This is a genomic window from Caulobacter sp. (genome assembly GCF_039596335.1).
Taxonomy (GTDB): Bacteria; Pseudomonadota; Alphaproteobacteria; order Caulobacterales; family Caulobacteraceae; genus Caulobacter.
On record NZ_JBCNJZ010000001.1, the window covers coordinates 666,707 to 778,071 of the forward strand.

106 protein-coding genes, 1 other RNA gene and 2 pseudogenes (2 of these 109 running past the window's edge) are annotated in these 111,365 nt (G+C 68.1%); 51 read left to right on the forward strand and 58 right to left on the reverse strand.

The window, feature by feature from the left end; all coding sequences use genetic code 11:
* On the reverse strand, window positions 1–588 hold the 5' portion of the coding sequence (locus tag ABDW31_RS03260) for a tyrosine-protein phosphatase (protein ID WP_184716067.1). 78 nt of this gene lie to the left of the window's left edge; the window shows 588 of its 666 coding nt (coding positions 1–588); the start codon lies at window positions 586–588; its stop codon lies off the left edge, out of view.
* A gap of 101 nt (window positions 589–689) precedes the next feature.
* Between ABDW31_RS03260 and ABDW31_RS03265 the strand changes: the two genes are divergently transcribed.
* Genes ABDW31_RS03265 through lpxK form a run of 5 tightly spaced genes read left to right on the forward strand, consistent with a single transcriptional unit; the run spans window position 690 to window position 6,473 of the window.
* The gene (locus ABDW31_RS03265; RefSeq protein WP_184716065.1) at window positions 690–2,498 is read left to right on the forward strand and encodes an ABC transporter ATP-binding protein; all 1,809 of its coding nucleotides are present in this window, start codon (window positions 690–692) and stop codon (window positions 2,496–2,498) included.
* Window positions 2,495–3,193: a lysophospholipid acyltransferase family protein gene (locus ABDW31_RS03270; protein ID WP_184716063.1), complete on the forward strand. Its 699-nt coding sequence runs from the start codon at window positions 2,495–2,497 to the stop codon at window positions 3,191–3,193. Before ABDW31_RS03265 ends, ABDW31_RS03270 begins: the two co-directional genes overlap by 4 nt.
* A 30-nt stretch (window positions 3,194–3,223) precedes the next feature.
* Entirely contained in the window at window positions 3,224–4,228 is a 1,005-nt protein-coding gene (locus tag ABDW31_RS03275; RefSeq protein WP_184716060.1) for a cation diffusion facilitator family transporter, read from the forward strand.
* Window positions 4,225–5,469 (forward strand): 3-deoxy-D-manno-octulosonic acid transferase, encoded by a 1,245-nt coding sequence (locus tag ABDW31_RS03280; RefSeq protein ID WP_184716058.1) that lies wholly within the window; start codon window positions 4,225–4,227, stop codon window positions 5,467–5,469. The genes ABDW31_RS03275 and ABDW31_RS03280 overlap by 4 nt, the downstream gene beginning before the upstream one ends.
* The gene (lpxK, locus tag ABDW31_RS03285) at window positions 5,466–6,473 is read left to right on the forward strand and encodes a tetraacyldisaccharide 4'-kinase (protein ID WP_184716055.1); all 1,008 of its coding nucleotides are present in this window, start codon (window positions 5,466–5,468) and stop codon (window positions 6,471–6,473) included. Before ABDW31_RS03280 ends, lpxK begins: the two co-directional genes overlap by 4 nt.
* Here lpxK and ABDW31_RS03290 read toward each other — a convergent pair whose 3' ends face one another.
* The 3 genes from ABDW31_RS03290 to purD all read right to left on the reverse strand — a co-directional run bounded on the left by ABDW31_RS03290 (window position 6,474) and on the right by purD (window position 10,224).
* Window positions 6,474–7,775: an amidohydrolase family protein gene (locus ABDW31_RS03290; RefSeq protein WP_184716053.1), complete on the reverse strand. Its 1,302-nt coding sequence runs from the start codon at window positions 7,773–7,775 to the stop codon at window positions 6,474–6,476.
* 7 nt (window positions 7,776–7,782) lie between these two features.
* A complete protein-coding gene (locus tag ABDW31_RS03295) occupies window positions 7,783–8,865 on the reverse strand; it encodes a phosphotransferase family protein (RefSeq protein WP_184716051.1) in 1,083 nt (360 codons plus the stop codon).
* 78 nt (window positions 8,866–8,943) lie between these two features.
* Window positions 8,944–10,224 (reverse strand): phosphoribosylamine--glycine ligase, encoded by a 1,281-nt coding sequence (gene purD / locus ABDW31_RS03300; protein ID WP_184716049.1) that lies wholly within the window; start codon window positions 10,222–10,224, stop codon window positions 8,944–8,946.
* Between the two features lie 69 nt (window positions 10,225–10,293).
* Between purD and ABDW31_RS03305 the strand changes: the two genes are divergently transcribed.
* Together ABDW31_RS03305 and ABDW31_RS03310 are read left to right on the forward strand one after the other, a co-directional pair.
* Window positions 10,294–11,025: a hypothetical protein gene (locus tag ABDW31_RS03305; RefSeq protein ID WP_343698286.1), complete on the forward strand. Its 732-nt coding sequence runs from the start codon at window positions 10,294–10,296 to the stop codon at window positions 11,023–11,025.
* Window positions 10,980–11,861: a LytTR family DNA-binding domain-containing protein gene (locus ABDW31_RS03310; RefSeq protein WP_343698287.1), complete on the forward strand. Its 882-nt coding sequence runs from the start codon at window positions 10,980–10,982 to the stop codon at window positions 11,859–11,861. The genes ABDW31_RS03305 and ABDW31_RS03310 overlap by 46 nt, the downstream gene beginning before the upstream one ends.
* On the opposite strand, the gene phoB is transcribed toward ABDW31_RS03310, so the two are convergent.
* The 5 genes from phoB to pstC are packed head-to-tail and all read right to left on the reverse strand — an operon-like array spanning window position 11,858 to window position 16,899.
* Window positions 11,858–12,550: a phosphate regulon transcriptional regulator PhoB gene (gene phoB / locus ABDW31_RS03315; RefSeq protein WP_184716048.1), complete on the reverse strand. Its 693-nt coding sequence runs from the start codon at window positions 12,548–12,550 to the stop codon at window positions 11,858–11,860. The genes ABDW31_RS03310 and phoB overlap by 4 nt on opposite strands.
* An 18-nt stretch (window positions 12,551–12,568) precedes the next feature.
* Window positions 12,569–13,258 (reverse strand): phosphate signaling complex protein PhoU, encoded by a 690-nt coding sequence (phoU, locus tag ABDW31_RS03320; RefSeq protein WP_184716045.1) that lies wholly within the window; start codon window positions 13,256–13,258, stop codon window positions 12,569–12,571.
* Between the two features lie 16 nt (window positions 13,259–13,274).
* The gene (gene pstB, locus ABDW31_RS03325) at window positions 13,275–14,117 is read right to left on the reverse strand and encodes a phosphate ABC transporter ATP-binding protein PstB (protein WP_184716044.1); all 843 of its coding nucleotides are present in this window, start codon (window positions 14,115–14,117) and stop codon (window positions 13,275–13,277) included.
* A gap of 54 nt (window positions 14,118–14,171) precedes the next feature.
* On the reverse strand, window positions 14,172–15,464 hold the full coding sequence (gene pstA, locus ABDW31_RS03330; RefSeq protein WP_184716042.1) for a phosphate ABC transporter permease PstA: 1,293 nt from the start codon (window positions 15,462–15,464) through the stop codon (window positions 14,172–14,174).
* Complete coding sequence (gene pstC, locus ABDW31_RS03335) at window positions 15,457–16,899, reverse strand: phosphate ABC transporter permease subunit PstC (protein ID WP_184716040.1); 1,443 nt, start codon at window positions 16,897–16,899, stop codon at window positions 15,457–15,459. The genes pstA and pstC overlap by 8 nt, the downstream gene beginning before the upstream one ends.
* 389 nt (window positions 16,900–17,288) lie before the next feature.
* On the opposite strand from pstC, the gene ABDW31_RS03340 reads away from it, so the two are divergent.
* Window positions 17,289–19,085 (forward strand): methyl-accepting chemotaxis protein, encoded by a 1,797-nt coding sequence (locus ABDW31_RS03340; RefSeq protein ID WP_184716038.1) that lies wholly within the window; start codon window positions 17,289–17,291, stop codon window positions 19,083–19,085.
* Between the two features lie 10 nt (window positions 19,086–19,095).
* Here ABDW31_RS03340 and ABDW31_RS03345 read toward each other — a convergent pair whose 3' ends face one another.
* Entirely contained in the window at window positions 19,096–20,448 is a 1,353-nt protein-coding gene (locus ABDW31_RS03345; RefSeq protein ID WP_343698305.1) for an ATP-binding protein, read from the reverse strand.
* A 228-nt stretch (window positions 20,449–20,676) separates the two neighbouring features.
* Here ABDW31_RS03345 and ABDW31_RS03350 point away from each other — a divergent pair, with 228 nt between their 5' ends.
* From ABDW31_RS03350 to dapD, 9 genes and pseudogenes are all read left to right on the forward strand, one after another.
* Window positions 20,677–23,943 (forward strand): autotransporter outer membrane beta-barrel domain-containing protein, encoded by a 3,267-nt coding sequence (locus ABDW31_RS03350; protein WP_184716033.1) that lies wholly within the window; start codon window positions 20,677–20,679, stop codon window positions 23,941–23,943.
* Between the two features lie 153 nt (window positions 23,944–24,096).
* The gene (locus ABDW31_RS03355) at window positions 24,097–25,134 is read left to right on the forward strand and encodes a sulfate ABC transporter substrate-binding protein (RefSeq protein ID WP_184723586.1); all 1,038 of its coding nucleotides are present in this window, start codon (window positions 24,097–24,099) and stop codon (window positions 25,132–25,134) included.
* Between the two features lie 32 nt (window positions 25,135–25,166).
* Entirely contained in the window at window positions 25,167–26,201 is a 1,035-nt protein-coding gene (locus ABDW31_RS03360; protein ID WP_184716031.1) for a sulfate ABC transporter substrate-binding protein, read from the forward strand.
* Window positions 26,202–26,393: 192 nt separating this feature from the next.
* Window positions 26,394–27,068, forward strand: a pseudogene (locus ABDW31_RS03365) (sensor histidine kinase); the annotation flags it as partial.
* A 20-nt stretch (window positions 27,069–27,088) separates the two neighbouring features.
* Window positions 27,089–27,556 (forward strand): response regulator, encoded by a 468-nt coding sequence (locus ABDW31_RS03370; RefSeq protein ID WP_184716029.1) that lies wholly within the window; start codon window positions 27,089–27,091, stop codon window positions 27,554–27,556.
* Window positions 27,556–27,828, forward strand: a complete 273-nt coding sequence (locus tag ABDW31_RS03375; RefSeq protein WP_184716026.1) for a SemiSWEET transporter — start codon at window positions 27,556–27,558, stop codon at window positions 27,826–27,828. The genes ABDW31_RS03370 and ABDW31_RS03375 overlap by 1 nt, the downstream gene beginning before the upstream one ends.
* 75 nt (window positions 27,829–27,903) lie before the next feature.
* A complete protein-coding gene (argB, locus tag ABDW31_RS03380) occupies window positions 27,904–28,818 on the forward strand; it encodes an acetylglutamate kinase (RefSeq protein ID WP_184716024.1) in 915 nt (304 codons plus the stop codon).
* Entirely contained in the window at window positions 28,818–29,483 is a 666-nt protein-coding gene (locus ABDW31_RS03385; protein ID WP_184716022.1) for a pyrimidine 5'-nucleotidase, read from the forward strand. Before argB ends, ABDW31_RS03385 begins: the two co-directional genes overlap by 1 nt.
* A complete protein-coding gene (gene dapD / locus ABDW31_RS03390; protein ID WP_184716021.1) occupies window positions 29,480–30,325 on the forward strand; it encodes a 2,3,4,5-tetrahydropyridine-2,6-dicarboxylate N-succinyltransferase in 846 nt (281 codons plus the stop codon). The genes ABDW31_RS03385 and dapD overlap by 4 nt, the downstream gene beginning before the upstream one ends.
* 49 nt (window positions 30,326–30,374) lie before the next feature.
* Here the strand turns inward: dapD and ABDW31_RS03395 are convergent, their stop codons facing one another.
* Entirely contained in the window at window positions 30,375–30,731 is a 357-nt protein-coding gene (locus ABDW31_RS03395; RefSeq protein WP_184716019.1) for a cell surface protein, read from the reverse strand.
* Window positions 30,732–30,828: 97 nt separating this feature from the next.
* Between ABDW31_RS03395 and fmt the strand changes: the two genes are divergently transcribed.
* Window positions 30,829–31,755, forward strand: coding sequence for a methionyl-tRNA formyltransferase (fmt, locus tag ABDW31_RS03400; RefSeq protein ID WP_184716017.1), 927 nt, complete (start codon window positions 30,829–30,831; stop codon window positions 31,753–31,755).
* Complete coding sequence (truA, locus tag ABDW31_RS03405) at window positions 31,755–32,498, forward strand: tRNA pseudouridine(38-40) synthase TruA (RefSeq protein WP_184716015.1); 744 nt, start codon at window positions 31,755–31,757, stop codon at window positions 32,496–32,498. The genes fmt and truA overlap by 1 nt, the downstream gene beginning before the upstream one ends.
* An 11-nt stretch (window positions 32,499–32,509) precedes the next feature.
* Here the strand turns inward: truA and ABDW31_RS03410 are convergent, their stop codons facing one another.
* Window positions 32,510–33,430: a glutaminase gene (locus ABDW31_RS03410; protein ID WP_184716013.1), complete on the reverse strand. Its 921-nt coding sequence runs from the start codon at window positions 33,428–33,430 to the stop codon at window positions 32,510–32,512.
* Between the two features lie 16 nt (window positions 33,431–33,446).
* Complete coding sequence (gene dapE / locus ABDW31_RS03415; protein ID WP_184716011.1) at window positions 33,447–34,589, reverse strand: succinyl-diaminopimelate desuccinylase; 1,143 nt, start codon at window positions 34,587–34,589, stop codon at window positions 33,447–33,449.
* Between the two features lie 52 nt (window positions 34,590–34,641).
* Here dapE and ABDW31_RS03420 point away from each other — a divergent pair, with 52 nt between their 5' ends.
* Together ABDW31_RS03420 and ABDW31_RS03425 are read left to right on the forward strand one after the other, a co-directional pair.
* Window positions 34,642–35,121, forward strand: coding sequence for a cupin domain-containing protein (locus ABDW31_RS03420; RefSeq protein WP_184716009.1), 480 nt, complete (start codon window positions 34,642–34,644; stop codon window positions 35,119–35,121).
* Between the two features lie 26 nt (window positions 35,122–35,147).
* Entirely contained in the window at window positions 35,148–35,747 is a 600-nt protein-coding gene (locus tag ABDW31_RS03425; protein WP_184716007.1) for a hypothetical protein, read from the forward strand.
* Here ABDW31_RS03425 and ABDW31_RS03430 read toward each other — a convergent pair.
* The 8 genes from ABDW31_RS03430 to ffs all read right to left on the reverse strand — a co-directional run bounded on the left by ABDW31_RS03430 (window position 35,744) and on the right by ffs (window position 42,179).
* Window positions 35,744–36,910, reverse strand: coding sequence for a sialidase family protein (locus ABDW31_RS03430; protein ID WP_184716005.1), 1,167 nt, complete (start codon window positions 36,908–36,910; stop codon window positions 35,744–35,746). The genes ABDW31_RS03425 and ABDW31_RS03430 overlap by 4 nt on opposite strands.
* 100 nt (window positions 36,911–37,010) lie before the next feature.
* Window positions 37,011–37,532: a peptide deformylase gene (def, locus tag ABDW31_RS03435; RefSeq protein ID WP_184716003.1), complete on the reverse strand. Its 522-nt coding sequence runs from the start codon at window positions 37,530–37,532 to the stop codon at window positions 37,011–37,013.
* Between the two features lie 8 nt (window positions 37,533–37,540).
* Window positions 37,541–38,839: a DNA recombination protein RmuC gene (locus ABDW31_RS03440; protein ID WP_184716001.1), complete on the reverse strand. Its 1,299-nt coding sequence runs from the start codon at window positions 38,837–38,839 to the stop codon at window positions 37,541–37,543.
* 72 nt (window positions 38,840–38,911) lie between these two features.
* Entirely contained in the window at window positions 38,912–39,064 is a 153-nt protein-coding gene (locus ABDW31_RS03445; RefSeq protein ID WP_184715999.1) for a hypothetical protein, read from the reverse strand.
* A gap of 110 nt (window positions 39,065–39,174) precedes the next feature.
* A complete protein-coding gene (gene recR / locus ABDW31_RS03450) occupies window positions 39,175–39,777 on the reverse strand; it encodes a recombination mediator RecR (RefSeq protein ID WP_184715997.1) in 603 nt (200 codons plus the stop codon).
* 4 nt (window positions 39,778–39,781) lie between these two features.
* On the reverse strand, window positions 39,782–40,111 hold the full coding sequence (locus ABDW31_RS03455; protein ID WP_184715995.1) for a YbaB/EbfC family nucleoid-associated protein: 330 nt from the start codon (window positions 40,109–40,111) through the stop codon (window positions 39,782–39,784).
* Window positions 40,112–40,145: 34 nt separating this feature from the next.
* Complete coding sequence (locus ABDW31_RS03460; protein WP_184715993.1) at window positions 40,146–41,990, reverse strand: DNA polymerase III subunit gamma/tau; 1,845 nt, start codon at window positions 41,988–41,990, stop codon at window positions 40,146–40,148.
* 91 nt (window positions 41,991–42,081) lie between these two features.
* Window positions 42,082–42,179, reverse strand: an RNA gene (gene ffs / locus ABDW31_RS03465) — signal recognition particle sRNA small type.
* Between the two features lie 94 nt (window positions 42,180–42,273).
* Here ffs and nudC point away from each other — a divergent pair.
* Window positions 42,274–43,215, forward strand: a complete 942-nt coding sequence (gene nudC, locus ABDW31_RS03470; protein WP_184715991.1) for an NAD(+) diphosphatase — start codon at window positions 42,274–42,276, stop codon at window positions 43,213–43,215.
* A gap of 18 nt (window positions 43,216–43,233) precedes the next feature.
* Here nudC and ABDW31_RS03475 read toward each other — a convergent pair whose 3' ends face one another.
* The 3 genes from ABDW31_RS03475 to obgE are packed head-to-tail and all read right to left on the reverse strand — an operon-like array spanning window position 43,234 to window position 46,976.
* A complete protein-coding gene (locus tag ABDW31_RS03475) occupies window positions 43,234–44,766 on the reverse strand; it encodes a UbiD family decarboxylase (RefSeq protein WP_184715989.1) in 1,533 nt (510 codons plus the stop codon).
* Between the two features lie 12 nt (window positions 44,767–44,778).
* Window positions 44,779–45,912: a glutamate 5-kinase gene (gene proB, locus ABDW31_RS03480; RefSeq protein WP_184715987.1), complete on the reverse strand. Its 1,134-nt coding sequence runs from the start codon at window positions 45,910–45,912 to the stop codon at window positions 44,779–44,781.
* Window positions 45,909–46,976: a GTPase ObgE gene (gene obgE / locus ABDW31_RS03485; protein WP_184715985.1), complete on the reverse strand. Its 1,068-nt coding sequence runs from the start codon at window positions 46,974–46,976 to the stop codon at window positions 45,909–45,911. The genes proB and obgE overlap by 4 nt, the downstream gene beginning before the upstream one ends.
* Window positions 46,977–47,190: 214 nt before the next feature.
* Between obgE and ABDW31_RS03490 the strand changes: the two genes are divergently transcribed.
* Window positions 47,191–48,150 (forward strand): hypothetical protein, encoded by a 960-nt coding sequence (locus ABDW31_RS03490; RefSeq protein ID WP_184715983.1) that lies wholly within the window; start codon window positions 47,191–47,193, stop codon window positions 48,148–48,150.
* Window positions 48,151–48,262: 112 nt separating this feature from the next.
* Here ABDW31_RS03490 and ABDW31_RS03495 read toward each other — a convergent pair whose 3' ends face one another.
* The 3 genes from ABDW31_RS03495 to rplU all read right to left on the reverse strand — a co-directional run bounded on the left by ABDW31_RS03495 (window position 48,263) and on the right by rplU (window position 49,863).
* The gene (locus ABDW31_RS03495; RefSeq protein ID WP_184715981.1) at window positions 48,263–48,796 is read right to left on the reverse strand and encodes a GNAT family N-acetyltransferase; all 534 of its coding nucleotides are present in this window, start codon (window positions 48,794–48,796) and stop codon (window positions 48,263–48,265) included.
* Window positions 48,797–48,996: 200 nt separating this feature from the next.
* Window positions 48,997–49,266, reverse strand: a complete 270-nt coding sequence (gene rpmA, locus ABDW31_RS03500) for a 50S ribosomal protein L27 (protein ID WP_184715979.1) — start codon at window positions 49,264–49,266, stop codon at window positions 48,997–48,999.
* Between the two features lie 30 nt (window positions 49,267–49,296).
* Window positions 49,297–49,863, reverse strand: a complete 567-nt coding sequence (rplU, locus tag ABDW31_RS03505; RefSeq protein WP_184715977.1) for a 50S ribosomal protein L21 — start codon at window positions 49,861–49,863, stop codon at window positions 49,297–49,299.
* A gap of 221 nt (window positions 49,864–50,084) precedes the next feature.
* Between rplU and ABDW31_RS03510 the strand changes: the two genes are divergently transcribed.
* Together ABDW31_RS03510 and ABDW31_RS03515 are read left to right on the forward strand one after the other, a co-directional pair.
* Window positions 50,085–50,711, forward strand: a complete 627-nt coding sequence (locus ABDW31_RS03510) for a hypothetical protein (protein WP_184715975.1) — start codon at window positions 50,085–50,087, stop codon at window positions 50,709–50,711.
* A 40-nt stretch (window positions 50,712–50,751) separates the two neighbouring features.
* Window positions 50,752–51,870, forward strand: a complete 1,119-nt coding sequence (locus ABDW31_RS03515; RefSeq protein WP_184715973.1) for a GTP-binding protein — start codon at window positions 50,752–50,754, stop codon at window positions 51,868–51,870.
* Window positions 51,871–51,935: 65 nt separating this feature from the next.
* Here the strand turns inward: ABDW31_RS03515 and ABDW31_RS03520 are convergent, their stop codons facing one another.
* Both ABDW31_RS03520 and ABDW31_RS03525 read right to left on the reverse strand, forming a co-directional pair.
* A complete protein-coding gene (locus ABDW31_RS03520; RefSeq protein WP_184715971.1) occupies window positions 51,936–52,310 on the reverse strand; it encodes a hypothetical protein in 375 nt (124 codons plus the stop codon).
* A 161-nt stretch (window positions 52,311–52,471) separates the two neighbouring features.
* On the reverse strand, window positions 52,472–52,918 hold the full coding sequence (locus ABDW31_RS03525) for a biopolymer transporter ExbD (protein WP_184715969.1): 447 nt from the start codon (window positions 52,916–52,918) through the stop codon (window positions 52,472–52,474).
* A 263-nt stretch (window positions 52,919–53,181) separates the two neighbouring features.
* Between ABDW31_RS03525 and ABDW31_RS03530 the strand changes: the two genes are divergently transcribed.
* Window positions 53,182–54,213 (forward strand): WD40 repeat domain-containing protein, encoded by a 1,032-nt coding sequence (locus ABDW31_RS03530; protein ID WP_184715967.1) that lies wholly within the window; start codon window positions 53,182–53,184, stop codon window positions 54,211–54,213.
* 6 nt (window positions 54,214–54,219) lie between these two features.
* Here ABDW31_RS03530 and ABDW31_RS03535 read toward each other — a convergent pair whose 3' ends face one another.
* A complete protein-coding gene (locus tag ABDW31_RS03535) occupies window positions 54,220–54,882 on the reverse strand; it encodes a nitroreductase (protein ID WP_184715965.1) in 663 nt (220 codons plus the stop codon).
* Window positions 54,883–54,976: 94 nt separating this feature from the next.
* On the opposite strand from ABDW31_RS03535, the gene mtgA reads away from it, so the two are divergent.
* From mtgA to ABDW31_RS03560, 5 genes are all read left to right on the forward strand, one after another.
* On the forward strand, window positions 54,977–55,654 hold the full coding sequence (gene mtgA, locus ABDW31_RS03540) for a monofunctional biosynthetic peptidoglycan transglycosylase (protein ID WP_184715964.1): 678 nt from the start codon (window positions 54,977–54,979) through the stop codon (window positions 55,652–55,654).
* Window positions 55,655–55,683: 29 nt separating this feature from the next.
* A complete protein-coding gene (locus ABDW31_RS03545) occupies window positions 55,684–56,241 on the forward strand; it encodes a GNAT family N-acetyltransferase (protein WP_184715961.1) in 558 nt (185 codons plus the stop codon).
* Between the two features lie 112 nt (window positions 56,242–56,353).
* Window positions 56,354–57,040: a hemolysin III family protein gene (locus ABDW31_RS03550; RefSeq protein WP_184715959.1), complete on the forward strand. Its 687-nt coding sequence runs from the start codon at window positions 56,354–56,356 to the stop codon at window positions 57,038–57,040.
* A gap of 17 nt (window positions 57,041–57,057) precedes the next feature.
* On the forward strand, window positions 57,058–58,329 hold the full coding sequence (locus tag ABDW31_RS03555) for a patatin-like phospholipase family protein (protein ID WP_184715957.1): 1,272 nt from the start codon (window positions 57,058–57,060) through the stop codon (window positions 58,327–58,329).
* 4 nt (window positions 58,330–58,333) lie between these two features.
* The gene (locus ABDW31_RS03560) at window positions 58,334–59,629 is read left to right on the forward strand and encodes an ankyrin repeat domain-containing protein (RefSeq protein WP_184715955.1); all 1,296 of its coding nucleotides are present in this window, start codon (window positions 58,334–58,336) and stop codon (window positions 59,627–59,629) included.
* On the opposite strand, the gene ABDW31_RS03565 is transcribed toward ABDW31_RS03560, so the two are convergent.
* The 5 genes from ABDW31_RS03565 to ABDW31_RS03585 all read right to left on the reverse strand — a co-directional run bounded on the left by ABDW31_RS03565 (window position 59,626) and on the right by ABDW31_RS03585 (window position 65,996).
* Window positions 59,626–59,970: a hypothetical protein gene (locus ABDW31_RS03565; protein WP_184715953.1), complete on the reverse strand. Its 345-nt coding sequence runs from the start codon at window positions 59,968–59,970 to the stop codon at window positions 59,626–59,628. The genes ABDW31_RS03560 and ABDW31_RS03565 overlap by 4 nt on opposite strands.
* A gap of 82 nt (window positions 59,971–60,052) precedes the next feature.
* Window positions 60,053–61,003 (reverse strand): lipid A-modifier LpxR family protein, encoded by a 951-nt coding sequence (locus tag ABDW31_RS03570; protein ID WP_184715951.1) that lies wholly within the window; start codon window positions 61,001–61,003, stop codon window positions 60,053–60,055.
* 213 nt (window positions 61,004–61,216) lie between these two features.
* On the reverse strand, window positions 61,217–63,100 hold the full coding sequence (locus ABDW31_RS03575) for a ribonucleoside-diphosphate reductase subunit alpha (protein ID WP_184723583.1): 1,884 nt from the start codon (window positions 63,098–63,100) through the stop codon (window positions 61,217–61,219).
* A 492-nt stretch (window positions 63,101–63,592) separates the two neighbouring features.
* A complete protein-coding gene (locus tag ABDW31_RS03580) occupies window positions 63,593–64,801 on the reverse strand; it encodes an OmpA family protein (protein ID WP_184715949.1) in 1,209 nt (402 codons plus the stop codon).
* 382 nt (window positions 64,802–65,183) lie between these two features.
* Window positions 65,184–65,996: a class I SAM-dependent methyltransferase gene (locus ABDW31_RS03585; protein ID WP_343698288.1), complete on the reverse strand. Its 813-nt coding sequence runs from the start codon at window positions 65,994–65,996 to the stop codon at window positions 65,184–65,186.
* A gap of 126 nt (window positions 65,997–66,122) precedes the next feature.
* Between ABDW31_RS03585 and ABDW31_RS03590 the strand changes: the two genes are divergently transcribed.
* The 3 genes from ABDW31_RS03590 to ABDW31_RS03600 are packed head-to-tail and all read left to right on the forward strand — an operon-like array spanning window position 66,123 to window position 68,174.
* Window positions 66,123–67,109 carry an alpha/beta hydrolase gene (locus ABDW31_RS03590; protein ID WP_184715945.1) on the forward strand — a complete coding sequence of 329 codons (987 nt, stop codon included), beginning with the start codon at window positions 66,123–66,125 and terminating at the stop codon, window positions 67,107–67,109.
* Between the two features lie 34 nt (window positions 67,110–67,143).
* Window positions 67,144–67,566, forward strand: a complete 423-nt coding sequence (locus tag ABDW31_RS03595) for a DUF5991 domain-containing protein (RefSeq protein ID WP_184715943.1) — start codon at window positions 67,144–67,146, stop codon at window positions 67,564–67,566.
* Window positions 67,566–68,174, forward strand: a complete 609-nt coding sequence (locus ABDW31_RS03600; RefSeq protein ID WP_343698289.1) for a thermonuclease family protein — start codon at window positions 67,566–67,568, stop codon at window positions 68,172–68,174. The genes ABDW31_RS03595 and ABDW31_RS03600 overlap by 1 nt, the downstream gene beginning before the upstream one ends.
* Window positions 68,175–68,286: 112 nt before the next feature.
* On the opposite strand, the gene ABDW31_RS03605 is transcribed toward ABDW31_RS03600, so the two are convergent.
* Both ABDW31_RS03605 and ABDW31_RS03610 read right to left on the reverse strand, forming a co-directional pair.
* Window positions 68,287–70,092 carry a cation:proton antiporter gene (locus ABDW31_RS03605; RefSeq protein WP_184715939.1) on the reverse strand — a complete coding sequence of 602 codons (1,806 nt, stop codon included), beginning with the start codon at window positions 70,090–70,092 and terminating at the stop codon, window positions 68,287–68,289.
* 31 nt (window positions 70,093–70,123) lie between these two features.
* On the reverse strand, window positions 70,124–70,372 hold the full coding sequence (locus ABDW31_RS03610) for a helix-turn-helix domain-containing protein (protein WP_172267618.1): 249 nt from the start codon (window positions 70,370–70,372) through the stop codon (window positions 70,124–70,126).
* 71 nt (window positions 70,373–70,443) lie between these two features.
* Here ABDW31_RS03610 and ybaL point away from each other — a divergent pair, with 71 nt between their 5' ends.
* From ybaL to ABDW31_RS03630, 4 genes are all read left to right on the forward strand, one after another.
* Entirely contained in the window at window positions 70,444–72,114 is a 1,671-nt protein-coding gene (gene ybaL / locus ABDW31_RS03615) for a YbaL family putative K(+) efflux transporter (protein WP_184715937.1), read from the forward strand.
* A gap of 20 nt (window positions 72,115–72,134) precedes the next feature.
* Window positions 72,135–72,608 (forward strand): copper chaperone PCu(A)C, encoded by a 474-nt coding sequence (locus ABDW31_RS03620; protein ID WP_221444606.1) that lies wholly within the window; start codon window positions 72,135–72,137, stop codon window positions 72,606–72,608.
* 98 nt (window positions 72,609–72,706) lie between these two features.
* Window positions 72,707–74,848, forward strand: a complete 2,142-nt coding sequence (locus ABDW31_RS03625) for a M13-type metalloendopeptidase (protein ID WP_184715936.1) — start codon at window positions 72,707–72,709, stop codon at window positions 74,846–74,848.
* A 130-nt stretch (window positions 74,849–74,978) separates the two neighbouring features.
* Window positions 74,979–75,209, forward strand: coding sequence for a hypothetical protein (locus ABDW31_RS03630; protein WP_184715934.1), 231 nt, complete (start codon window positions 74,979–74,981; stop codon window positions 75,207–75,209).
* Between the two features lie 72 nt (window positions 75,210–75,281).
* Here the strand turns inward: ABDW31_RS03630 and ABDW31_RS03635 are convergent, their stop codons facing one another.
* From ABDW31_RS03635 to ABDW31_RS03650, 4 genes are read right to left on the reverse strand one after another with little or no spacing between them, the layout of a single operon-like run.
* On the reverse strand, window positions 75,282–76,100 hold the full coding sequence (locus tag ABDW31_RS03635) for an SDR family oxidoreductase (RefSeq protein WP_184715932.1): 819 nt from the start codon (window positions 76,098–76,100) through the stop codon (window positions 75,282–75,284).
* Between the two features lie 57 nt (window positions 76,101–76,157).
* Complete coding sequence (locus ABDW31_RS03640; protein ID WP_184715930.1) at window positions 76,158–76,559, reverse strand: heme-binding protein; 402 nt, start codon at window positions 76,557–76,559, stop codon at window positions 76,158–76,160.
* Window positions 76,560–76,588: 29 nt separating this feature from the next.
* The gene (locus ABDW31_RS03645; RefSeq protein ID WP_184715928.1) at window positions 76,589–77,239 is read right to left on the reverse strand and encodes an SDR family oxidoreductase; all 651 of its coding nucleotides are present in this window, start codon (window positions 77,237–77,239) and stop codon (window positions 76,589–76,591) included.
* Window positions 77,236–77,697: a VOC family protein gene (locus ABDW31_RS03650; protein ID WP_184715926.1), complete on the reverse strand. Its 462-nt coding sequence runs from the start codon at window positions 77,695–77,697 to the stop codon at window positions 77,236–77,238. Before ABDW31_RS03650 ends, ABDW31_RS03645 begins: the two co-directional genes overlap by 4 nt.
* A 123-nt stretch (window positions 77,698–77,820) precedes the next feature.
* On the opposite strand from ABDW31_RS03650, the gene ABDW31_RS03655 reads away from it, so the two are divergent.
* The 3 genes from ABDW31_RS03655 (at window position 77,821) to ABDW31_RS03665 (ending at window position 81,720) form a co-directional block, all read left to right on the forward strand.
* Window positions 77,821–78,705: a LysR family transcriptional regulator gene (locus ABDW31_RS03655; protein WP_184715924.1), complete on the forward strand. Its 885-nt coding sequence runs from the start codon at window positions 77,821–77,823 to the stop codon at window positions 78,703–78,705.
* A 202-nt stretch (window positions 78,706–78,907) separates the two neighbouring features.
* Window positions 78,908–80,953 (forward strand): TonB-dependent receptor, encoded by a 2,046-nt coding sequence (locus ABDW31_RS03660; protein ID WP_184715922.1) that lies wholly within the window; start codon window positions 78,908–78,910, stop codon window positions 80,951–80,953.
* Window positions 80,954–80,955: 2 nt separating this feature from the next.
* A complete protein-coding gene (locus tag ABDW31_RS03665; RefSeq protein ID WP_184715920.1) occupies window positions 80,956–81,720 on the forward strand; it encodes an energy transducer TonB in 765 nt (254 codons plus the stop codon).
* A gap of 81 nt (window positions 81,721–81,801) precedes the next feature.
* Here the strand turns inward: ABDW31_RS03665 and ABDW31_RS03670 are convergent, their stop codons facing one another.
* The 3 genes from ABDW31_RS03670 to ABDW31_RS03680 all read right to left on the reverse strand — a co-directional run bounded on the left by ABDW31_RS03670 (window position 81,802) and on the right by ABDW31_RS03680 (window position 83,240).
* Complete coding sequence (locus ABDW31_RS03670) at window positions 81,802–82,083, reverse strand: hypothetical protein (RefSeq protein WP_343698290.1); 282 nt, start codon at window positions 82,081–82,083, stop codon at window positions 81,802–81,804.
* Between the two features lie 221 nt (window positions 82,084–82,304).
* Window positions 82,305–82,499 (reverse strand): KGG domain-containing protein, encoded by a 195-nt coding sequence (locus ABDW31_RS03675; protein ID WP_184723574.1) that lies wholly within the window; start codon window positions 82,497–82,499, stop codon window positions 82,305–82,307.
* Between the two features lie 99 nt (window positions 82,500–82,598).
* Complete coding sequence (locus tag ABDW31_RS03680; RefSeq protein WP_343698291.1) at window positions 82,599–83,240, reverse strand: LysE/ArgO family amino acid transporter; 642 nt, start codon at window positions 83,238–83,240, stop codon at window positions 82,599–82,601.
* A 68-nt stretch (window positions 83,241–83,308) separates the two neighbouring features.
* Between ABDW31_RS03680 and ABDW31_RS03685 the strand changes: the two genes are divergently transcribed.
* Together ABDW31_RS03685 and ABDW31_RS03690 are read left to right on the forward strand one after the other, a co-directional pair.
* Window positions 83,309–84,208, forward strand: a complete 900-nt coding sequence (locus ABDW31_RS03685; protein ID WP_184715915.1) for a LysR family transcriptional regulator ArgP — start codon at window positions 83,309–83,311, stop codon at window positions 84,206–84,208.
* 83 nt (window positions 84,209–84,291) lie between these two features.
* A complete protein-coding gene (locus tag ABDW31_RS03690; protein WP_184715913.1) occupies window positions 84,292–85,806 on the forward strand; it encodes an amino acid permease in 1,515 nt (504 codons plus the stop codon).
* 578 nt (window positions 85,807–86,384) lie between these two features.
* Here the strand turns inward: ABDW31_RS03690 and hisG are convergent.
* The 3 genes from hisG to hisS are packed head-to-tail and all read right to left on the reverse strand — an operon-like array spanning window position 86,385 to window position 89,954.
* A complete protein-coding gene (gene hisG / locus ABDW31_RS03695; protein ID WP_184715911.1) occupies window positions 86,385–87,344 on the reverse strand; it encodes an ATP phosphoribosyltransferase in 960 nt (319 codons plus the stop codon).
* Window positions 87,341–88,510, reverse strand: a complete 1,170-nt coding sequence (locus tag ABDW31_RS03700) for an ATP phosphoribosyltransferase regulatory subunit (RefSeq protein ID WP_184715909.1) — start codon at window positions 88,508–88,510, stop codon at window positions 87,341–87,343. The genes hisG and ABDW31_RS03700 overlap by 4 nt, the downstream gene beginning before the upstream one ends.
* On the reverse strand, window positions 88,467–89,954 hold the full coding sequence (gene hisS / locus ABDW31_RS03705) for a histidine--tRNA ligase (protein ID WP_184715907.1): 1,488 nt from the start codon (window positions 89,952–89,954) through the stop codon (window positions 88,467–88,469). The genes ABDW31_RS03700 and hisS overlap by 44 nt, the downstream gene beginning before the upstream one ends.
* A gap of 770 nt (window positions 89,955–90,724) precedes the next feature.
* Between hisS and ABDW31_RS03710 the strand changes: the two genes are divergently transcribed.
* Complete coding sequence (locus ABDW31_RS03710) at window positions 90,725–91,423, forward strand: FRG domain-containing protein (protein ID WP_343698306.1); 699 nt, start codon at window positions 90,725–90,727, stop codon at window positions 91,421–91,423.
* Window positions 91,424–91,433: 10 nt separating this feature from the next.
* On the opposite strand, the pseudogene ABDW31_RS03715 reads toward ABDW31_RS03710, so the two are convergent.
* Together ABDW31_RS03715 and ABDW31_RS03720 are read right to left on the reverse strand one after the other, a co-directional pair.
* Window positions 91,434–91,554 (reverse strand): annotated as a pseudogene (locus ABDW31_RS03715) (hypothetical protein).
* Window positions 91,520–91,903: a DUF559 domain-containing protein gene (locus ABDW31_RS03720; RefSeq protein WP_184715905.1), complete on the reverse strand. Its 384-nt coding sequence runs from the start codon at window positions 91,901–91,903 to the stop codon at window positions 91,520–91,522. The pseudogene ABDW31_RS03715 and the gene ABDW31_RS03720 overlap by 35 nt, the downstream one beginning before the upstream one ends.
* Window positions 91,904–92,611: 708 nt before the next feature.
* On the opposite strand from ABDW31_RS03720, the gene ABDW31_RS03725 reads away from it, so the two are divergent.
* Together ABDW31_RS03725 and ABDW31_RS03730 are read left to right on the forward strand one after the other, a co-directional pair.
* A complete protein-coding gene (locus tag ABDW31_RS03725) occupies window positions 92,612–92,812 on the forward strand; it encodes a hypothetical protein (RefSeq protein WP_184715903.1) in 201 nt (66 codons plus the stop codon).
* A 182-nt stretch (window positions 92,813–92,994) separates the two neighbouring features.
* Window positions 92,995–95,094 (forward strand): TonB-dependent receptor, encoded by a 2,100-nt coding sequence (locus ABDW31_RS03730; RefSeq protein ID WP_184723568.1) that lies wholly within the window; start codon window positions 92,995–92,997, stop codon window positions 95,092–95,094.
* Here the strand turns inward: ABDW31_RS03730 and pgi are convergent.
* Window positions 95,091–96,710, reverse strand: coding sequence for a glucose-6-phosphate isomerase (gene pgi, locus ABDW31_RS03735; RefSeq protein WP_184715901.1), 1,620 nt, complete (start codon window positions 96,708–96,710; stop codon window positions 95,091–95,093). The genes ABDW31_RS03730 and pgi overlap by 4 nt on opposite strands.
* A gap of 107 nt (window positions 96,711–96,817) precedes the next feature.
* On the opposite strand from pgi, the gene ABDW31_RS03740 reads away from it, so the two are divergent.
* Window positions 96,818–97,312, forward strand: a complete 495-nt coding sequence (locus tag ABDW31_RS03740) for a hypothetical protein (protein WP_184715899.1) — start codon at window positions 96,818–96,820, stop codon at window positions 97,310–97,312.
* A 12-nt stretch (window positions 97,313–97,324) separates the two neighbouring features.
* On the opposite strand, the gene ABDW31_RS03745 is transcribed toward ABDW31_RS03740, so the two are convergent.
* Window positions 97,325–97,930 carry a thioredoxin family protein gene (locus ABDW31_RS03745; protein WP_184715896.1) on the reverse strand — a complete coding sequence of 202 codons (606 nt, stop codon included), beginning with the start codon at window positions 97,928–97,930 and terminating at the stop codon, window positions 97,325–97,327.
* 179 nt (window positions 97,931–98,109) lie between these two features.
* On the opposite strand from ABDW31_RS03745, the gene ABDW31_RS03750 reads away from it, so the two are divergent.
* A complete protein-coding gene (locus ABDW31_RS03750) occupies window positions 98,110–98,841 on the forward strand; it encodes a DUF1353 domain-containing protein (protein WP_184715895.1) in 732 nt (243 codons plus the stop codon).
* A gap of 4 nt (window positions 98,842–98,845) precedes the next feature.
* On the opposite strand, the gene ABDW31_RS03755 is transcribed toward ABDW31_RS03750, so the two are convergent.
* Entirely contained in the window at window positions 98,846–101,005 is a 2,160-nt protein-coding gene (locus tag ABDW31_RS03755) for a thioredoxin family protein (RefSeq protein ID WP_184715893.1), read from the reverse strand.
* 114 nt (window positions 101,006–101,119) lie between these two features.
* Between ABDW31_RS03755 and ABDW31_RS03760 the strand changes: the two genes are divergently transcribed.
* On the forward strand, window positions 101,120–101,512 hold the full coding sequence (locus ABDW31_RS03760; protein WP_343698292.1) for an acyl dehydratase: 393 nt from the start codon (window positions 101,120–101,122) through the stop codon (window positions 101,510–101,512).
* 64 nt (window positions 101,513–101,576) lie between these two features.
* Here the strand turns inward: ABDW31_RS03760 and ABDW31_RS03765 are convergent, their stop codons facing one another.
* Window positions 101,577–102,365, reverse strand: a complete 789-nt coding sequence (locus ABDW31_RS03765; RefSeq protein WP_184715888.1) for a SapC family protein — start codon at window positions 102,363–102,365, stop codon at window positions 101,577–101,579.
* Window positions 102,366–102,598: 233 nt separating this feature from the next.
* Entirely contained in the window at window positions 102,599–104,677 is a 2,079-nt protein-coding gene (locus tag ABDW31_RS03770; RefSeq protein ID WP_184715886.1) for a TonB-dependent receptor, read from the reverse strand.
* Window positions 104,678–104,836: 159 nt separating this feature from the next.
* On the opposite strand from ABDW31_RS03770, the gene ABDW31_RS03775 reads away from it, so the two are divergent.
* Window positions 104,837–105,625, forward strand: coding sequence for a phosphatase PAP2 family protein (locus tag ABDW31_RS03775; protein WP_184715884.1), 789 nt, complete (start codon window positions 104,837–104,839; stop codon window positions 105,623–105,625).
* On the opposite strand, the gene ABDW31_RS03780 is transcribed toward ABDW31_RS03775, so the two are convergent.
* The 4 genes from ABDW31_RS03780 to ABDW31_RS03795 form a co-directional block, all read right to left on the reverse strand.
* Window positions 105,622–106,149 carry a GNAT family N-acetyltransferase gene (locus ABDW31_RS03780; RefSeq protein WP_184715882.1) on the reverse strand — a complete coding sequence of 176 codons (528 nt, stop codon included), beginning with the start codon at window positions 106,147–106,149 and terminating at the stop codon, window positions 105,622–105,624. The two genes, ABDW31_RS03775 and ABDW31_RS03780, sit on opposite strands and share 4 nt — an antisense overlap.
* A complete protein-coding gene (gene aguB, locus ABDW31_RS03785; protein ID WP_184715880.1) occupies window positions 106,146–107,024 on the reverse strand; it encodes an N-carbamoylputrescine amidase in 879 nt (292 codons plus the stop codon). The genes ABDW31_RS03780 and aguB overlap by 4 nt, the downstream gene beginning before the upstream one ends.
* The gene (locus tag ABDW31_RS03790) at window positions 107,024–108,025 is read right to left on the reverse strand and encodes an agmatine deiminase family protein (protein WP_184715878.1); all 1,002 of its coding nucleotides are present in this window, start codon (window positions 108,023–108,025) and stop codon (window positions 107,024–107,026) included. Before ABDW31_RS03790 ends, aguB begins: the two co-directional genes overlap by 1 nt.
* Before the next feature lie 159 nt (window positions 108,026–108,184).
* Window positions 108,185–110,599: a TonB-dependent receptor gene (locus ABDW31_RS03795; protein ID WP_184715876.1), complete on the reverse strand. Its 2,415-nt coding sequence runs from the start codon at window positions 110,597–110,599 to the stop codon at window positions 108,185–108,187.
* 189 nt (window positions 110,600–110,788) lie between these two features.
* Here ABDW31_RS03795 and ABDW31_RS03800 point away from each other — a divergent pair, with 189 nt between their 5' ends.
* On the forward strand, window positions 110,789–111,365 hold the 5' end (the start) of the coding sequence (locus tag ABDW31_RS03800; protein ID WP_184715874.1) for a glycosyltransferase family 39 protein. Its footprint extends 1,013 nt past the window's final position; 577 of the gene's 1,590 nt are visible here — the first part of the coding sequence; the start codon lies at window positions 110,789–110,791; the stop codon falls past the right edge of the window.

Consider the following 111,365-nt stretch of genomic DNA (forward strand, 5'->3'; position numbering starts at 1 on the left):
GTCGTAGTCGTCGCTCTCGACCCACTCGCTGAAGGTCAGCCCCTTGGGCTCGCCCACTTCCAGATACTGCTCGAAGGTGTAGTCCAGCACCCCGGTGTTGCCGTGCTTGATGTGCAGGTAGCGCGGCGACAGTTGCTCCATCGCTTCCCGGATCGGCAGGCCCAAGCGATAGTGGGCGTAGAACACGCTCATGATCCCGGCCCGGTCCGCGCCCGACTTGCAGTGCATCAGGGCCGGATATTCGATCTTGTCGAACAGCTCCTTCGCGCCCCGCACCCGCTCACGGATCGGCACCTCGCGCGACGTAATCGTGAAGTCGACGAAGTTCAGGCCCAGGCGCTGGCAGGCGTCCTTCTCCAGCGCGTAGAAGCTGCCGTCGAAGCCGCCGCGCAGATTGACGATGGTCTTGATGCCGCGCTTCTTCCACCAGGCCAGCTGGAACGGCCAGGGCTGGTTGGCGCGGACCATCTCGGGGCTGATCCAGTGTGCGTTGGAAAAGCCCAGCCGCAGATAGGCGTGGTCGTTCCACAGGAAGTCGAGATAGGCCTTGAACCGGCCCCAGGCGGTGGTCAGGTCGAACTTGGCCAAGCGGGCGCGATCCTTCGGAAATACAGCGCCTAAGTAGGCGGATCAGGCCGGAAAGGCAAAATCGCGTTGACAGCCACGTCTCGAAATCCGACCCCTCGGCCATGACGACCTCGGAACCCAAGCCGCTCTCCAACCGCGTCCTGATGGGCCGGATGTGGCGCGAGTTCCTGCAAGCCCGCTGGAAGGGCCTGGCGGTCTCGATGGTCAGCGCCGCGATCGTGGCCTTCCTGTCTGTGCAGTTGGCCCGGATCATCGAGCCGGCCATCGACCAGCTGATCACCCATCCCAAACCCAACGCCATCTGGCTGATCCCGCTGGGCATCGCCGCCCTGGCCCTGGCGCGCGGCGTGTTCCAGGTGATCCAGGCCAATGTCATCAACCGCATCGGCAACGGCGTGGTGGGCGACATGCAGGTGCGCCTGTTCGGCCGGCTGGTGCGCTCGGACCTGGCCCAGCTGCGCGGCGCGCACTCCGGCTCCTACGTCGCCTCGGTGCTGTATGACGCCGGCCTGATCCGCGAGGCGGCGACCACCGGCGTCGTCAACTATGTCCGCGAGTTCCTGACCGTGATCGGCGCGCTGATCGCCATGTTTGCGCTGGATCCGATCCTGGCCGCCGGCGTGCTGGTCGTGGCCCCTGTGGCCAGCCTGATCATGCGCGGCTTCTCCAAGAAGACCACCAAGGCCGCCAAGGGGGCCATGGGCGAGACCTCCAATCTCTCGACCGCGATCATGGAGAGCCTGGACGGCATCAAGATCGTCAAGATGGAGAACCGCGAGGCCCACGAGGAGGCTCGCGTCGGAGCCGTGGTCGAGCGTCGCCAGCGCCACCTGATCAAGGGCAGCAACGCCCGCGCCATGGCCGCCCCCGCCACCGAGACCTTCACCACCATCCTGGTGGCGCTGGTCTTCGTCTACGCCGGCTGGCGGGCGACCAGCGGCGTGCTGACCGTCGGCCCGTTCACCCTGGCCCCGATCACCGCGGGCGTGTTCTTCGCCTTCCTGACCAGCCTCTTGATGGCCGCCCAGTCGCTGCGCCAGGTGGCCAACCTGCAGACGGTGTTCAGCGAGGGCTTCACCGCCGCCCGCCGCCTGTTCGCCGCCCTGGACATCGCCCCGACCATCGTCGATCCGGCCGACACCCGCGCCCTGCCGGCCGGCGAAAGCGCCATCGCCCTGAAGGCCGTCCGCTTCGCCTATGGCCCGGACGCCCCCGCCCTGTCTGACGTCTCGCTGGAGGCCCGGCGCGGCGAGACCGTGGCCCTGGTCGGCCCCTCGGGCGGCGGCAAGAGCTCGATCCTGAACCTGATCCCGCGCTTCTACGACGTCACCGGCGGCTCGGTGGCGATCGACGGCCATGACGTGCGTTCGGTGACCCTAGCCAGCTTGCGCGACCGTATCGCCCTGGTCACCCAGGAGCCGTTCCTGTTCGACGACAGCATCCGCGCCAACATCGCCTATGCCCGCCCCGGGGCCAGTCAGCTTGAGATCGAGGCCGCCGCGCGCCAGGCCGCCGCCCACGACTTCATCCTGGCCTTGCCCGAGGGCTACGACACGTCCGTCGGCGAGGCTGGCGCACGCCTGTCCGGCGGCCAGCGCCAGCGCATCGCCATCGCCCGCGCCTTCCTGAAGGACGCTCCGATCCTGCTACTGGACGAGGCCACCAGCGCGCTGGACACCGAGAGCGAGGCCCAGGTCCAGGCGGCGCTGGAGCGGCTGATGACCGGCCGCACCACGATCTTGATCGCCCACCGCTTGTCGACCGTGAAGAACGCCAGCCGCATCTATGTCATCGACAAGGGCGCGGTCGTCGAGACCGGAACCCACGCCCAGCTGGTCCAGGCCGGCGGCCTCTATGCCCGCCTGGCCAAGGCGCAGGATCTCGACCATATGCCGGAGACTGACGCTTGAGGCCCCTGCGTTCGCCGTTCGTGATCTGGCTGCTGTCCTCGATCTTCGCTGGCTATTCCAAATTCGTCTTCAAGACATTGCGCATGACCGAAGAAGGCCGCGAGCAGGCCGAGGCCGTGTGGGCGCAAGGCCGTGAAACCGGAGCCGGCGCGATCCTGTGCTTTTGGCATTCGCGCATCCCGATGTCGCCGCTCAGCTGGCCGCAGGACCCCGGCCGCCAGGACATGCGCGCCCTGATCTCGCGCTCCAACGACGGCGAGTTCATCGCCCGCACGGTCGAGAAGCTGGGCTTCCCCTCGATCCGCGGCTCCTCGGCCAAGAAGACCGACCTGGCCAAGAACAAGCACGGCGAACAGGCCTTCCGCGACATGGTCAAGTGGGTGAAGGACGGCGGCGGCATCGCCATCACGCCGGACGGCCCCCGCGGCCCGGCCGAGCACATGGAGAAGGGCACGCCTTCTCTGGCCCGCGTCACCGGCGCGCCCGTGATCTTCGTCGGCCTGGCCGCCAAGCCCTGCATCCGCCTGGGCTCGTGGGACGCCACCATGATCCCCCTGCCCTTCGCCAAGGCCGCCATGGTCTGGGACGGCCCCACCGGCGCCGGCCGCGGCGACGATCCCGACCAGCTGGTCGCGGCGTGGGCGCAGCGCCTCTCGGCCGTCACTCGCCGCGCCGAGCAGCTGGTCGAAGATTGATCCCGCCGGTCCTTGGTGGGATGTAGGGCCATGCCGCACGATCATTCCGGACACGACCACAAACACGATCATGACCATCACGGTCATGACCACGCGCACGGTCACGGCCATCACCACCATGGGCACGGGCACGGCCACCACGGGCACAGCCACGCGCCCAAGGACTTCGGCCGCGCCTTCGCGATCGGTACGGCGCTGAACCTGGGCTTCGTGCTGGTCGAGGCGGGCGCGGGCCTCATCACCGGCTCGCTGGCCCTGCTGGCCGACGCCGGTCACAATCTGTCGGACGTGCTGGGCCTGCTGCTGGCCTGGGGCGCGGCCGTTCTGGCCAAGCGCGCCCCGAGCGCCCGCCGCACTTACGGCCTGCGCAAGGGCACCATCCTGGCCTCGCTGGGCAACGCGGCCCTGCTGCTGTTGGCCGTGGGCGCCATCGCCTGGGAAGCCGTGCGCCGCTTCGCCGATCCGCATCCGATCGAGACCGGTCCGGTGATGATCGTCGCCGCCATCGGCATCGCCATCAACACCGCCACGGCCCTGATGTTCATGAAGGGCGCCAAGGACGATCTGAACATCCGCGGGGCCTTCCTGCACATGGCCGCCGACGCCGGCGTCTCGGCGGGCGTGGTGATCGCGGCCCTGGCCATGGGCGTCACCGGCTGGTTGTGGCTGGACCCGGTAGTCAGCCTGGCCATCGTCCTGGTCATCGTGTTGGGCACCTGGGGCCTGCTGCGCGACTCCCTGGACATGGCCCTGGACGCCACGCCGCGCGGCATCGACGCGACGAAGGTGCGCGAGTGGCTGGCCACGCGGCCCGGCGTCAGCGAGGTCCACGACCTGCACATCTGGGCGATGAGCACGACAGAGACGGCGATGACCGCCCACGTGGTGCGGCCGCTGGACGGCGACCACGACCAGTTCCTGCACGACGCCTGCGCCGAACTGGCCAGCCGGTTCAAGATCGGCCACGTGACCATCCAGGTCGAGAGCAGCCACAGCGGCCACGCCTGCGCCCTGGCTCCTGAAGGCGTGGTGTGATCCGGCCCTCCGCCCTCAAGCTCTACCAGCTCGCCACGGGCCTGCTCGAACCCCTCGCCCCCAGCCTGCTGGCCGGCCGCGCCCGCCAGGGCAAGGAGGATCCCGCGCGCCTGAATGAGCGCCTCGGCCGCGCCGAGATCGCGCGCCCGGAAGGCCCGCTGGTCTGGCTGCACGGGGCCAGCGTCGGCGAAAGCCTGTCGATCCTGCCCTTGGTCGAGCGCCTGCGGGTCGAGCGGCCGGAGGTCACGGTTCTGGTCACCTCGGGCACCACCACCTCGGCCGCCCTGCTGGCCAGGCGACTGCCGGCCGGGGCGATTCACCAGTACGTGCCGGTCGACGCCCCCGGCGCGGCGCGGCGGTTTATCGCCCGCTGGAAGCCATCCCTGGCGGTGTTCGTGGAGAGCGAGCTGTGGCCGAACCTTCTGCTGGAGGCCAAGGCCGCCGGCACGCGCCTGGCCCTGGTCTCGGCCAAGTTGTCGGACAAGAGCTATGCCGGCTGGCAGAAGCGTCCCAACGCGGCCCGCCAGCTGCTGGGCAGCTTCGACCTGATCCTGGCCCAAGACGCCCGCGCTGCTGAGCGTCTCCAGGCCCTGGGCGGCGTGGTCGCCGGCGAGGCCGACCTGAAGTTCGGCGCCGCGCCGTTGCCGGCCATGGCCCCGGACATCAGCTTCGAGCGCCCCCCCTTGCTGATCGCCAGCACCCATCCGGGCGAGGACGAGATCGTGCTCGACGCCATCACCGCCCTGCCGGACCGTCCACCGGTCGTGCTGGCGCCGCGCCACGTCGAACGCGGCCCGGCGATCGTCGAGTTGGCCAGAGCCCGAGGCCTCTCGGCCAGCCTGCGCAGCCAGTCGCGGGAGCCTGCCGATATCCTGGTCGCCGACACCCTGGGCGAGATGGGGCTGTGGTTCCGCGTGGCCGGAACCTCGGTCATCGCCGGCAGCCTCGTGCCCGGCATCGGCGGCCACAACCCGCTGGAGGCCGCGCGCCTGGACAGCCCGGTGATCAGCGGCCCGTTCGTCGAGAATTGGACCTCGGCCTTCGCCGGCCTGGAGGCGGCTGACGGGGTGGTCATGACCTCGCCGGAAGACCTGCGCGATGCGATCGCCGCCGACCTTGCCGACCCTGCCTCCGCGAAGGCCCGCGCCGCCAAGGCCCGGGCCTATGTCGACGCCCGCGACCACGAGGCCCGCGCCGGCCTCTCCCGCATTCTCGAGCTCGTTCCCAAGATAGCCTCATGAAACTCGGCACGCCCCGCTGGTGGTACGTCAAGACGGGCGGTCCCGCCCCGCTGACCCGCGCCCTGCTGACTCCGCTGTCGTGGATCTGGTCCGACGCCACGCGCCGCCGCATTGCCCGCACCCGTCCAGCCCTGGTCGGCGCGCCGGTGATCTGCGTCGGCAACGTCACCATGGGCGGGGCCGGCAAGACCCCGATCGTCCGCGAGCTGTTGCTGATCCTGACCCGCCGGGGCGTCGCCGCCCACGGCCTGTCGCGCGGCTATGGCGGCAAGCTGAAGGGGCCGACCCGGGTCGACACCCACCGCCACACCGCCAAGGACGTCGGCGACGAGCCGCTGATGCTGGCCCAGGACTTTCCGATGTGGGTCGCGGTCGACCGCGTGGCCGGGGCCAAGGCGGCGACCGGCGCTGGCGCCCAGGCCATCGTCATGGACGACGGCCACCAGAACCCCAGCGTCAAGAAGGCTCTCTCGCTGGTTGTCGTCGACGGCGAGACCCGCGGCGGCGAGTGGCCGTTCGGCGACGGCCGCGTCTTTCCCGCCGGCCCGATGCGCGAGCCGCTGAAGGTGGGGCTGTCGCGCGCCGACGCGGTGATCGTGCTGCTGCCGGTCGATGTCGCGGAGCCGGACTTCGACCTGCTGGTGACCTTCGGCGACATGCCGGTGCTGGTCGCCCGCCTGGAGGCCGCCGCGCCTGTCCCTAAGGGCCCGCAAGTCGGCTTCGCCGGCATCGGCAAGCCCTGGAAGGTCGAGAAGGCCTTGACCGCCGCCGGCTGCCAGCTGGTCGACTTCGCCCCCTTCCCCGATCACGGCGAATATGACGAAGCCACCCTGAAGCTGCTGGCCGACCGCGCCCGGGTCTATGACGCGGGCCTGGTCACCACCGAAAAGGACTGGGTCCGCCTGCCCGCCAAGTGGCGCGAGCGCGTCACGCCCTGGCCGGTCCGCGCCCGCTTCGACGACGAGGCGGCGGTGGAGAAGCTGCTGGCCGACATCGGCCTTTAGCTACTTGTAGACCACCCCGCCCTTCACGACCGACGTCACGCGCTGGAGTTCGGTGACGTCCTTCAGCGGGTCGCCCTTCACGGCGATCAGGTCGGCGGCCTTGCCCGGCGCCAGGGTCCCGATCTCGCTGCTCAGCGAGAAGTGGGCGGCAGCGTTGACGGTGGCCGTCTGGATGGCCTCCAGCGGGGTCAGGCCCGCCTTGACCAGCAGGGCGAACTCGCCGGCGTTGTCGCCGTGGGCCGAGACGCCGGTGTCGGTGCCGAAAGCGATCTTCACCCCGCCGGCATGGGCGCGGCGGGCCATCTCCAGCATCTTCGGCCCAGCATCCAGGGCCTTGGCCGTCTGGGCCGGGGTCATGAAATTGTTCGGGCCCGAGGCGATCCGATAGACGAAGTCGCCGGCCATCAGGGTTGGGACCAGATAGGCGCCGTTCTTCTTGAAGGCGGCGATGCTCTCGGGGTCCAGATAGGTGCCGTGCTCGATCGAGTCGCCGCCGGCCTTCAGGAAGCTGTTGATGCCGTCGACGCCGTGGGCGTGGGCGGTGACCTTGCGGCCCATGCGGTGGGCGGTCTCGACGATGGCCGCCAGTTCGGCGTCCGAGAACTGCTGGTTCAGGCCTGCGGCGGTGTTGGAGAGTACGCCGCCAGTGGCGGTGATCTTGATGATGTCGGCGCCCAGCCAGACCTGCTCGCGCACGGCGCGGCGGCAGTCGTCGGGCCCCGAGCACACCGAGGTCGGCCGCAGCACGTGCATGACCTCCTCGCTGTAGCCGTTGACGTCGCCGTGGCCGCCATGGACCGACACGGCCGAGCCGGCGGCGATCACGCGCGGACCGGGCACGTCGCCGCGCTTGATGCCCTCGCGCAGGGCGAAGATCGCCTTGTTGTCAGCCCCGAGGTCCGCGACCGTCGTGAAGCCGGCCATCAGGGTCTTGCGGGCGAAGCCGGCCCCGACCAGGGCGTCGTCGGCGGCCGAGCGGGTCACTGCCTGCAGCCGGCCGTTGGGGTTCTGCTCGCCGGTCAGGTGGACGTGGCTGTCGATCAGGCCGGGCAAGACAAAGCTGTCCTTCAGGTCGACCACCGTCCCGCCGGGCTCGGCGACATAGCCGTCGACGATGCGCGCGACCTTGCCGTTCTCCAGCACCAGGGTCTTGGCCGTCTCGACCTTGCCGCTCGCCGGGTCGGCCAGCAGGCGGCCGGCCTGCACGAAGACCGTCCCATTCGTCGAGCTTTGCGCGCACGCGGCGCTGCTCAGCGCCCCAGCTAGAACCAGAGCGCCGACACCCGCCAGATACGTCTTCATGAAACCCCTAAGCCCCCGCTTTTTGCGCGAACTCCCAGGCGCCCTTGGCCAGGACCGGCACGCGCGCTTCCATCAGCTGCGCATGGGCGCTGGCGGCCGTGCCGTCACGGACGCGGCCGACGATCCCCTGGCAGATGCCGGCCAGTCTGAAGAGGTTGTAGCTGAAATACCAGTCCAGCTCGGGCAGGCCGTCGCGGCCGGTGGCCTTGCAGTAGCGCTCGACCGCCTGCGGGATGGTCGGGACGCCATAGGCCTGCAGGTCGGCGATCTCGGCCAGGCCGCCACGCTGGTCGGACGGCATCACCCAGTTCATCAGGAAGTAGCTGAAGTCGGCCAACGGATTGCCCAGGGTCGACAACTCCCAGTCCAGCACGGCCACCACGCGCGGTTCGGTGGCGTGCAGAATCATGTTGTCCAGGCGGTAGTCGCCGTGGACGATCGAGGTCTTGTCGTCGACCGGGCAGCTCTTGGGCAGCCAATCGATCAGCTGCTCCATCTCGTCGATCGTCCGGGTCTCCGAGGCCTTGTACTGCTTGGTCCAGCGGTCGATCTGGCGGGCGAAATAGTTGCCGGGCTTGCCGTAGTCGGCCAAGCCCACGGCCGCGTAGTCGACATTGTGCAGAGCCGCCAGGGTGTCGATCTCGGCCTCATAGATCGCCCGGCGCTCGGCGGGCTGGTAGTCCGGCAGGGTCCCGTCCCACAGGATCCGGCCTTCGACATTGTCCATGACGTAGAATATCGTGCCAATCACGTCCTCGTCCATGCACAGGGCGTAAGCCTTGGCGACGGGGAAGTCGGCCTTGTTCAGGCCGGAGATCACCTTGAACTCGCGGTCGACGGCGTGGGCGGACGGCAGCAGCTTGCCCGGCGGCTTGCGGCGCAGGACGTATTTCTTGGCCGGCGTGACCAGCTGATAGGTCGGGTTGGACTGCCCGCCCTTGAACTGGCGCACCTCCAGCGGGCCCGCATAGCCCTCGACATTGGCTTCAAGCCAGGCGGCCAGCTTGGCCTCGTCGATCGCGTGGCGCGGGTCGACAGGCTTGGTGCCCGAGTTCAGATCCTGGGCGGACTGTTCAGCGGCTTCAGCCATGCGCTTTCTCCCCAACGCTTGTTTGAAAGGGAGTTTAGAGCGTGGGGCGCGGGTGGCAAGCCTCTCCCGGCGGCAGCCTCAGCCCTTCAGCGCCCGCCACCCGATGTCGCTGCGGTAGAAGCCGCCTTCCAGGCTGATGGTCCCGAGAGCGGCATAGGCCACGTCGCGGGCCTCGTGCAGGGTCGCGCCCAGGGCGCAGACGTTCAGCACCCGGCCGCCAGACGCCCGAAGAGCGCCTTGCGCGTCGCGGGTCGTGCCGGCGTGGAAGACCACCGCCTCGTCGCCGAAGTCGGCCTCAGCGTCCTGGATCAGGCCGCCAGTCTTGGGGGCGTCGGGATAGCCCTCGGCCGCCAGCACCACGCAGATCGCCGCCTCCTCGCGCCACGTCGGCGGCTCGGCCGAGGCCAGCTCACCCTTGGCGCAGGCCAGCAGGATCGGAACGATGTCGCTCTCCAGGCGAAGCATCAGGGTCTGGCACTCGGGATCACCGAAGCGGGCGTTGTATTCCACGAGCTTCGGACCCATCGGGGTCAGCATCAGGCCGGCATAGAGCACGCCGACATAAGGATTGCCCTCTGCGGCCATGCCCTCGACGGTCGGCACGATCAGTTCGCGCCAGGCCTGGTCGATCAGGTCCGGGGTCAGGACGGGCGGCGGCGAATAGGTGCCCATGCCGCCGGTGTTGGGACCCTCGTCGCCGTCATAGGCGCGCTTGTGGTCCTGGGCCGCGCCGAACAGCACCGCGGTCTTGCCGTCGGAGAGGGCGAACAGCGAGGCCTCCTCGCCGTGCATGAACTCCTCGATCACCACCCGTGCGCCGGCCGAGCCGAAGCGGCCGCCCAGCATGTCGAGCACGGCCGCATCGGCGGCGGCGCGGTCGCGAGCGATGACCACGCCCTTGCCGGCGGCCAGGCCGTCGGCCTTGATCACGAACGGGGCCTCCAGCGCATCCAGGAAGGCGCCGGCCGAGGCCGCGTCCTCGAACACGCCATAGGCCGCCGTCGGCAGACCGTGACGATGGCAGAAGTCCTTGGTGAAGGCCTTGGAGGTCTCCAGCTGCGCCGCGCGCTGGCTGCCGCCGAAGCAGGGAATGCCGACCTCGGCCAGCTTGTCGGCCAGACCGACTTCCAGCGCCGATTCCGGACCGACCACCACCAGATCCGCGCCGATCTCCTGGGCCAGGGCCACCAGCGCATCGGCGTCGGTCGCCTTGACATTACGCAGCTCGGCGACGGCCGCGATGCCCGGATTGCCCGGGGCGGCGACGAGGCGGCCGCACAGCGGCGACTGGGCGATCTTCCAGGCCAGGGCGTGCTCACGCCCGCCGGACCCGACGAGGAGGATGGTCAGCTTTTCCATGAGGCCGGGGTGTGGCTTGGGCGCGGCCTCGGGTCAAGCCGTTCGCCCCTCGCGGCTGTCGTTCGCCCCATGACCGTGGCGATACCGGCGCTGATCGCCAGGGTGCGGTTCATGGACAAGCTGATCTTCTCGCCCGCCCTCGCCGTACACGTCGCGTGCGGCTTTGCCCTCGTCGCCGTCGGTCTGATGCCGATCCTGACCCGCAAGGGCTCGCGGCTGCACCGCCTGTCGGGCCGGGTCTTCGTGGCGCTGATGAGCGTCCTGCTGGCCGCCGCCTGGGTGATGACGGCGCTGCACTTCAGCGCCTACTTCGCCGCCCTCTCGGCCACCGCGACCCTGACCCTGTTCTCCGGCGTGCGGGTGCTGCGGCGAAAGCGACCGGACCTGGATCCTCGCCAACGCGCCACCGTCCTCGACTGGGGCGTCACCCTGGCCGTGCTGGCCATCGGTGCCTGGGTGCTGACCCTGGTGATCCAGGGTCGGACCGGCAAACAGGCGGCGGTCAGCGCCGCGCTGGTCTATGCCTGCTTCACCTATGGCGGCTGGGACCTGTGGCGGTTTCTTCGCCCGACCGACTGGCCTTTCTCGCCGAACCTCTGGACCTATGAGCACCTGGTGAAGATGCTGAGCGCCTATGGCGCGGTGATCAGCGCCTTCTCGGGCAACTACCTGAACTTCCTGCCGACGCCCTGGAGTCAACTCTGGCCAACCCTCCTGTTCCAACCGATGGCCGTGATCTGGATCCTGGCCCTGCTGTGGCGACGGCGTCGCCGGCCTGGGAGCCTGTCGGCGGCCGCCTGAGCCGGATCTCGACCGCCGCCTGGGTATGGGCGTTCACCGCCTATGCCTGGGCGATGACCACGGTCTGCGCGGCCTGGTTCGCCCGGCGGATGGCCGAGGATCGCAGCCGGTCGCTGTCGGTGCTGGAGTCGCTGACCTGGCAGGGCGGCGTCTATGCCGCCTGGCTGCCGGCGGCCGTAGCCGTCTGGTGGCTGCTGCGTCGGTTCGGTTCGGGCGCGATCGGCATGCTGGCGCTGTACCAGGCCGGCGCGCTGATCGTGCCGCTGGAGGCCCTGGTCTCGGCGACGATCGACGCCCAATACATCGCTGGTCCCGAGATCGCCGCGCGGACGTTCGGCCGCCTGCCGGTCAGCCTGCTGCTCTACACCGCCATGATCGCCATCGGCCTGGCCGCCGCCAACCATCAGCGCGCCGCCGACGAGAAGAAGCGCGCCCGGGTGCTGGAGACCGCCCTGACCGAAGCCCGCGAGGCCCTCTCCCAGGCCGCCGCCCCAGCCCAGCTACCGTCGCCCGAGCGCCTCATCGTGATGAGCGCCGCGCGACGCGTGCCCGTCGACATCGCCGAGGTCGAATGGTTCGGCGCGGCCGACAACTATGTCGTTGTCCACTGGTCCGACCGCGAAGGCCTGCTGCGCAGCACGCTGCAGGCCCTGGAGGCCCGCCTGGACAGCAAGATCTTCGCCCGCTGCCACCGTTCGACCCTGGTCAACCTGGCGCGCGTGCGCGCCGCCGCCCCGCTGTCGGACGGCTCCTGGCGGCTGACCATGGAGAGCGGCGCGGAGGTCGTGACCAGCCGCACCTATCGCGACGAGCTGCTGAAGCGGCTCGGGCTCTAGGCCGCGTCCAGATCCAGCGAGTAGCCGGCCGAGCGGACAGTGCGGATCGGGTCGCCGTCGGCGTCGCCATTCAGCGCCTTGCGCAGGCGGCCGATGTGGACGTCCACGGTGCGGGCCTCGACATAGACGTCCGAGCCCCAGACGGCGTCCAGCAGCTGTTCGCGGCTGAACACCCGGCCCGGGTGCTGCATCAGATAGTCGAGCAGGCGGAACTCGGTCGGGCCCAGGTGGATCTCCTTGCCACCGCGCTTCACGCGGTGAGCCACCCGGTCGATGATGATGTCGCCGACCGTGATGCGGTCGTCGGCCAGGCCCGGGCGGATGCGACGCAGCACGGCGCGGACGCGGGCGGTCAGCTCGACCATCGAGAACGGCTTGACCACGTAGTCGTCGGCGCCGGTGTCGAGGCCGCGGATGCGATCGCTTTCCTCGCCGCGCGCGGTCAGCATGATGATCGGCACGTTGCGGGTCTCGGCCCGGCCGCGCAGGCGGCGGCAGACCTCGATGCCCGAGACCTTCGGCAGCATCCAGTCGAGGATGACCAGGTCCGGGGCCCGCTCGTTGGCCATGATCAGGGCTTCCTCGCCGTCGCCGGCCACGCCAACGCGATAGCCTTCCTTGTCGAGGTTGTAGTGGAGCAGCGTGGCCAGAGCGTCTTCGTCTTCGACCACCAGAACGTACGGAGTCACTTCAGCCGCCTCTTTCGATTATTGCGACACGACGTCCAGCTTCGGACGCTGGGACACCAGCTCCTCGCCGGTCAGTTCGAAATGGATGATCTCGGCGATGTTCGTGGCGTGATCGCCGATGCGCTCGAGATTCTTGGCGACGAACAGCAGGTGCGCGCACGCGTTGATCGTGCGCGGGTCGCCCATCATGTAGGTCAGCAGTTCGCGGAAGATCGAGTTGTAGTGCTCGTCGACCTCCTCGTCGCGGCTCCACACGCCGATGGCGCGCTGGAGGTCCGAGGTCGTGTAGGCGTCCAGCACGTCCTTCAGGCGGCCCTGCACCAGGCGGCCCATGCGCTCGATAGAGCGGGTCAGGGCCGTCATCGGGTCGGCTTCGGTCAGGATCAGGGCGCGCTTGCCGATGTTCTTGGCCATGTCGCCGCAGCGTTCCAGGCTCATCGAGATCTTCAGAGCGGCGACGGCGTGACGCAGGTCCACGGCCATCGGCTGGCGCAGGGCGATCAGGCGGAACGCCTTGCGCTCGATCTCGCCCTGCAGCGAGTCCAGCCGCTCGTCGCCGGCGACCACGGCCTGGGCCAGCGGGGCGTCGCGGCGGGCGATGGCGCCGATGCTGTCGGCGACCTGGGCCTCGGCCAGCCCGCCCATGCGGGTGACTTCAGCCGTGAGGTGGGCCAGCTCTTCGCCGTAGGATTTGACGGTATGTTCCATGTCGGCTCCCTCCCGCTTAGCCGAAGCGGCCGGTGATGTAGTCCTGGGTGCGGCTGTCGCGAGGATTGGTGAACATCTCCTCGGTCGGACCGCTTTCGACCAGCTTGCCCAGATGGAAGAAGGCCGTGCGCTGCGAGACGCGGGCGGCCTGGGCCATCGAGTGGGTGACGATGACGATGCAGAACTGCGTGCGCAGCTCGTCGATCAGTTCCTCGATGCGGGCGGTGGCGATCGGGTCCAGAGCCGAGCAAGGTTCGTCCATCAGGATGACTTCGGGCGACACGGCGATGGCGCGGGCGATCACCAGACGCTGCTGCTGGCCGCCCGACAGGCCGGTGCCCGGCTGGTGCAGACGGTCGGCGACTTCGGTCCAGAGGCCGGCCTTCTTCAGGCTGCTCTCGACGACGGCTTCCAGCTCGTCCTTGCGCGTGGCCAGGCCGTGGATGCGCGGGCCGTAGGCGACGTTCTCGAAGATGGTCTTCGGGAAGGGGTTGGGCTTCTGGAACACCATGCCGACGCGCGAGCGCAGCACCACCGGGTCAACGCTCTTGGCGTTGACGTCGGCGCCGTCGATCTCGATCGCGCCCTCTACGCGGGCCGAGGGGATGGTGTCGTTCATGCGGTTGATGCAGCGCAGGAAGGTCGACTTGCCGCAGCCCGACGGGCCGATGAAGGCGGTGACCGACTTGCCCGGGATGTCCAGGCTGACGTCGAACAGCGCCTGCTTCTCGCCGTAGAACACCTTGACGTCGCGTGCGCGGATCTTCGCCTCGCCGATCGCGGCGCCGGCGTGGGCGTGCGGGACCGAGGTGTGGATGGCCGGCGAACGGGCGGTGTCGTCGGGGCTCTGGGTGGTCATGGCGTGTCCCTGGACGAGGGGCGAAGCGAGGGGGTTCAGGATCCGGGTCATGCTCTACCAGCGGCGCTCGAAGCGGCGGCGCAGGATGACGGCCGCGGCGTTCATGAGGATCATGAAGACGAGAAGGACGATAATGGCGGCGGCGGTGCGCTCATGGAAGGCCGCCTCCGAGGCGTTCTCCCAGATGAACACCTGGACCGGCAGGACGGTGGCCGCGCCGGTCAGACCGTCGGGCACGCCGGGCACGAACGAGACCATACCGATCATCAGCAGCGGGGCGGTCTCGCCCAGGGCGTGGGCCAGCGAAAGGATGGCGCCGGTCATCACGCCGGGCATGGCCAGCGGCAGCACGTGGTGGAAGACCGTCTGGGTCTTGGACGCGCCGACGCCCAGGGCGGCTTCGCGGATCGACGGCGGCACGGCCTTCAGGGCCGAGCGGGTGGCGATGATCACGGTCGGCAGGGCCATCAGGGCCAGCACCAGGCCGCCGACCAGCGGCGAGCCGCGCGGCACGTTCAGCCAGTTGATGAACAGCGCCAGGCCCAGCAGGCCGTAGACGATCGACGGCACGGCCGCGAGGTTGTTGATGTTGACCTCGATGATGTCGGTCCAGCGGTTCTTCGGGGCGAACTCTTCCAGATAGACGGCGGCCAGCACGCCGACCGGCACCGCGATCAGGGCGGTGATCAGCAGCATCATGGCCGAACCGATCACCGCGCCCAGCACGCCGGCCTGCTCGGGCTCGGTCGAGTCGGAGTTGGTGAAGAAGGCGGTGTTGAAGCCCGAGGTGACCATGCCCGCGCCTTGCAGCTTGTCCAGCCAGTCCAGCTGGATGTTGGTCAGCTTGCGATCGCCTTCGGGCGTCTCGCGCTTCATCTCGCCCTTGAAATAGAGGTCGGCGTCGGCCTTCAGCGGCCCCTTGATCTCGACGGTCTTGCCGATCACGCTCTGGTCGGCCTTGACCATGTCCAGCAGCTGGAAGCCCAGGTCGGTCGAGACCAGCTCCATGACTTCGCTGGAGACGGTGCCGTAGTCGTCGTCCTGCACGCCCAGCTTCTTCATCACCGCCTCGGCGACGATGTAGTCGTAGTTGACGCCGGTCAGGTCGGTGCGGTCGATCCGCTCGGGATTGACGTAGACCGGCAGGCTGATCGTGTGGGTCTGGAAGGTCGTATAGCCCTGGCCGACGACGCGGCCGACCAGCACGACCAGGAAGATCATGGCGATGACGATCGCCGCGATGCCTTGGGCCTTGAACAGGCGCTCGGCGCGGTGACGCTTCTTCAGACGGGCTTCGGCGGCCGACTGGCCGGGGCGCGCGACCGCGCCGAGGGTCGCGTCAGTCATATTGTTCCCGGTACTTCTGGACGATGCGCAGGGCGATGATGTTCAGGGCCAGGGTGACCACGAACAGGGTCAGGCCCAGGCCGAAGGCCGACAGGGTCTTGGGGCTGTCGAACTCCTGGTCGCCGGTGAGCAGGGTCACGATCTGGACGGTCACGGTGGTGACGGTGTCGAGCGGGTTGGCGGTCAGCTTGGCCTGCAGGCCCGCAGCCATGGTCACGATCATGGTCTCGCCGACGGCGCGGGACACGGCCAGCAGCATGGCGGCCATGATGCCCGGCAGGGCGGCCGGCAGGACCACCTTCTTGACCGTCTCGGACTTGGTGGCGCCCATGGCGTAGCTGCCGTCGCGCAGGGACTGCGGCACCGCGTTGATGATGTCGTCCGACAGCGAGGAGACGAACGGGATCAGCATGATCCCCATCACCACGCCCGCCACCAGGGCCATCTGGTTCTGGACTTCCATCAGATACTGGCCGACGCCATCCAGCGGACCGCCGATCAGCATCGCGCCAATGGCGTTGAAGCCGGCGCGGAACAGCGGGCCCACGGTCAGGGCGGCGAAGAAGCCGTAGACGACGGTCGGCACGCCGGCCAGGACCTCAAGCAGCGGCTTGACCAGGCCGCGCACCGGGCGGCTGGCGTATTCCGACAGATAGATCGCCGAATAGAGGCCGACGGGCGCGGCCACCAGCATGGCGATGAACATGATCAGGAAGGTGCCGGCGAACAGCGGCACGGCCCCGAAGGCGCCCTCGGACGCGACCTGGTCGGCGCGCATGGCGATCTGCGGGCTCCACTCGGTCCCGAACAGGAACGAGATCGGATTGACGCTCTGGAAGAAGCGCCAGCTTTCCCAGACCAGCGACAGCACGATGCCCAGGGTGGTCAGGACGGCGGCGACCGAGCAGGCGATCAGCAGCGCGCCGATCCAGCCTTCCACCCGGTTGCGGGCGCGGAATTCCGCCGAGATGCGCGGCACCGCCAGCAGGAAGCCGGCCAGGGCCAGCACGCCGGCGGCGGCGATCATGCCGATGTTCAGCAGGGTCTCGATGCGCTTGGCCTGGGCGACCTTGGCGTCCAGAGCGGTCTTCAGCTCGCCCTCGTAGAGCACTTCGCTGGGCGTCTGGCCGGCGGCGATGGCGTGGGCGTCGCTGTAGAAGACGTCCTGGCGGCTGGGCTCCAGGGCCTGGACGGCGGCGGGACGCTCCGATTGCAGGACCGCGTCCTCGATGCGGCCGCCGAACGCCGCGCCCAGCAGCAGCAACAGCGCCGCCGGGGCGCCGGCCCACAGGGCGGCATAGGTCCCGTAGTAGTTGGGCAGCGAATGCAGAGCGCTGGCGCGTCTGCCCGCGGTCGCCACGGCGCGACGACGACCGGCCAGGAAGGCCGCCGTTGAAAACAGCGCCAGGACGAGAAGCGAAAGCCAGGTCAGCATGCGTGAGGCTAATCTTGCGCGAAGGTTTCGAAGGTCCCGCAGGAGCGCGCGCCTTCCGGGATCGATCTATGCCGCCCCGCAGCTGTGCTTATGCGACGCTTTCATGACAGTTTGACGACAGACCCCAGTGTCTGGCGAGCCCTGCCTAAGACTCTGAACTATGGGGACCGTCATTATGTCGCACCCAGATCGGGGGCCTGCGACATCATGGACATTCTACTGGCTTTCCCTTTGCGTATCAGCGGTTTGCGATTGAGCCATCGGGAAGCATCGCTCAAAATTCAATCGCACACGTTCAATTAGCTCGCTCATCTTCAGCACTTGTTGACTGAGCCGTGGCTTCTGTCCTGCCCTACAACAACCGCCCTCTCCCCAGGAGCGCCGAAGCGATGATGTTCCAGCGTTCGCATGCCCAAGCCGTAGAGACCCTGGCCGCCCTGGATCGCTCCCTGGCGACGATCGAGTTCGACCCGACCGGCAAGATCCTCTCGGCCAACCCCAATTTCTGCGGCGCGATGGGCTACAAGCTCGAAGAAATCATCGGCAAGCACCACAGCATGTTCGTTGAGGCCGCCTACGCGACCAGCAGCGAATATCGCGCCTTCTGGGACAAGCTGGGCCGCGGCGAGTTCGACGCCCGTGAGTATCTGCGGGTCGGCAAGGGCGGGGCCGAGGTCTGGATCCAGGCCTCCTACAACCCGATCCGCAACAACCGCGGCGTGGTCACCCGCATTGTCAAGATCGCCACGGTGATCACCGACCAGAAGCAGAAGAACGCCGAGCACCAGGGCAAGATGGAAGCCATCAGCCGCGCTCAGGCCGTCATCGAGTTCACGCCCGAGGGGCAGATCCTCTGCGCCAACAGCAACTTCCTTGAGGCGATGGGCTACACCCTGGACGAGATCAAGGGCCGCCATCACCGGATCTTCGTCGAGACCGCCTACGCCAACTCGGCCGACTACGGCGAGTTCTGGCGCCGCTTGAACAGCGGGGAATTCGTCGCCGCCGAGTTCAAGCGCGTGGGCAAGGACGGCCGCGAGGTCTGGATCCAGGCCTCGTACAATCCGATTTTCGACCACAAGCGCCGCATCGCCAAGGTCGTGAAGTTCGCCACGGTCGTCACCGGCCGCGTCCACGCCGTCAACGAGATCGCCACCGGCCTGGAGCACCTGGCCAGCAACGACCTGACCTATCGCATCCAGAGCCAGGTCGATCCGCAGTTCGACAAGGTCCGCAACGACTTCAACACCGCCATGTCGTCGCTGGACGACGCCATGGGCGTGGTCGCTCACGCCACCCGCGGCGTCGGGGCCGGGGCCCACGAGATCTCGATCGCCTCCGACGACCTGTCGCGCCGCACCGAACAGCAGGCCGCTAGCCTGGAAGAGACCGCCGCAGCGCTGGACGAGATCACCGCCACGGTCAATCGCAGCGCCGAAGGGGCCAAGCAGGCCTCGGCCACGGCGACCGGCGCCCGCGCCGACGCCGCCCGCTCCGGCGAGATCGTCGCCGACGCGGTAGCCGCCATGAGCGAGATCGAAGGCAGCTCGACCAAGATCACCAGCATCATCGGCGTGATCGACGAGATCGCCTTCCAGACCAACCTGCTGGCGCTGAACGCCGGCGTCGAGGCGGCGCGTGCTGGCGAGGCCGGCCGTGGTTTCGCCGTCGTCGCCCAGGAAGTGCGGGCCCTGGCCCAGCGCTCGGCCGAGGCCGCCAAGGAGATCAAGACCCTGATCGCCAACTCGACCGCCCAGGTCGATCGCGGCGTCAAGCTGGTCGGCGAGACCGGCACGGCCCTGTCGGCCATCGTCGCCAAGGTCAGCACCATCGACGGCCTGATCTCCGAGATCGCCCAGTCCTCGCGCGAGCAGGCCACGGGCCTCTCCGAGGTCAACACCGCCGTCAATCGCATGGACCAGGTCACCCAGCAGAACGCCGCCATGGTCGAGGAAGCCAACGCCGCCTCCACCAGCCTGCGCAGCGAAGCCGAGGAGCTGGCCCACCTGGTCGCCCGCTTCACCGTCAGCGCTGGCGAGGAAAAGCCTGCGCAGATCCAGCGTCCGGCCCGCGCGCCCGCACCGGTGATGCAACGCACTGCTCCACGTCCTGCCGCCGTTCGTTCGGCCGGTCGACCGGGCAGCGCTCAGTTGGCCGTCAAGGACGACGAGTGGACCGAGTTCTAGGTCACGCCTCTTAAGCCTCGGCGGCCACCGGCGGCGGAATCGGCGCGGGGTCGCCCGCCCCCTTGGCCATCGGCAGATAGACGCCGAAGGTCGCGCCCTCGCCCTGCACGCTCTCGACCGTCATGCCGCCGCGGTGGCGGTTCATGATGTGCTTGACGATCGCCAGGCCCAGGCCGGTGCCCGAACGCTCGCCGCTCTTCTGGCCCTCGACTCTATAGAAGCGCTCGGTCAGGCGCGGCAGGTGCTCGCGCGCCAGGCCCGGCCCACGGTCGGTCACCCGCAGCACAGCATAGCGCTCGCCGGCGTCGTGGTCGGGGGTCAGCAGCGACAGGCGCGAGGCGATCGGATCACGCGCCGCCGCGGCGGCCTCGGCGCCCAGGCCGGGGAAGATCTCGATCCGCACCACCCCGCCCTCGGGCGTGTACTTGATGGCGTTGTCGATCAGGTTCTGGATCACCTGGATGATCTGGTCGCGGTCGCCGTCGACCACCGCCCCGCCACGCGGCGGCAGCACCGGGTCGAAGGTCACCACCTTCTCGCGGGCCTGCGGGGCCAGGGCGTCGATGACGTCGACGGCGGCCATGGCCAGATCCACCCGGCCCAGCGGCGCGATGTGCTCGTTCAGCTCGATTCGCGACAGACTCATCAGGTCGTCGATCAGACGCGACATCCGCTCGGCCTGGGCCAGCATGATGGCCAGGAACTTGTCGCGCGCGCCCGGATCGTCCTTGGCGTGGCCGCGCAGGGTCTCGATGAAGCCCGACAGCGACGCCAGCGGCGTGCGCAGCTCGTGGCTGGCGTTGGCGAGAAAGTCGGCGCGGGTGCGCTCGCTGCGGCGGGCGTCGGTCTCGTCGCGCAGCGCCAGCAGCGCCAGGCGCGAACGGCCGGAGGTCTCGCGCAGCGGCCGGGCATGGGCCAGCCAGGCGCGGCCCTGGGCGCCGCCGGTCTCGAACTCGACCACCCCCTCGACGCCGCCGAACAGCGCCTCGTCCACCGCCTCCAGCACGCGCGGATTGCGCACGGCCGTGACCAGCAGCGCGCCCTGGTGCTGAATCTTGAAGAGGTCGCGGGCCACGGCGTTGGCGAACAGGAAGCGGCGGCCCGTCAGGTCGTCGGCCTCCTCGGCGCTGATCACCATCAGGGGATCGGGCAGGCGGTCGAGAATCGAGGCGAAGGGCGGAATCTCTTCGGCCGCGGCCGCCGGGGTCAGCGCCGCGCCGGGGCTGGGCCCCACGTCGGTCGCCTGGCTGCGCTGTGATAGCCAGTAGACGCTGCCGCCGACCGCGATCGCCGACAGGATCGCCGGCACGGGCTGGGCCTGTCCCGTCACGGCCAGCCCCAGCAGGACGCCAGGGCCGATCATCTGGGGCCAGAACGCGCGTGGGCGGCGGCCTTGCGGTCCGTCGGAGAGCGGGTTCGCCAGCGGCATGGGGAGGCTCACGGTTTCAAGCCAGAAGCGATTCGACGAACCAGATATGGCGCCCCGCCAAGCCATGCGATAGACGGTTGGCGCCTTAGTACGTGTCGCGGGCGGGACTCACCGCATTTTCGCCGCATCGTGACCCGAATTAGGTGCGCGGATTTTATCGAGGTGTCGTTCGTAATGCAGCGCAAGGTCCTGGTCGCGACGGTCGCGGCCGCTCCTCTTCTGGCCATGGGGCTGGCCGCCTCGGCGGAGACTTCGGTCACCACCGCGCGCACGACGCCGATCGCGACCAGCACGGCCACGGGCTCGGCGCCGGACGACATCCGCATCACGGCGGACGGCTCGATCAAGACGACGACCGCCGGCGCGATCGTCACGCTGGACAGCAACAACAAGGTCACCAACCTGGGCAACCTGTCGACGACGGGCGTCAATGACAGCGTCGGCGTCCTGGTGATCGGCGGCAAGACCGGCTCGGTGACCAACTCGGCCACGATCTCACTGGTCGAGGACTACACTGCGACCGACAGCGACTCGGACGGCGACCTGGATGGCGCCTTCGCCCAGGGCAACAATCGCTTCGGCATCCGCCTGACCAACGCCGGAACCTTCACCGGCGACATCAGCAACGCCTCGGGCGGCGTCATCAGCATCGAGGGCAACAATTCGGCCGGCATGCTGCTGGAGGGGCCGGTCGTCGGCTCGATCAGCAATCATGGCTCGATCACCGTTCTGGGCGACAACGCCCATGGCGTGCGCGTCACCGGCCCGGTGACCGGCGCGGTGACGCTGGGCGGCGCCGTCAACGTTCAGGGCCTGAACGCGGTCGCCCAGGCGATCGACGCCAATGTCAGCGGCCCGCTGGTGCTGCAAGGCACGGCCAGCGCGACCGGCTATCGCTACACCAGCCGTCCGTCGACGCTGGACGCGCTGAACAAGCTGGACGCCGACGACCTGCTGCAGGGCGGCCCGGCCGTCCGCGTGGCCGGCGATGTCGGCGGCGGCGTGCTGCTGCAGGGCGCCAACTACTCGACCAAGGTCAATACCGACGGCACGACCACGGTCACGACGATCACCTCCAGCACGACCGGCTCGTCGAGCATCAGCAGCTTCGGCGGCGCGCCCGCCCTGCTGATCGGCTCGGACAGCAAGAACATCACCCTGGGCGCGGTCGGCGCCGGCGACAACGCCTATGGCGTGGTGGCCAAGGGCACGATCGCCGCGGCGGGCGTCTACGACAAGATCAAGGCCACCGGCCTGCAGATCGGCGCAGGAACCGGCGGGACCACTACGACGGTGGTCGGCGGCCTGCGCAACGACGGCCAGATCGGCGCGACCGCCTATGAGGCCGACGCGACCGGTGTGCAGCTGAACGCCGGGGCCAATGTCCCGACGATCCTGAACCGCGGGGCCATCACCTCGACCTCTTCGTCGTTCGCCAGCTCGGGCGTGACGGCCAATGCGTACGGCGTGACGCTGGGCGCGGGCTCGACGACCACGGCGCTGAACAACACCGGCGCGATCAGCGCCACGCGCACCGGCGAAACGGGCGACGCGGTCGCCGTCCTCGACCAGGCCGGCACGCTGAAGACCATCACCAACACCGGCACGATCCGCGCGGCCGTGTCGGCGCCGGCCTACAAGAACGACGGCACCCTGCCCACGACCACGCCCACGGCGGCCGGCAAGGCCATCGCCCTGGACCTGCGGGCCAACAATTCGGGCGTCACCTACACCCAGTCGGGTCCGGCCTCGTTCACCTCGACCACGACCTATCCCAGCACCGACACGGTCACCAGCGCCGACGCGTCGGCCGCCACGGTGGCGCCGACCACGATCGGCGACGTCATGTTCGGCGGCGGCAACGATACGCTGAACGTGTGGAGCGGCACCCTGGTGGGCGCCATGTCGTTCGGCGCCGGCCAGGACCGCCTGTCGATCGACGGCGGCGGCACGGCCCTGGGCACGCTGAACAGCGGCGACGGCCGCCTGGACATCGCCATCGCCAACGGCAGCCTGGGCATCCTGAACAGCGAGACGATCAACGTCAGCAGCCTGAACCTGGGCGCCAGCAGCAAGATCCTGTTCTCGGCTGATCCCACGGCCGGCACGAACACCAAGCTGGTGGTCTCGGGCGCGACCAACATCGCCAGCGGCGCCGAGCTGGGCATCCGCCTGGCCAATCTGGTCACCCAGCCGACCAGCTTCACGGTGATCCAGGGCTCGAACATCAACGTCGGCACGTTCGGCAACAGCCTGCTGGCCCAGTCGCCCTACATGTACGTGGCCACCAGCCGCGCCGACCAGAACAACGTCTATATCGACGTGCGTCGCCGCACCGCCGCCGAGATCGGCTTCAACCAGGCCGAAGCCTCGGCCTATGACGCGGTCTATGGCGCGCTGGGCAAGAACACGACGCTGGCGTCGACCTTCCTGAACCAGAACACCCGCGACGGCTTCCGCGACCTGTACGACCAGATGCTGCCCGACCAGGGCCAGGGCCTGTTCGCCGCCCTGCAGTCGGTCAACCAACAGATCTCGGCCGCCACCATGTTCCGCCCTGATCCGGGCGACCGCTATGGCCCGGACAGCATCTGGGTGCTGGAAGTCAACTCGCTGACCCGTCGCGAGACCGACCAGACCCTAGGTTCGGACACCGAGGCGTTCGGCTTCGTGGCCGGTTACGAGGCCATAGGCGACGCCGGCGGCGCCCTGGGCGTGACCCTGGCCTATATGAGCCTGGACGAGCACGACAACGTCGCCAAGGTCGGTGAGCAAACCACCGCCTCGTTCGTCCAGACGGGCGCCTACTGGCGGCGTTCGGTCGGCGGCTGGCGCTTCAACCTGGGCGGCGGCGTCGGCTACGGCTTCTTCAAGGGCGACCGCGCCTTCATCGCGCCGGACAGCGACGGCAGCGGCGTGGCCGATCTGGTGCTGCGCAACAACGCCGACTGGAACGGCCTGACCGCCAACGCCTATGCCGGCGCGGCCTACGAGCAGAAGTTCGGGCGCTTCTTCGCCCGTCCGGAAGGTCGTCTGGACTATGTTACGCTGCGCGAAGGCAAGCGCACCGAAACCGGCGGCGGCGACGGCTTCGACCTGACGGTCGCCAAGCGCAACTCCAGCAACCTGAGCGGCGAACTGGGCGTGGTTCTGGGCGCCGACTTCGGCGAAGCCGTGTGGTGGCGTCCGGAAGTTCGCGTCGGCTACCGCAAGACCCTGGCGGGTTCGGTCGGCGACACCGTGGCCAACTTCCGCGGCGGCAATCCCTTCACCCTGGCCGCGCTGAACGACAAGGACGGCGCAGTGACCGCCGGCTTCGCCCTGCGGGCCGGTACGCCGATGTCGTACCTGGCGCTGGAAGGCGGCGTCGAAGCCACCAAGAAGCAGAAGCGCTACAACCTGCGCTTCGCCGGCCGGGCGATGTTCTAAGCCCGATCAGCTTCCATGATCGCGATGCGGCGGCTGTCCCCAGGGCAGCCGCCGTTTTGCTGTCCGGGCCTCTGCAGAAAAACTGACGGCCGGTCGTCTCAAATCTCGATTTCGCCGCTGGGAATAATTGTCTTCCCTAGCGCCGCCATGGGGATGTCGATGACCAGCCAGAAGACCAGGACCTTGTCGCGCCGCGGCCTCGTCGCGTCCGGCATGGCGGCGGTTGCCGCGGGCGCCAACGCCGCGCCACGCCCGCTGGCCCTGCTGAACGTCAGCTACGACCCGACGCGCGAGCTCTACAAGGACATCAACGCCGCCTACGCGAGGTACTGGAAGGGCCGCGTCAGCCAGGACCTGACGATCAATCAAAGCCACGGCGGCTCGGGCAAGCAGGCCCGCTCGGTAATCGACGGCCTGCAGGCCGATGTCGTGACCCTGGCCCTGGCCGACGACATCGACCAGATCGCCAAGCGCGGCCTGATCGCCAAGGACTGGCAAAAGCGCCTGCCGCACAACAGTGCGCCCTATACCTCGACGATCGTGTTCCTGGTCCGCAAGGGCAATCCCAAGCGGATCCAGGACTGGGGCGACCTGATCAAGCCGGGCGTGGCCATCGTCACGCCCAATCCCAAGACCGGCGGCGCGCCGCGCTGGGCCTATCTGGCGGCCTGGGCCTATGCCCTGAAGCGTCCTGGCGGCTCGGAAGTCGCGGCCCGCGAGTTCGTCCGGCGGCTCTACGCCCAGGTTCCGGTGCTGGACAGCGGCGCGCGCGGCTCGATGACCACCTTTGCGCAAAGAGGCGTCGGCGACGTGCTGCTGACCTGGGAAAACGAAGCCCACCTGGCCCGCGAGGAGTTCGGCGCCGACACGTTCCAGATCGTCTATCCGTCGATCTCCATCCTGGCCGAGCCGTCGGTGGCGGTCGTCGACAAGGTGGTCGCGCGGCGCGGAACGCGCACCGTCGCCGAGGGTTACCTGAACTTCCTGTACAGCCCCCTGGCGCAAGATCTGATCGGCAGGCGCCACTACCGTCCCCGCGATCCGGCAGCGGCCCGGAAGTATGCGGCCAAGTTTCCCCAGATCACCCTGGTGACGATCGACGACCCGTTCGGCGGCTGGGCCAAGGCCCAGGCCAAGCACTTCGCGGACGGCGGCGTCTTCGACCAGATCTACAAACCGGCTAGAACCTAGACATCCTCTGGCGGCCGAAAGCAGAGCTTCCCATGACGCAAGATGCAAAACAGCCCTCTCGCCGCGGCCTGCTGGCCGGCGCCGGCGCGCTCGCCACGGCCGGCCTGGCGGGCGCCGCCAATGCGCAGCCCAAAACGGTGACCCTGCTGAACGTCAGCTACGACCCGACGCGCGAGCTCTACAAGGACGTCAACGCCGCCTATGCCAAGTACTGGAAGGAGCGGGTCGGCCAGACCCTGGTGATCAACCAGAGCCACGGCGGGTCGGGCAAGCAGGCCCGCTCGGTGATCGACGGCCTGCAGGCCGATGTCGTCACCCTGGCGCTGGCCTATGACATCGACGAGATCGCTCTGCGCTCGCGCCTGCTGCCGGCCAACTGGCAGTCGCGCCTGCCGCAGAACTCGACGCCCTACACCTCGACGATCGTGTTCCTGGTCCGCAAGGGCAACCCGAAGAAGATCAAGGACTGGCCGGACCTGGTGCGCCCCGGCGTGCAGGTGATCACCCCCAATCCCAAGACCTCGGGCGGGGCGCGCTGGAACTACCTGGCCGCCTGGGCCTGGGCGCTGAAGCAGCCGGGCGGTAATCCGGCCAAGGCCGAGGCCTATGTGAAGAGCGTCTTCGAGCACGTCCCCGTGCTGGACACCGGCGCACGGGGGGCCACTACCAGCTTCACCCAGCGCGGCCTGGGCGACGTGCTGCTGGCCTGGGAGAACGAGGCGTTCCTGGCCCAGGAGGAGCTGCCCGGGAAATTCGACATCGTCTATCCGTCGCTGTCGATCCTGGCCGAGCCGCCGGTGGCCCTGGTCGACCGCAATGTCGACCGCCACAAGACCCGCACCGTGGCCGAGGGCTATCTGAACTTCCTCTACAGCCCCCTGGCCCAGGGCCTGATCGCCAAGCACCATTTTCGCCCGCGCAACGCCCAGGTGGCGGCCAAGTTCGCCGCCAAGTTCAAGGCGCTGCCGCTGGTGACGATCGACGACACGTTCGGCGGCTGGAAGAAGGCCCAGGCCGACCATTTCGCCGATGGGGCCGTGTTCGACCGCATCTATCGTCCGCGATAACGCACCCTCCCGACGGGTTCGTGCGTTCCGGGAAGTCCGCACGCCCCTGACGGCGCGCCGGCGGGAGCCCGACCGGGTTCTCGCCGTGCGTCCGTCGTGAAACTCTGCTGTGTTGGGAACCCGACATGATCGGGTACGTTGAGCGCATACGGGGTGGTGGGAGCTGGCATGGACGACTATTCGGAATCGAAGCGCTCCCGCGACCGGCAGGACGAACTGGAACAGCTGGTCGAGGACCGCACCCGCGAGCTGACCCAGGCCCTCGAGCAAAAAACCGCCCTGCTCCACGAGGTGGACCATCGGGTGAAGAACAACCTGCAGCTCATCTCCAGCCTGTTGCTGCTGCAGAACCGCCGGGTGGCTGACCCGAACCTGAAGGCCTCGCTGAAGGGCATGCTGGGCCGGGTCAACGCCATCGCCACGGTCCACCGCCGCCTGTTCCAGAGCGAGGACGTCCAGCGCTTCGACGTCTCGGCCTTTATCCGCGACATGGTCGCCGACCTGGTCGGCTCGTCGGCACGCGACGACATCGAGATCCAGCTGGACCTGGAGCGGGTCGACATCCCCGCCGCCAAGGCTGCGCCGTTCGCGCTGGTGGTGAACGAGTTGCTGACCAACGCCTTGCGCCACGGGTTTCCGGAGGGCCGCGGCGGCCGGATCTTCATCGGGGTCAATCGCCTGAACGGAGATTTCCGTATCGAGATCACGGATAACGGCGTTGGATTGGACAAGGAAACCAAGGCGTCGGGCTTTGGCCTCACCATCGTCCAGCTGCTGTGCCAGCAACTGAAGGCGAAGGTGGAGACCACCGACGCGGAACCCGGAACCCGTGTCGTCGTTCTCTTGCCCGTGGATATGACGCACTAGGGAACAAAGAGGCTTTGGTAATGAGCGCGCGTACGCTCGAAGTTCTGATCGTCGAAGATGAAATGCTGCTAGCGATCGAACTCGAACATCTGGTCGAGGAGGTGGGCTGCCACTCGCTCGGCTGCGCGATGAGCTCGGACGAAGCCGTCGATCTGGCTGAAAAGCTGCACCCCGATCTGGCCCTGGTCGACGTCCACCTCAGCGACGGCCCGACCGGCGTCGAGGTGGCCCGCAAGATCTCGCAGGATTGCGGCGGCGTGGCGCTGTTCATGACCGCCAACGTCAAGCGCCTGCCCGAGGACTTCGCCGGCGCCTGCGGCGTGATCGGCAAGCCCTATTCCGAGCATGGCGTGAAGACCGCCCTCAGCTATCTGGCCTACTGCCTGCAGGAAGGCCATGCTCCTGGCCCGGTGCCGGTGGGCCTGAGCCTGGCGCCGGCCTATGCCGAGCTCTGGGGCCTGAACGACATCCTCCCGCAAAGCGCCTGATGGCTGTCCATCCGGCCGCCGCGTTTGTCGGAACCGCCGCGGCCCTGATGTCGATTACCAGCTTCGCGCCGCAGATCGTCAAGATCTGGAAGGAGAAGGACGCCTCGTCGGTCTCGCTGCGCACCTATGTCGTCACCGTCACCGGCTTTTCCTGCTGGATCGCCTACGGCCTGATGATCAAGGCCTGGCCGGTGATCGCCTCCAACACCGCTTGCCTGCTGATGTCCGGCGCGGTGCTGGCGATGAAGTGGCGGTTCGATCACCCACGCTAGGGTCCCTTTCGGGTGACACGGAAGACGGGGTCCGCTATCGAGGCGCCGTCATTCTCCCCTTCGAGGACTACCCCCTTGAACGCAGCCGCCGAGGAAGCCGGCTGGGCCACCGCCAAGACCCTGGCTGAGGCCCTGCCCTATATCCAGATCTACGACCGTGAGACGGTCGTGATCAAATACGGCGGCCACGCCATGGGCCAGGAAGAGGTGGCCAAGGTCTTCGCCGCCGACGCCGTGCTGCTGAAGCTGCTGGGCGTCCATCCCGTCGTGGTGCACGGCGGCGGCCCGCAGATTAGCCGCATGCTGGACAAGGCCGGCGTCAAGTCGACCTTCATCGACGGCCTGCGCGTCACCGACGAAGCGACCATGGAAGTCGCCGAGATGGTCCTGTCCGGCGCGATCAACAAGGAGATCGCCAACTGGATCACCTTGGCCGGCGCTGAAGCCGACGTGCGCGGCGTGGGCCTGTCGGGCAAGGACGCCCGCCTGATCACCGCCGAGAAGGTGACCCGGACCCGCAAGGATCCCGACAGCATGATCGAGGAGGTCGTCGACCTGGGCTTCGTGGGCGAGCCGACCAAGGTCGATCCGCACCTGATCCAGGCCCTGTTGACCTCGGAAACCGACTACATCCCGGTGATCGCGCCGATCGGCGTCTCGACCGAGGGCGAGACCTTCAACATCAACGCCGACACCGTCGCCGGCGCGCTGGCGGGCGCGCTGAAGGCCAAGCGGATGCTGATGCTGACCGACATCAAGGGCGTGCTCGACGGCAACGGCGAGCTGATCCGCGAAATGACCGTCGACCAGGCCCGCGAGCTGATCACCACGGGCGTCGCCACCGGCGGCATGATCCCCAAGCTGGAAAACGCCATCCACGCCATCGAGGCCGGCGTCGAGGCTGTGGTCATCCTGGACGGCCGTCGCCCGCACGCCATGCTGGTCGAGCTGTTCAGCGAGCACGGCGCGGGCACGCTGATCTCGCGCTGATGGCGGCCGATCTCTCGCATGTCGACACCTGGCTGTTCGACCTCGACAACACGGTCTACCCGATCGAGACCCAGTTCATGGGCCGCATCGAGGTCAAGATGACCGACTTCGTCGCGCGCATGACCGGGCTTCCCCGCGAGGAAGCCCGGGCCCTGCAGCACCAGTACTTTACCGAGCACGGCACCACCCTGTCGGGACTGATGATCAATCACGGCCTGGAGCCCAAGGTGTTCCTGGACGAGGTGCACGACGTCTCGCTGGACTGTCTGACGCCGGACCCGGCCCTGCGCGCAGCGATCGCCGCCCTGCCCGGCCGCCGCCTGATCTTCACCAACGGCTCGGTCGCCCATGCCGAGCGGGTGCTGACTCATCTGGAGCTGCGCGACCTGTTCTCCGAGATCTTCGCGATCGAGACGGCCGACTACATCCCCAAGCCGTCCTTGAGCACCTTCGACAAGATCACCAAGCTGCACGCCATCGATCCGCCGAAGAGCGCCTTCTTCGAGGACAGCGAGAAAAACCTCGTGCCCGCCGCGCGGCTGGGCATGACCACCATCCTGGTCGGGCCGCACGCCAAGGACTCGACCTCCGAACACGTCCATTTCCGCACCAACGACCTCGCCGAGTTCCTGAGCTCGGCCCGCCTGCAAGGAAGCCCAGCATGACCACCGTGAGCCTCTCCGACCTCCAGACCGAGATCGAAGCCGCCTGGGAAGCCCGCGCCGACGTCTCGGCCGCCACCACCGGCCCGGTCCGCACCGCCGTCGACGAAGCCCTGCTGCTGCTCGACAGCGGCAAGGCCCGCGTCTCGGAAAAGGTCGACGGCGAGTGGGTCACCCACCAGTGGCTGAAGAAGGCCGTGCTGCTGTCGTTCCGCCTGAACCCCAACACCGTCATGCGCGCCGGCACGCTTGGCGGCGGCGTCGGTCCGTGGTGGGACAAGGTGGCCAACAAGTTCGACGGCTGGGACGCCCCGCAGTTCGAGGCCGGCGGCTTCCGCGCGGTGCCGGGCGCGATCGTCCGTCGCGGCGCTCACATCGGCAAGAACGTCATCCTGATGCCGTCGTTCGTGAACATCGGCGGCTTCGTCGACGAGGGCACGATGGTCGACACCTGGGTCACGGTCGGCTCGTGCGCCCAGATCGGCAAGAACGTCCACCTGTCGGGCGGCGTCGGCATCGGCGGCGTGCTGGAGCCCCTGCAGGCCAACCCGACCATCATCGAGGACAACTGCTTCATCGGCGCCCGCTCGGAAGTCGTCGAGGGCGTGGTCGTCGGCGAGGGCTCGGTCCTGTCGATGGGCGTGTTCATCAGCGCCTCGACGCAGATCATCGACCGCGCGACCGGCCAGGTCCACATCGGCAAGGTGCCGCCCTACAGCGTCGTGGTCCCGGGCGCCCGCCCTGACGCCAAGAGTGGCCTGGGCCTCGCCTGCGCCGTGATCGTCAAGACGGTGGACGCCCAGACGCGCTCGAAGACGAGCATCAACGACCTGCTGCGGGACTAAGCTCAGACAAAGAAAATCCTCCCCCTAGCGGGGGAGGATTTGAAGCAGCCTACCGCGTCGCCTCGTGGACCTGACGCTTCGTATCCTGTGCGCCTTCCTTGACGTCCTGGCGCAGTTCGCGCGTGGCTTCCTTGGTTTCCTGGCCAGCCTTGGCGCCCAGCTCCTGGGCCTTGTCGGTAGCCTCGCCGGCGGCTTCCTTCAGCTCGGCGGCGGTTTCGCGCGAGGCTTCCTTGATCGCCGTGCCGGCTTCCTTGACGTCCGGGTCGTTGGCGATGTTGTGCGCCGCGTCCTTGACGTCGGCGGCGGCCGCCTTGGCCCCGTCCTTGATCTCGGTGGCATGCTCCTGCGAACAGGCGCCGAGGGTGAGCGCAACCGCGCAGCCGGCGACAAACAGAATGGTACGCATGGTCGTGCTCCCTGATGAGTCGGGTGGATAACGAAAGCCCATGGCTCAGGTTCCGACTCGCTTTGCGTCTGGGCGCGCGGGGGTCTAAACCCCCGCCATGCGCATCGCCTTCCTCGGCACTCCCGATTTCGCCGTCACCTGCCTCGCCGAACTCGTCGCCTCGGGCCACGAGATCGTCGCCGTCTATTCCCAGCCGCCGGCCCCGCGCGGGCGCGGCCAGGACCTGAAGCCCTCGCCGGTGCACGCCTTTGCAGAAGGCCTGCGCCTGCCGGTCCGCACCCCGGTCTCGATGAAGACCCCGGAAGAGATCGAAGCCTTCCAGGCGCTGGACCTAGACGCCGCCGTCGTGGTCGCCTTCGGCCAGATCCTGGTCAAGGACGTCCTCGACGCCCCGCAGTACGGCTGCTTCAACCTGCACGCCTCGCTGCTGCCCCGCTGGCGCGGCGCGGCGCCGATCCAGCGGGCGATCATGGCTGGCGACGCCGTCACCGGCGTCCAAGTCATGCGGATGAGCGAGGGCCTGGACGAGGGCGCGATCCTGATGTCCGAGCAGGTGGTCATCACCGACGACGACACCGTCGCCACCCTGCACGACAAGCTGGCCGCCACAGGCGCCCGCATCCTGCCCGTCGCCCTGGCCGCCATTGAACGCGGCGGCGCGGTCGAGACGCCCCAGGCCGAAGAGGGCGTCACCTACGCCAAGAAGATCAAGTCGGCCGAGGCTCGTATCGACTGGACCCGTCCGGCCGCCGAGGTCGATCGCCATATCCGCGGCCTGTCACCCTTCCCCGGCGCCTGGTTCGAGGCCCCGTCGGAGAAAGGCCCCGTGCGCGTGAAGGCCCTGCTGTCGCACGTGGAGACGGCTTCCGGCGCCCCCGGCACGGCTCTGGACGACGCCCTGCTGATCGCCTGCGGCGACAGCGCCGTGCGCCTGCTGAAGGCCCAGCGCGAGGGCAAGGGCGTCCAGGACGCCGAGACCTTCACGCGCGGCTTCCCGATCGCGCCTGGGACCATCCTGGCCTGATGCCCCGCTACCGCCTCCTCGTCGAGTATGACGGCCGGCCCTATAACGGCTTCCAGGCCCAGGCCGTGCTACCGTCGGTGCAGGGCGCGATCGAGACGGCGGTGAAGGCCTTCAGCGGCCAGGACGTGCGCATCGCCGCCGCCGGCCGCACCGACACCGGCGTCCACGCCACCGGCCAGGTCGTGCATGTCGACCTCGAACGCGACTGGCCCGCCCAGACGGTGCTCAACGCCCTCAACGCCCACCTGATGCGCGAGGCAGTGTCGATCCTGTCGGCCGACGTGGCCGAGGGCGACTGGCATGCCCGCTTCTCGGCCAATGAGCGGCGCTACCTCTACCGGATCCTCAACCGCCGCGCCCCGCCGGCCCTGGACAAGGGCAAGGTCTGGCACGTGAAAAAGGACCTTGATGCGGACGCCATGCACGCGGCCGCCCAGCATCTGATCGGACTGCACGATTTCACGACCTTCCGCGACATGCACTGCCAGGCCAAGAGCCCGGTGAAGACCCTGGACGTCGCTCGCGTGCGGCGGGTGGGCGAGGAGATCCACCTGGACTTCGAGGCCCGCTCCTTCCTGCACCGCCAAGTCCGCTCGATGACCGGCACCCTGGCCGAGGTCGGCGCAGGCCGCTGGGCGCCGGACGACGTGAAGGCGGCGCTGGAGGCCAAGGATCGGCGCGAGTGCGGGCCGGTCGCGCCGGCCGACGGGCTTTATCTAGTGGGCGTGGGGTACGGGGACTAAGGCGTAACGCCCTACAACACCGAGCAGTTGGTGATCTGGCTGAACGCTTCCAGCGCCGCCGTGCCGACTACGCTGGTGCCGAACCGGTCCAGCTCGGGCGACCACACCGCCACCGTCGCCTTGCCAGGGATCACTGCCACCACGCCGCCGCCGACGCCGCTCTTGGACGGCAGGCCGACGCGGTAGGCGAAGTTGCCGACGCTGTCATAGATCCCGCAGGTCAGCAGCAGGGCGTTCAGCCGCCGGGTCAGGCGCTCGTGGAAAATGGTCTCCTGGGCCACCGGCGAGAAACCGCCGGCCGCCAGGGGCAGGAAGGCCCGCGCCAGTTGCCGGCAGCTCATGGTCAGGGCGCATTGGCGGCAATAGGCGGCGACCACGGCCTCGGGCTCGTGGGTGATGGTGCCCTGGCCGCGCATCAGGCTGGCGATGGCCCGGTTCTGCCAGGCGTTGGCCAGCTCCGAGGCCGCCACCGTCGCGTCGATCTCGACCCGCTCGTCGGCCAGGAAGCCGGCGAAGTCGCGCACCAAGCCCGCCGGGTCGGGGCTGACGTCCAGCAGCACGTCGGTGATCGCCAGGGCCCCGGCGTTGATGAAGGGATTGCGCGGCACGCCCTTCTCGGCTTCCAGCAGCGACAGGTGGTTGAACGGCGTGCCCGAGGGCTCCTTGCCCACCCGCGTCCAGACCTCATCGCCGATGCGGTTCAGCGCCAGGCCCAGCGCGAAGACCTTGGTGATGCTCTGGACCGAGAAGCCTTCGTCGGCGTCGCCGATCACGTGCTCCTCGCCCGCCACCGTGCGCACGGCCATGCCGAACTTGCTGCCCGGCACGCTGGCCAACGACGGGATGTAGTCGGCGGTGCGGCCCTTGCCGAAGTGGGGCTTCACCAGCACCGCGACCTCGGCCAGCACCTCGGCGATCGAGAGTTCCTTCATCGCCGGGCGGTCCCTTTTAGGCGAAGGCCGCGAAGTAGCGGTTGATCAGCGCCTCGTAGGCGTTGGCCAGCTGACGCACCTCCTCGACCGGAACGCGCTCGTCGACCTGGTGCATGGTCGAGCCAACCAGGCCGAACTCGACGACGGGGCACAGGGCGCGGATGAAGCGGGCATCGCTGGTGCCACCGGTGGTCGACAGCTCCGGCACGCGACCGGTGGCGTCGCCGACCGCGGCCACGATCACGTCGGTGAAATCGCCCGGCAGGGTCAGGAAGGCCTCGCCGCTGATCTTGCTCAGCACCTCGACCTTGCCGTCGAAGCCTTCCGCCGCTGCGCGAGACACGTCTTCGAACCAGGCGGCCAGCTCGGCGCCCTTGTGGCCCGGATTGAAGCGGATGTTGACCCGGGCCTTGGCCGCGGCGGGAATGACGTTGGTCGCGGTGTTGCCGACGTCGATCGTCGTCACCTCCAGGTTCGACGGCTGGAAACCGGTATAGCCGTCATCCAACACCCGAGCCTGGAGGCGCGAGAGGATGTCGACCAGCACCGGGATCGGATTGGCCGCCCGGTGCGGATAAGCCACGTGGCCCTGGCGGCCCTCGACCGTGATCCAGGCGTTGATGCTGCCGCGCCGACCGATCTTGACCATGTCGCCCAGGAGGTTGGCCGAGGTCGGCTCGCCGACGATGCAGTGGTCGATGATCTCGCCCTCGGCCGCCAGGGCCTCGACGACCTTGACGGTGCCGTCCTCGGCCACGCCCTCCTCGTCACCGGTGATCAGGAAGCTGATCGAACCGGGATGCTCGGGAATCTTGGCGACGGCGGCGACGAAGGCGGCGATGGCCGACTTCATGTCGACCGCGCCGCGGCCGTAGAGGACGCCGTCCTTGATCTCGGCCTCGAACGGACCCGCCGTCCAGGCCGCGTCGTCGCCGACCGGCACCACGTCGGTATGGCCCGCGAAACAGAGGTTTGGCCGCGCCGTGCCGCGCCGGGCGTAGAGGTTCTCGATCTCGCCGAACTTCATCCGGCGGCAGGCGAAGCCGAGGCTTTCCAGCTGCCGCTGCAGCGTGTCCATCGCGCCTTCGTCGGCCGGCGTCACCGACGGACGGCGGATAAGCGCTTGAGCAAGTTCAACGGCGTCGATGGTGCTGGTCATGGCGATGCCTTTAGGCTTCCCTCCGGCCTGACGCAAACCTGCACGGCCGACCATGCCCAAGATCGATATCTCTAACGCCCCCACCCGCGTGGGCACGGCCTATCCCGCGCCGTTCAACCAGCCCTGCCTGGGCCGCCATCGCACCAAGCTGGGCGACGCGGTCGGGCTCAACCAGTTCGGGGTCAATCTGCTGCGCCTGCCGCCCGGACAGTGGTCCAGCCAGCGTCACTGGCACACGGCGGAGGACGAGTTCACCTGGGTAGTCGAGGGCGAGGTCGTGCTGGTCGATGACGACGGCGAGACGATCCTGCGGGCCGGCGAGTGCGCGGGCTTCAAGGCCGGCGTCGCCAACGGCCACCACTTCCAGAACCGCTCGGACCGCGACGTCCTGCTTCTGGAGATCGGCGCGCGCCGCCCTGCCGAGGACGGCTGCGACTATCCCGACATCGACCTCGTGTTGCGCGATGGCGAAAGCCTCTACCGTCACCGCGACGGGACGCCGTATGACACGCCGGAAGGCCGCAAGCGCTGACACCATCGATCCAGAAAGGTCGCGCCGTGAATAGTCTCGTTCCGCTGATGATCGTCGCGGCCGCATCACTGGCCGCCGGCCCGGCGTCGCCCCCCTTGCCCGCCGCCATCGAGAACGCCGAGGCCGTGCCGGTGCGGACGGTCTACCGGGTCAAGCAGCAGGGCGGCGGCCTGGGGATCTTCATCGACGAAGCCGCCGTATTCTATGAGATCGGCAAGGCGCCCAACACGGTCTGGGTGCTGGAACGGCGGCGGCGGGACCAGAAGATGGGCCTGGTCAGCGTCCGCCACGAATGGGTCGACGGCCGCACCTGCCCCGCCTTGGCAGAGACGATCGGCAAGATCGCCCGCTTGCCGCCGGTCAGCATGGCTGGGCTCGATACCACGCCGAAGACGGCCTACAGCGACTCCTCCGACGTGACCTTGATGGGTCCCGCGGCGGGCGGCGCGTCCAGCGACTTCGCCCTCCGCCGTGACACCATGGGTCCGACCGCGCGCTGGTGGTGGGACGCGCAGAAGGCGCTCGAACCTTGCTGGGCGCCTCGCCAGCCATACCTCAACGGCGCCTACAGCCTGCGGTCACGACTATCGTCCGCCCAGGACGAAGTCGAGGTCATGCGCCCCTAGTCGCTCAGCGCCTTCACCGGAACCCGCGTCACCTGGACGTCCTCCTTGTTGGCCGCGTAGCCGACATAGAGGTAGCCGTTCCAGACCACGCTCTTGGGATAGTGATAGCCGGGGCGCTTGTACTGGCCCTCGAAGCGCAGCGGCTGCAGGTCGGCCTTGCCGCGCAGACGCCAGCTGCGGTCGAAGACGCGGCCGTCCGCGCTGGTGGTCACGGCCAGCGGGATGCGCGGGCGGTCGGTGTTGGGAGCGTTGACCAGATAGGCGCCGCCGCCGGGCAGGTTGCCGGCGCTCTGCTTGGCGCGGGCGTCGGGCATGCCGGTCAGGGCCGGGGTCGTCCAGCTCACACCGCGATCGCAGCTTTGCGAAGCCAGCTGGCGGAAGCTCAGCTCCTCGTCGCGGAACACCATGACGATGCAGCCGTCGGCGCGGCGGAACAGGCTGGGCTCGATCTCGCGGCTGAGCTTCTTTTCGTGGGCGGCGGCGGCGCTGGAGGTATCGCGCGGCAGATTCTCCATCTGCCCTTGCGTCCAGCCGCCGACGGCCAGGGGATCATCGGTGAAGAACGGCTTGGCGATCATGCCGGGGCGCAGGTGGAAGGCGGTCAGCACCCGGCCGTCGATGACGTGCGGGTCCTGTTCGATCACGCCCTCGACGGGTTTGCCGTCCGCGCCCATGACACGTTTCGGCGCGCTCCAGGTTACGCCGTCCTGGCTGGTGCGGTACTCGGCATAGCCGCCGGCTCCCGACTGGAAGCCCTCGGGCCAGACATTGGCGTAGGCGACCAGGACCTTCCCGTCGGTGTGCCAGCCGCCGCTGGAGCGCATCAGGCCGTTTTCGCCGGCCGGGGCCAGCTTGCGCGGCGCGCTCCAGGTCTTGCCGTCGTCGCTAACGCTGTAGGCCACCCAGGTGTCGGCCGAATCCTCGTCGCGGGCCGAGCTCTGCCACTGGGCGTACAGCTTGCCCTTGAAGCCGACCAGCACCACGCCGTTGCTGAAGCGGTCGGTGGCCTCCGTGGGCGCGAAGACGGTGAAGGTCTCGGTTCCCGGCGCGGCGGTAAGGCCCAGGTCCGGCTGGCTTGGCTGGAACAGGTTCGGCGCGACCGTGTAGGGGGCGTCAGGCGCGCCGACCATCAGGGCCAGGGCCGCTAGCATGCTCTTGATCATCGCCGTCCTTCCGCTGCGGGAGGCGATAGGCGCGCATCAGGTCGCGTCGCGCAAGCCGCGAGGCCGGCGCGCGCGTGACAAAGCATGATCCCGAAGGGGTTTAGGCCGCGCGACGGGCCTTCTTCACCTTGGCCATGGCGCGGTCCCGGCGCAGGCGCGAGAGGTGGTCGATGAACAACACGCCTTCCAGATGGTCCATCTCGTGCTGGATGCAGACAGCGAACAGGCCTTCGGCTTCCTCGACGACGGTCTCGCCCTGATAGTTCATGTAGCGCAGGGTGACCTTCGACGGGCGCTCGACCTCATCGAAATATTCCGGCACCGACAGGCAGCCTTCCTCGTAGCCGAGGGTGTCTTCCGAGCTCGACAGGATCTCGGGATTGACGAAGTAGCGCGGGGCCGGCTCCTCACCCTCACGGGCTAGGTCCATGGTGATCACGCGCACGGGCTCGCCGATCTGCACGGCGGCCAGGCCGATACCCGGGGCGTCGTACATCGTCTCCAGCATGTCATCCATCAGCGCGCGCAGCTCGTCGGTGACGGCCTCCACGGGCGTGGAGATCTTCTTCAGCGTCGCCAGATCGGCGGCGTTATCGACGGTGAGGATGCGACGGATAGCCATGATCCCACTCAGGTAGTGGGGTCATTTCCGAGCGTCAAGGTGGGAGATTGTCCCGCCGCTAGCCCGGCGTTCAACTTGGTGAGAGGTCGAACCCCCTGGTCGATGGCCGCCGGTTCGTCGATCTTCTTGCCCTCGTGGTCGACCGACAGCTCCTCGAAGCGGCGCGCCTGGGTCAGGACCTGGCTCTCCAGCGAGCCGACAAACTGGTTGTACTTGCCCACCGCGCTCTCCAGCGCCTTGCCCATGGCCCCGGCGTGGGCGCCCATGACCGAGACGCGCTTGTAGAGCTCGCGACCGACCTCGACGATGCGGGCCGCGTTCTTGGCCTGGTCCTCGGCTCTCCAGCCATAGGCGACCGCCTTGCACAGCGCGAACAGGGTCGTTGGCGTCACCAGCACGACCTTACGCTCCATGGCCTCGGCCATCAGGTCGGGCAGGCGGTCCAGCGCGGCGGCCAGGAAGCCGTCGCCGGGCACGAACATCGCCACGAAATCGGGCGAGCCGACGCTGGAGAACTGGTCCCAATAGGCCTTGGACGACAGGCCCTGCATGTGAGCGCGTACGCTGGCGGCATGGCGGGCCATGGCGGCTTCGCGCAAGGCGTCGTCGGTGGCCTCTTGCGCCTCAAGGAAGGCGTTCAGCGAGCATTTGGCGTCGATCACAAACACCCCGCCGCCCGGCAGAGTGACCTTGACGTCGGGACGGCGGCGGCCCTCCTCGGTGTCGACGCTGAACTGCTCCTGGAAGTCGAAGCGGCTGTTAAGGCCCGCGGCCTCGAGCACGTTACGCAGGGTCTGCTCGCCCCAGCGCCCCTGCACGCCAGCCCCGCGGCGTAGGGCGGCCGACAGCTTGCGGGCCTCGGCCTGGGTGGCGGTCGAGGCCTCCATCAGGGCGGCGATCTGGGCCTTGAGGCCGCCGGTCTCTTCCGCGCGAGCCTTCTCGACGGCGGTGACCTGGGCCTCGAACTTGGCCAGGGTTTCGGCCACCGGCTTCAGCTGGGCCTCCAGGCGCGCCTGGGCCAGGTTGTCCCGGCTCTTGGCGTTCTCGTCGGCGCGCTTGATCAGCTGCTCGGCGATGGCGTTGGCGCTCTGGGCGGCCTGGGCCTTGATCAGCTCGATCTGGGTGGCGCTCTGGTCCTCCAGCAGGCGATGACGCTCCTCGGCCTGGGCGACCTTCTCGTTCAGTAACCAGGCCTGGGCCTCGGCGCGGGCGGCGCGGCGCTGGGCGGCGGCGGCCCAAAGGGCGCAGGCGATGGCGGCCAGGGCGAAGACGATGGCCAGGATCAGGAACGGGTCGGAGAAGTTCATGCTCCGTTCTTAGCCGGAGTCGTCTGGGCGCGAAAGGCGGCCGAGCGCACTGGCCCGGCCGCTACGTCCGGATCAGTCGTCGCCGTCCGCGAGGTCGGCAATCATGCCGTTGATCGGCTCGCCGGCGAAGCCGGTGACGTTATGACCCTTGTCGACCACGCCGACCTTGGCGACATGCGGGGCTTCGACCTCGGCGTCCGGGGCCTTGTCTTCGGGAGTGCTCATGGGACCTGTCCCTCAACGCGCAGGCGACGATCGCCAAGCGCGACTGTGAGACGCTGCCACGGCCCGGCGCGGCTGTCAGCGGGGAGACCGCAGTTCGCTGAAAGATTTCCTCAGGCCGGGCGCCGGGCGCGCAAGGCCTGGGCGATGGTGCCGTCATCCAGCCAGTCGAGGTCGCCGCCGACCGGGACGCCGCGCGCCAGCATGGTCACCGGCACATTGGTGCGGGCCAGGCGGTCGGCGATGTAGTGGGCGGTCGTCTGGCCGTCGACGGTCGCGGGCAAGGCCAGGATCACCTCGGAGACCTCGCCATCGGCCACCCGGGCGACCAGTTCACCGATACGAAGGTTCTCCGGCCCCACGCCGTCCAGCGCCGACAGCAGTCCGCCCAGCACGTGGTAGCAGCCCTTGAACGAGCCGCCGCGCTCCATGGCCCAGACCGAGCCGACCTCCTCGACCACGCACAGCAGGCGCACGTCGCGGGTTCCGTCGGCGCAGACGGCGCAGGGGTCGGTGACGTCCAGCGAGCCGCAGGTCGAGCAGGTCCGGACCTTGGCCTGCGCCTCGGCCATCGCCGACGCCAGGGGCGCCAGCAATGTGTCTCGCTTCTTCAGCAGAGCCAGAGCCGCCCGCCGGCCCGAACGCGGTCCCAGCCCCGGCAGCTTGGACAGCAGGGCGATCAGGCGCTCGATCTCGGGTCCGGCGGAAGCTCCCAAAGGGTTAGAACTTCATCCCGGGCATGCCGCCCATCAGGCCCGCCATCGGACCGGCGGCGTCCTGCATCATCTGGGCCTGCTTGGCGTCCAGCTTCTTCTTGGCGTCGGCGTGGGCGGCGACGATCAGGTCGGCGATGACCTCGCCTTCGCCCGGCTCGATCAGGCTCTCGTCCAGCACCACCTTGGCCAGCTCGCCGGTGCCCATCAGGGTGACGGTGACCATGCCGCCGCCCGAGGTGCCCTCGACGGAGCTTTCCGCCAGGCGCGCCTGAGCGTCCTGCAGCTTCTGTTGCATGGCCTGCGCCTGCTTCATCAGGCCGCCGAGGTCTTTCATCTTGAGTACTCCAACGTCAAAACAGCAGGGCTGATCAGCCCTCTTCCTCGTCCGGCTCCAGAGGCGGAGTCTCAGGCGTGAGGAGCTTGCGGATCTCGATGATCTCGGCGCCGGGGAAGGCCGACAGCACGGAGGACACGAAGGGATCCTTCTTGATCTCCTCCAGCGCCTCGCGCTCCTCGCGTTTCTGGCGCTCCATCAGGCTTTCGGCCCCGCCGCCGCCCTCGGCCGCGACCAGCCAGGGCTGGCCGGTGGCCTCCTTCAGGAAACGGACCAGACGGCCGGCCAGGTTGCCGGGGGCGCCGGGCGCGGCCTCGAAGGTGATGGCCCCGGGGCGGAAGCTGATCGGGCGGATATATTGCTCGGCGTCCAGGCGCAGACCGATGTCGCGCTTGGCGGCGATCAGGGCCATGACGTCGTCGAACGAAGCGACCACCGGCATGGCCTGGGCGCCCGGGGCGGCCATCATCACCGGGGCCTGGGCCGAGACGGCGCCGCCGCCTCCACCGCCGCCCACGGCGACGCCGCCGCCAGGACCGCCGCCGCCGATCGGGGCGCCGTCGCGCAGGGCCTTCAGCGCCTCTTCCGGACCCGGCAGGTCGGCGGCGTAGCACAGGCGGATCAGGGCCATCTCGGCCGCGGCCATGGCGTCGGGCGCGCGGCGCACCTCCTCATGGGCCTTCAGCAGCATCTGCCACAGGCGCGACAGGGTGCCGGCCGAGGTGTGGGCGCCGATGGCGGCCAAGCGGGCGGCCTGTTCCTTGGGCAACGACAGGGCGTCTGGGCCCAGCGCCTTGGACACCGCCGAGGCGTGGCAGTGGTCCAGCACGTCCAGCATGACCACGCCGGGGTCGGCGCCAAAGCCCCACAGGGCCCGGAAGCCTTCCAGCGCGTCCTTGGTCTTGCCGGCCATGACGTTTTCGAAGAGGGCGATGGTCTGGCCGCGATCGGCCAGGCCCAGCATGTCGCGGACCACGGCGGCGGTGACGGTCGCGCCGCGATCGGTCTGGACGATGGCCTGGTCCAGCAGCGACAGGCCGTCGCGCACCGAGCCCTCGGCCGCGCGGGCGATCAAGGCCAGGGCGTCGGTCTCGATCCGCGCGCCTTCCTTGGCCGAGATCCGGTCGAAGTGCTTGACCAGCACGTCCGGCTCGACCCGGCGCAGGTCGAAGCGCTGGGTACGCGACAGGATCGTCACCGGAACCTTGCGGATCTCGGTGGTGGCGAAGATGAACTTGGCGTGCGGCGGGGGCTCTTCCAGCGTCTTCAGCAGGGCGTTGAACGCCGCCGTCGACAGCATGTGCACTTCGTCGATGATGTAGACTTTGTAGCGCGCCTCGACCGGGGCGTAGCGCACCCCGTCTAGGAGTTCGCGCATCTCGTCGACCTTGGTGCGCGAGGCGGCGTCGAGTTCCAGCACGTCCATGTGCCGGCCCTCGATGATGGCGCGGCAGTGGTAGCCTTCGGTGGTCAGGTCGACCGACGGGCCCTTGACGGTGTCAGTCTCATAGTTGAGCGCGCGGGCCAACAGGCGCGCGGTCGTGGTCTTGCCGACCCCGCGGACGCCGGTCAGCATGAAGGCGTGGGCGATGCGGCCGGTCGAGAACGCGTTGGCCAGGGTGCGGACCATGGCCTCCTGGCCGATCAGGTCCTCGAAGGTGCGCGGGCGGTACTTCCGCGCCAGCACGGTATAGGCGTCGCCAGAACCATTGGGGGTCTCGGGCGGCGGATCCTGGACGACCGGGCGCGACTCTTCAGCGACGGGCGCAGGCGCAGGCGCGGGCGCCTCGCCGAAGATGTCGGCGGTGTTCTCGTCGCGCTCGGCGGGAGCCTCGTCCCACGGCGGCGCGGAATCAGAAAGGTCGTCGTGGTCGGCCATGCGGCGGAGTGTAGTGGGGCGAAGGGCGCGGCAAAAGACCCGGTCCGAGTGGACCGTGCATCTGCTGACAGATTTCGCTGATTTTAGGGGAAGGTGGAGACCGGACAGCGACCCAGAGGTGATCTCGTTGTGGCTGCTGCCTCTCGGCCCTGACCAGGTTGGCGAGGCTTCCGTCCGCGCCGATCTCCGAGGCCTATATCGCGACTCCGGACGAAGGATGCAAGATGCATGACGTTGATGCGACGTCGTGACGAGCGATCAGAGCCGCGCTAGAGGTTCCATCATGCCCTTGTCGATCATCACCAACACCTTCGCCGGCAACCCGCTGAACCGCGCCAGCGAGCGGCGAGGCGACGAATCCTGGCTGGCCGAGAAGCTGGCCGACGCCGAATCCCTGGCCGTGGCGCTGTGGAACGGCAAGCCGCTGGTCGAGGACATGCCCGGCGAGGACGGCCAGCCGAATGGCGTCCAGATCGCCTATCTGCGCGCCGACATGGCCCAGGACCTGGCCGGCGGCGCCGAGCGCCTGCTGTTCCTCGGCCTCTGGAAGGACATCGCGGTCTTCGCCGTCGACATCGACACCACCGGCGATCCGGCCGAGGGCCCGCTGCAGGGCCTGGGCCGCTTCGAGGAGCTGCGCGGCGCGGCCGCAACCATGCCGCCGGCCGACGCCGGCATCCTGGCCACCGCCAAGTCAATGTTCGAATGGCGCCGTCGTCACCGCTGGTGCAGCGCCTGCGGCCAGCAGACCAATGTCGCCGACGGCGGCTGGAAGCGCGTCTGCCCCTCGTGCGAGGCCGAGCACTTCCCGCGCACCGATCCGGTGGTGATCATGCTGGGGGTCCACGAGGGCAAGTGCCTGCTGGGCCGCCAGGCGGCCTGGCCTGAGGGCATGTACTCGGCGCTGGCCGGCTTCCTGGAGCCGGGCGAGACCATCGAGGAAGCCTGCGCCCGCGAGTTGAAGGAAGAGGCCGGCCTGACCGCCACCGCCGTCCGCTACCACTCCAGCCAGCCGTGGCCATGGCCCTCGTCGCTGATGATGGGCCTGATCGCCGACGTCGACAGCGCCGACGCCGCGCCCGACCAGACCGAGCTGGAAGCTGTGCGCTGGTTCAGCAAGGAAGAGGCTGTCCAGCTGCTGAAAGGCGAACTGGAAGGCCTGTTCGCCCCCCCGCCCCTGGCCATCGCCCATCAGCTGATCAAGGCCTGGGCTGAGGAGGCCTGACGGCCTCCTCTCCTCGGGTTATTTCTTCCAGATCGGCGTCCCGTCGCCGGGCAGGCCCAGGCGCGACCACTTTTCGCTGACCGCGTCGATCACGCCCTGGTCCATGCGGATCTCCTCGCCCCATTCGCGCTTGGTCTCGGGCGGCCACTTGTCGGTGGCGTCCAGACCGATCTTGGAGCCGAGGCCGCTCTCAGGGGACGCGAAGTCCAGATAGTCGATGGGCGTGTGCTCGATCACCGTGATGTCCCGCGCCGGGTCCATCTTGGTGCTGATCGCCCACATCACGTCATTCCAGTCGCGGGCGTTGATGTCGTGGTCCACGACGATCACCCACTTGGTGTACATGAACTGGCGCAGATAGCTCCAGACGCCCAGCATCACGCGCTTGGCGTGGCCGGGATAGGCCTTCTTCATCGACACGACGGCGATGCGGTAGCTGCAGCCCTCGGGCGGCAGCCAGAAGTCGACGATCTCGGGGAACTGCTGGCGGATCAGCGGGATGAACACCTCGTTCAGCGCCTCGCCCAGCACCGAGGGCTCGTCCGGCGGACGGCCGGTGAAGGTGGTCAGATAGATCGGGTCCTTGCGCATGGTGATCGCCGTCACCTGGAAGACCGGGAACTTCTCGACGCTGTTGTAATAGCCGGTGTGGTCGCCGTAGGGGCCCTCGTCCTCGAACTCATCGAGCAGGACGTGGCCCTCGATGACGATCTCGGCATGGGCCGGGACCATCAGCGGCACAGTCTTGGCCGGGACCAGATCGACCTTGGCCCCGCGCAACAGGCCGGCGAACTGATATTCCGACAGGGTGTCGGGCACCGGCGTCACGGCCGCCAGGATGGTGCCGGGATCCGCGCCCAGCACGGCGCAGGCCGGCAGCGGCTCCTTGTTGCCGGCCTTCTTGTGGCGGGCGTAGTGCTGGGCCCCGCCGCGATGGGCCAGCCAGCGCATGATGCACTTGTCCTTGGACAGCACCTGCATCCGGTAGATGCCGAGGTTGAAGTCGTCCTCGCGGTCCTTGCCGGGGCCCTTGGTGACGACCAGAGGCCAGGTGATCAGCGGCGCGGGCTCGCCCGGCCAGCAGGTCTGGACCGGCAGCTTGGAGAGGTCGATCTGGTCGCCGGTCAGGACGACCTCCTGCACGGGGGCCTTCTTCACCGTCCCGGGACGCATGCTCATGACCGTCTTGGCCAGGGGCAGCATGTCGATGGCGTCTTTCAGGCCCTTGGGCGGCTGGGGCTGACGCAGGAAGGCCAGCAACTCGCCGACCTCGCGCAGCTCGCCCGCTGTCTCGCGCGGTTCGCCGCCCAGGGTGACGCCCATGGCCACGCGCTTGACCGTGCCGAACAGGTTGGCCAGGGCCGGCATTTCCGAGCGCGTGCCGTCGGGCAGCAGGACATGTTCGAACAGCACGGCCGGACCGCCAGTGGCCAGGAGGCGCGTCTGGATCTCGGTCATTTCCAGCACGCTGGAGACCGGTTCGGTGACCCGGACGAGCTCGCCCTTAGCCTCCAGAACGTCGATGAACTCGCGGAGGGAACGGTAGGCCATGGTACTCGTGCCTTAGTTCGCGACGGCCAGGTCGTCGGCGTGGATCATCGGGCCTTCGGTGAAGCCCAGCTCGGCCTCGATGGCGTCGGAGCGCAGGCCGGCGATGCGCTGGGCGTCGGCGCTGTCGTAGCGGACGATGCCGCGGGCGACTTCCTGCCCGGTCTCGTCGCGCACGCGGACGGCGTCGCCCTTCTCGAACGGCCCCTCAATGGCGCGGACGCCCGCCGACAGCAGGCTTTTGCCGGACGCGAGGGCCTTGGCGGCGCCGGCGTCGACCGTCACCCAGCCCTGCGGGGCCAGCGAGCCGGCGATCCAGGCCTTGTAGGCGGCGGCGGGCGAGGCGGCGGCCTCGATCAGGGTGGCCTTGGCGCCTTCAGAAAGGGCGGCCAGCGGACGCGGGCGCGAGCCCAGGGTGATCAGGGTGGCGCAGCCGGCGGCGCGGGCGATGCGGGCGGCGGCGATCTTGGTGGCCATGCCGCCGGTGCCGACGCCGGCCGCGGCATTGGCGCCCTCGGCCATGCCGGCGATCTCGGGGGTGATCTCGGTCACCAGCGGGATGTGGGCGGCGGCGGGGTTCTTGCGCGGGTCAGCGGTGTAGAGGCCGTCGATGTCCGACAGCAGCACCAGGAGATCGGCGCCGGCCATCTGCGCCACGCGCGCGGCCAGGCGGTCATTGTCGCCGTAGCGGATCTCTTCGGTGACGACCGTGTCGTTCTCGTTGACCACCGGCACCACGCCCAGGCCCATCAGGGTCTCGGTGGTGGCGCGGGCGTTCAGCCAGCGGCGGCGCATCTCGGTGTCGTCGCGGGTCAGCAGGATCTGGGCGACGCCGACGCCATGCGGCTCGAACGCCTCTTCCCAGGCGCGCATCAGCAGGCTCTGGCCCGCGGCGGCGGCGGCCTGCTTCTCGGGCAAGGTGGTCTTGCGGCCGACCAGGCCCAGGCGGCGGCGGCCCAGGGCGACGGCGCCCGACGAGACCACCAGCACCTGCTTGCCGGCCGCACGCAGGGCCGCAGCGTCGGCGCAGAAGGCCTCAAGCCAGGCGCGGTTGGCTGCCCCGGTCTGCGCGTCGACCAGCAGGGCCGAACCGACCTTGAAGACGATCCGCCGAGCCTTGTCGAAAACCTGCGCCCCCCCGTGGCTCACGGCGTCCAGCCCCCGGGGGTCTCCTCGACATAGTCCTCGTCTTCGTCGTCGATATCGTCCTCGAGGTCGCCCTTGCGGATGCGCACCTGGCGATAGGCGGCGCGCAGCAGCTCGGTGACGCCCTGGCCCGACACGCCCGACACCAGGAACGGCTTGGTCCCGGCGATCGCCTCCAGCTCGGCGACCTTCTCGGCGAGGGTCTCCTCGTCGAGGGCGTCGATCTTGTTCAGGGCCAGGATCTCGGCCTTGTCGGCCAGGTCCTCGCCATAGGCTTCCAGCTCGCCGCGGATGGTCTCATAGGCGCCGGCAATGTCGTCCTGGGTGCCGTCGATCAGGTGGATCAGCGTGGCCGACCGCTCGACGTGGCCCAGGAAGCGGGTGCCCAGACCCGCGCCTTCCGACGCGCCCTCGATCAGGCCGGGAATGTCGGCGATCACGAAGCGCTCGCTGCTCGACAGGTCCACGACGCCCAGGTTCGGGGTCAGGGTGGTGAAGGGATAGTCGGCGATCTTCGGCTTGGCGGCGCTGGCGGCCGCCAGGAAGGTCGACTTGCCGGCGTTGGGCAGGCCGACCAGGCCGACGTCGGCGATCAGCTTCAGCCGCATCCAGATCCAGCGTTCCTCGCCCTCCTGGCCGGGGTTCGCATATTTCGGCGCCTGGTTCACCGGACCCTTGAAGTGCAGGTTGCCCCAGCCGCCGTTGCCGCCCTTGGCCAGCAGCAGGCGCGCGCCCACGTGGTCTAGGTCGGCGATCAGGGTTTCCTTGTCTTCCTCAAGGATCTCGGTGCCCACCGGCACCTTCAGCAGCACGTCCTCGCCGGCGGCGCCGTGGCGCGCGCGACCCATGCCGTGCACGCCCGTGCCGGCCTTGAAGTGCTGCTGGTAGCGGTAGTCGATCAGGGTGTTGAGGCCTTCGACGGCCTCGATCCACACGTCGCCGCCGCGACCGCCGTCGCCGCCGTCCGGGCCGCCGTACTCGATGTACTTCTCGCGGCGGAACGACACCGACCCGCCGCCACCGTTACCGGAGCGGATATAGATCTTGCATTGGTCCAGGAATTTCATGGGCTCCTTTTGTCCCAAGGCGTCCCGCGCGTCGAGCCAAAACGCCCCGGAGGCCCCTCCGGCGCGCCTGTACTGTGACGCTTGGCCACGTGGTTACGTACTCGGAAAGGATGACCGACGTTCTTCAGCGTGACGAAATGTTAAAACTACCGGTGCGACAAAGAGTCCTGGCGGGACCCGCCGGTTCCTTGCTCCAACGACGGGAGGCTGAACTTTGACGAGCGAAGTAGTGGTCGACCAGAGTCTGGCCAAGGATCTCCGCGACCTGTCGACGGCCGAGCTGCACCGCAAGTACAGCGCCGAAGCCTCTGTTCACCGCAATATCCTGATCGCGCGCGGCACGGGCCTGGCCCCGCAATGGCGCGAGTTCAAGACGTTCCTGGGTGAGCTGGGCGGGCGGCCCTCGACGGACCACAGCCTGGTCCTGCTGAACCGTTTCGAGCACACCTACGGCCCGGGCCGGGCCAGATGGATGACCGACGACGAGCGGGCCGCCCACGAGATCGAATTCGACCGCCTGCGCGCCGAGCAACAGCGCGAAGAACAGCTGGTCATGCACAAGACCGCGGCCGTCAAACGCGCCAGCGCGCCCAACGCCCCGTCGTTCGGCCAGTGGACGCCGATGGCCGGCAAGCAGGTGGCCTATACCGACGTCGCCAAGCGCCTGGCCATTCCGGTGGGCGCCCTGTCACGGACCATGCCCAGCGGCACGACCGCCGACGACCTGGTCAAGCGCTCCAGCGTGGTCGCCGACCTCATCAACGAAAGCGCCTCGTGGCTGCCGCCGGATCCGGCCCGCAAGGCCGGCTTCTTCGAGGCCTACCGCATCTGGCACCTGCAGGTGCAGCCGCAGTTCGGCCGCGCCGCCACGCCGACGTTCCTGTTCCTGTACATCGCCCTGCCGGTGATGAAGCAGTGCCGGGACGAGCTGATGGACCTGAACCTGTGGAATCCGCTGGGTCAGCGCGCGCTGAACGCTCGCGACAGCCACACGGCCTGGAAGAAGTACACCGAGTTCATGCCCCGCGCGCAGGTGGCGATGATGGAGATCCCCATCTACGCCACCTACTCGCTGCTGAGCGACCTGGACGCCCTGTGCGAGCGGATCATCACCGCCGAGAAGCGCTTCCGCGAAGGTCCGCAGAAGGTGATCCACACCCACCGGGCGGCTTAGAGAAGGTTGTCATCCCGGCCGCAGCGAAGCGGAGAGCCGGGACCGCAACAAACTCAGAGCTTCCGGCGGTCCCGGCTCGGCGCGCTGCGCGCTTGGCCGGGATGACAGCTTTTTACGCCAGCCACACCATCATCCGGGTCGCCGCGCTCTCGCCACGCGCGATCGACGGCTTGTGCTCGACAACGCCCGTATAGAGGAAGCCGGCCTTGACCAGGACGCGGCCCGAGGCCTCGTTGTCGGCGAAGTGGCCGGCCACGACATAGCGCTTGCGCCAGGTCGCCCGGGCCCAGTCCAGCGCCGCCTTGGTCGCCTCGCTGGCATAGCCGCGCCCCCAGTAGGGCCGGCCGATCCAGTAGCCCAGCTCGACCTGATCCTCGGCCGTGGTGAACATGCCCAAGACCCCGATCAGGCCTTCCTCGGCCAGCTCGATGGCGAAGGTGTTGTCGCGGGCGCGATCCTGCGTACCGCAGCGGACCACGAAGTCCTCGGCATGGGCGCGTGTGTAGGGCGAGGGCATGCGCGTGGTCATGCGCGCGACGTCATGGTCGACGCAGAAGGCCGCCACGCGTTCGACGTCGGCCTTGGCCGGAACACGCAGCGTCAACCGCTGGGTTTCGATGACGGGTCTTTCTTCGATGACGCACATCGGCGCCTCCCAGAGTTCTTCCGGCCCCTCTTTGATCGGGAGCCGTGACGCCGCCATGGCCAATTTGTTTCAGACTCAGGTCCGATAGGCGGCGAGACAAACAAAAGCGGGGAGCCCGGCGTTCCGGACTCCCCGCTAGAGATCGCCTGTCCGGATCGTCTTCAGAGATGAAGCACGATCCGAAAAACTCTGGTTCGTGCTTACTCGGCCGGTTGCGCGGCCGGAGTGACCGTCACGTACGTGCGGTCATGCTTCTTGGTCACGAAGCCCACGGCGCCCTGAACGAGGGCGAACAGGGTGTGGTCCTTACCGATGCCGACGCCGGCGCCCGGATAGAACTTCGTGCCGCGTTGACGCACGAGGATGTTGCCAGCGAGAACCTTCTCGCCGCCGAACTTCTTCACGCCAAGGCGCTTCGATTCTGAGTCGCGACCGTTGCTCGACGAGCCGCCAGATTTCTTGTGAGCCATTGTGCTCTCCTACCTTAGAAGGCGTCGCCCTTAGGCTTCGCCTTCCTCCGTCTTGGCGGCAGCCTTCTTAGGGGCGGCCTTCTTCTTCGGGGCGGCTTCAGCGGCCGGCTCGGCGGCGGCGTCAGCAGCCTTCGGAGCCTTGGCCTTCTTCGGAGCCGGAGCGGCTTCGGTCGAAGCAGCCGGGATCGAGAACGGCACGGCGGCGTCGCCGAGGCCACGAGCGCGGGCGTCCAGGATGACCTTCGGGGTCAGGTCGATCGAACCTTCCCACTTGGCTTCCAGGCCAGCGCCGACGACCGACGTGACGCGCACGACGGATTCGAGCTGACGATGGCCGCGGGTGCGGCGATAGCCCTGGCGACGGATCTTCTTGAAGATCTTCACCTTCTCACCCTTGCGGGTTTCGATGAGGGTGCCGGAGACGACAGCGCCGTCCACGGTGGGGGCGCCGACCGTCACGGCCTCGCCTTCGCCAAGCATCAGGACTTCACCAAAGGCCACGGCAGCGCCGGGTTCACCTTCGAGCTTTTCGACAACCAGCAGGTCGCCGGCTTGAACCCGGTACTGCTTGCCGCCGGTTTTGATCACCGCGTACATAGGTTTAGCGCCTTAAAAACGTGCGTTCGCAAAATAGGGAACGCCCGCTCGGAAACCCGGCGGGCGAAGAGGGGCGGACTTATACAGCCCAAGACCCGAGAGTCAACGCCAGGACGGAGGATTCCGTTGATCCATGCGCTTCACCGTCTGGAACGTTTTGAAGCAAACCGATCGCAGGAGTCTCCTGGCTCGTTATCTTGTAACACGCTATAGGGACGAGCGTGAACTCCTTCTTCGCCTCCATCGCCGCCACGGGTTTCGCCGTGGCCTTCCTGCACGCGGCCCTGCCCACGCATTGGCTGCCTTTCGTGCTGGTCGGACGGGCGCAGAAGTGGTCGACGGGTCGGACCCTGGGCGTGACCCTGCTGGCGGGCCTGGGCCACGTGGCCCTAACCATCGCCTTGGGCCTGGCCCTGGTGGTGGCGGGCCTGGCCCTGCAGCCGGCCCTGGGCGGCCTGTTCCACTGGATCGTTGGCGGGCTGATGGTCGCCGTCGGCCTCTATTACATCGTACGCGGCCGGCATAACCACGCCGTGCCCGACGCCGGACGGCGGACCTACACGTCTGATAGGGCGGCGATCGTCGCCCTGGTCACCCTGCTGACCCTGTCGCCATGCGAAGCCTTCCTGCCTTACTATCTGGCGGGCATGGAGCACGGCTGGCAGGCCTTCGTCCTGCTCAGCGGCGTGCTGATGGCCGCCACCGCCGCGGGCATGCTGATCTTCACCAGCCTGTCCCTGGCCGGCTTTAAGCGCCTGGGCCTGCACTGGGTCGAGCGCTACGAGGAGACCATCCTGGGCGGCGCCCTGATCCTGGTCGGCCTGGCTGTTGCTTTTCTGAAGACGTAAGGCGCTTCCGCTGGGGCGCTTAGGCTCCTAAATAGCGGCCATGACCCAAGCTGCTCCCGCTCCCGGCAAGATCCCCGTCACCGTGCTGACCGGCTATCTCGGCGCCGGCAAGACCACGCTCTTGAACCGCATCCTCACCGAGGAGCACGGCAAGCGCTACGCCGTGATCGTCAACGAGTTCGGCGAAGTCGGCATCGACAACGACCTGGTGGTCGGCGCCGACGAGGAAGTGTTCGAGATGAACAACGGCTGTGTCTGCTGCACGGTGCGCGGCGACCTGATCCGCGTCCTCCAGGGCCTGATGAAGCGCAAGGGCGGCTTCGACGCCATCGTCGTCGAGACGACCGGCCTGGCCGATCCGGGCCCGGTGGCCCAGACCTTCTTCGTCGACGACGACGTCAAGGCCCGCACGACGCTGGACTCGGTCACCGCCGTGGTCGACGCCAAGCACATCATGCTGCGCCTGGGCGACAGCAAGGAAGCGGTCGAGCAGATCGCCTTCGCCGACCAGATCGTGCTGAACAAGACCGACCTGGTCTCGGAAGACGACCTGCGTCACGTCGAGGCCCGCATCCGCCGCATCAACCCGCTGGCCCCGATCCACCGCGCCCAGCGCTCGAACGTTCCGCTGGACGCCATCATCGGCAAGCACAGCTTCGACCTGGACCGCATCACCGAGCTGGAGCCGGAGTTCCTGAACCCGGCCCACGGCGAGCCGGGCCACGTCCACGACGAACACTGCGGCCACGATCATGGTCACCACCATCATGACCACGACCACGTGCACGACGAGCACTGCGGTCACGACCACCATCACCACGGGCACGACCATGGGCACGGCCACAAGAGCGACGTGCACGACGACGGCGTGAAGGGCATCTCCCTGACGCTGGACAAGCCCGTCGACGGCCAGAAGATCACCGTCTGGCTCAACGAGCTGCTGGCCAAGCGCGGCCCCGACATCCTGCGCGCCAAGGGCATCATCGACGTGAAGGGCGAGAACAAGCGTCTCGTCTTCCAGGCGGTGCACATGATCCTGGAAGGCGACTTCCAGCGCGAGTGGACCGACAAGGACAAGCGCTACAGCCGCATGGTGTTCATCGGCCGCGATCTGGACGAGGCCGAGCTGCGCGCGGGCTTCGAGGCGACGGCGGCTTAAAGCCCCCTCGCCCTCTCATCAAAGACCTGGAGCATTTCACCGATCCGTTGGGATCGGAAAATGCTTTAGGCGGCGGCCGCGTCCAGGCCGCCCAGAATCTGGGCCATCAGACGGGTCGACAGCGTCTGGGTCATGTCCATCAGCGTGGGTTCGGCGGACGTCTTGGGACGTGCGCCGCCCAGGTCGCGCGCCTGCGACGCCGCCGTCTCGCCTTGCGTCCGCACCGTCTCCCACGGGCCCTGGGCCGGAGACGGCGTGGCGGCGGTTTCTGCCCGGCCGATCTTGCCGTCCTGCTCGCCGTTCAGCGCCTCGAAGATCTTGGCGAAGTCGCTGGCCGAGCGCGCGCCGGCGTCGGCCGTACGGGCCGGCGCAGCGCCTACCGCGCCAAAGGGCTTCTGCTGCGTCTGTTGGATAAGCGCGCTGCTGTTGATCGTCGTCATTCGCCAGGCCTCCGCCGTGAAGGGACGGTCAGGACCAAGCAAGAAACGCGCCACGGCGAAGCTGCCCTTTGGAGCCGCGACAAACAAAAAGCCCCGGAGCTTTCGCTCCGGGGCTTCGTGTTCTTGGCTGTCGCCGAGGACGATCCTTAGTGCCGAAGCCCTTAGTGGATGTCTTCGTTGATCAGACCAACCTTGAACCAGCCAGTGGTCTGCAGTTGGTTCAGCACGCCCATGAAGTCGGCGTACGGCACGTCGGCGTCGGCGCGGATCATGACGCGCTGGTCGTCCTTCGGGCCGGCTTGACCGGTCGACTCGAACTTGGCGTTCAGGTCGGCTTCCAGGCCGTCGAGGCTGGTTTGCTTTTCAGCGATGAAGATCGCGCCCGACTTTTGGATCGAGATGAAGACCGGTTCCTTCGGCTTCGTCGTTTGCGGCACGGCCGAGGCCGGCGGCAGGTCGATCTTGATCGAGGTCACGGCCATCGGCACGGCGACCATGAAGATGATCAGCAGAACCAGCAGAATGTCCACGAAGGGCGTGACGTTGATTTCGGAATTCTGGCCCAGCGAATAACGGCCACCGCCGCCGCCAGCAAGTTTAGCCGCCATAGCCTGACTGTCTCCCAGAAGGTCGCACCGCTTGGGGCGCGCCTGAAATGTCGTTACCTACGCCACGTCTGGCGTAGACGGGCGCGGAAGTAAAGCCCGACGACGCGTTGCAATAGCAACCCCTTTTCGAGTCTTTTTTGCCGAACGCCGTTCGAAGCGGCAGCAAGCGCCCTCTTCGTTCGCCCACGACGCGAAACTGGCCGATCAATGGGCCTTTCGGAAAGAGTCTGGCCGTAAAGGGCTCGGCGCCTTATCTCGCGCGCATGATCTTTTCTTTCGACGCCTTCGTCACCGACGCCCTGTTCGACCGCTCCGGCCGCGCGGCCTTCGCGCTGGGCGACGGCACCGTCCGCTTCCAGACCGAGGACGGATTCGTCACGGTCGAGGCCCACGGCGGGCCCATGGGTGGCGCGGTTCTGAGCGCTGCGGTCCATCCCAGCGGCGCGGGCGTCGTCACGGGCGGCGACGACGGCAAGGTCGTCTGGTCGCGAATCGAGGGCGGTGAGGTCGTCGCCACCGTGATCGCCGAGCTGAAGAACAAGTGGATCGAGCACATCGCCACCAGCGCCGCCTCGGGCCTGATCGCCTTCACGGCCGGCAAGGACGTCCATGTCCGTGACGTCGCCGACGCGAAGTTCGAGCGCATCTTCACGCACGAGCGCACGGTGTCGGGCCTGGCGTTCGAGCCCAAGGGCCGCCGCCTGGCCACGGCCGCCTATGGCGGCGCCTATCTCTGGTACGCGCGGATCGCCGACCAGAAGCCGACCGCGCTGAAGTGGGCCGGCAGCCACACCGGCGTGGCGTTCAGCCCCGACGGCAAGTTCCTGATCTCGTCGATGCAGGACAACCAGCTGCACGGCTGGCGCCTGTCGGACAGCAAGGACATGCGGATGGGCGGCTACCCGTCCAAGATCAAGAGCATGGCCTTCTTCGACAAGGGCAATCTCTTGACCACGGCCGGCGCCAGCGGCGCGGTGATCTGGCCGTTCGCCGGCGCCAACGGCCCGATGGGCAAGGAAGCCGCCGAGATCGGCTTCAATCGTGATTCGATGATCGTGCGCGTGGCCGGCATCGATCAGCACCCGGTGTGCGTCTCGGCCCAGGACAACGGCCGCATCTGGATCGCCCACCTGCGCAACGGCCGCATCGAGACCCTGAAGACCGAACGCGGCGCGCCGATCAGCGCCCTGGCCACCAGCGCCGACGGCAAGTGGATGGCCTGGGGCGACGAGAGCGGCGAGGCTGGGGTCATCGCGATCCCCGACATCAGCGGCCCTCGCGAGTTCGCCGGTTAAGACCGCCTAGAACCCCTTCAGCTCCGCCCACTCCTCGAACGGGGCGCGGCGGCTGCGGAAGTTGTTCACCGGGGCGTCGGCGTCGCGATAGCCCAGGGCCATGCCCGAGAACAACATATGCCCCTCGGGCAGGCCGACATGGCTGTCGACCAGCTTGTGGTAGTGCGACCAGAACTCCTGCGGGCAGGTGTCGAGACCGCGCTCGACCGCCAGCAGCATGAAGGTCTGCATCAGCATGCCGACGTCGCTCCACTGCGGCGGGCCGCAGCGGCGGTCGATCGAGAAGAACAGCTGCACCGGCGCGCCGAAGCCCTGGCCGTTGTTTGCGAACCACTGCAGGCGCTGCAGCTTGTCCTCGCGCGGGATGCCCAGCGCCCCGTACATGTCCTCGCCCACCTGGAAGCGACGGCTGCGCAGCGGCTCCCAGAGATTGGCCGGATAGACGTCATAGGCCGGCTCGTCGGGCGAGGCCGCGCGCTTGAGCATGTCGGCCTTCAGCGCGTCCAGCGGCGCGCCGGCCACGACCTGCACCCGCCAGGGCTGGAGATTGCCGCCGGATGGGGCGCGCGCGGCGGCTTCCAGCAGCTCGCGCACCAGCGCCCCGTCGACCGGATCAGGCTTGAAGGCGCGCACCGACAGGCGGCGGTTGACGGCGTCGATCACGTCCATCCAGAAGCTCCTCAAACCTATCCCAAGACAGGGACGATGCGCTTGGGTAGCATCCGTCCGCTGCGTCAAGACAAGAGGACTTCGGGGGCGTTAAGTGCGGCGGCTTTTGCGTAATATCTTCCTGGGCCTGTTCATCGTGCTGGTGGCCGGACCGATCGTGGCGGTGCTGATCTTCCGCTTCGTACCGCCGCCGGTGACGCCGCTGATGGTGATCCGGGCGGTCGAGGGCAAAGGGCTGGACCATCGCTGGCGAGGCATCGACGACGTCGCCCCGGCCCTGCCGCGCGCCCTGATCGCCGCCGAGGACGCCCGGTTCTGCGAGCACCACGGCTTCGACTTCAACGCCCTGCAGAAGGCCTATGCCAACAACGAGGCCGGCAAGAAGATCCGCGGCGGCTCGACCATCAGCCAGCAGACGGCCAAGAACGTCTTCCTGTGGCCGGGACGCAGCTACGTCCGCAAGGGGCTGGAGGCCTGGTTCACGGTGCTGATCGAGATCGGATGGGGCAAGAAGCGGATCATGGAGGTCTATCTGAACTCCATCGAGTTCGGCCCGGGCATCTACGGGGCCGAGACGGCGGCTCAGCGCTATTTCGGCGTCGGGGCCGACAAGCTGACCCAGGCCCAGGCCTCGCGCCTGGCGGCCATCCTGCCCAGTCCGCTGAAGTGGAAGGTGATCAAGCCGGGCAAGTACGTGGCCGGGCGCTCCAAGAAGATCGGCCGCGCCTCGGGCACGGTGCGCCGCGAAGGCATGGCGGGGTGCGTGGCCTAGGACAACGACAACGACGGGAGGGGACCATCATGGCGATCGCACCGGGGCCGACGCTGGAGACGGCGCGCTTGGTTCTGCGTCCGACAGCGCAGGCGGATCTGGACCGCTGGGCCGAGCTGATGGCCGATCCGGTCGCGGCCCGCTTCATCGGCGGCGCTCAGCCCCGCGCCGTCGCCTGGCGTGGGATGGCCAGCATGGCCGGATCGTGGGCGCTCAAGAGGTTTGGCATGTTCTCGGTGATCGACAAGGCCAGCGGCCTCTGGCTAGGCCGCGTCGGGCCGTGGGAGCCGGAAGGCTGGCCGGGGACCGAGATCGGCTGGGGCCTGCACCCGTCCGCCCAGGGGAAGGGCTATGCGGTCGAGGCGTCCGAGGCGACCATCGACTGGGCGTTCGAGCACCTGGGCTGGACCGAGGTCATTCACTGCATCGATCCGGAAAACACGCCGTCGGAGCGGGTCGCACAGCGCCTGGGCGCGACCAATCGCGGACCGGGCCAGCTGCCCGCGCCCCACGAAGCTTCAAAGATCAACATCTGGGGCCAGACGGCGGCCGAATGGAAGAACCGTCCGCGACCGGATCAGCCCTGATTCTTTTCCCGCGATCGTGGCCGAACCGCCCTTTCGCCGACACGATGATCAACGCTTATATGAGCGGAACGAACTGATCGTTCGGACGTAATTGCACCGATTGGGCGGGGCCATGACGACGACCACCACCACCGAGATCGCTGTTGCGGAAGTCGCGACGCACTACCCCACCGCAGGGGCCAAGTGCGCCGACCTGATCGTGCATCTGGCAGGCCTGGCCTGCGCCCTGCTGGGCGGCGGCATCCTGCTGGGCCTGGCGTTCGGCATGGGCGACCTGCAGCAGGTCGCCGCGGTCAGCGTCTACACCGTGGGCCTGATCCTGATGCTGTCGCTGTCGACCGCCTACAACTTCGCCAAGGCCCGCTGGCGGCCCCTGCTGCGCCGCTTCGACCACGCCGGCATCTTCGTGATGATCGCCGCCTCCTACACCCCCTTCACCACCCAGAACCTGACCGGCTGGTGGGCCATCGGCATGACCTCGGCGGTCTGGACCGTGGCCACCATCGGCGTGCTGGCCAAGCTGTTCCTGCCCGGCCTGGACAAGCGCTTCTGGGTCGGCCTGTACCTCGCCCTGGGCTGGCTGGTCCTGGTGGCCATCAAGCCGATGATCGACGGCCTGTCATGGGTGGCCCTGCTGTTGCTGGCCATCGGCGGGGTGGTCTATTCGACCGGAACCATCTTCTACCTGATGCGTCGCCTGAAGTTCCGCCGCGCCATCTGGCACGGCCATGTGATCGGCGGCGCCGGTCTGCACTACGCGGCCGTCCTGGTGGGCGTGGTGCTGGCCAGCTCTCACTGACGTTCGGAGAACCGCGCTTGGACAAGGACCCTTCTGGCAAGGCAAATTTCCAAGGCCTGTTCCGCGACTGGATCACTGCTGACCCGCTGAAGGGCAAGCGCCTGACCGCGCCGGCCTCGGACCGCCACGTGGAAGCCGTCGGCTTCCCGGGCGTGCGACTGTCGGTCGATCAGGCCGACGACGCCCTCAAGCAGGCCGCCGACCGCCTGGCGCCGCTGCGCTCCCTGATCGGCCGTGACGAGTTCAACATCTTGGCGCTGTCGGGCGGCGCGGCGGGCGGCTGCTATGGCGCCGGCGTGCTGGCCGGCCTGAGCAAGGCGGGCCGTCGCCCCGACTTCGCCATCGTCACCGGGGTGTCCACCGGCGCGTTAATCGCGCCCCTCGCCTTCCTTGGTTCGGCCTGGGATGACCGTTTGACCGACGCCTATGTCGGCGGTCACGCGGCCGAGCTGCTCAGCCTGCGTCGCCTGGGACCGGCTCTGGGTCCCAGCATTTTCAAGGGCGAGTCGCTCGATGCCCTGGTCGACACCTTCGTCGACATGGAGATGGTCGAGGCCGTCGCCGTCGAGCACCACAAGGGCCGCCGCCTGCTGATCGCCACCACCAATCTCGACAGCCAGCGGGCCGTGGTCTGGGACATGGGCGAGATCGCCACACGCGGTGGCGAGGAGGCGCTGAAGCTGTTCCGCACCTTGCTGGTCGCCTCGTCCTCGGTGCCCGGCATCTTCCCGCCCAAGCTGATCGACGTCGAGGTCGACGGCGAGCCGCACCAGGAAATGCACGTCGACGGCGGCGTGGCCGCGCCATTGTTCCTGATGCCTGACGCCCTGCTGCACTGGAGGAACCTGGGCCCCCGCTTCCGCCGCGGCCGGGTGCACGTGATCATGAACACCGTGCTGGATCCCTCGACCCAGTCTACTCCGCCCGGCGTGGCCTCGATCATGGCCCGCAGCTTCGACGCTATGCTGCGGTTCTCGTATCGCCAGGCCCTGAGCCTGGCCGCGGGCTTCTGCTCGCGTCACAACCTGCCGCTCAGCGTGGCCTCGATCCCCAACAGCTTCGAGGGCATGAACCTGTTGAAGTTCGAGACCGACCTGATGCGCCGCATCTATGACGCCGGCTTCCAGCAGGCCCTGGACGGCGCGGTGTGGACCAGCGCCGTCGAAGAGCAGAGCCTGTGGCGTGGCCTGTTCAAGAAGCCGCTGGCGCTGTCGCCGACCGTGGGCACCGGCGTGATCATCCGCGACGAGCCCCCGCCGATCAGCGCCGAGGCGCCGGCGGAGCCTTGAGGCGTTGAGCGACCACCCACACAACGTGGCCGTCTTCGAGGATCGGCTGATCCTGGAGGCGCGGCCGCCGATCACCGACGCCGAGATCGCCGCCGTGGAGGCCCGCTGCGAGGGCCCCATCCCGCCGGGCCTGCTGGCGCTGTGGAAGCTCTCGTTCGGCGGTCGGCTGGACTACAGCCTCAGCGTCACCTTCGGCGACTTCGTGCATTCCTGCTCGTTTACCGAACTCTTCTATCCCGGCAGCGACGGCTACAACGACCTGTGGGGCTGGATCGAGCGCGAGGCGGAGATGGCCGAGGAGGCCGCCGACGAGCGCGGCGAGACTTGGTCGGGCAAGCTGCCTTACCTGCCGTTCGGCGGCTTCGAATATCTGGAGCGGCTCTATGTCTGCACCCGGCCGGGGCCCGACTACGGCAGCGTGATCGTCTACGCCCAGGGCCTGCCACCGGCCTGGACGCTGCGGCTGCACGAATCGTCGGTCGCCCGCATCGCCGACGACGTCCCCGCCCTCTTCCGGATGCTGGACCTGGAGAAGGATCCCGCCACCCTGGGCCCTAAGGACTACGACGCCGGCCAGGAGATGTGGCGGGCGGTCGAGGACATCGCCCAGACCGATCCCGTCGAGGGCGAGCGGCTGAAGGCCCTGGCGCGGTCGGCGACGGTCGACTGGCGCGCGGCGCTGGACATGGGCCGGCTGGCGGTCGTCCCGCGCGCGCGCCGCCTGGCGTTGCAGGCCGCCTCGGCGGCCGGGGACATCCCACTCTTCCAGCGCCTGGTCGCCGCGGGCTGCGATCTGAACGAGGCGTTCGGCGGCGGCGGCAACAGCCTGGACCACGCCTTGGTCCACGGCCAGATCGAGGCGGCCCGCTGGCTGGCCGCCCAAGGCGTCGACGTGACCAACGCCGCGACCAACGGCGTCAGCCAGACGCCGCCTGACCTGCTGGCGGACTTCCTGGCGCGCGGGGCCACGCCCAGCGGCATCGCCGCGGCCACGGCGGCCCGCGCCAATCGCCTGGACAATGCCGTGCTGATCACCGACGCCCTGGCCGAGGATGATCCCGAGGCCGTGCGCGAGCTGATCGCCACCCTAGCGCGCTGGGCCGACGACAGCGAGAACTCGGCCAGCCGCATCGAGGCCGGCACGCTGGGCTCGAACAGGGACGCGAGCGACTATCGTGCGGAGGCTCAGCGCCTGCGGACCTTGCGCGAGCACTGCATCGCCCGGGTCGGCGCACCGCCGCCCGAGGGGTCCTCAGGCGGAAAGCCGTCGCTGTGGCGGCGGCTGACGGGGCGAGCCTAGGCCTTCTTCAGCCACCGCGCGCGCAGCTTGGCTAGGTTCGGCGGGTCGCTGCGGAAATCGGACGCCAGGCCGAGGCGGGCGTTGCACGAAGGGCAGCGCACCGATTCCTCGTCGGGCAGATCGGTCGGAGGATCGAAGCGCGTGCCGCACGGCTTGCACTTCCAGTCGCCGACGACCGGGGCCGGCGGCGGGGGCGGCGGAGCCGCTGCAGCCGACGGCGCGATGAAAACGGTGCGGCCGGCCGGCTTGACCATGCGCTCGAGCGGCGGCGGCCCACCGGGGGCGGCAACCGGGCTCTTGAGGCTCAAGGTCTTGCGGCGCGGGGGCTCGCTCTCGCTCATGACATCGCTGGGTTCAGGAAAGGGACCGTGGCTTGCTGCATGAAAGCGGCCCGAAACACAAGCCTAATAGCCCGAAACCCCTTTACCAGTGCGGTTTCAGGCTGAATGACAGGGCCACCACGTCGTCCTTTTGCGTGGCCAGGCCCATGATGCCTTCCTTGGCGCGGATTTCGCGGTGGATATAGCCCAGCGAGGCCTGCATCGGCCCCTTGCGCCAGGCCACGCCCGCCTGGCTGTCGCCGATCAGCTGGCTGGTCACGTCCTGCGATAGGCCCGCCCGGTTCCAGTCGCCGTTCTGGCCGCGCAGCATGTTGAAGCCGACAGCCCGGCCGCTGGCGGCGGCGAAGATGTACCAGCGCCCGCGATCGCCGAAAGCTTCGTCGCCCTCGCGCACGCCCAGGGCGTCGGTCACCCGGTCGCCCATGTTCTTTTTCTTGCCCAGGCGCAGGGTAGCGCCGGCCTCGGCCGAGCCGCCGGCCCCGCCAAAGCCCACACCAGCGTGCGGGGTGACGTCCAGGGCGTACTTGCGGCCAGCCAACGACACGGCCGAGGGCCAGCCGCGCAGGACGGTGACATCGACCTCGCGCACCTCATAGGCGTCTGGGCGCTGCAGGGTCAGGGGCGCGAAAGCAGCGGTCGGCGCCGACCCGGCCACCGAGACGCGCACGGCGTCGATCGGTCCGCCCGCCTGGGCCTGGCGCACGATGGCGTTGGAGCGCCAGGTCACCGGGCCAGCGCCGGCATAGTAGCGGTCGGAATCGAGCAGACGGACATCGCCGGCGACGGCGGCCGGCGACAGGTCAAAGCCGGCCAGGTCGCCTTCGAACGCGTCGAGGTCGCGGGCGGCGAAGCCAGTGGTGTTGGGTGAGAGGTCGAGAGGACGCGCGGCCTCCGGCTTCACGCGGAAAGACATCTGGGGTTTTTCTGAAGCAGCCTTGGCCTGCTTGCCGGCCGCACAGACCGACGACGCGAAGCTCACGGCCAGGGCCATGGCCGCCAGACACAGAACGCTACGCTTCCCAGCCGCCCGCATCGCGGACTCCCCATCCCAACCGAGATCCAGCCTACGCGCTTCGTCATAACCCCACATCGTGACGAAACAGCACAGGGTGAACCGTGCTCTGTGACGAAGGTTCCCCGATCAGGGTTTGCGGACAATGAAAAACGGCGGCGCGATCGCTCGCGCCGCCGTCACATTCTCGTTAGCCCATCTTGCGGGCAGGATGGCCCCGCCCGCTGTCAGCCCTTACTGACAGGCAAGGCACTCGTCGTAGTCGGTCTTTTCCGGGGCGTCGAAGCCGCCGGTCATGGTCTCGGCCTTGCCGTCGGCGCCGGCATAGGCCGCGCGCTGCACCGACTTGGAGCGCAGATAGTACAGCGACTTCACGCCGCGCTCCCAGGCCATCCAGTGCAGCATGTGCATGTCCCACTTGTCGACGTCGCCCGGCAGGAAGACGTTGACCGACTGGCTCTGGCAGATTTCCGGCGTGCGATCGGCGGCCAGCTCGACCACCCAGCGCTGGTCCAGCTCGAAGGCGGTCTTGTAGACGTCCTTGTCGTCCTGGCTCAGGAACTCCAGGTGCTGGACCGAGCCTTCGTTCTCCAGGATCGAACCCCACACCGCGTCGGTGTTGTGGCCCTTCTCCTCGAGCAGCTTCTCCAGATAGGGGTTCTTCACCGCGAAAGAGCCCGACAGGGTCTTGTGGGTGTAGATGTTGGCCGGGATCGGCTCGATGCCGGCCGACGTGCCACCGCAGATGATCGAGATCGAGGCGGTCGGGGCGATGGCCAGCTTGTGCGAGAAGCGCTCGACCGAGCCACGGTCGGCGGCGTCCGGGCACGGGCCCTTCTCTTCGCCCAGCGCGATCGAGGCCTTGTCAGCCTCGCGGCGCAGGTGCTTGAACATCCGCATGTTCCAGCTCTTGGCCAGGGCGCTCTCGAACGGCACGTTCTGGCTCTGCAGGAAGCTGTGGAAGCCCATCAGGCCCAGACCCACCGAACGCTCGCGCATGGCGGCGTAGGCGGCCGTGGCGGCCGCGTCGGGCGCACGATCGATGAAGTCCTGCAGCACGTTGTCGAGGAAGCGCATGACGTCCTCGATGAACGTCGGGTGGTCGCGCCACTCCAGGAAGGTCTCGGCGTTGACCGACGACAGGCAGCAGACCGCGGTGCGTTCCTGGCCCAGGTGGTCGGTGCCGGTGTGCAGCATGATCTCGCTGCACAGGTTCGACTGGCGCACCTTCAGGCCCAGCTCGCGCTGGAACGACGGCATGGCGCGGTTCACGGTGTCGGAGAAGACGAGGTAGGGCTCGCCGGTCTGCATGCGCAGCTCCAGCACCTTCTGCCACAGGGCGCGGGCGTCGACTTCGCGCAGCACTTCGTCGTTCTTGGGCGAGCGCAGGCCGAACTTCTTGCCGTCACGCACCGCGTGCATGAACTCGTCGGTGATGTTGATGCCGTGGTGCAGGTTCAGGGACTTGCGGTTGAAGTCGCCCGACGCCTTGCGGATCTCGAGGAACTCCTCGATTTCCGGGTGGTGGATGTCGAGATAGACGGCGGCCGAGCCGCGACGCAGCGAGCCTTGCGAGATCGCCAGGGTCAGCGAGTCCATCACGCGGATGAAGGGGATGATGCCCGAGGTCTGGCCCTGGCCCTTCACCTTCTCGCCGATCGAGCGGACGCCGCCCCAGTAGGTGCCGATGCCGCCGCCGTTGGCCGCCAGCCAGACGTTCTCGTTCCAGACGCTGAGGATGCCGTCCAGGCTGTCGTTCACCGCGTTCAGGAAGCAGCTGATCGGCAGGCCGCGATCGGCCCCGCCGTTCGACAGCACCGGGGTGGCCGGCATGAACCACAGGCGGCTCATGTAGTCGTAGACGCGCTGAGCGTGCTCGGCATCGTCGGCGAAGGCCGTCGACACGCGCGCGAACATGTCTTGGTAGCTCTCGCCCGGGAGCAGATAGCGGTCTTCCAGGGTCGTCTTGCCGAAGTCGGTCAGCAGGGCGTCGCGCGAACGGTCCACCTGGACCTTCTGCACCAGCGCCAGCTGCGGGCGCTTGGACGGCTTGATCGCCGCCATGCGCGCTTCTTTCCGGACGTTCGTCTGCACCGCTTCACTGCCGTTCATGACCAAATCCATTGCTCAATCAGCGTGTTCCGGAGAAGGGTCATGCCCCGGTCAGCCGCTATATCTTGTGGCTGAGGAGCCCCCTCAACCCAGATATGGGGCCATAAGGGTGAATGACTCGTCAACGCCTGGGACGCGAGTTTTTCGTTAACAACCTGTGAACGGCCTGAACTTGCATAGGCAGGACAAGGGGTTGCCTGGGCGAACTTTTTTCAGCCGCGACGGAGCGTCGCAAGGCGCCTCCAGACATCCGCCCCCGGACAACGCCGTTCGTTCACAGGGTGACCACAAGGGATAGTGGTCGGCGGTGGAGGACGCCCGCCGGCGCCGCTTCAAGGATACCGCGGCGAAAGCCCCCGGAAACCGGGCCTTCGAACAGGATGTGGGGTCTCGGGACGCGCCCCGCTAGCCGCCCGAGGGCGCGGCCAGGGGTCCAGACATGAAGAAAGGGCCCGGTGTTTCCACCGGGCCCTCCCAAGTCATCAGTGCGATTCGATCTTAGAAGTTGATCGAGATCGTCGAACGACGGTTCAGCGGTTCCTTCACGCCGTCGCCGGTCGCGACGGCCGGAGCGCTTTCGCCCTTCCAGTCGACGCCCAGGACGGTCTGCGGCACGCCTTGCGACACCAGGGCGTCAGCCACGGCCTTCGCACGACGCTCCGAGAGCTTCGCGTTGTATTTCGGCGAACCCGAGGTGTCGGTGTGGCCGACGACGATGATCTTCGTCGCCTTGCCGCCGTTGGCGTAGTTCGCGGCTTCCGAAACCACCGACTGGGCTTCCGGCGTCAGGACCGATTGGTCGAACGGGAAGTAGACGATGAACTCGCGGGCCTCGTACTGCGGCGGCGGCGGAGGCGGCGGCGGCGGGGGAGGCGGCGGAGGCGGAGGCGGCGGGGGAGGCGGCGGGGGCGGCGGGGGCGGCGGGGGCGGCGACGCGAACGAGTAGCGCAGACCCACGGTCAGCGACTGGTCCTTGTACTGGCCTTCGAACGCGCCAGGCTGCAGGGCGGCGCTGCCCAGCGTCTGCCACTTGTGCTCCGTACCCGTCAGGTAGCGGTAGGTGAAGTCGATGTTCAGGCGATCGGTCGCCTTGATCGACGCACCGGCAATCCCTTGCCAGGCGATGGCGATGTCGTCGTCATCCACCGTCAGGTTCTGGATGGTCGGGTTCAGGGTCGTGATCGCACCCGGAACGCCGCTGAACTGACCGAAGGTCTTGACGTCCAGGCGGTTGATGCCGACGCCGGCGCCGATGAACGGGTTAAACCAGGCGCCCGGAGCGAAGTCATAAATGACGTTCGCCATCAGGGACCAGGCGTCGATCGAACCTGCCGGCGAGCCGCAGGTCGGAGCGGCGGCCGTGCGGGTGACGCCCGGCGTGCAGAGGCCGACCGGCTGGCTACGAACGCCGTTACCACGGACGCCTTCCAGGTCGCCCGGACGGTAGCCGCCTTCGATTTCAGCGCGCCAGTTCGGGTTGAACTGGTAGCCCAGACGGACGAAGCCGGTCCAGTCTTCCTTGGTCTTCCACGACCAGTGATAGTGCGAACCGTCCGCAGCATTGGCGTCCGACTCGGACTTGAGGCCCTGCGGCCAGTGGTAGCCCAGGTCGACCGCGCCGTACCAGCCGGTCTCTTGAGCCGAAGCGCCGGCCGTCGCAGCGAACGCTGCGGCCAGAGCAACTCCTGCCAGGAGTTTCAGTTTCATTGTTGAAGAGCCCTCTGATTGCCCTGCCCAGGTCGGAGACCGACCGAGCATCGTTATACCAAGGCGAACGCCACGGGATAGTGTCAGCAAGGACACACTCGTCAGGTTTCGCCCCCTGCCCATTGCTCAGGAAAGCTAAACAAGACCGCCCCTCAGAATCATCTTTCGAGCGCGCCCGCCGACATCCACAAGACAGTAAGCGTCAGCTTTGTTGGGTTCGCACGAGGAACGGTCCCGCGCAAGGGCCGATGGTCATGAAATGGCCAAGCATTCGGAAATCGTCACCGAAAAACCATGTTCTTCCAGCCGGATCGGTGAGGTTGTCGACAGAGCGTCGCCAGTCCAAGCACGACCATTCCGGACCTTCGGCCCTGCGCGGACCTTAGGCTTTGGCCGATACCAGCCAGCAGGCCGAGTTCATCCGTGCAAAGCCGTTTTCCACATAGGGCTCGAGCGCTTTGGCGACGGCCTCGCGCACACGCCCCCGCAGCGCCTCGTCGGCCTTGGCCAGAGCGGGGTTCAGCGGTCCTACCCGCAGGCTCATGGTCATCAGCTCGTCGAAGGTGACGGGGGTCGGCTCGTCCAGGGGCTCGATCGACACGTCGCGCCAGCCGGCCTCCTCCAGGATCCGCCGCGTACGGTCGGGGTCAGCCAGGCCGAACCGTCCGGGCGCGTCCTTCTCGAACACTGTCGTAGTCGCCGGCAGGAACGGCGCGGCCGCGGTCAGCGGGACCTGCGAGATGGCGTTGTCCTCCAGCCCGCGCCAGCTGGCGAAGGTCGGCCCCCGCCCCGGCTTGGCCGCCCGGCGCAGGTTGGCGAAGGCCGCCACCGGATCGGGAAAGAACATCACCCCGAAGCGCGAGACCAGGGCGTCATAGCTCGGCTCGAAACCATAAGTCTGGGCGTCGGCGTGCAGGAACTCGACGCCCTCGATCCCGTCCTGGCCGGCCCGGCGGCGCGCCTCTTCCAGCAAGGCGTTGGAGATGTCGGCGCCGACGGCGCGACCGGTGGGACCCGTGCGCCAGGCGGCGGCGAAGGTGGTCGCGCCGGCCCCGCAGCCGATGTCCAGAACCTTCTCGCCATTGGCCAGGCTGGCGCGCTCGACCACCGCCTCGGCGATCGGCTGGTACAGACGGTCCAGAAGGGCCTGCTGCTCGACCCAGACCTTGCCGGCCCGGTCCCAATAGGCGGCCATGTCCTTTTCCAACACCGCATCACTCATACTTTGAAACTCCGTGATTCATTGTCGGTGGGTGTCGGCGCGGCCATTGTGCAGGCCCCGCCCGCGGGAGCAACCCGCCCCTCTGCGACAGGAGCCGACATGGCCAAACGAGTCCTCATCGGCATGTTTCTCGGCCTGGCCCTCTCAGCCCCGGCGGCGGCCGATCCGATGCTGAAGGGCTTCGACTATGGCTGGCCGGTTCAGCAGGCTGCCATCCACAGCCAGGACCAAGACCTGGCCATGGCCTATCTCGACGTCCGCCCCGCAACGCGGAACGGCCAGATCGTGGTGCTGCTGCACGGCAAGAACTTCTGCGCCGGATCCTGGGAGGGCACGATCAAGGCCCTGACCGCCGCCGGCTACCGGGTCATCGCCCCCGACCAGGTCGGCTTCTGCAAGTCGGCCAAGCCCGACCGCTACCAGTACGGCCTGCACACCCTGGCGGCCAACACCAAGGCCCTGCTGGACCAGCTGGGCGTGGCCCGTCCGATCGTGGTCGGCCACTCGATGGGCGGCATGCTGGCGGCCCGCTACGCCCTGCAATATCCCGACGCGGTCGAACGCCTGGTGCTGGTCAATCCGATCGGGCTGGAGGACTGGCGCGCCCTGGGCGTTCCGAACGCCACCGTCGACCAGCTGTTCGCCGGCGAGCTGAAGCAGGACGCCGCCAAGATCCGCGCCTATCAGCAGGCCACCTACTACGCCGGGACCTGGAAGCCCGCGTACGACCGCTGGGTCCAGATGCTGGCCTCAATGTACCAGGGCGAAGGCGGCCGCACAGTCGCCTGGCACCAGGCCCTGACCTCGGACATGATCTTCAACCAGCCGGTCGTCCACGAGCTGCAGAACCTCAAGGTCCCCACCACTCTGTTCGTCGGCGAGAAGGACAACACCGCCATCGGCAAGGACCGCGCCCCCGCCGCCCTGAAGGCGACGCTGGGCGACTACAAGCGGCTGGGCCCGGCGACGGCGGCGAAGATCCCGGGCGCAAAGCTGGTGACCTATCCGGACCTGGGCCACACCCCGCAGGTCCAGGACCCCGACCGCTTCCATCGCGATCTTCTGGAGACGCTGGCGGCGCGGTGAGCAATAGTCAGGCGGCTCGCGTGAGGATCTTGCCATGCCTTCCTTGCTACTGACCGGCGCCATGAGTCTGGCGCTGCTGGCCTCCGCCCCCGGCGCCTGGGACGGGACCTACAGCTACACCCACGACGGCGGCCGCACGGCCGGCGGCTCACCGATCCTGGTGACCTGGCGACTGACCTTGAAAGATGGGACCTGCGCCTTCCACGGCGAGGGCTATCAGACCCTCGAGACCTTCCAGTGCAGCACCCACGAAACGCCTTCGGGCCTGGAGGTGCGGTTCCTGCGCTATCCGCCGCCGGCCAAGGGCAACCGGTTCGGGGTCGAGGTCTACAAGCCGGGCGCGCCGCTGTTCACGCTGTCGAAGCGCCAGGGCCGCCTGCTGACCCGCTGGTCGGGCTTCGTGCCCGACGAGGGCGTCGGGCGCACGCCGGCCCCGTATCTGCGAAAGGTGCGATGATGCGCGTCCCGAAGGTTCTGCTGGCCTTGGTCGTGGTCGCCGGCCTCGTCGGCGCCGGGGTGCTCGTCTATGACGCCACCCGCCCCTACAGCCATCCCATCAAGGCGGCGGAAGCGCAGAAACACGGCCGCGGCCCGACCGGTCCGCCTTCGTACGAACAGACCACCGATCCCCGCAAAGACCTGTTCGGTCCCGCCCGCGTCGTCGATGGCGACACCCTCCGTGTCCAGGATGTCGAGGCCGACCTCTGGACGATTGTTGCGCCGCGCCTGGACCAGGCCTGCGAGAAGGACGGCAAGCCCTGGGCCTGTGGCGAGGCCTCGCGCGCCCACCTGGAAAAGCTGATCGGCGGGCGCCAGGTCGCCTGCCGCCCCGAGGGTCCGCCGACGCCGAACGGGCGCTGGCTGGGGATCTGCTATGTGGCCGACGCCCCCTGCCAGGGCGATGAGGGCCCCTGTGAATCGAGCCTCGGATCGCTCAACCTCGCTCAGGTCAGAGACGGCTGGGCGGAGGATTTCGAGGGTCAGTTCTCCGAGGACGAGGAAATCGCCCAGGCGCAGAAGCGCGGCCTGTGGGCCGGGCGCTGGGAGCGCGCGGCGGCGCCCTAGAGCGTGGCAGCCAAAAGTGTGAGCGGTTTTGGCGTTTGCCACGCTCTAAATGTTTGAATGAGAGCCTGTTTATCCGTTTCTGATGTTTCCATCAGAAACGGATAAACAGGCTCTAGCGCAGGCTGGCGTCGCGCAGTCGCCGGCGGCGTCCGCCTAGCGCGTCGGGACGGTTCAGCACCTTGCGGTACTCGTCGCGGCGCTCGTGGATCGAGGCGATGACTAGGCCCATCGGCACGCCGACATCGACCAGCACCGCTTCGGACAGCTGCAGCGAGGCCTCGATGGTCTCGGGCACGGCGTCGGTGGCGCCCAGCTCGTAGAGGCGGGCGGCGTGGCGGGCGTCGCGGGCGCGGACCACGATCGGTACGTCCGGCCGGGCCCCGCGGGCTGCGGCGACCACCGCCTCGGCCTGTTCGGGCGAGTCCATGGTCACGACCACGGCGCGCACCGTGGCCAGGCCGCAGCGATCCAGCAGCTCCAGCCGCGAGGCGTCGCCGTAATAGATGCGATGGCCGTCGCGGCGGCCCTGCTCGACCAGGCGGGCGTCACGCTCGACCCCGATCCAAGACAACTCGTGGCGGCCCAGCATGTCGCCGACCAGCTTGCCCACCCGGCCATAGCCGATGATCAGCACCTGGCCCTGCGGTTCGGGACCGACGCGGTCGGGCTCACGCTCGCTGGAGTCCTTGGAGGGGGCCTCCGTCATCTGGGCGGCGCCGGACTTGCGGCCCAGATACTGGCCCAGCGCCGCCAGGCCCGGGATCAGGAACATGGTCAGGGTGGCCGAGACCAGCACCGCCTGGCCGATCGGCCGCGGCACGACCTCGGCGCCCATGGCGTTGTCCAGCAGCACGAAGGCGAACTCGCCGCCGGCCGCCAGGATCAGGGCGGTCTCGATCGCCGCGCGCTTGCCCAGACCCATGACCAGGCCGACGCCGAACACCACCGCCGTCTTCAGCAGCAGCAAGCCCGCGGCGGTGGCGAAGATCACGCCGGGCTTGGCGACCAGCAGCGACAGGTCCAGGCGAATGCCCAGCGACACGAAGAACAGGCTGAGCAGCAGGCCCTTGAAGGGCTCGATCTTGACCTCGACCTCATGGCGATACTCGGTCTCGGCCAGCAGGATGCCGGCGACGAACGCGCCCAGCGCCATCGACAGGCCCGAGACCTGGGCGGCCAGGCCGGCGCCGATGATCACCAGCAGGCAGGCCGCCATGAACATCTCTTCGCTCTTGGCCCGGGCCACCGACTTCAGCATCGGGCGCAGGGCCAGGCGGCCGACCAGCACGATCGCGCCCAGGCCGATGGCGGCCGGCGCCAACGACAGCAGGTCGGCCATGTGGAAGGTCCCGTGCCCGCGGCCCATGATCGCCAGGGTGATCAGGATCGGAGCGACGGCCAGGTCCTGGAACAGCAGAACGGAGAAGGTGGCGCGGCCGGCCTCGGAGTGCAGGCGGCGCTTCTCGGCCAGCACCGGCACGGCGATGGCGGTCGAGGACAGGGTCAACGCCGCGCCGATGGTCAGGGCCGCGACCGTGGGCTGGCCCAGCAGCATGGCGCCGGCCCCCAGCACCGCCGAGCAGCCGATCACCTGCACCGCGCCCAGGCCGAAGACCAGCTTGCGCATCAGGCGCAGGCGCTCCCACGACAGCTCCAGCCCGATCATGAACAGCAGGAAGACGACGCCGAACTCGGCCAGCTGGGCGATTTCGTCGGGATTGTCGACGGTGACATAGTCCAGCCACGGCGCGACGGGAATGAACCGGCCCAGGCCGAACGGACCCAGGATCACGCCGGCCAGCAGATAGCCGAGAATGGGATTGATCTTCAGACGCTTGAAGATCGGGGCCACGATCCCGGCCGTGGCCAGGAACAGGACCAGATCCTTGTAGCTCTCCGCCGAAACCCCGTGCTCCACCCGCGTGCCCCGCTCGCTCTCTATCGTGTCGTCAGTAAGGTCGCTTCAGCCGCACGCCCGCGCCGGCGTCATCCGGCGCGATCAGGCACACCCCGCCTGCCTCGATGGCGTCGATCAGCAGCCGTTCGGTGCTATGGTGCAAGGCGTGGCGCTCGGTCTCGAAATCCTTGACCGTGCTGCGCGACACGCCCGCCCGATCGGCGAGCTCGCCTTGCGACCAGCTGAGCAGGCCGCGGGCGCCCCGACATTGCGCCGGGTGGAGAATTTTTGCGTGTGGCATCTGGTAGACCTGAGCTTTGTCGCCCATATTGGTTGAGTACGCCCGAAAGAGATGACCGTCAAGGAGGCCCTTTGCACCACACCTCGCTGATCGCCACCATCGTCGCGGGCCTGGGTCTGGCCTTTGTGTTCGGCGCCATCGCCAACCGCCTGAAGCTGCCCGTGCTGGTCGGCTATCTGCTGGCGGGCGTGCTGGTCGGGCCGTTCACCCCGGGATACGTGGCCGATCAGCAGTTGGCGCCGCAACTGGCCGAGATCGGCGTGATCCTGCTGATGTTCGGGGTCGGCCTGCACTTCTCTCTGAAGGACCTGCTGTCGGTGCGGACCATCGCCATCCCCGGCGCCATCGTGCAGATCGGGGCGGCGACGGTGATGGGCCTTGGCCTGGCCTTGGCCCTGGGCTGGAGCATCGGCGCCGGCGTGGTGTTCGGCCTGGCCCTGTCGGTGGCCTCGACCGTGGTGCTGCTGCGGGCCCTGCAGGAGCGGCGACTGATCGAGACCGGGCGTGGCAAGATCGCGGTCGGCTGGCTGATCGTCGAGGACCTGGCCATGGTGCTGGCGCTGGTCCTGCTGCCGGCCCTGTCGGGCGTGCTGGGCGGCGAGGCCCCGACCGATCATGGGGCCAGCGACAGCGTGCTGGGCGCCTTCGCCCTGACCATCGGCAAGGTCGTCGCCTTTGTGGCCCTGATGCTGATCGTCGGCCGGCGGGTCATCCCCTGGATCCTGCACCGCATCGCCCACACCGGCTCGCGCGAGCTGTTCCGCCTGGGTGTGCTGGCCATCGCCCTGGGGGTCGCCTTCGGCTCGGCGGCGCTGTTTGGCGTGTCGTTCGCCCTGGGGGCCTTCTTCGCCGGCATGATCATGGCCGAGAGCGAGCTGTCGCAGCAGGCCGCCAACGAGACCCTGCCGCTGCGCGACGCCTTCGCGGTGCTGTTCTTCGTCTCGATCGGCATGCTGTTCAACTATCAGATCGTCCTGCAGCAGCCGCTGGCGGTGCTGGCCACCGTGGCCATCATCGTGGTCGGCAAGTCGATCGCCGCCCTGCTGATCGTCCTGGCCTTCCGCCGGCCGATGAGCACGGCCCTGACCATCTCGGCCAGCCTGGCCCAGATCGGCGAGTTCTCGTTCATCCTGGTCGGCCTGGGCGTATCGCTGAAGCTGCTGCCGCCCGAGGGTCGCGACCTCGTCCTGGCCGGCGCCATCCTGTCGATCCTGATCAACCCGCTGCTGTTCGCCTGGCTGGACCGTATCCTGCCCAAGATGATCGAGAAGGAGCGCAAGGCCGCCAGCAACGAGCCCGTGGTCAGCGCCGCCGCCCAGCCGCACGCCCTGCTGATCGGCTATGGCCGGGTCGGCAAGCTGGTAGCCGAGGGCCTGAAGGGCCGCACCCCGCTGGTGGTCATCGAGGACGACGTCGAACGCGCCGACGAACTGCGCAAGGCCGGCTTCGAGACGGTCAGCGGCAATGCGGTCAAGTCCGACGTGCTGATGAAGGCCGGACTGGACAAGGCCACCCACCTGTTCGTCGCCGTGCCCAATCCGTTCGAGGCCGTGCGGATCATCGAGCAGGCCCGCGTCGCCAATCCCCAGGCCGAGATCATCGCCCGCGCCTATACCGACGCCGACGTCGCCCTGCTCAAGGAGACCGGCGCCACCCACGCCCTGATCGGCGAGGAAGAGATCGCCAAGGGCATGCTCGCCCGCGCCCCCCGCAGAAAGCCGCCCGCCGCGGCCGCGCACTGACCTTCGAAAGGACCGCCCCCATGTCGCGCCTGCTGATCGCCGCCCTGGCCCTGACCGCCGTCGCCGCGCCTGTCGCCTACGCCGCCGGGCCGATCACCGTCCGCCAGCCCTGGAGCCGTCCGGCCCAGGCGGGCATGAACGGCGTCGGCTTCCTGACCCTCGCCAACAGCGGCAAGACGCCCGTGATCCTGAAGAGCGCCACCAGCCCGGCGGCGGGCAAGGTCGAGATCCATCAGTCGGCGATGGTGGGCGGCGTGATGACCATGCGCCGACAGGACAACGGCGTCGTCATCCCCGCCGGCGGCCAGGTCGCGCTGGCGCCGGGCGGCTATCACCTGATGCTGCTGGGCCTGAAGCAGGCGCAGGGCGTGGGGCAAAAAGTCCCCGTAACACTGGTCTTCGATGGCGGCCGCAAAATCCAGGTCGAACTGGCCGTGCAATTGGCTCCGCCCGCCGCCGGCGGGGCCGCCGAGCACACCGGTCACCACCACTAGACCCCCCGGAACGGGCTACATGAACTTTTTTTAAGGGAGAGAATTTTTCGCGCCGTTGCAGATTGCCGCCCACTCACTGCCAACGGATTGCGATTTCCATGAAAAGAGTTTGGTTTGGCGCAGCGGCCGTCGCGGCCCTGTCCCTCTCGGCGTTCGGCGCCTCCGCCTCGGCCCACGAACAGCACGCCTGCATCGACGACGCGTGCGAGATGGTCTCGCTGCTGCCGGACTTCGCCCAGATCGCCAACGGCGAGGCCGCCGGCGGCGGTGAAGTCACCTCGCTGGAATCCCCGCGCTACGGCGCCTGGGGCTTCGACGTCACGGGCATGGACACCACGGTGAAGCCGGGCGACGACTTCTACAAGTTCGCCAACGGCGCCTGGGAAGCCCGCACCGAGATCCCGGCCGACCGCGCCCGCTACGGCAATTTCGACAAGCTGGCCGAACTGTCGGACGCCCGCACCAAGGCGATCATCGAAGCCGCCGCCGCCGACAAGGCCGCGGCCGGTGAGAAGGCCAAGGTCGGCGCCGCCTATCGCGCCTTCATGGACGAGGCCGGCATCGAGAAGCTGGACGCCGCGCCGCTGAAGCCGTGGCTGGACGAGGTCCGCAAGGTCAAGTCCAAGGACGAGTTCACGACGATGATGGGTCGCGCGTCGACCACGCCGTACGCCTCGATCCTGGGCGTGGGCATCTCGATCGACGCCAAGAACCCCAAGGCCTACGCCGTCATGGCCGGCACCTCGGGTCTGTCGTTGCCCGACCGCGACTACTATCTGGACGCCAAGTTCGCCGACAAGAAGACTGCCTACCTGGCCTATGTGCAGCAGATGCTGACCCTGGGCGGCTGGGACAAGCCGGCCGAGCACGCCAAGGCCGTCGTCGACTTCGAGACCAAGCTGGCCGAAGCCTCGTGGACCCGCGTCGAGCGCCGCGATCGCGACAAGACCTACAACCCCGCCACCCTCGCCGAGCTGCAGGCCATGACGCCGGGCTACGACTGGAAGCGCTACATGGCCGCGGCCGAGCTGACCGGCGTCGACCGGATCATCGTCACGACCAACACCGCCTTCCCGAAGTTCGCCAAGATCTATGCCGACACCCCGGTCGACACGCTGAAGGCCTGGCAGGCGTTCAAGGTCATCGACGGCGCCGCGCCGCTGCTGTCCAAGCGCTTCGTCGACGCGGCCTTCGCGTTCCGCAACAAGACCCTGGCCGGCCAGCCCGAGCAGCGTCCGCGCTGGAAGCGCGGCGTGGCGCAGGTCAACGGCATGCTGGGCGAAGCGGTCGGCAAGGACTATGTCGCCGCCTACTTCCCGGCCTCGTCGAAGGCCAAGATGGAGTCGCTGGTCGGCGACATCCGCACCGTCCTGAAGACCCGCATCGACAACCTCGACTGGATGGGTGCCGAGACCAAGGTCAAGGCCCAGGACAAGCTGGCCAAGTTCACCGTCAAGATCGGCTATCCCGACCACTGGCGTGACTACTCGGCGCTGGAGATCAAGGACAACGACGCCTACGGTAACGTCATCCGCGCCGGCGCCTGGGACTACCGCTACGACGTGGCCCGCCTGAACAAGCCGGTCGACAAGACCGAGTGGGGCATGACCCCGCAGACGGTCAACGCCTACTATAACTTCGCCAACAACGAGATCGTGTTCCCGGCCGCCATCCTGCAGGCGCCGTTCTTCCACCCCGACGCCGATCCGGCCATCAACTACGGCGGCATCGGCGGCGTGATCGGTCACGAGATCGGCCACGGCTTCGACGACCAGGGCCGCAAGTCCGACGGCGACGGCGTGCTGCGCGACTGGTGGACCGCCGAAGACGGCGCCAAGTTCCAGGTCCAGGCCGACAAGCTGGGCGCCCAGTACTCCGCGTTCGAGCCCTTCCCGGGCGTGCACGTCAACGGCAAGCTGACCATGGGCGAGAACATCGGCGACATGGCCGGCCTGGCCTTCGCCCTGGACGCCTATCGCGTCTCGCTGCACGGCAAGCCCTCGCCGGTGCTGGACGGCTTCACCGGCGACCAGCGCGTCTATCTGGGCTGGGCCCAGGTGTGGCGTGGCAAGTCGCGCGAGGACGCCCTCAAGCAGCAGATCGCCAGCGATCCGCACTCGCCGGGCTACTACCGCGTCAACGGCACGATCCGGAACCAGCCCGGCTGGTACTCGGCGTTCGACATCAAGGCCGGCGACAAGCTGTACGTCGCCCCGGCCGACCGCGTGAAGATCTGGTAGTCGCCACACGCGATACCCAGAATGAGAGGGCCGGCGCTTCGCGTCGGCCCTTTTTTTATACGCCTTATCCTAGGTTGAAGCTCACTCACTTTTTTCGGCATATTTCACCCGCTCAGCGCGAGTGCCCTGTATGCGTACCCTTCAGAAGATCGGCCAAGACCTGCCCGGCTGCGAGGTCGCCCTGACCTGGCGCGAGGCTGACGACTCCTTCTCCGAGGAGATCGTGACCCTGCCCACGGCCTATGCCGCCGCCGAGGCCATCGCCCTGCTGGTCCTCATCCGGCCCGGCGGCCGCACCGAGGCCATGGTCCGCCAGGTGCTCAAGACCGTGCCGAAAGCGCCGCGCCCAGGACGGGGGTAGGATCTCGAACGCAGAAGAAGACCTTCAGGCCGGCGAAGGCCTGAAGGTCGAAGGTCGGCTTTGGAGGTGCGGCTAGATTTGGTTGTCCCAGGCCTTCAGCTGGTGATCCTTGAGCATGTCCTCGATCACCTGCGGCACGACATTGCGGAACTTGCCGGTGTCGGCCGGGACGATGTCGATCATCCGGTCGATCATCTCCTGGGCGTCCATCTTGCCCTCCGGCGTGGCGAAGAAGTCGTCGAACCCCTTGCGCAGGTCGGCGCGCTTGGTGAAGTGCTTGGCGTCGTCCAGCCAGCGGAACGGATTGTCGGCCATCGTCTCGTTGTAGCCGGTGTAGTAGGCGCCCGGATTGATCGTCTGGATCTTGATGCCGTGGACGGCCAGCTCCTGCTGCATGGCCTCGGCCACCGATTCCAGGGCGTGCTTGGTCGAGACGTACGTGCCCCAGTTGGCCGGGGTGAACAGCCCGCCCATCGATGAGGTGAAGACCACCTTCTTGCCGTGGCTCGAGCCTTCGCGGACCCACTTCTGCACGACGCCCTGGGTCAGGGTCAGCGGCAGGAAGACGTTGATCTCGAAGTTCTTGCGCACCAGGTCGACGGGGATCTCCCAGACCGGCCCCGCCTCGCCCATGCCGGCGTTGTTCCACAGGATGTCGAAGTCCAGGCCGATGGCCTGCTGGATGTCGTAGGGGTCGGTCAGGTCCAGGCGATAGACGGTGACGCGGTCGGAAAGGCCCAGGGCGGCGACTTCCTCGCGCAGGGCGGTCACCTGCGAGGAGACCTGCACGGTGGCGATGACGTTGTGGCCGTTCTTGGCCATGCCGAGGGCGGCGCCCTTGCCGAAGCCGCCGGCGGCGCCGGTGATCAGGATGGTCTTCTGGGTGGTCATGGTCTTGGTCCTTTGGGTTCGAGGTTCAGGTTCTGGGTGGTCGGAAAAAAGGAGGGTTCAGCCGTTGAGGGTCGCGGCGGCGACGCGGGCGATCTCGGCGTCCTGGTCGGGGCTGCCGCCCGACACGCCGACCGCGCCCAGCAGCCGGCCGACCAGATCGCGCAGCGGCGCGCCGCCGGGGAAGGTCATCAGGCCGCCATTGCTGCGCTCCAGGCCGGGGGCCGGCGCGCCGGGCTTGCAGTAGTCCCAGACCGCTTCGCTGGTGATGCCGAACAGGGCCGAGGTGCGGGCCTTGCCCAGGGCGACGTCGATGGAGCCCAGCACGGCGTCGTCCATCCGCCCGAAGGCCTGGAGGTGCGCGGCCGCGTCGAGGACGGCGATGTTGACCGGGACGCCGAGATCGGCGGCGTGGGCCTGGCCGGCGGCGATCGCCGCCTGGGCCTGGTTCAGGGTGAGCATGGTCGTTTCCTTGTTTGTGGTGATGAGGATCAGCCGGCGGGGAAGGTCCGTTCCCAGCCGGAGCTGGGGTCGGAGGTCAGGGTCCAGAGGGTGTCGGCGACGCCGGCCGCTTCGGCCGAGGCCGGGGCGACGAGCGTGGCGACCGTGGCCAGGCCGATGCGGATGCCGCGCTCGGCCAGGGCGGGGGCCAGCCCCTGCGCCAGGTTGCGCAGGGCCGCCTTGCCCAGACCCAGGCTGGCCCACTCGGCGTGGGGGCTGAGCGCCAGGCCGCCGCCGGTGACCAGGATGGTCCCGCCCCGGCCCTCGAAGAGACCGGCAGCGGCGCGGATCACGTGCAGCCCGCCGGCGACGTTGACGGCCAAGTCGCTCTCGACCTCGGCGTCGGTCATGCTGAACAGGTCTTGCCGGCGCCCGACCGCGGCGTTGTAGAGCACCGCGTCCAGCCCACCCGTCATCCGGTCGGCGGTCCGAAGACCGGCCCGGACCGCCTCGGGGCGGGTGGCGTCGATGACCAGGCCGTGGGCGTCGACGCCCATCCCGATCAGCCGGGCGACCATCGGGTCGATGGTGCGCGGATTGCGGGCGGCCAGGACCACGGTCCAGCCCTCGCGGCCGAACCGCTCGGCGGTCGCCGCGCCGATCCCGGGACCAGCGCCGATGATCAGCAGGGCGCGGCTCACGGCAGCACCTCGGCCAGCTCGATCAGGTTGCCGAAGGGGTCGCAGAAGAAGGCCAGCTTGCGGCTGATCGCGTCCAGCACGAACGGCTCGGTGACGATGGTCACGCCTCGGCTGCGCAGCGCCTCGACCGTCGCTTCGACGCTGGTCACGCTCAGGCACAGGTGGTGGTAGCCGGCGTATTTCAGGCTGTCGCCGAGGTCGGCGTACGGCTTGACGTCGACCGGGGTCGGCTCGCCGCCGCCCAGAACCTCGATGTAGAAGTGGTCGTCGGCGGCTGGGGCCAGATAGGCCAGCTTCTCGTCGGCATAGTCCCACTCGGCCACGACGCGGAAGTCCAGCAGGCCGACATAGAAGGCCTTGGCCGCGTCCAGGCTGGGCGTGCGGATGGCGACGTGATGGCCGCGCAGATCGGCGAAGATCGAGCCGGTGTTCCGGGCCGGCGGGATGAAGTCGGGCATCGGTTTCTCCTGGTTTCCTTGGGCCCGCGTCTACGCCGCCCGTCTGTGAGGAGGAGAATTGCCCCGATCGATCTCGGCGATTAGATTGGAAGTCTTCCGATCAATGCTGAGCCAAATTCAGTAATGAGAACGACCGATCTCTCAGAGCTAGCGGCCTTCGACGCGGTGGCGCGCCATCGCAGCTTCCGTCGCGCGGGCGAGGAGCGCGGGGTCACGGCCTCGGCCATCAGCCATGCGGTGACCAACCTGGAGACCCGGGTCGGCATCCGCCTTCTGAACCGCACGACGCGCAGCGTCTCGCTGACCGACGCCGGGGCCATGCTGCTGTCGCGGCTGTCGCCGGCCTTCGACGACATCGGCTCGGCGATGGACGGGCTGAACCAGTTCCGCGACACGCCCTTCGGCAAGGTGCGGATCAACGCGCCGATCTCGATCGCCTCGTTCGTGCTGGGACCGGCCGTGGGCCAACTCGCCAGCGCCTATCCGCATCTACAGCTGGAGATCATCGCCACCGACCGGCTGGTCGACATCGTCGAGGAAGGGTTCGACGCCGGCGTCCGATTGGGCGAGAGCCTGCGCGACGGCATGACGGCGATGCGGATCAAGCCGCGCCTGCGGTTCGCGCTGGTCGGCTCGCCGGCCTATTTCGCCCAGAACCCGGCGCCCCATGATCCGAGCGACCTGAAGGCCCACGTCTGTTTCCAGAACCTCTATCCCAGCGGCGTACGCTACCCGTGGACGTTCGCCCGCGACGGCCGGGACATCGAGTTCCAGCCGGAGGGGCCGTTCGGCTCGGACGATCACGACCTGCTGACCGCCGCGGCGCTGGCCGGGGCCGGCCTGGCCTATGTCTGGGAGCATCGGGCCGAGGACCACGTGCGCGCCGGACGGCTGGTGCGCTGCCTGGAACCCTGGTGCCCGTTCGAGGACTGGCTGTATCTGTACTATCCGACGCGGAAGTATCTGTCGGCCGGCCTGCGCGCGGTGATCGAGACGCTGCGGGCCTGAAGGCCCTCGAAGCCAAGAGCCGGTGCTCTCCCAGCGGCCCCCTTGATATGATTTTGCGAGTCACTTGCATTTAATCAAGAGAGCGCCCAAAAGGCGTCGCAGTTCGGCGGCGGCGCTTCGCTCTCTCCCAAGCACCAGAGGGGAGTCGCCTCGCCTTGATGAGCTAATGATTCTTATTCGCATATAAGTCGGGGATAATTCGATGCGCATTTCAAATCGCACGCGCGGCCTCCTGCTGGCCGGCGTCGCCCAGATCGTTCTCGCCGGCGCGGCTCACGCCCAGGAAGAGACCACCGCCACCGCCAGCCAGCTGTCGCTGGGCAAGGTCGTCGTCTCGGCCGGCCAGGAGAAGGTGGCGATCGACACGCCCCAGGCCGTGACCACCCTGGACCAGGACGACATCGACAACGCCCAGGCCTCGACCATCGGCGACCTGCTGACCGCCATTCCCGGCGTCTCGACCATGGGGGGCGTCGGCGCGCTGGGCCAGGGCTTCAACATCCGCGGCATGGGCACCGGCCTGGCCGACAGCGACAGCCGCATCCTGATGCAGATCGACGGCACGACGAAGTTCTTCGAGCAGTACCGCATGGGCTCGTTCTTCAGCGATCCCGAGCTCTACAAGCGCGTCGAGGTCTTGCGGGGCCCGGCCTCCTCGACCCTGTACGGCGCGGGCGCCTTGGCCGGCGTCGTCAACTTCACCAGCAAGGACGCCTCGGACTTCCTGACCGGCGACGACCGCTTCTCGGCCCGTCTGCGTGGCGGCTTCGAGAGCAACGCCGACGCCCGCTTCGGCTCGGGCGTGCTGGCCATGAAGCCCACCGAGAACCTGGACGTCCTGGCCATGTACACCGTGCGCCGCAGCGACGAGTACAAGAATGGCGACGGCGTCGTGGTCCCGACCTCGAAGGCCGAGTCCGACAGCTACCTGCTGAAGAGCCGCTACTATTTCGGCGGCAACAAGAAGCATAACCTCTGGGCGTCGTACCAAAACTGGAAGAACGACAGCACCCAGATCTACGACCAGGCCGAGGCCTTCGGCACGACGCCGGTGCACCGCATCACCACCGACCAGACCGGCGTGTTCGGCTATGAGAACGACTTCGCGGGCAACCCGCTGCTCGATCTGAAGGCCCAGGTCTCCTACGCCAACACCAAGGTCAACCAGACCGACACGACCTTCCTGAGCGGCGTGATCGAGAGCGAGTTCTCGTACAAGACCCTGCAGGGCCGGGTGGAGAACGTCTCGGAGTTCAAGCTCCCCGGCGACAATGTCGGCTTCCTCACCATCGGGGCCCAGGCCAGCAAGCAGGAGCGCCGCAACCCGCGCCGCACCGCCACCGGCACAAACCACGGCGCGGCCACCCACCCCGAAGGCGACATGGAGAAGTACGGCCTGTTCGCCCAGGGCGAGTTCGTCCTGGGCAAGCTGACCCTGATCCCCGGCGCCCGCATCGACTGGACCAAGCTGCAGCCGGGCCTGGGCGTGACCACCACGCAGAAGGTCAATGACAGCGCCATCTCGCCGAAGATCGCCGCCATGTACGCGATCAACGAAACCTTCTCGGTGTTCGGCTCGATCGCCCACACGGTGCGCATGCCGGTGCTGGACGAGATCTACAGCCGCACGGCCACGGCCTCGACCAACTACAGCCTGAACCTCAAGCCGGAAGAGTCGGAGAACTACGAACTGGGCGGCACCCTGCAGTTCCGCAACATCTTCGGCCAGGGCGACCAGGCCAACATCAAGACGACGCTGTTCCAGAACGACGTCGACAACCTGATCGCCCGCGGCACGGCGACCTCGGCCTACTTCGTCAATATCGGCAAGGCCCGCTACAAGGGGATCGAGGTCGAGGCCGAGTACGGCGCCAAGAACCTGTTCGCCCGCGCTGCCGTGTCGATCATCGACGGCGAGAACCGCCTGAACGGCCAGCCGCTGAACACCATCCCCGCCAACACCTTGAACCTGACCCTGGGCTATGTCTTCCCAGCCCAGAACCTGATCGTCGGCTGGCGAGCCGAGATCACCGACGACCAGGACGACGTCACGGCCGTCTCGCTGCGCACCCCGGGCTACGACGTGCACAACCTGTTCGTGACCTGGAAGCCGCAGGCCGGCGCCCTGGCCGGCCTGGACGTGCGGGTCGGGATCGACAACCTGTTCGACCGCACTTTCCAGCGTCACCTGATGTCGCTGGACGCCGAGGGCCGCACCTTCAAGCTGACCCTCGCCCGGACCTTCTAAGCATGCGCACGCCCTGGCACATCCGCGCCTGGGCGACCGGGACGTCGTTGGCGATCAACGGCGTCCTGGTGCTGGGCGCCGTCCATATGGCGCCCCAGATGTCGACGATCGCCCAGGACGAGACGGCCATGCTGATCTCGCTGGGCGATCCGTCGCTGACCGCCTTCGACAACGCTGCGTCGCCCGAGGCCAAGCCCGCGCCGGAGCCCGCGAGCAAACCCGAGGACGCCCCGAAGCCGCCCTCGCCCGTGGAGCCGCCTGCGAAGACCCGTCCTGTCGCCGCGCTCGCAGAGGCCTGGGTCGCGCCCACCGCTGCGCCGGCCAAGCCGGCCGCCCCTCTGGACTCGGACGCCGACGCCCGTCCCGCCTCCAGCGCGCCAGCAGCCACCGCGATCGCCGCCAAGGCCATGACCGCCACCGCCGCCAAGCCGCCGGCCGGCCGCAGCGACGCCGACAGCGTCCAGGCCCACGCCGGCTCGTCCAACAGCTACGCCGCCCGCGTGCGCGCCTGGCTGGAGAGCAACAAGACCTATCCCAAGGCTGCGCGCATGCGGAAGCAGCAGGGCGTCGTTCGCGTCGCCTTCGTCATCGACCGCGACGGCCATGTGCTGGACTGCCGTCTGGTCACGCCGACCGGCCACGCGCTGCTGGACCAGGAGGCCATGGCCATGGTCCGCCGCTCAGATCCCTTCCCCACCCCGCCGCACACGGTGAGGGGCGAGCGCATCGCCATGGACGCGCCGGTCGAGTTCGCGCTGAACCGCTAGCGCCGGGACCCGGCCCGCGCCCGGCCCGAATTCCGGAAAGCGCAGGTCGCCGCCCCCAACGCGGATGAAGGGCGCCGGCGCCTAACGCAGGCTGGTAGCGCTCTCGAAATAGGCCGTCGGGCTGCCTTCAGCGTGGGCGATGATCGAGACGTCGAAACCTTTGCCGTCATCCAACGCCAGATGCACCCGGCCTTCGCGGAAGGCGTCACGCATGACGTCGGGCGAGCCGGTTAGGCCGCCCTTGGCCGAGCGCTGGCCGCGGTTGTCGAGATAGTGCAGCGAAAAGGCCACGGGATGGGCCTGGCGGGCGATTGTCAGTTCGCCATTGCCGGTGTGGGGCGGTTTGGGAGTTTTAGCCATCATCCCTAAACGCGCCAAAGGCGCTTTGGGGGGCGACCAAAGCTTTGGGCGAAAAGAAGGGGCGCGGCCCGGCGATCGTCGGGGGGGGCGTTTTGCCGGGCCGCTGATGTCCCAAGCGCCACGTATGATGCTGTCTGGACGATAGGAAAAGTCGCCAGCCGGCGGTCGGTTCCGGGGTTTTCCCGCGAAGTCTGCGCCGCCGCTGACCGCGATCGCCGCGCCCTTCAGGCGTCGCGACGCAGGCTGGGTGAAGCCGAACCGCCGACGCGACCGGCGGACGCCGCCAGATCCCGGTTTTGCGAAAAGCTGCGCTTTTCGGCGGGGACCGAAGCGCCGCCCTTGGCGGCGATCTCGCGCCGCTTTTCCGGCGACATGGCGGCAAAGCCGCGCTTGGGCTTGATTTGGGTGTCGGTGCGCATAGCCATGTCAGCCTTCCAGTTTGCTTCCTGCAAGGACAAGCCGGAGAATCGGGCAAATGTTCCAATAGCTTAGCCTGATATCCGTCGTGACGCGTCAATTCACCCCGCCACGGCCCCGTGGATCAGGCTTCCCGCGAGGGTCAGCATCATGATGCCGATGCCGGTGTCGACGACGCGCCAGGCGATGGGCTTGGCGAACAGCGGGGCCAGAAAGCGCGCGCCGTAGCCCAGGGACGTGAACCACGTGAAACTGGCCAGGATCGCGCCGGCCGTGAACAGCGGGCGCTCGGCGGGCGGCAGGCTGGCGCCGACCGCGCCCGTCAGCATGACCGTATCGATGTAGACGTGCGGATTGAGGAAGGTGAAGGCGGCCGTGCCGGCCAGGGCCGCGCCCAGGGTCATACCGGCCTCCGCGCCGATCACCAGGGCCGAGGGGTTGGCCGCTCGCCGCAGGGCTGAGATCCCGTACCAGCCCAGGAACGCCGCCCCGCCCAGGGCCAGCACCAGCGACAGGCCCGGGATCAGGGCCAGCACCCCGCCCAGCCCGCTGACTCCGGCGATGATCAGGGTCGCGTCGGCGGCAGCGCAGAACAGCACGATCGGCAAGACGTGCTCTCGCTTCAGCCCCTGGCGCAGGACGAACATGTTCTGGGCGCCGATGGCGATGATCAGCCCGGCGGAGAGGAAGAAGCCCTTCACGAGGGCGGCGGAGGAGAAGGCAGGGAAGAGGTCGTGAGTCATGACGGCTTGATGCCGGCCCCCCGCGATGTAGTCTAACTCAGTTTCCTAAAGAAGATTTAGCCAGACTAATGCTCGATTATCCGTCCCTCGCCGCCGTGGCCGCCGTCGCCCGTGAGGGCAGTTTCGAGAAGGCCGCCGCCGTGCTGGGCGTGACGCCCTCAGCGGTGTCACAGCGCGTGAAGGGACTGGAGGAGCGGGTCGGGGCTATCCTGCTGACGCGCGGTGTTCCCTGCCGGCCCACCGAGATCGGCGCCAAGCTGTGCGCCCATGTCGAGCAGGTGCGGCTGCTGGAAAGCGAGGTCGCCCATGACCTGCCGGGCCTGGCCGGCCCCGCGCCGACGCCGTCGACGATCCGGGTCGCGGTCAATGCCGACAGCGTCAGCACCTGGTTCCCGGCCGCCGCCGCCGTGTTCGCCGAGCAGACCGGGGCGATGCTGGACCTGGTGCTGGAGGACGAGGCCCACACCGCCGACCGCCTGCGCTCGGGCGAGGTGCTGGCGGCGGTCACCGCCGATCCCACACCCGTGCCCGGCTGCAAGACCTATCCGCTGGGCGCTCTGGACTATGTCGCCGTCGCCAGTCCCGCCTACATGGCGCGAGTCTTTCCTGACGGTGTGGAGGCCGCAGGCCTCCGGGCCGCGCCGATCCTGCGCTTCGACCGCCGCGATCAACTGCAGGCGCGCTGGGCGGCCGAGGCCTGGGAGACGCGGATCGCCCCGCCCACCCACTGGACGCCCTCGACGCCCGGCATGCTGGACATGACCCTGGCCGGCCTGGGCTGGGCGACCACACCCGTGTCCATGGCCGCCCCGCACCTGGCCGCCGGTCGCCTGGTCGAGCTGCCGCCGGGGCGACGGATTTCGGTGTCGCTCTACTGGCAGCGCACCCGGCTGTCGGCCCGCCTGCTGGACGACCTGACCCAGGCCATTCGTGCGACGGCGGCAAAGGCTCTGACCGCCCCCGCCTAGGCGCTCTTGCGCCATCCTCCGGGCGAGCTAGGCTCCCCCTCAAAGCCCATGGGGAATGGGCACGAAAACTTGGGGCACTGTTCATGATCTTCGGACGCGTAAAACCGCTCGACGCCATTCTGGCGACGGCGGAAAAGAAGGCGCTACACCGCTCGTTGGGCGCCTTCCAACTGACCATGCTGGGCATCGGCGCGGTCATCGGCACCGGCATCTTCGTGCTGACCGCCGAGGCCGCCCAAAAGGCCGGCCCAGGCATGATGATCAGCTTCGTCATCGCCGCCGTGGTCTGCGCCATCGCCGCCCTGTGCTACGCCGAGATGGCGGCCATGGTGCCGGTGTCGGGCTCGGCCTACACCTACAGCTACGCCGTGATGGGCGAACTGCTGGCCTGGATGGTCGGCTGGGCGCTGATCCTGGAATATGCCGTCGCCGCTGGCGCGGTGTCGGTCGGCTGGTCCGGCTATGTGGTCGGCCTGATCGAGCACCTGACCGGGATCGACATTCCGAACACCCTGGTGCGCGGGCCGTTTGACGGCGGCTTCGTGAACCTGCCGGCGGCGGCCATCGCCCTGCTGGTCACCTGGCTGCTGGTCATCGGCACCCGCGAGAGCGCCATGGTCAACGCCGTGCTGGTGGCCATCAAGGTCTCGGCCCTGACGGCCTTCATCATCTTCGCCGTGCCGGTGATGAAGATGGAGAACTTCCAGCCGTTCTCGCCGCTGGGCTTTGGCGGGATCTCGGCCGCGGCCGCCTCGATCTTCTTTGCTTACGTCGGCTTCGACGCGGTCTCGACCGCGGCCGAGGAGACCAAGAACCCGCAGCGCAACATGCCCATCGGCCTGATCGGCTCGCTGCTGATCTGCACCGTCTTCTACGTGCTGGTCGCCGCCGGCGTGATCGGCGGCGTTGGCGCTCAGCCGATGCTGGGCGCTGACGGCGCAGGTCTGCGCCCTGGCAGCGCCGAGCTCAGCGCCGCCTGCTCGGCGATCGGCGACAACGCCGTGGTCTGCTCCAAGGAAGCCCTGGCCTGGACGCTTCGCCAGATCGGCTGGCCGCAGATCGGCAACCTGATCGGCCTCGCCGCCGGCCTGGCCCTGCCCTCGGTCATCCTGATGATGATGTTCGGCCAGACCCGGATCTTCTTCGTCATGAGCCGCGACGGCCTGCTGCCCGCCGTGTTCTCGAAGATCCACCCCAAGTTCCACACCCCGCACGTCATCACCGTGCTGACCGGCGTGTTCGTGGCCCTGTTCGCCGCCTTCTTCCCGGTGGGCGTGCTGGCCGACATCTCCAACTCGGGCACCCTGTTCGCCTTCGCCATGGTGTCGATCGCGGTCGTGGTGCTGCGCAAGACCGATCCGGGCCGCGCGCGTCCGTTCAAGGCCCCGATGGTGGCCATCGTCGGCCCGCTGTCGGCCCTCGGCTGCGCCTATCTGTTCTTCAGCCTGTCGCGCGAGACGATCATGCTGTTCTTCGGCTGGGCGATCGTCGGGATCGTGGTCTACTTCGCCTATGGCTACCGCAAGAGCCACCTGGGCCGCGGCGTGATCGACGTGCCGGAAACGGACGCCGACGCGCCCCCGCCGCCGGTGGGCTAAGGTTTCGGAGATAGGGTTTGGATTGGGGCGCTTCTCGCAAGGGGAGCGCCCTTTTTCTTTGCCCGCCTACAGCCGCTTCCCCGGCGAAAGCCGGGGCCCAGATCGAACCCGCTGCCTCTCGGGCGCGGCGCCGTCCCTGGGCGCGAACGCCCCAGCCTGCCCGGATGGATCTGGACCCCGGCATTCGCCGGGGAAACGGAGTGTGTGTGTGAGGACTGGATGGCGTGGATGTCGGACGAAAACCATCCGCCTCGGGCGCCTACAATTTTGACCAATCCGTCAAAACGGAAAACCAGGGCCCAGATACACCAAACCCGCCGCGGGGGATAATCGCGACGGGCTGGCTATTTTCTCGATCATTCGATCTAGGCGGGCGTTTCCTCCCCGAAACGCCGAAGAACGGGAGCTCTCTGTTGGGCTCGTTTCGTCCTTGCAGTGTCTAGAAACGTCAAATTCATGACGCTGTCAACGCGGGAATCCGTTTTCTGCAAAGGATTGGACGAATTTTTGACGCGAACGGCGTAGTTTCAGATGTTATCACCGTTCAGACAGCGCTATTTTGACACTGGCGTCAAAACTTACTTTCCCAGGGCCGCCGCGAAGCGATCCAGCACCGCCGACCGCGACTCGAACACATAGTCCGGACGCGACACGGTCACGGGCTCGACGCCCGCCGCCGCCAGGGCGGCCGCCGCATCGAAGAGATCGCCCGTCGCCAGCAGCGCGCCGTTGGCCCGGCGCGAGCCGCCCTTGGCGACGAAGTCGGCCACGGCGGCCTGAGCCGCTGCGTCTTGCTCGGCCGGCCAGACCAGGGTCGCCAGCTTGCCGGCGCGGCCCTTGGCCTCGACGACCGACAGCAAACGCTGCAACGAGCCAAGCTGTTCCGGCGCCCAGGCCGTCAGCAGCGAGGCGGTCAGCTGGGCCTGGCTCTTGAGGATCACCCCGTCCGACAGGATCTTCAGGCCGTTGGCCGCCAGGGTCGCGCCGGTGGTGGTGATGTCGACGACCAGCTCGGCGGCGCCGGCGGCCGGCGCCCCCTCGGTGGCGCCGCTGCTCTCGACGATGCGGTAGTCGGCCACGCCGTGGCGAGCGAAGAAGGCCCGGGTCTGGGTGACATACTTGGTCGCCACACGCAGACGGCGGCCGGTCTTGGCGAGGTGGGCGTGCCCGACCTCGTCGATATCGGCCATGGTGTCGACGTCCAGCCAGCTCTTGGGCGCGGTCACCACCAGGTCGGCGCGGCCAAAGCCCAGGGCCCGCAGCAGCATGACCCGGCTGTCCATGTCGTCGCCGCGCTCGCGCAGCAGGTCCTCGCCCGTGACGCCCAGGTGCAGGTCGCCGCTATCCAGGCCCGCGGCGATGTCGCCGGCCGACAGCAGCCGCACCGACACGCCGGGCAGGCCCGACAGCTCGGCCGAATAGCCGCGCGCGCCGCCGGTCATCTCCAGCTTGAAGCCGCAGTCGGCCAGCCAGGCCTCGACCTGGTCCTTCAGACGGCCCTTCGAAGGGATGGCGAAGATCATCGGTGCGCCGCTCATTCGCCGCCTCCCGCATAGGCGCGCGCCGGACGGACCATGCAGCCCACCGCGCCGGTGTTGGTGGAAAGGCCGAGCTTCGGCAGCAGGCCGTCATAGCGGCCGCCGGCGGCCACCGGACGCTCGTCGCCCAGGGCGGCCGAGCGCACCTCGAACAGCACGCCGTCATAGTAGCCGAAGGCCCGGCCGAAGGCGGCGGCCAGGGTCGCGTGGTCCAACGGCACGCCGCGCGCAGCCATGCCCTCCAGACGCGCCCGCCAAGCGGCGATGGCGGTCTTCAGCGCCCCGTCATTGGGACCGGCCAGGGCGACGATGGCCGACAGCGCCGCGTTCGGACGATCGGCGACGGCGAGGAAGGCGCGGACCTTGTCGGCTTGCGCGGCGTCCAGGCGACCAGCCTTGGCGGCCTCGGCCCGCTCCACGAGCCGGCGGGCGATCTCGGCCGGACGGCGACCGCCGACGGGCTCGATGCCGGCCAGCGACCACAGCTCCTGCAGGACCTGGGCGGCTTCGGCCTCGGGCAGGCCCGCCAGCAGCGAGGCGATGCGGCTCTGCTCGCCCGACAGCGGCGCGGCGGCCTCGCCGTCCAGCTCGGCCTTCAGCTGCCGCGGCTTGGCGAAGGCGCGCTTCAGGCGCGCGGCCAGGGGCGCAGCCAGGTCCAGGCTGTCGACGAAGGCGGCAAACAGCGAGACATCGCCCAGGATCAGCGACAGGTCCGATCGTCCGCCGGCGGCCGAGGCCGCCCAGGCCAGGGCGGCGATCTCGGCGTCGGCGGCCACGGGATCGCCCGCTTCAAAGGCCTCGACGCCGATCTGCAGGAACTCCTCAGCCCGATCCGTGCCGCGCGGGGCGACGCGGAACGCCTTGCCCTCATAGCGGTAGCGGCCGGCCTGGTTCTGGGCGCGCGCGACAGCAACGGTGAAGTCCGGCCGCAGGCAGGCCTCCTCGCCGCCGTCACCGGACACCACGAACAGCCGCGAACGCATCGCCTCGCCGGTCAGGTCCAGCAGCAGACCCAAGGGCTGCAGCACCGGCGCGTCGGTCAGGGTCGCCCCTGCGGCCAGCAGGGGAGCGCGGATGGCGTCGAGCGCCTCCGCCGGAATGGAACGCTCGAGCCTCAATGAACTAGCCCCCGATGATCTTCTGAACCGCGGCGACCAGCTGGTCACGCGGGATGGTCTGCTGGCCGGGCCGCTCGGCCTTCCAGGCGGCGTTGTCGGACAGGCCCTGGGCGGCCAGGCGGCCAGCGTCCAGGTCCTTGATCGTCACCGTGCCGGCCGCGATCTCGTCGCCGCCCAGCATGACGACGGCCGGCGCGTTGCGGCGATCGGCATATTTCATCTGCGGCTTCATGCCCGAGGTCCCCAGATAGACCTCGGCCGCGATGCCCGCCGCCCGCAGCTGTCCGACCACGGAGAAGTATTCCGGCATGTGCGCCTGGTCGAAGGTGATCACCACCACCGGCCCGCGCGCCTCGCCGCCCGGCTCGCGCCCGGCCGCCCGCAGCGCCGCCGCCAGGCGGGTGACGCCGAACGAGAAGCCCGTGGCCGGCGTCGCCGTGCCCGTGAACCGCGCCACCAGGTCGTCATAGCGCCCGCCGCCGCCGATCGAGCCGAACGAGACCTTGGCCCCCTTCTCGTCCGTGGTTTGCAGCAGCAGCTCGGCCTCGAACACCGCGCCGGTGTAGTATTCCAGACCCCGGACGATCGACGGATCGATGAAGGCCTGATCGTCGGCGATGCCCAGGCTGGTCAGGGCGGCGTCGATCCGCGACAGCTCCAGCAGGCCCTCGTCGCCCTCGGCCGAGCCGCCGATGACCTTGGCCAGATTGTCCAGCGTCGCCGCCCGACCGCCGGCTCCGGCCTGAACAAAGTCCAGCACCGAGTCGACCGCCTTGCCCTTCAGGCCCGCGCCCTTGGTGAAGTCGCCGCTCTCGTCCAGCCGCCCCTCGCCCAGCAGCAGCCGCACGCCCTCGACGCCCAGGCGGTCCAGCTTGTCGACCGCGCGCAGCACCGCCAGCTTCTGGCCCGCGCTGTCGGCGCCCGCCGCCGTCAGCAGGCCGTTCAGCAGCTTGCGATTATTGATCTTCAGCACCGCCGCGCCGCGCGGCAGGCCGGCCGCTTCCAGCCCCTCGACCGCCATGGCGATGATCTCGGCGTCAGCCTCCGGACGGGCCGAGCCCACCGTGTCGGCGTCGCACTGGATGAACTGACGGAAGCGCCCCGGACCCGGCTTCTCGTTGCGCCACACCGGACCGAAGGCATAGCGGCGGAACGGCTTGGGCAGGGTCTCCCAGTTCTGGGCCGCGAACCGGGCCAGCGGCGCGGTCAGGTCGTAGCGCAGCGCCATCCACTGCTCGTCATCGTCCTGCAGGGCGAAAACGCCCTCGTTCGGCCGGTCGCTGTCGGGCAGGAACTTGCCCAGAGCGTCAGCATATTCGAACGCCCCGGTATCCAGCGCCTCGAAGCCGTAGCGCTCATAGACCGCCGACACCGCCTCCAGGATCGCCCGCTCGGCCCGCAGGTCGCGCGCGCGCTTGTCGGCAAAGCCGCGGGGCGCGCGGGCTTCGGGGCGGAAGGTCTGTTCGGGCGTGTCGGAAGTGTCGTCGGTCATCGGCGTCGGTCCTAAAGGGTCTAGGCTTCGACGGATGGCGCTTATGCCAAGCCCCATCCGCTAGGCGGGGCTCTGGCTGGGTCGCTCGGCTTTAGAGCGTGCGGACCCGGCCGATCCCGCGAGGCGAGGTCGGATGGTGGTGGCAGCCGTGGTGATGCGGTGCGCGGGTCATCGGGGCGGGGTGTAGCCTAGTGGGGGAGAGAGGGAAAGGGGGAAGGCCAAAGCCCCAACAAAGTCTGAGCTACGCAAGCGCCCGCGGTACGCTTCCTCAAAAAGACCAAGCTGCACCCACCCATTGATCGGGAGAACACAACTCTCCTAGGCTTGACCCAGAAAAGGGGGCGACAGATGACGCAGAGCATGAGCGGCCAATGGACTGGTCAAGTCGAGGGAGCGTCACCCGGCCTAGGTGTTTTGGAATTAGATGATTTCGGCTTGGAAATCAGAGGGATAGCATATCACTTCCCAGATGATAGCAGACTGCCTGGATGCACTGTACGCTTCTCATTACCCAATAGAGACCGCAAGCAGATTGTAGAGGGAGCAACACTAACTCCACTAAATCCCAATAACGGCTTCCTACTTGGATCCACGGATTTACACGAGCAATATCCAAATACCGAAATTGGCCAGACAGCTGACCATCCATCGAGTTCGATCCGAATGGCGATGTTATTTTCTCTTACAAGACAACCATCTCTAGCGGGGGAGGAAAATTATACAAAAGCCTCGCCGGTACCCCGTCAGCACTCCAAGCGCATCCCGACGTAATTTCCTGGGCATCGTTCAAAGAATGGGCGTTCGCAGTTGAACCTCAGAGGTACTTCTATCGCGGACAGTGCGCACCAAAGCGCCTCCGAACCTCCTTTCATCGCACAAATCGTAAGAATTTAGCCTGGTATAGAGACTGGGACATAAACGAAATGCGGCGTGTTCTTAGCGCCCAGCTACAGCATTTCTTTGATACTCGTGATGCAGATCAGAACGGAGCCTTCTACAATCTTTTGCAGCACCACGGTTATCCAACACCACTTCTGGATTGGTCCTTATCGCCATTCGTAGCGGCATACTTCGCTTTTTGCGCCAAACCTGGAGACCGGAAACCCGAGGAGGTCGTCAGAATATATATCTTGGATGCGAAACATTGGCGGAACGACACGATTCAAAAGCCATCCATAGCTTACGCACCACCGCATTTTTCGATTTTGGAATTCCACTCAATCGAAAACCATAGAATGGTCCCTCAACAAGCCAAAGCAACTCTGACGAACATAGATGACATCGAGAGCTATATTGTCGCGATGGGAGTTCTAAATAAGAAAGAATATTTGATGGCCGTGGACCTACCACTGGCGGATCGCGCTCAAGCGCTCTCGGATTTGAACCTCATGGGGATCAACGCGGGCTCTCTATTCCCCGGCATCGACGGAACGTGCGAAGCGATGCGCTATCGGAATTTTGAGCCGTAGCGCTCTCGCGCTACTGCCCCTCTCCCCTTGCGGGAGAGGGTGGCCCGCAGAGCGGGTCGGGTGAGGGGTTGAAGGACGGGGACGGTTATCGACCCCTCATCCGTCGGCTGCGCCGACACCTTCTCCCGCAAGGGGAGAAGGGAGAGTAGCGGCGCAGGCGTCTTGGATGGCGCCCAGGACGCGGCCGGGGTCGCCCTGGATCTGGGCGTTGGTGAAGCGCATCACGCGGAAACCCTGGCTGCGCAGCCAGGCGCCGCGGACCTCATCGGTGAGCGAGTCCTGGTGATGCGGGCCGTCGGCTTCGACGATCAGGCGATGGCGCAGGCAGACGAAGTCGACGACGTAGCGGCCGAGCGGGACCTGGCGGCGGAACTTCAGATTATCGAGGCGGCGGTCGCGGAGGAGGCGCCAGAGCAGCCGCTCTGTCGCCGGGGCGTTGCGGCGGAGGTGGCGCGCGAAGGTGGTTGGGCGATCAACCATGGATAGAACATATGGAGAACATGCACTGAGAGCAATCCCTCTCCCCTTGCGGGAAAGGGTGGCCGCCGGAGGCGGTCGGGTGAGGGCTTCCCCCTCATCCGTCAGCTTCGCTGACACCTTCTCCCACAAGGGGAGAAGGGGGAGCCACGAGCGTTCAGCGGCGCCTGTCCTCGGTGTTCGCCGCCTCGAACCCCACGAAATCAACGACTTCCCACTTTCTCACCACCCCGAACGCACGGCGCCCACCACCGCCCCATACTTCTCCTCGCCCGATCGCTGGGGAGGCCGTCCAGCTGGCGACCTGACGGGCGGTGTGGGGCGGTCGAGCGGGTAGCGCTGGTCGGGGTCTCTTCGGGGACGCCTTCGCGACGGATCCAGTGGCAGGTTCCTTGAAACACAGGACGAAGCCCTGGCGGCGAAGGTTCGAACGGCGCGCCAGGCGCGGGCTGAAATCGCTCGCGCGGTCCGGGAGGGTCGCTTGTCCTCCCGCCCGCCGGAGGCCTCCGTCAGGAGCGGGTTAAGACCCCGCGCCCTGAAGGCTTCCGCGTCAGACGACCGCGCGGAGCGCCCAGTTCACGTCGAAACGGTACTCCTCAACAAACCTTCCGGGCGCGTCCCGGACGCTTCGCCGCCTCCCCAGCCTGCCGGCCTTTCCGGCGGAAGACCGTCGCCTTGCGCCTTCCCTCACCCATCCGATTGGAGCCCATCATGTCGAAGTCCAGGTCGAAGTCCGCGCCCCGCAAGACCGCCCCCATCACGGAAGCTTCTTCCGCCTTGGAAGTCATGCGGGCCAACCTCATGATCCGCATGGAGATCATTCGCCGGGAGGCCTATGCGGAACATCAGGCCTTGCGCCAGCAACTGGCCGAAACCCCGCCTGTTCCCGCCACGCCTCTTGGGGACGACTGATCGGCGATCACTATACCTGCCCCAGCAAGTCTATGCCCAATCTGATATAGACCTGCCCGCGCGGGGCGCCCTATCTCTCCATGAACATCCTGTAATGATGTCGCCGATGTAACGCACCTTTCGGCCTTGTAACTTGAGATGAACGGTCGCCGACGCCAGACATCTCCTCGAAGAGGGGAAGACTGATGACGAAGACCATGCTGCTGGCCACGGCGGCCACGCTGCTGCTGAGCGGCGTCGCATATGCGGGTGAAGCGGCCACGACGCCGGCGGGGGCCGGCCAGGCCGCCGCCGTGAACCCGGTCCCGACCGGCCCGACGTCTGAGAAGCCGATGGACGACGCCGCCCAGAAGGGCGTGCTGGTCTTCCAGCCCGAGTTCTTCGCTGCCCAGCGCCCGAACACGGCGCTGGAGATGGTCCAGCGGGTGCCGGGCTTCTCGGTCAATGACGGCTCGGGCAATCGCGGCTTCGAGGGCGCGGCCGGCAACATCCTGATCAATGGCGACCGTCCGGCCTCGAAGAACGACACCGGCTCGAACGTGCTGGGCCGCACCCAGGCCAACCGCGTCGAGCGCATCGAGCTGATCCGCGGCGGCGCGCCGGGCGTCGACATGCAGGGCTATGCGGTCGTCGTGAACGTGGTGCTGAAGAAGGGCGCCAGCCGTCAGTCGATCCTGACCTGGAACGCCCAGATCTTCGACGGCGGCCGCGACATCTACGGCGGCAGCTACCAGTTCACCGCCACCAATGGCGACAAGAGCTGGGGCGTCACGCTCAGCGACGGCACCAGCTCCAGCGACAGCAACGGCCCGGGCCGCAATGTGCGCCACGACGGGGCCGGCAAGCTGATCCGCGACGAGGCCTATCTGAACGACGGCTGGGGCGGCAGCAACGCCGTGCGCGGCAACTATTCGGGTCCCCTGGCCGGCGGCAAGGTCGAGGCCACGGCCCGCTACGGGATCAGCGACTGGAACCAGTGGCAGACCCTGCAGTCGCCGCTGGCCCTGCGCCGCAGCGCCTATAACGACGACTACAAGTTCGGCGAGCTGGGCCTGACCTGGAACCGCCCGCTGGCCCCGCGCTGGACGCTGGAGACCCGCGCCCAGCACAGCTTCGAGAACGGCGACGAGGTCTCGACCAGCGACGAGACCCTGGGCGGCGCGGCCAGCCCGCAACAGCGCTTCACCGCCGACATCAAGAGCTCGGAATCGATCCTGCGCGCGCTGGTGCGCCATGACTTCGGCCGTGGGCTGACGATCGAGGCCGGCGGCGAGACGGCCTACAACATGCTGGACACCAAGCAGGCCTTCACGGTGGGCGGCGCGGCGGTGGCCCTGCCCAGCGCCTCGGTCAAGGTCGAGGAGCTGCGCGGCGAGGCCTTCACCAAGGCGACCTGGCGGGTCAACCCGAAGCTGACCCTGGAAGGCGGGCTGCGGCTGGAGAAGTCGACCATCGAGCAGTCGGGCGACGCCGACCAGAAGAAGAGCTTCTTCTACGCCAAGCCGCGCTTCCAGGCGACGTGGACGCCGGCAGCCGGCAACCAGGTGCGCTTGCGGTTCGAGCGCGAGCTGGGCCAGCTGGAGTTCAGCGACTTCGCCGCCTCGGCCGAGCTGGAGGACAACACCGTCTATGGCGGCAATGTCGACCTGGCGCCCGAGCAGCGTTGGATCAGCGAGATCACCTATGAGCGCCGCTTCTGGGGCGAGGGCGTGATCTCGATCGGCTATCGCCACGACGAGATCATCGGGGTGATCGACCAGCTGCCCCTGCCCGGCAACCTGTCGGCGACGGGCAATATCGGCGACGCCACCCTGGACCGCCTGTCGGTCAACATCGTGGTGCCGACCGACAAGTTCGGCATCAAGGGCGGCCGGTTCACGTTCAAGAACGACTGGAACGAGACCCATGTGACCGACCCGACGACCGGCAAGGACAGGCCGATCTCGGGCGTTCGTCCGACCCAGGCCAATATCGGCTTCATCCAGGACGTGCTGCCCTGGAAGATCCAGTGGGGCGTCAACTGGCTGCCGCTGCTGGGCTCGGGCACCTATGGCCCCGACCAGACCAATGTCTGGCGCGGCGCGCAGTATTACGAGGGCTTCGTCGAGTACAAGCCGACCCCGACCTGGGCGATCCGCGCCCAGCTGAACCTGTGGGACGACTACACGATCCGCCGCACGGTCTTCGCCGACCGGGCCACGGAACGCGCCGTGGCCTTCGTCGAGGACCGTGCGATCAATCCCCGAACCTTCGTGACGGTCCGGGTGCGGAAGACGTTCTAGCGGCGCAGCCGCTCGACCAGGGCCGTGGTCGAGGGATCGTGGTCGCCGGAGGCGCGGTCGGTGAGCTCGGGCAGGATGCGATTGGCCATCACCTTGCCCAGCTCGACCCCCCACTGGTCGAAGCTGTTGATCCCCCAGATGACGCCCTCGACGAAGGTCTTGTGCTCATAGAGGGCGATCAGGGCGCCGAAGGTCTGGGGCGTCAGGCGCTCCAGGATGACCATGGTCGACGGACGGTTGCCGGCGAAGGTGCGCTGCGGGGCCAGGGTGGCGATCTCGGCGTCGGGCACGCCCTTGGCCTGCAACTCGGCGACGACGTCTTCCGTGGTCCGGCCGACCATGAAGGCCTCGGCCTGGGCCAGCAGGTTCGACAGCAGCTTCTCGTGCATGCCGGCCGGACCTTCGGTACTCCGAGCGACACCAATCAGCTCCATCGGCGTGATGTCGGTGCCCTGGTGCATGCACTGGAAATAGGCGTGCTGGACGTTCGTGCCCTCGTCGCCGAAGACGACGGTGGCCGTGCCGCGCTGGGCCGGCTTGCCGTCCGGGCCGACCGACTTGCCGTTCGATTCCATCTCCAGCTGCTGCAGGAACGAGGCCAGGCGGCGCAGGCGGTGCGAATAGGGCACGACCGAGCGGGCGCGGCGGTCCAGGCCGTTGCGATTGAAGATCTGGGCCAGGGCGACCAGCACCGCAGCGTTCTTGTCCAGCGGGGCGCTGCGGAAGTGCTCGTCCATGGCCGCGCCGCCGTCGAGGAAGCCCTGGAAGGCGTCCCAACCCGCTGCGACGGCCACCGACAGGCTCACCGACGACCACAGCGAATAGCGGCCGCCGACCCAGTCCCAGAAGCCGAACACCCGCTCGTCGGGCACGCCGAAGGCGGCGGTCTTGTCGAGCGCGGTCGAGATGGCGGCCAGGTGCTGGTTCGCGCCGTCTTCACCCAGGGCCTCGACCAGCCAGGCGCGGGCCGCGGCGGCGTTGGACATGGTCTCCTGCGTCGTGAAGGTCTTGGAGACCACCATGACCAGGGTCTCTTCCGGATCCATGTCGGCCGTCGTCAGGGCGAACTCGGCGCCGTCGACATTGGCGATGAAGCGCAGGTCGATGTCGGGGCGGATCGGGCGCAGGGCGTCCCACAGCAGGCGGGGGCCCAGGTCCGAACCGCCGATGCCGATGTGCAGGATGGCCTTGAACGGCTTGCCGGTCGCGCCCTTGATCTGGCCCGAGCGGACCGCCTCGGCGAAGGCCTTCATCCGCTGGCGTACGCTCTCGACCTCGGCCATGACCGGCTGGCCCTGGGCCTTGAAGTCCGCATCGGCCGGGGCGCGAAGGGCGGTGTGCAGGACGGCGCGGCCCTCGGAGGAATTGATCGCCTCGCCCCCGAACATCCGGGCCCGGGCGCCTTCGACGTCGGCGGCATGGGCCAGGTCCAGGGCGGCCTCAAGGCCGGCCTCGTCCCAGGCCTGTTTCGACAGGTCGAGATGCAGGCCGGCGACGTCCAGGGTCAGCGCTTCCAGCCGTCCCGGCTCGGTCTCGAAGAACTCGACGATACGCTTTTCGCCCGCGGCCTTGGCGGCGTCTTCCAGGCGGGTCCAGGCGGCGTCGAGATTGGCCATGAGCGGTCCTCTGAAGATTGGTAAATCGGTGTTTACGCGAAGCGGCTTATCAAACGCACGCCGCCCCGTCATGGGCAGACCCATGACGTTTTCTGCGGGAGTATCAGATGTCCTGTGACGCCGTCGCCTTTTCCGCCATGCTATGGATGGCTTCGTTCAATCCAGGGCAGACTGCCGGGCCGGCGCCCGCGGTGATACAGCAGCCTGCCGTGCCGCAATCGGTCGCGGGCGAGCCCCTGTTCCAGGACATCGTCAAGCGCGCCGCCCAGCTCAAGGCCCAGACCGAGGCCTATCGCAAGGCCCTGGCCGGCGGCGATCCCGCCGCCGGCGCCAAGCCGCTGAAGGGCTTCGACGCCTTCTCGGCCAAGATCGGCGCGCTGTCGGCGCTGGACATGAAGGGCCACATCTCGCTGCGTGACAGGGGCGCGGTCGACGACCTCAAGTGCATCCTGCGCGGCATCAGCCAAGACCTGCCCGAGAAGCTGACCGCCATGGGCGCGGCCAAGACCCTCAAGGACCAGGACCTAGCGCTGCGCGACATGGTCTATCTGCTGAACGACAACGTCGAGGTCATCACGGCGCCGCCCCAACCCGCGGCTTAAAAAGCCGGCGGCTTAAGCGTCCTTGTATTTCACCGCGCAGCCGTAGGGCGTGACGAACGGGGTGGCGACCTTGCGGCCGGCCTTCACGTCGGCCAGGGCAGCCGAGACCATGTTCCTGGCGGTCTTCAGGTCCTCGACCTTGGTGGTCGGGATGTCATCGATGGCGCCCTCGTAGACCACCTGCCCGGCCTTATCGATGACGAACATGTGCGGCGTAGTCTTGGCCTTGTAGGCCGTGGCGATCTTGCCCTCGCCGTCCAGCAGCAGCGTGGTCGGCTTGGCGCCGCGGCTGTCCATCCAGGTCTTGGCGGCCGCGCCGTCGGCGAAATGGCCCTGCTTGCCCTGGGCCGACGAGGCGATCGTCAGCCACACCACGCCGTCGGCGCGGGCGGCCTGCTGCAGCCCCTGCATGTTCCCCGAATAGTGCTTCTTCACATAGGGGCAACCCTCGTTGACCCACTCCAGCACCACGGTCTTGCCGCGGAACTCCGACAGCGAGCGGGTCTTGCCGTCGACGTCCACCGCGGTGAACTCTGGCGCGGGCTTGGCGAAGGCGACGGACGGGACCAGAGCGGCCAGCGGCAGGCCGGCGGCGACGAGACGGCGAGTGAGCGACATGGCGGTTCTCCTGAGCTGGAAGCCCCCGTCGGCGATCCTGTCACGGATCGTCGCTATGCGAAACGGTCGCAGACGCAATCGCCGGAACGGCCGAAACTTCGCCATTCTTGCTTGATCTAGGGGGGCTCGGCGCTCAGAAGATCGCCCTGCTCAACCTCCGCTCGTTTTCTCCGCGATCCATGTCCCGTTCAAAGCTTATCGCTGCGTCTGTCGCGCTCGGCCTGGTCCTGACCGGCTGCGCCACCGAGACCAACACCACCGTCTATGTGCCGGTCACGGCCCCGACGCCGCCCAGCTCGCTGACGCCGCAGCCGATCATGCTGTTCAACCAGACCAAGGACGGCCGCAAGCTGTTCACCCTGGACGCCGAGTTCCCCTATTGCGATGTCGAGACGGGCAAGGTGATCGTCGTGCCGCGCTGGTACGTCACCGACTTCGCCAGCGTGCCCTGGTACGGCCAGGCCTTCATCGACCCGCAGGGGCCGACGGCGCGGGCGGCGATCGTCCACGACTGGCTCTACACGATCGGCGAGCCGGGCAAGCGCGAAGAGGCTGACCAGATCTTCCTGCGGGCCATGCTGCGCTACGGCGTGCCGCAGTTCCAGGCCAACATCGCCTATCAGGCCGTGCGGCTGGGCGGCGAGAAGGGCTACGGCCTGCCCGGCGACTGGCGGTTCGTGGACCCGAAGAACCAGCTGCTGCGACAGCCGGCCCCGTTCGCCAAGCCGCGCGTCGGCATGGTCCGCTACTTCCCGCGCTGCCAGGGCTTCACGCCGCTGATCCAGAGCGGCTGGCGGGCCTATCCGGTCAAGGTCGCTGCGCCGGTGATCCCGCCGCCACTGGTCGTGACCAAGACCCCGCTGGACAAGGTCAAGGGCAAGCTGCCCTTCGGCGGCGACAAGAAGAAGTAGGCCTTTAAGTCCCGGCCTTCTCGATCGCCTCGATCACCATGCCCTCGGTCAGCAGCTGGGGCAGGATGACCGGCTGGCCGCCGCCCTTGGGATAAACCACGTACAGCGGCACCCCGACCCGGCCGAAGTCGGCCAGGGCCTTGGCGATGACCGGGTCGCGATTGGTCCAGTCGGCCTTCAGATAGACGGCGTCCTGGGCCTTGAAGGCCTCGGCGACCTTCGACCCCGACAGGGCGATCTTCTCATTGACCTGGCAGGTCACGCACCAGGCGGCGGTGAAGTCGACCAGCACCGGACGGCCGGCGGCCTGCAGCTCGGCGACCTTCTCCGGTGACCAGACTTCCGAGGCCAGGCCAGGACCGGAAGGCATCTCGGCCGAAGTCGACGTCGCGGCGGCGGGCGGCGGCTGGGCGGCCAGCGCGCCGAAGGTTGCGACGGTGATCGCCAGGCCCAGCGCCACCAGGGCGACCAGGATCGAGACCAGGGTCGGCTTGCCCGCGGCGCGGCGCGCCTGCGCCAGACCATAGAGCCAGGCGGCGAACGCGGCCAGGACGCCGGCGCCCAGCAGGTGCGCCAGCGACAGCGAGCCGGACTGCTGGGCGAACACCCAGACCAGCCACAGGGCCGCGCCGTACATCGGGAAGGCCAGGCCTTTCTTCAGCACATCCATCCAGGCGCCGGGGCGCGGCAGGCGCTTGAGCACGCCAGGCACGAAGGCGACCAGCACGAAGGGCGCGGCAAAGCCCAGGGCCAGGGCCAGGAAAACCGACAGCGCCACCAGGGTCGGCTGGGTCAGGGCAAAGCCCAGGGCGCCGGCCATGAACGGCGCGGTGCAGGGCGCGGCGACCACAACGGCCAGCGCGCCGGTGAAGAAGGCGCCGGTGACACCGCCCTTGGACGAGGCGCCGGTCCCGACGCCCTGGACCGAGGTCCCGATCTCGAAGACGCCCGACATGTTCAAAGCGACCAGCAGCATCAGCAGGGCCAGGCCCGCGATCACCACCGGCGACTGCAGCTGGAAGCCCCAGCCCACCGCCGAACCGCCGGCCCGCACGGCCAGCAGCAGGCCGGCCAAGACCAGGAAGGTCGCCACAACGCCAACCAGGAAGGCCAGCCCTTGCACCCGCACCTTGCCTGCGTCGTGGGCGTGGCCGGCCAGGCTGGCGGCTTTCATCGACAGCACCGGGAAGACGCACGGCATCAGGTTCAGGATCAGCCCGCCGACGAAGGCGAACAGCAGCGCTCCGACGAGGCCGCCTGCGACGCCGGTCGCCGGCGCGGTCTCGGTCGGCGGCGCGCCCAGGCCCATGGCGGCGGCCGGCGGATCACCCGCCGTCGCCGTCACTTCCCAGGCCCCGGCCTTGGTGGAGATCACGCCCGCCAGTTCGGTCGGGGGCGTGCCGCCGCCGACGAAGTCATAGCCGGCCTTGACCGACAGGGTCAGACCTTCGGGACCGCGCTCGATCGCCTGCTCGGCGGAATGCTCCAGGACCTTGGGCGAATAGGGGAAGAAATAGGCTCCGGCCAGGTCGGCGCCCTTCAGCGGACCGCCGGTGATGGCCAGTTTCAGCGTCTCGCCGTCCAGCTTGAACATCGCCTTCAGGCCCGCAGGCTTCGGCGCCTTGGCCAGCACCTCGCCGACGACCTTGCCCCATTTGGGATCGGCCGAGGGCGCGCCGGCCACGACCGGCAGCAGCAGGGTCAGCTTGGCCTCCTCGGGCACGCAGACCTGCTCGCAGACCAGGTAGAAGACGTCGGCCGTCAGGCTGACGGTCGTCCCGGCCTGGGCGTTGGCCGCCGCGGTGATCGGCACCGGGATCAGCACCTCGCCCTCATAGGCATAGTCGAGGAGCGGGCCCAGGCGCGCCTTCTGCGGCGTCGGCCAGACCATGTCGCCGGCGCTCCAGCCGTCCGGCAGGGTCCAGGTGATCTTGGTCGCCTCGCCCGCGTCGCCCGGATTGCGCCAATAGGTGTGCCAGTGCTCCTGGATCCTCTGGCGCAGGGCGACATAGACCGTGCCGCCCGGCGCGATGCCGGCTTCCTGCGCGACCAGCTCCGACTCGATGTGGCCGGAGTTGACCACGGGCCCGGCGAAGGCCGCGCCAGCCAAGACGCTCGCGGCGATCAGGGCCTGCAGGGCGAGGACGGCTTTCTTCAGGAACATGCGCGGGCTCGACGAGGGAAAAGACTGCGCCGAACACATGGACCTGTGGGCGCTTCTCGACAATGGCGAAGGCGCGGCCGACAGTCGAACAGCGAATCAAAGCTGGAGCCGCCCATGCCCGCCGCCTTCGACGACATCGAGATCGGTCAGGTCGTCTCTTTGGGAACGCGGGCCGTGGACGAGAAGGCGCTGAACGCCTTCATCAGCGCGTTCACCCCGGGCTGGCCGATCGAGAACGGCGCGCCGGACGCCATGGTCTTCGCGATCTGGACCCGCCTGGACACCGAAGCCAGCGCCGCCTGGCCGCAGACCAAGCGCCTGGGCGTCGACGCCCTGCGCTGGATGCGCAATCCGCCCGTGGGCGAGCTCCTGCGCGGCCGGATGACGGTGATGGGCAAGGACCCGGTCGGCGACGGCAAGGGCATGGTCATCGCCCAGCACGACCTGCTGGACGAGGCCGGACGCCTGGTCTTCTCCTGCCTGACCCGCAGCATCTTCGCACGCTGACCAAAAGAAAAGGCGGCGGAGCCGAAGCCCCGCCGCCCTCGTCTTTTCAGACCTGCGCCGAACCCTAGTTCAGGTTGGCGGCGGCCTGCTTCAGCATGGTCTTGGTGATCAGGCGTTCCCAGCCCAGCAGCGAGACCAGGTGAGCGTAGATCTGCGCCAGGGCGCCGTTGGTCTGCAGTTCCTTCAGCTTTTCAGCCGGCAGGTTGTTCAGCTTCTCTTCAGAGACGCCGAAGTACTCGGCGACGGTGACCAGCTCGCCGTCCGGATTGCCGTTGGCGTCCTGCGGCTGGAAGGTGGCCTTCTTCAGCTCGAACAGGTCCAGGTCCTTCAGCAGCTGCACGAACGAGTCGGTGCGGCGGCGCTCGACTTCAAAGTCGTCGCAGAAGCGGATGCAGTTCTGGGTGTATTCGGTCGGCTCGCCCTTGGCGTCGAACAGCGGGGTCTGGCCGTTTTCGGTCAGCAGGTCCGAACCGCGGTCGATGCAGACGATCAGGCGGTCTTGGCTGTCGTCATTGGCCAGCACGAACGGATAGCGGCGGATATAGGCCGGGATGTAGACGTTCGTTTCCATCGCGCCGTCGGCGCTGATGAACAGGTTTTCCTGCTGGTTCAGGCCCATCACGGCCAGCGGCACGCGGTCTTCGCCGGCGAAGATCACCGGGAAGGTCAGGGCGGCCGGGGCGAACTCCGAGACCGTCAGCGGCACGGCGGTGCCGGCGGCGGCGAAGCCATAGGGCTGGTCCTTGTGGACCAGGGCCAGCTTCGCATGCTGCTCGCGGTTCAGCGGCTCGGGCGACTTGTAGAACAGGACGTTGCCGGAGATTTCACCGCCGGCGGAAGGGGTCGTTGTCATGAAGAACTCTACGACAGAATTAAGAAACGGACGCTCGAACGCTTCAAGACGACCGAAAGGCTTGGCCTTCTAGCCGATCCAGGCGGGACCGGCAATCTGGGCCGCTGTCGTGGGGAGATCGCCGGTCTCTGATTCATCCGCAAGGCGAGCATGCCCGGGGTTCGGGAGAGAGGGACCGAACCCCGGCGCGACGGAACCCGGGGGCTGCGTGGGTTCCGCTTGCCGTCCTGACGCTAGAAGCGCAGGGCGATACCGGCCCGGACCTGACGACCGGGCGAAGGCGCGATATCCTTCAGGAACGAGACGTGCTCGCGGACTTCCTCGTTGGTCAGATTGCGGCCATCCAGGAACAGGCGCAGGCGCGCGTCGCCGGTCGGCTTCCAGGCCAGCGAGGCGTTCAGCGTGGTGTAGCCGTCGGTGGGCAGCTCCAGCTGGGCCACGCGGTCCTGGCCGCCGGTGCGGCGCACCTCGACATTGCCCGACCACATGGGGCCTTCGTACAGCGCCTTCAGCGACACGGCGTAGGGCGGGATCCGGGCCGGCGGGCCCAGGTCCGAGGACCCGCGGACGTAGTCGGCGCCGCCCTGCAGGCTGACCGAGCGCTGGCCCGCGCTCCAGACACGGTAGGTGAGCTCGGCCTCCAGACCGCGGAAATCGGCGTCGGTCTGGGTGTACTGATAGACGTCCAGGCCATCGTCCTGAGCGCCGGTCGGGCGCAGGTCGATGAAGCCGTCATAGCGGGCGGCGAACAGGTGCAGGTCGCCCGACAGACGGTCGTTCGAATAGTGGAAAGTCGCTTCCAGCGAGGTGGCGACCTCTTCCTTCAGATTGACGTCGCCGATCTCGAAGCCGCGGGTGGCCACGTGCGGGCCTTCGGCAAACAGCTCCGACTCGGTCGGAGCGCGGCTGGTGCGCGACAGGGCCAGGCCCACGAAGCTGCCGGTCGTCGGCCGCCAGAACGCGCCGATCGAACCCGATAGGTTGGTGAAGTCGGCCTTGCCCTTCAGGCTGTCCAGCTCGCGGGTGTCGACCCGCAGCCCGCCCTCGACGCCGTAGCCGCCGTCCAGCTCCAGCCGCTGCTGGGTGAAGGCGCCGAACTCGGTGATCTTGGTCTTGGGGACATAGGCCTCGTCGCCGACGGCGTCGAAGTTGCGGCGCAGAGCCTGGACGCCCACAGCGCCCTTCCAACCGCCGCGCTCGGCCTGGACCAGCTCCAGACGGCCTTCATAGCCGTCGGAGGTGAACTTGGTGCCGACCGCGTCGCCCTCGAACTCGGTGTGGGTGTAGTCGGCGTAGCCGCCCGAGAAGCGGATCTTCGAGAACGCGCCGCCGTCCAGGTCGTACTCGCCCCGCAGGTCGACACGGGTCTGCTTCAGGCCGATCGTGACCGGGCCTTCTTCCTCGTGCTCGCCTTCGTGATCATGGTCATGATCGTGGTCATGATCGTCATGGCTCTCTTCCTCGTGCTCATGGCTGTGACCGGGCACGCCGTAGCGCGTGTCGGTGCGCTTGATCGCCATGCCGACGAAGCCCTTCTGGCCGATGTACGAAAGGCCGGCGCCGAAGGTCTCAAGATCGACCGCGGTGTTTTCCAGCTTGCCGCCGCCGCCCTCGGCGGTCTCGCCTTCCAGGGCCAGCTGACGCTTGGATTCCGGATAGACGGGAATCCGGTAGTCCTTGCTGTTGCGCTTCAGCGCGTCCAGCGACAGCACGAAGGGCCCGACCGTGGCGTGAACGGCGCCCGACAGGGCGTAGCTGTCGTCACCGGTCCCCTTAGAGGCCAGCAGGCGACCGCTCAGGCCGTCAGTGGGCTGACGGCTGGCGATGCGGTCGTCGATGATGTTGACCACCCCGCCGATCGCCGAACCGCCATAGGCCAGGGCAGCCGGACCACGCAGCACTTCGATGCGCTCGGCCTCGCCGGGATCGGTCGCGACCTGGTGGTCAGGCGACAGCGCGCTGGCGTCGATCTGGCCGACGCCGTTGGTCAGCACCTGGACGCGCGGACCGGCCAGACCGCGCACAACCGGGCGGCTGGCGCCGGCGCCGAACGCCGTCGAGCGCACGCCCGGCAGGCCGGCCAGGGCGTCGCCCAGACCCTTGGGCGGGGCCAGGTCCAGCTGGGTGCGATCGACGACCGCGACGCTGGCGGTCAGGGCGTCGGCCGAGACGCCGTAGGGCGCGGCGGTGACGATAACCTTGGAGACTTCGGAGTCATCGGCGGCGGGCGCGGGCGCGTCAGCGGCGTGGGCGGAAACGGCGGCGGCGAGCACGATGAGGCTCACAGCGGAAAGGGCGACGCGACGCTGCATGAACTGTCCTAAACGACGGATAGCTTGGCCGGAGAACTGGCCACGACGGTGTGTTATGAAATAACATATCCGCGAGTCAATCCACCTTTCTCCCGCACCCGCGCTTGACGTGCGATATCTGCAACGCTCTGTGAGCGGATGACTTCAGGAGGGCATTCCATGACCCGCTTCACGCTGATCGCCGCCGCCTCGGGGCTGATCCTGGCCGGCTGCGCCGCCGTTTCCTCGACCGCGCCGGTGGCCATGACCCCGCCGTCGGCCGGCTGGGTCAAACCGCCTCCCGGCTATCTGGGCGGCGACGGCGGCATCATCGCCGCCGACATCATCGGTCCGCCGCCGACGCCGGACTCGGCCCGCGGCAAGGCCGAGCGCGCCCAGTTCAGCGAGACCCGCAAGCTGGTGAACACCCCGACCTGGAGCCAGGCGATCGCCGACGCCGACCTGTCGGGCAAGGGCGGGATGAAGAGCTTCTCGTGCGCGGCCGGCGTGACGCTCAGCGCCGAGGCCACGCCGACCCTGGCCAACCTGCTGCTGCGGGTCACAGACGACGCCGCCAAGATCTACCAGCCGGCCAAGGCCGTCTTCCAGCGTCAACGGCCGCCGGTCGGCAACACCGCGCCGATCTGCGTGCCGCGCGAGGACTGGATCAACACCGACGGCTCGTATCCGTCCGGTCACAGCCTGATCGGCTGGGCGTGGGGCTCGGTGATCGCCGAACTGGTCCCGGACAAGGCCACGCCGATCCTGGCGCGCGGCAAGGCGTTCGGCGACAGCCGCATCATCTGCGGCGTCCACTTCCAGAGCGACGTCGAGGCCGGCCGCTATCTGGGCTCGGCCCTGGTCACCCGCCTGCACGACGATCCGGCGTTCGTGGCGGATCTCGCCAAGGCCAAGGCGGAAGTGGCGGCCTCAAAGGCCAAGGGCGCGCCGGAGGGCTGCGGGGCCTAGGGCCGCGCCACGAAGGTGACGTGGGGCCGCAGGTCGTCGCCTTCGGGCACGGCCGGGTGGTCGAAGTCGCGCGCAGGATCCTGAACCATGCCGACCCGGCGCATCACCGACTGAGAGGCTAGGTTCCTGCCGGCGGTGATGGCGATCACCTCGGGCAGCGCGAGGATGCTGAAGGCATGATCGAGGCAGGCCTTGGCCGCCTCGGTCGCGTAGCCCTGGCCCCAGGCGTCATGGGCCAGGCGCCAGCCAACCTGGATCTGGCGGCCGAACGGATAGCCGTCGAATACATCCCACAGTCCGGCCAGGCCGATGACGGCTTGATCCACCCGGCGCTCGACCGCCCAGAAGCCGAAGCCATGCTGGGCGATATAGGCCAGGTGCTGGTCGACGAAGGCGTCGCTGGCGGCGCGGTCACGCGCGCCGCCCAGCCAGTAGCCGACCCGGGGATCGCCGTTCAGGGCGGCGATGGCGTCCCGGTCGGCGTCGACCGCCGGGCGCAATACCAGACGGTCGGTTTCGATCATGCCGGCCGGCCTTGAGCCAGCGCCGTGTAGAGTTCCGGCCGGCGATCACGGAAGAAGCCCCAGGCGGCGCGGTGGGTCGTCAGATAGTCCAGATCGAAGGTCCCGGTGACCAGGCCCTCATCGGCCGTGCCCAATTCCGACACCAGGTCGCCGCGATGGTCGGCCACGAAGCTGGAGCCGTAGAAGGTCTGGCCGCCATTGGGATAGTTCTCCCACGGCTCGAAGCCGACGCGGTTGGCGCCGATCACCGGGATCACGTTCGACACCGCATGGCCTTGCATCGCCCGCTGCCACGGCAGGGTGGTGATCATGTCGGGCTGGTGCGGTTCGCTGCCGATCGCGGTCGGATAGAACAGGGCCTCGGCGCCCATCAGGGTCATGGCCCGGGCGCATTCGGGGTACCATTGGTCCCAGCAGATCCCGACGCCCAGACGGCCAAAGCGCGTATCCCAGACCTTGAAGCCGGTGTCGCCGGGCCGGAAGTAGAACTTCTCCTGGTAGCCGGGGCCGTCGGGGATGTGGCTCTTGCGATAGAGCCCCAACATCGAGCCGTCGGCGTCGGCCATGACCAGGCTGTTGAAATAGTGCGGGCCCTCGCGCTCGAAGATCGAGATCGGGATCACCACGCCCAGCTCGCCGGCCAGCGGCGCGATGGCCTTGACCACCGGGTGCTCGCGCCACGGATGGGCCTCGGCGAACCAGCGCTCTTCCTGGGTCACGCAGAAGTACGGCCCCTGGAACAGCTCTGACGGCAGGATGACCTGCGCGCCGCCCGCGGCGGCTTCGCGGATGAAGGCCTCGGTCTTCTTGATGTTGTCCTGCAGATCCATCCCGTATGAGGTCTGGATCGCGGCGACGCTGAGCGTGCGGGCCATTATTCAGGCTCCTGCTGGCTGATGCAGTGGAACGAACCACCGCCGGTCAGAATGGCGGTGGACGGCAGGCCGATGACCTGGCGCTCGGGGAACAGGCCCTTGATCACCTCGACGGCGAAGGCGCCCGACTCCTCGGCGTAGATCGGCACCAGGATCGCCTCGTTGGCGATCAGGAAGTTCATGTGCGAGGCCGGGATCACCTCGCCGTCGGCGTTCAGGATCCGGCCCGGCGACGGGATGCGGGCGACCTGCAGCGGCGAGCCGCGGCTGTCGGTCAGGCTGGCCAGCAGTTTGGCGGTCTCGGCATAGACGTCCGCGTTCGGATCGTCGGCGCCATAGGCCATCGGGCAGGCGACCACGCCCGGGGCTACGAAGCGGGCCAGGTTGTCAACGTGGCCGTCGGTGTGGTCGTTCAGCAGGCCGTCGCCCAGCCACAGCACCTTCTTGGCGCCCAGGGCTTCAGCGAGTGCGGACGTGGCCGAAGCCTCGTCCCAGCCGGCGTTGCGGTTCTCGTTCAGCAGGCACTGGCCGGTGGTCAGGATGGTGCCCAGACCGTCGTGGTCCAGCGAGCCGCCTTCCAGGATGAAGTTGTTGCGGACAAGCGGCGCGCCCGAGGCGGCGGCGATCTGCTCGGCGACGATGTCGTCGCCCTCCATCTCGTACTTGCCGCCCCAGCCGTTGAACAGGAAGCCGGCCGCGACCGCCGCGCCGTTGTCGTCGACGAAGATCGGACCGGTGTCGCGCAGCCAGATGTCGCCGAACGTACCGCGGACGATCTCGACCGCCGTGTCGCTCAGCAGGGCGCGGGCCGCGGCTTCGGCCTCATCGCCGACCACCATCAGGCGCACGCGCTCGCCGCCCGGACCGGCCAGGGCGCGGGCGAGGTCGGCGACTTCCTTCTGGGCCTGCTCCAGGTCGCCCTGCCAGACGTCGGGATGGCTGGGGAAGCCCACCCACATGGCGCGGTGCGGAGCCCACTCGGCGGGAACGGTCACGGTCATGGTCGAAAACCCAAGGAAAGGCGCGAAAACGAAAGGGGGCGCAGATGGCCCTTCAGGGGGCCGGGGTCAAGCGGCTGCATCTTTAGCAAACGCACGTGACAAAGAAAAAGGGCGGCCCGTGACCGGGCCGCCCTTCTCTTCGTCGGATCTAAGCTTGGCTTAGAACGCAGCGCGGAGCGTGATGCTCGCGGTGCGCGGGTAGCCGGGCTGGCCCAGACCGGTGCCGCTCGGGTTGACCGCCAGGTCGCCGAGATACTTCTCGTTGGCCAGGTTCTTCACGTTGATCTGGACGTAGGTGCCTTCCATGCCGAACTGAGCCAGCGAGTAGCGGGCGTCGACGTCCAGCAGGGCGTAGTGCGGCACCTTTTCGGTGTTGGTCAGGTTGGTCCAGCGCTCGCCGACGTACTTCACCTGGGCGCCCACGCTGAGGGCTTCGGTGATGTCGTAGGTCACGCGCACGGCGCCCTGGTACTTCGGGGTCTCGTACAGTTCCTTGCCCTTGGTCTGCAGGACCGAACCCAGCGAGGTGCCGGGGATGTTCTCTTGCAGTTCCGAGTCGACGTAGGAGAACGAGGCGTAGAAGCTCAGATATTCTTCCGGCTTGAAGCCGACCTGAGCGTCGAAGCCCTTCAGCTTCACATCGCCGACGTTGACCGAGAAGGCGATGTTGTCCTGCTCGTTGAACGCGCGCTCGATGCGGTTGCTGAACTGGTTGTACCAGAACGAGGCCGCGGCCAGCACCTTACCCGACTGATAGCGGTAGCCGATGTCGTACGACTGGGCGATTTCCGGCTTCGGGTTGGTCATCTTGCGGTCGTACAGGTCGTCCGTACGCGGCGCCGACAGGGTTTCGGCGTAGCTGACGTAGACCGACTGATGCTCACCGAACTTGTAGCTGACGCCGGCGTTCGGGAGGATCTTGTCGTACTTGCGGGTGAACTCGCGCGGACGACCGTATTGGGTCGAACCTTGACCCGGCAGGGTGACCAGCGTCTGGCCGTTGCCGTCGTCCGAACCGACAACCGGGGTGGCCGGTTGGTTGGTGCAGTACGCGTTGAAGGTGTCGGCCTGATAGCAGAAGTTGTTCAGCTCGCGCTTGAAGAAGGGCGCGCGGACGCCGAGGTTGACCAGGATCTTGTCTTCCATGAAGCGGCCACGATACTCGGCCGAGAACTGGTTCAGCGTGGCGACCGAAACGCGGTCACGGCGACGCAGGATGCTGCCGTCCGAGAGCTTGATCGACTTGCCGTAACCGTCCTTGCCGCCGAAGAAGTTGCTCGGCGAGCCATCGGCGTTGAAGTTCGTGTACTCACCCGTTTGACGGTGGTGAGCCTCGTCCCAGGTGTAGGCGGCGCGGATGCTGTGGTCTTCCGAGAACTTCCAGATCAGCGACGAGGTCACGCCGTAACGACGGGTGTTCGTCGTGTTCGGCGAGTACAGCAGGACGGTGTCCAGGGTGTCGCCGTCGCCGTTCAGGTCTTGGCCGCCCGTCAGCGCAGCGCCGCGGATCAGGCCAGCGCCGGTAGCGGCGCCGTTTTCGTTGAACAGGGTGCGGCCGCCACCATTGGCGATCGTGTACTGGAAGTACGGGTCAGCCGTGATGATGACGTTGTCGGTGATGTGGAACAGCGACTGACCGCGCAGGTTGCCGGTGTTCGACGGGTTCACGTTGTTCAGGTAGCAGGTGTTGGCGTTGAAATCGACTTGCGCGGTGCCGCCCTGCGGGGTCGGACGGGCGCAGTTCGAACGGCTGTAGCCGACGCCGGTGCCTTGTTGGAACGCAGCCAGCGACATCCGATTGATGAAGTTGTTGCGGTTCTTGTTGTAGTTGGCGATCAGGCTGATGAAGTCGCCGTTGTCGCCGATCGGCTGATAGATGCGGCCGTTGTACTGCTTCTTGTGGATCTTGCCCGGGCCGTTGAACACGTCGTTGATCGAGTCAGCGTAGCTGAACCAGGCCGAGGTGCCGAACGGACCGACCTTGCCGGTGTCGACCACGGCGAAGAAGCGGCGGAAGTTGCCGTCGCCGATCTGGGCTTGCACGACGCCGCCGAATTCTTCCTTCGGCTTGCGGGTGGTGTAGTTGATGGTGCCGCCGGCCGCAGCAGCCGTCGGGCTGTCGACGTCGGTGGTGCCAAGGTTCACGTCAACGCGCGAGATGAGCTCCGAGTCCATCTGCTGGTTCGGGTAGATGGCGTAGTTGCCGCTGTCGTTCAGCGGGATGCCGTCTTGCAGCAGGGCCACGCGCTGGCTGTCGAAGCCGCGCAGGGTCAGGTCACCGCCGGCCGAACCGTAGGCGTCGTTGTTGGTGAAGTTCACGCCGGGCAGCAGGTTGACCGTTTCCAGGACGGTCGCGCCGGGCGTCTGGCGCGAGATGAAGTCTTGGTCGATCGACGAGCGCGACTTGGTGACCGTCTGGGCCATGATGGCGCCTTGGGTGCGTTGGCCGGTCGAGGCGGTGATGACCACCTGCTCGAGGACTTCCGTACCGGTCGATTGAGCGTGGGCGCCGCTGGCGGCGGCGGCCAGGCAGCCGACCAGAGCGGTCGACGCCAGGAGTTTCTTCGAGATCATTGGTGAGTATCCCCTCGTTTAGGCCTCGACGCGGGCTTAACTACGCCCAACGGCCTTATTGAGGGCTCTTTACCGTCGGTTTTAGAAGGTTTGGTGACGGAAACGCCACGCTGGCCCAGAAACTGTCATAAAGCCCGGAATCTGCGGAACAATTGGTCAGATTTTTCTTACTTGGGTTAAACGGTCGCCATGGTTCTTGCCTCCGATTCTCCGTCAGCGACGCTCTCGGGCTCGCCTGAAGGCCGCGCCTGGCGGTTCACGCTGGTAATGGTCGGCGCACTGACGATCGTGCGCCTGGCGGCCTTGTTCGCCACGCCTTTGGAGCTCTATCCGGACGAGGCGCAGTACTGGTTGTGGTCGCGGGAACTGGCGTTCGGCTACTTCTCGAAACCCCCGATGATCGCCTGGCTGATCTGGGCGACTACTCAAATCGGCGGGGACGCCGAGGCCTGGGTGCGACTTTCCGCCCCACTGCTGCACGGCGGGGCCGCGCTCGTCATTCATCGGATCGCCGGACGACTGTATGGCGGCTGGGCGGGGCTGGTCGCCGCCGCAATCTACAGCCTGATGCCGGGCGTGGTGCTGTCCTCGGGCCTGATGGCCACCGACGCGCCGCTGCTGTTCTTCCTCTCGCTGACGATCTGGGGCTATGTCGCCCTGGCCGACCAGACTGCGCCGCGCCGCTACTTCGTGGCCATCGGCATGGGCGCCGCCCTGGGCCTGGCCTTCCTGTCGAAATATGCGGCGATCTACGCCCTGGGCAGCA

What these genes read in the sequence shown, in the direction of transcription:
- ABDW31_RS03725 (WP_184715903.1), top strand. Translation starts at nt 92,612, where the DNA reads ATGTCGAAGTCCAGGTCGAAGTCCGCGCCCCGCAAGACCGCCCCCATC.
- ABDW31_RS03595 (WP_184715943.1), top strand. Translation starts at nt 67,144, where the DNA reads ATGCCTTCCTTGCTACTGACCGGCGCCATGAGTCTGGCGCTGCTGGCC.
- ABDW31_RS03290 (WP_184716053.1), bottom strand. Translation starts at nt 7,775, where the DNA reads ATGAAGACGTATCTGGCGGGTGTCGGCGCTCTGGTTCTAGCTGGGGCG.
- nudC (WP_184715991.1), top strand. Translation starts at nt 42,274, where the DNA reads ATGCCCTTGTCGATCATCACCAACACCTTCGCCGGCAACCCGCTGAAC.
- ABDW31_RS03610 (WP_172267618.1), bottom strand. Translation starts at nt 70,372, where the DNA reads ATGCCACACGCAAAAATTCTCCACCCGGCGCAATGTCGGGGCGCCCGC.
- ABDW31_RS03525 (WP_184715969.1), bottom strand. Translation starts at nt 52,918, where the DNA reads ATGGCGGCTAAACTTGCTGGCGGCGGCGGTGGCCGTTATTCGCTGGGC.
- ABDW31_RS03790 (WP_184715878.1), bottom strand. Translation starts at nt 108,025, where the DNA reads ATGACCGTGACCGTTCCCGCCGAGTGGGCTCCGCACCGCGCCATGTGG.
- ABDW31_RS03305 (WP_343698286.1), top strand. Translation starts at nt 10,294, where the DNA reads ATGACCGTGGCGATACCGGCGCTGATCGCCAGGGTGCGGTTCATGGAC.
- fmt (WP_184716017.1), top strand. Translation starts at nt 30,829, where the DNA reads ATGCGCATCGCCTTCCTCGGCACTCCCGATTTCGCCGTCACCTGCCTC.
- ABDW31_RS03655 (WP_184715924.1), top strand. Translation starts at nt 77,821, where the DNA reads ATGAGAACGACCGATCTCTCAGAGCTAGCGGCCTTCGACGCGGTGGCG.
- ABDW31_RS03370 (WP_184716029.1), top strand. Translation starts at nt 27,089, where the DNA reads ATGAGCGCGCGTACGCTCGAAGTTCTGATCGTCGAAGATGAAATGCTG.
- ABDW31_RS03745 (WP_184715896.1), bottom strand. Translation starts at nt 97,930, where the DNA reads ATGTCGCTCACTCGCCGTCTCGTCGCCGCCGGCCTGCCGCTGGCCGCT.
- ABDW31_RS03750 (WP_184715895.1), top strand. Translation starts at nt 98,110, where the DNA reads ATGTCCCGTTCAAAGCTTATCGCTGCGTCTGTCGCGCTCGGCCTGGTC.
- pstA (WP_184716042.1), bottom strand. Translation starts at nt 15,464, where the DNA reads ATGACTGACGCGACCCTCGGCGCGGTCGCGCGCCCCGGCCAGTCGGCC.
- ABDW31_RS03550 (WP_184715959.1), top strand. Translation starts at nt 56,354, where the DNA reads ATGACGACGACCACCACCACCGAGATCGCTGTTGCGGAAGTCGCGACG.
- ABDW31_RS03635 (WP_184715932.1), bottom strand. Translation starts at nt 76,100, where the DNA reads ATGACCACCCAGAAGACCATCCTGATCACCGGCGCCGCCGGCGGCTTC.
- ABDW31_RS03430 (WP_184716005.1), bottom strand. Translation starts at nt 36,910, where the DNA reads ATGATCAAGAGCATGCTAGCGGCCCTGGCCCTGATGGTCGGCGCGCCT.
- aguB (WP_184715880.1), bottom strand. Translation starts at nt 107,024, where the DNA reads ATGGCCCGCACGCTCAGCGTCGCCGCGATCCAGACCTCATACGGGATG.
- ABDW31_RS03650 (WP_184715926.1), bottom strand. Translation starts at nt 77,697, where the DNA reads ATGCCCGACTTCATCCCGCCGGCCCGGAACACCGGCTCGATCTTCGCC.
- phoU (WP_184716045.1), bottom strand. Translation starts at nt 13,258, where the DNA reads ATGGAACATACCGTCAAATCCTACGGCGAAGAGCTGGCCCACCTCACG.
- ABDW31_RS03580 (WP_184715949.1), bottom strand. Translation starts at nt 64,801, where the DNA reads ATGAAACTGAAACTCCTGGCAGGAGTTGCTCTGGCCGCAGCGTTCGCT.
- ABDW31_RS03545 (WP_184715961.1), top strand. Translation starts at nt 55,684, where the DNA reads ATGGCGATCGCACCGGGGCCGACGCTGGAGACGGCGCGCTTGGTTCTG.
- ABDW31_RS03535 (WP_184715965.1), bottom strand. Translation starts at nt 54,882, where the DNA reads ATGGACGTGATCGACGCCGTCAACCGCCGCCTGTCGGTGCGCGCCTTC.
- hisG (WP_184715911.1), bottom strand. Translation starts at nt 87,344, where the DNA reads ATGAGCGGCGCACCGATGATCTTCGCCATCCCTTCGAAGGGCCGTCTG.
- ABDW31_RS03585 (WP_343698288.1), bottom strand. Translation starts at nt 65,996, where the DNA reads ATGGCCGCCTATTGGGACCGGGCCGGCAAGGTCTGGGTCGAGCAGCAG.
- pgi (WP_184715901.1), bottom strand. Translation starts at nt 96,710, where the DNA reads ATGGCCAATCTCGACGCCGCCTGGACCCGCCTGGAAGACGCCGCCAAG.
- ABDW31_RS03395 (WP_184716019.1), bottom strand. Translation starts at nt 30,731, where the DNA reads ATGCGTACCATTCTGTTTGTCGCCGGCTGCGCGGTTGCGCTCACCCTC.
- truA (WP_184716015.1), top strand. Translation starts at nt 31,755, where the DNA reads ATGCCCCGCTACCGCCTCCTCGTCGAGTATGACGGCCGGCCCTATAAC.
- ABDW31_RS03445 (WP_184715999.1), bottom strand. Translation starts at nt 39,064, where the DNA reads ATGAGCACTCCCGAAGACAAGGCCCCGGACGCCGAGGTCGAAGCCCCG.
- ABDW31_RS03475 (WP_184715989.1), bottom strand. Translation starts at nt 44,766, where the DNA reads ATGGCCTACCGTTCCCTCCGCGAGTTCATCGACGTTCTGGAGGCTAAG.
- ABDW31_RS03460 (WP_184715993.1), bottom strand. Translation starts at nt 41,990, where the DNA reads ATGGCCGACCACGACGACCTTTCTGATTCCGCGCCGCCGTGGGACGAG.
- pstC (WP_184716040.1), bottom strand. Translation starts at nt 16,899, where the DNA reads ATGCTGACCTGGCTTTCGCTTCTCGTCCTGGCGCTGTTTTCAACGGCG.
- purD (WP_184716049.1), bottom strand. Translation starts at nt 10,224, where the DNA reads ATGGAAAAGCTGACCATCCTCCTCGTCGGGTCCGGCGGGCGTGAGCAC.
- rplU (WP_184715977.1), bottom strand. Translation starts at nt 49,863, where the DNA reads ATGTACGCGGTGATCAAAACCGGCGGCAAGCAGTACCGGGTTCAAGCC.
- ABDW31_RS03275 (WP_184716060.1), top strand. Translation starts at nt 3,224, where the DNA reads ATGCCGCACGATCATTCCGGACACGACCACAAACACGATCATGACCAT.
- ABDW31_RS03675 (WP_184723574.1), bottom strand. Translation starts at nt 82,499, where the DNA reads ATGCGCACCGACACCCAAATCAAGCCCAAGCGCGGCTTTGCCGCCATG.
- rpmA (WP_184715979.1), bottom strand. Translation starts at nt 49,266, where the DNA reads ATGGCTCACAAGAAATCTGGCGGCTCGTCGAGCAACGGTCGCGACTCA.
- ABDW31_RS03770 (WP_184715886.1), bottom strand. Translation starts at nt 104,677, where the DNA reads ATGCAGCGTCGCGTCGCCCTTTCCGCTGTGAGCCTCATCGTGCTCGCC.
- ABDW31_RS03355 (WP_184723586.1), top strand. Translation starts at nt 24,097, where the DNA reads ATGTCGATGACCAGCCAGAAGACCAGGACCTTGTCGCGCCGCGGCCTC.
- ABDW31_RS03440 (WP_184716001.1), bottom strand. Translation starts at nt 38,839, where the DNA reads ATGAACTTCTCCGACCCGTTCCTGATCCTGGCCATCGTCTTCGCCCTG.
- ABDW31_RS03685 (WP_184715915.1), top strand. Translation starts at nt 83,309, where the DNA reads ATGCTCGATTATCCGTCCCTCGCCGCCGTGGCCGCCGTCGCCCGTGAG.
- ABDW31_RS03340 (WP_184716038.1), top strand. Translation starts at nt 17,289, where the DNA reads ATGATGTTCCAGCGTTCGCATGCCCAAGCCGTAGAGACCCTGGCCGCC.
- ABDW31_RS03775 (WP_184715884.1), top strand. Translation starts at nt 104,837, where the DNA reads ATGACCCGCTTCACGCTGATCGCCGCCGCCTCGGGGCTGATCCTGGCC.
- ABDW31_RS03765 (WP_184715888.1), bottom strand. Translation starts at nt 102,365, where the DNA reads ATGACAACGACCCCTTCCGCCGGCGGTGAAATCTCCGGCAACGTCCTG.
- ABDW31_RS03680 (WP_343698291.1), bottom strand. Translation starts at nt 83,240, where the DNA reads ATGACTCACGACCTCTTCCCTGCCTTCTCCTCCGCCGCCCTCGTGAAG.
- ABDW31_RS03600 (WP_343698289.1), top strand. Translation starts at nt 67,566, where the DNA reads ATGCGCGTCCCGAAGGTTCTGCTGGCCTTGGTCGTGGTCGCCGGCCTC.
- ABDW31_RS03640 (WP_184715930.1), bottom strand. Translation starts at nt 76,559, where the DNA reads ATGCTCACCCTGAACCAGGCCCAGGCGGCGATCGCCGCCGGCCAGGCC.
- ABDW31_RS03755 (WP_184715893.1), bottom strand. Translation starts at nt 101,005, where the DNA reads ATGTTCCTGAAGAAAGCCGTCCTCGCCCTGCAGGCCCTGATCGCCGCG.
- ABDW31_RS03565 (WP_184715953.1), bottom strand. Translation starts at nt 59,970, where the DNA reads ATGAGCGAGAGCGAGCCCCCGCGCCGCAAGACCTTGAGCCTCAAGAGC.
- dapD (WP_184716021.1), top strand. Translation starts at nt 29,480, where the DNA reads ATGACCACCGTGAGCCTCTCCGACCTCCAGACCGAGATCGAAGCCGCC.
- obgE (WP_184715985.1), bottom strand. Translation starts at nt 46,976, where the DNA reads ATGAAATTCCTGGACCAATGCAAGATCTATATCCGCTCCGGTAACGGT.
- ABDW31_RS03265 (WP_184716065.1), top strand. Translation starts at nt 690, where the DNA reads ATGACGACCTCGGAACCCAAGCCGCTCTCCAACCGCGTCCTGATGGGC.
- ABDW31_RS03530 (WP_184715967.1), top strand. Translation starts at nt 53,182, where the DNA reads ATGATCTTTTCTTTCGACGCCTTCGTCACCGACGCCCTGTTCGACCGC.
- pstB (WP_184716044.1), bottom strand. Translation starts at nt 14,117, where the DNA reads ATGACCACCCAGAGCCCCGACGACACCGCCCGTTCGCCGGCCATCCAC.
- ABDW31_RS03720 (WP_184715905.1), bottom strand. Translation starts at nt 91,903, where the DNA reads ATGGTTGATCGCCCAACCACCTTCGCGCGCCACCTCCGCCGCAACGCC.
- ABDW31_RS03410 (WP_184716013.1), bottom strand. Translation starts at nt 33,430, where the DNA reads ATGAAGGAACTCTCGATCGCCGAGGTGCTGGCCGAGGTCGCGGTGCTG.
- ABDW31_RS03495 (WP_184715981.1), bottom strand. Translation starts at nt 48,796, where the DNA reads ATGTGCGTCATCGAAGAAAGACCCGTCATCGAAACCCAGCGGTTGACG.
- dapE (WP_184716011.1), bottom strand. Translation starts at nt 34,589, where the DNA reads ATGACCAGCACCATCGACGCCGTTGAACTTGCTCAAGCGCTTATCCGC.
- ABDW31_RS03420 (WP_184716009.1), top strand. Translation starts at nt 34,642, where the DNA reads ATGCCCAAGATCGATATCTCTAACGCCCCCACCCGCGTGGGCACGGCC.
- ABDW31_RS03295 (WP_184716051.1), bottom strand. Translation starts at nt 8,865, where the DNA reads ATGGCTGAAGCCGCTGAACAGTCCGCCCAGGATCTGAACTCGGGCACC.
- ABDW31_RS03360 (WP_184716031.1), top strand. Translation starts at nt 25,167, where the DNA reads ATGACGCAAGATGCAAAACAGCCCTCTCGCCGCGGCCTGCTGGCCGGC.
- ABDW31_RS03670 (WP_343698290.1), bottom strand. Translation starts at nt 82,083, where the DNA reads ATGATGGCTAAAACTCCCAAACCGCCCCACACCGGCAATGGCGAACTG.
- hisS (WP_184715907.1), bottom strand. Translation starts at nt 89,954, where the DNA reads ATGACCGACGACACTTCCGACACGCCCGAACAGACCTTCCGCCCCGAA.
- ABDW31_RS03620 (WP_221444606.1), top strand. Translation starts at nt 72,135, where the DNA reads ATGTCGCGCCTGCTGATCGCCGCCCTGGCCCTGACCGCCGTCGCCGCG.
- ABDW31_RS03780 (WP_184715882.1), bottom strand. Translation starts at nt 106,149, where the DNA reads ATGATCGAAACCGACCGTCTGGTATTGCGCCCGGCGGTCGACGCCGAC.
- ABDW31_RS03520 (WP_184715971.1), bottom strand. Translation starts at nt 52,310, where the DNA reads ATGACGACGATCAACAGCAGCGCGCTTATCCAACAGACGCAGCAGAAG.
- ABDW31_RS03660 (WP_184715922.1), top strand. Translation starts at nt 78,908, where the DNA reads ATGCGCATTTCAAATCGCACGCGCGGCCTCCTGCTGGCCGGCGTCGCC.
- def (WP_184716003.1), bottom strand. Translation starts at nt 37,532, where the DNA reads ATGGCTATCCGTCGCATCCTCACCGTCGATAACGCCGCCGATCTGGCG.
- ABDW31_RS03590 (WP_184715945.1), top strand. Translation starts at nt 66,123, where the DNA reads ATGGCCAAACGAGTCCTCATCGGCATGTTTCTCGGCCTGGCCCTCTCA.
- ABDW31_RS03795 (WP_184715876.1), bottom strand. Translation starts at nt 110,599, where the DNA reads ATGATCTCGAAGAAACTCCTGGCGTCGACCGCTCTGGTCGGCTGCCTG.
- ABDW31_RS03345 (WP_343698305.1), bottom strand. Translation starts at nt 20,448, where the DNA reads ATGATCGGCCCTGGCGTCCTGCTGGGGCTGGCCGTGACGGGACAGGCC.
- ABDW31_RS03570 (WP_184715951.1), bottom strand. Translation starts at nt 61,003, where the DNA reads ATGCGGGCGGCTGGGAAGCGTAGCGTTCTGTGTCTGGCGGCCATGGCC.
- lpxK (WP_184716055.1), top strand. Translation starts at nt 5,466, where the DNA reads ATGAAACTCGGCACGCCCCGCTGGTGGTACGTCAAGACGGGCGGTCCC.
- ABDW31_RS03375 (WP_184716026.1), top strand. Translation starts at nt 27,556, where the DNA reads ATGGCTGTCCATCCGGCCGCCGCGTTTGTCGGAACCGCCGCGGCCCTG.
- ABDW31_RS03665 (WP_184715920.1), top strand. Translation starts at nt 80,956, where the DNA reads ATGCGCACGCCCTGGCACATCCGCGCCTGGGCGACCGGGACGTCGTTG.
- ABDW31_RS03455 (WP_184715995.1), bottom strand. Translation starts at nt 40,111, where the DNA reads ATGAAAGACCTCGGCGGCCTGATGAAGCAGGCGCAGGCCATGCAACAG.
- ABDW31_RS03690 (WP_184715913.1), top strand. Translation starts at nt 84,292, where the DNA reads ATGATCTTCGGACGCGTAAAACCGCTCGACGCCATTCTGGCGACGGCG.
- ABDW31_RS03385 (WP_184716022.1), top strand. Translation starts at nt 28,818, where the DNA reads ATGGCGGCCGATCTCTCGCATGTCGACACCTGGCTGTTCGACCTCGAC.
- ABDW31_RS03625 (WP_184715936.1), top strand. Translation starts at nt 72,707, where the DNA reads ATGAAAAGAGTTTGGTTTGGCGCAGCGGCCGTCGCGGCCCTGTCCCTC.
- ABDW31_RS03515 (WP_184715973.1), top strand. Translation starts at nt 50,752, where the DNA reads ATGACCCAAGCTGCTCCCGCTCCCGGCAAGATCCCCGTCACCGTGCTG.
- ABDW31_RS03760 (WP_343698292.1), top strand. Translation starts at nt 101,120, where the DNA reads ATGCCCGCCGCCTTCGACGACATCGAGATCGGTCAGGTCGTCTCTTTG.
- ABDW31_RS03740 (WP_184715899.1), top strand. Translation starts at nt 96,818, where the DNA reads ATGTCCTGTGACGCCGTCGCCTTTTCCGCCATGCTATGGATGGCTTCG.
- ABDW31_RS03630 (WP_184715934.1), top strand. Translation starts at nt 74,979, where the DNA reads ATGCGTACCCTTCAGAAGATCGGCCAAGACCTGCCCGGCTGCGAGGTC.